At 61.8% G+C, this 111477-nt stretch carries 113 protein-coding genes, 2 tRNA genes and 2 pseudogenes (1 of these 117 only partly in view); 49 read left to right on the top strand and 68 right to left on the bottom strand.

Annotation, left to right across the window (positions count from 1 at the left end; translation table 11 throughout):
* A protein-coding gene (locus NKI38_RS08305; RefSeq protein ID WP_352656322.1) for a flavodoxin family protein crosses the window boundary here: on the bottom strand, window positions 1-319 show its 5' portion. 299 nt of this gene lie to the left of the window's left edge; only the first 319 of its 618 coding nucleotides appear in the window; it begins with the start codon at window positions 317-319; its stop codon lies off the left edge, out of view.
* Between the two features lie 270 nt (window positions 320-589).
* Here NKI38_RS08305 and NKI38_RS08300 point away from each other — a divergent pair, with 270 nt between their 5' ends.
* A complete protein-coding gene (locus tag NKI38_RS08300) occupies window positions 590-1429 on the top strand; it encodes an alpha/beta fold hydrolase (RefSeq protein ID WP_352656320.1) in 840 nt (279 codons plus the stop codon).
* 16 nt (window positions 1430-1445) lie between these two features.
* On the opposite strand, the gene NKI38_RS08295 is transcribed toward NKI38_RS08300, so the two are convergent.
* On the bottom strand, window positions 1446-1898 hold the full coding sequence (locus NKI38_RS08295; RefSeq protein WP_352656318.1) for a hypothetical protein: 453 nt from the start codon (window positions 1896-1898) through the stop codon (window positions 1446-1448).
* Window positions 1899-2125: 227 nt separating this feature from the next.
* Window positions 2126-2724 (bottom strand): annotated as a pseudogene (locus tag NKI38_RS08290) (alpha-ketoglutarate-dependent dioxygenase AlkB).
* A gap of 224 nt (window positions 2725-2948) precedes the next feature.
* Here NKI38_RS08290 and NKI38_RS08285 point away from each other — a divergent pair.
* The 3 genes from NKI38_RS08285 to NKI38_RS08275 all read left to right on the top strand — a co-directional run bounded on the left by NKI38_RS08285 (window position 2949) and on the right by NKI38_RS08275 (window position 4893).
* Window positions 2949-3947, top strand: coding sequence for an ATP-dependent DNA ligase (locus tag NKI38_RS08285; protein WP_352656316.1), 999 nt, complete (start codon window positions 2949-2951; stop codon window positions 3945-3947).
* A 208-nt stretch (window positions 3948-4155) separates the two neighbouring features.
* On the top strand, window positions 4156-4593 hold the full coding sequence (locus NKI38_RS08280; protein ID WP_502899271.1) for a GFA family protein: 438 nt from the start codon (window positions 4156-4158) through the stop codon (window positions 4591-4593).
* A gap of 78 nt (window positions 4594-4671) precedes the next feature.
* On the top strand, window positions 4672-4893 hold the full coding sequence (locus NKI38_RS08275) for a KTSC domain-containing protein (protein ID WP_352656312.1): 222 nt from the start codon (window positions 4672-4674) through the stop codon (window positions 4891-4893).
* A 26-nt stretch (window positions 4894-4919) separates the two neighbouring features.
* Here the strand turns inward: NKI38_RS08275 and NKI38_RS08270 are convergent, their stop codons facing one another.
* The 8 genes from NKI38_RS08270 to NKI38_RS08235 all read right to left on the bottom strand — a co-directional run bounded on the left by NKI38_RS08270 (window position 4920) and on the right by NKI38_RS08235 (window position 14897).
* A complete protein-coding gene (locus NKI38_RS08270) occupies window positions 4920-5807 on the bottom strand; it encodes an isocitrate lyase/PEP mutase family protein (RefSeq protein ID WP_352656310.1) in 888 nt (295 codons plus the stop codon).
* A 331-nt stretch (window positions 5808-6138) separates the two neighbouring features.
* On the bottom strand, window positions 6139-6603 hold the full coding sequence (locus NKI38_RS08265; protein WP_352656308.1) for a DUF2231 domain-containing protein: 465 nt from the start codon (window positions 6601-6603) through the stop codon (window positions 6139-6141).
* 200 nt (window positions 6604-6803) lie between these two features.
* Window positions 6804-8054, bottom strand: a complete 1251-nt coding sequence (locus tag NKI38_RS08260; protein ID WP_352656307.1) for an NAD(P)/FAD-dependent oxidoreductase — start codon at window positions 8052-8054, stop codon at window positions 6804-6806.
* Between the two features lie 2 nt (window positions 8055-8056).
* Entirely contained in the window at window positions 8057-8767 is a 711-nt protein-coding gene (locus tag NKI38_RS08255; RefSeq protein ID WP_352656305.1) for a methyltransferase domain-containing protein, read from the bottom strand.
* Entirely contained in the window at window positions 8764-9831 is a 1068-nt protein-coding gene (locus tag NKI38_RS08250) for a type III polyketide synthase (protein WP_352656303.1), read from the bottom strand. The genes NKI38_RS08255 and NKI38_RS08250 overlap by 4 nt, the downstream gene beginning before the upstream one ends.
* Window positions 9832-10075: 244 nt before the next feature.
* Window positions 10076-11080: a L,D-transpeptidase family protein gene (locus NKI38_RS08245; protein WP_352656301.1), complete on the bottom strand. Its 1005-nt coding sequence runs from the start codon at window positions 11078-11080 to the stop codon at window positions 10076-10078.
* Window positions 11081-11301: 221 nt separating this feature from the next.
* Entirely contained in the window at window positions 11302-12489 is a 1188-nt protein-coding gene (locus NKI38_RS08240) for an acetate/propionate family kinase (RefSeq protein WP_352656300.1), read from the bottom strand.
* Window positions 12486-14897, bottom strand: a complete 2412-nt coding sequence (locus NKI38_RS08235; protein ID WP_352656298.1) for a phosphoketolase family protein — start codon at window positions 14895-14897, stop codon at window positions 12486-12488. Before NKI38_RS08235 ends, NKI38_RS08240 begins: the two co-directional genes overlap by 4 nt.
* Window positions 14898-15214: 317 nt before the next feature.
* Between NKI38_RS08235 and NKI38_RS08230 the strand changes: the two genes are divergently transcribed.
* The 4 genes from NKI38_RS08230 to NKI38_RS08215 all read left to right on the top strand — a co-directional run bounded on the left by NKI38_RS08230 (window position 15215) and on the right by NKI38_RS08215 (window position 18287).
* Window positions 15215-17206: a protein-L-isoaspartate(D-aspartate) O-methyltransferase gene (locus tag NKI38_RS08230; protein ID WP_352656296.1), complete on the top strand. Its 1992-nt coding sequence runs from the start codon at window positions 15215-15217 to the stop codon at window positions 17204-17206.
* Window positions 17207-17286: 80 nt separating this feature from the next.
* Window positions 17287-17493: a hypothetical protein gene (locus tag NKI38_RS08225; RefSeq protein ID WP_352656294.1), complete on the top strand. Its 207-nt coding sequence runs from the start codon at window positions 17287-17289 to the stop codon at window positions 17491-17493.
* Between the two features lie 29 nt (window positions 17494-17522).
* Window positions 17523-17816: a hypothetical protein gene (locus NKI38_RS08220; protein WP_352656292.1), complete on the top strand. Its 294-nt coding sequence runs from the start codon at window positions 17523-17525 to the stop codon at window positions 17814-17816.
* 3 nt (window positions 17817-17819) lie between these two features.
* Window positions 17820-18287 (top strand): YbhB/YbcL family Raf kinase inhibitor-like protein, encoded by a 468-nt coding sequence (locus NKI38_RS08215; RefSeq protein WP_352656291.1) that lies wholly within the window; start codon window positions 17820-17822, stop codon window positions 18285-18287.
* Window positions 18288-18506: 219 nt separating this feature from the next.
* On the opposite strand, the gene NKI38_RS08210 is transcribed toward NKI38_RS08215, so the two are convergent.
* Window positions 18507-18938: a hypothetical protein gene (locus NKI38_RS08210; RefSeq protein ID WP_352656427.1), complete on the bottom strand. Its 432-nt coding sequence runs from the start codon at window positions 18936-18938 to the stop codon at window positions 18507-18509.
* Window positions 18939-19131: 193 nt separating this feature from the next.
* On the opposite strand from NKI38_RS08210, the gene NKI38_RS08205 reads away from it, so the two are divergent.
* Entirely contained in the window at window positions 19132-21006 is a 1875-nt protein-coding gene (locus NKI38_RS08205; protein ID WP_352656290.1) for a multicopper oxidase domain-containing protein, read from the top strand.
* Between the two features lie 102 nt (window positions 21007-21108).
* Here the strand turns inward: NKI38_RS08205 and NKI38_RS08200 are convergent, their stop codons facing one another.
* On the bottom strand, window positions 21109-21339 hold the full coding sequence (locus NKI38_RS08200) for a hypothetical protein (RefSeq protein WP_352656288.1): 231 nt from the start codon (window positions 21337-21339) through the stop codon (window positions 21109-21111).
* Window positions 21340-21496: 157 nt separating this feature from the next.
* Between NKI38_RS08200 and NKI38_RS08195 the strand changes: the two genes are divergently transcribed.
* Together NKI38_RS08195 and NKI38_RS08190 are read left to right on the top strand one after the other, a co-directional pair.
* Complete coding sequence (locus tag NKI38_RS08195; protein ID WP_352656286.1) at window positions 21497-21886, top strand: hypothetical protein; 390 nt, start codon at window positions 21497-21499, stop codon at window positions 21884-21886.
* Between the two features lie 64 nt (window positions 21887-21950).
* A complete protein-coding gene (locus NKI38_RS08190; RefSeq protein WP_352656284.1) occupies window positions 21951-23141 on the top strand; it encodes an NADH-quinone oxidoreductase subunit D in 1191 nt (396 codons plus the stop codon).
* A gap of 12 nt (window positions 23142-23153) precedes the next feature.
* Here NKI38_RS08190 and NKI38_RS08185 read toward each other — a convergent pair whose 3' ends face one another.
* The 5 genes from NKI38_RS08185 to ehuB are packed head-to-tail and all read right to left on the bottom strand — an operon-like array spanning window position 23154 to window position 26955.
* Window positions 23154-23876 (bottom strand): GntR family transcriptional regulator, encoded by a 723-nt coding sequence (locus tag NKI38_RS08185; protein ID WP_352656283.1) that lies wholly within the window; start codon window positions 23874-23876, stop codon window positions 23154-23156.
* The gene (ehuA, locus tag NKI38_RS08180) at window positions 23873-24652 is read right to left on the bottom strand and encodes an ectoine/hydroxyectoine ABC transporter ATP-binding protein EhuA (RefSeq protein WP_352627164.1); all 780 of its coding nucleotides are present in this window, start codon (window positions 24650-24652) and stop codon (window positions 23873-23875) included. Before ehuA ends, NKI38_RS08185 begins: the two co-directional genes overlap by 4 nt.
* Window positions 24649-25308, bottom strand: a complete 660-nt coding sequence (gene ehuD / locus NKI38_RS08175; RefSeq protein WP_352656281.1) for an ectoine/hydroxyectoine ABC transporter permease subunit EhuD — start codon at window positions 25306-25308, stop codon at window positions 24649-24651. Before ehuD ends, ehuA begins: the two co-directional genes overlap by 4 nt.
* On the bottom strand, window positions 25305-26033 hold the full coding sequence (gene ehuC / locus NKI38_RS08170) for an ectoine/hydroxyectoine ABC transporter permease subunit EhuC (RefSeq protein WP_352656279.1): 729 nt from the start codon (window positions 26031-26033) through the stop codon (window positions 25305-25307). Before ehuC ends, ehuD begins: the two co-directional genes overlap by 4 nt.
* A 52-nt stretch (window positions 26034-26085) precedes the next feature.
* The gene (gene ehuB / locus NKI38_RS08165; protein WP_352656277.1) at window positions 26086-26955 is read right to left on the bottom strand and encodes an ectoine/hydroxyectoine ABC transporter substrate-binding protein EhuB; all 870 of its coding nucleotides are present in this window, start codon (window positions 26953-26955) and stop codon (window positions 26086-26088) included.
* A 223-nt stretch (window positions 26956-27178) separates the two neighbouring features.
* On the opposite strand from ehuB, the gene NKI38_RS08160 reads away from it, so the two are divergent.
* The 8 genes from NKI38_RS08160 to NKI38_RS08125 all read left to right on the top strand — a co-directional run bounded on the left by NKI38_RS08160 (window position 27179) and on the right by NKI38_RS08125 (window position 35406).
* Window positions 27179-28369, top strand: a complete 1191-nt coding sequence (locus NKI38_RS08160; RefSeq protein ID WP_352656275.1) for a M24 family metallopeptidase — start codon at window positions 27179-27181, stop codon at window positions 28367-28369.
* Window positions 28370-28405: 36 nt separating this feature from the next.
* Complete coding sequence (locus NKI38_RS08155; RefSeq protein ID WP_352656273.1) at window positions 28406-29554, top strand: M24 family metallopeptidase; 1149 nt, start codon at window positions 28406-28408, stop codon at window positions 29552-29554.
* 10 nt (window positions 29555-29564) lie between these two features.
* Window positions 29565-30821 carry a sarcosine oxidase subunit beta family protein gene (locus tag NKI38_RS08150; RefSeq protein ID WP_352656272.1) on the top strand — a complete coding sequence of 419 codons (1257 nt, stop codon included), beginning with the start codon at window positions 29565-29567 and terminating at the stop codon, window positions 30819-30821.
* A 14-nt stretch (window positions 30822-30835) separates the two neighbouring features.
* Window positions 30836-31102 (top strand): sarcosine oxidase subunit delta, encoded by a 267-nt coding sequence (locus NKI38_RS08145; RefSeq protein WP_352656270.1) that lies wholly within the window; start codon window positions 30836-30838, stop codon window positions 31100-31102.
* Window positions 31099-34053: a sarcosine oxidase subunit alpha family protein gene (locus NKI38_RS08140; RefSeq protein ID WP_352656269.1), complete on the top strand. Its 2955-nt coding sequence runs from the start codon at window positions 31099-31101 to the stop codon at window positions 34051-34053. The genes NKI38_RS08145 and NKI38_RS08140 overlap by 4 nt, the downstream gene beginning before the upstream one ends.
* Complete coding sequence (locus tag NKI38_RS08135) at window positions 34046-34537, top strand: sarcosine oxidase subunit gamma family protein (protein WP_352627149.1); 492 nt, start codon at window positions 34046-34048, stop codon at window positions 34535-34537. The genes NKI38_RS08140 and NKI38_RS08135 overlap by 8 nt, the downstream gene beginning before the upstream one ends.
* Window positions 34538-34831: 294 nt before the next feature.
* Entirely contained in the window at window positions 34832-35137 is a 306-nt protein-coding gene (locus NKI38_RS08130) for a DUF1236 domain-containing protein (protein ID WP_352627147.1), read from the top strand.
* A 62-nt stretch (window positions 35138-35199) separates the two neighbouring features.
* Window positions 35200-35406 (top strand): hypothetical protein, encoded by a 207-nt coding sequence (locus NKI38_RS08125; RefSeq protein ID WP_352627145.1) that lies wholly within the window; start codon window positions 35200-35202, stop codon window positions 35404-35406.
* A 319-nt stretch (window positions 35407-35725) separates the two neighbouring features.
* Here the strand turns inward: NKI38_RS08125 and NKI38_RS08120 are convergent, their stop codons facing one another.
* The 4 genes from NKI38_RS08120 to NKI38_RS08105 all read right to left on the bottom strand — a co-directional run bounded on the left by NKI38_RS08120 (window position 35726) and on the right by NKI38_RS08105 (window position 40821).
* Window positions 35726-36481 carry an NYN domain-containing protein gene (locus NKI38_RS08120; protein WP_352656267.1) on the bottom strand — a complete coding sequence of 252 codons (756 nt, stop codon included), beginning with the start codon at window positions 36479-36481 and terminating at the stop codon, window positions 35726-35728.
* Between the two features lie 209 nt (window positions 36482-36690).
* Window positions 36691-38943 (bottom strand): xanthine dehydrogenase family protein molybdopterin-binding subunit, encoded by a 2253-nt coding sequence (locus tag NKI38_RS08115; RefSeq protein WP_352656265.1) that lies wholly within the window; start codon window positions 38941-38943, stop codon window positions 36691-36693.
* Window positions 38940-39440 (bottom strand): (2Fe-2S)-binding protein, encoded by a 501-nt coding sequence (locus tag NKI38_RS08110; protein WP_352656263.1) that lies wholly within the window; start codon window positions 39438-39440, stop codon window positions 38940-38942. The genes NKI38_RS08115 and NKI38_RS08110 overlap by 4 nt, the downstream gene beginning before the upstream one ends.
* A 13-nt stretch (window positions 39441-39453) precedes the next feature.
* Window positions 39454-40821, bottom strand: a complete 1368-nt coding sequence (locus NKI38_RS08105; RefSeq protein WP_502899273.1) for a c-type cytochrome — start codon at window positions 40819-40821, stop codon at window positions 39454-39456.
* Window positions 40822-41333: 512 nt separating this feature from the next.
* On the opposite strand from NKI38_RS08105, the gene NKI38_RS08095 reads away from it, so the two are divergent.
* A complete protein-coding gene (locus NKI38_RS08095) occupies window positions 41334-41516 on the top strand; it encodes a hypothetical protein (protein WP_352656259.1) in 183 nt (60 codons plus the stop codon).
* 44 nt (window positions 41517-41560) lie between these two features.
* On the opposite strand, the gene NKI38_RS08090 is transcribed toward NKI38_RS08095, so the two are convergent.
* The 4 genes from NKI38_RS08090 to NKI38_RS08075 all read right to left on the bottom strand — a co-directional run bounded on the left by NKI38_RS08090 (window position 41561) and on the right by NKI38_RS08075 (window position 43731).
* The gene (locus tag NKI38_RS08090) at window positions 41561-42310 is read right to left on the bottom strand and encodes a metallophosphoesterase family protein (RefSeq protein ID WP_352656426.1); all 750 of its coding nucleotides are present in this window, start codon (window positions 42308-42310) and stop codon (window positions 41561-41563) included.
* Window positions 42303-43112, bottom strand: a complete 810-nt coding sequence (locus NKI38_RS08085; protein WP_352656424.1) for a nucleotidyltransferase family protein — start codon at window positions 43110-43112, stop codon at window positions 42303-42305. Before NKI38_RS08085 ends, NKI38_RS08090 begins: the two co-directional genes overlap by 8 nt.
* Before the next feature lie 192 nt (window positions 43113-43304).
* Window positions 43305-43381: transfer RNA gene (locus NKI38_RS08080), tRNA-Arg, on the bottom strand.
* A 44-nt stretch (window positions 43382-43425) separates the two neighbouring features.
* The gene (locus tag NKI38_RS08075; RefSeq protein ID WP_352627134.1) at window positions 43426-43731 is read right to left on the bottom strand and encodes an ETC complex I subunit; all 306 of its coding nucleotides are present in this window, start codon (window positions 43729-43731) and stop codon (window positions 43426-43428) included.
* 124 nt (window positions 43732-43855) lie between these two features.
* Between NKI38_RS08075 and NKI38_RS08070 the strand changes: the two genes are divergently transcribed.
* A tRNA-Pro gene (locus NKI38_RS08070) sits at window positions 43856-43932 on the top strand.
* A 330-nt stretch (window positions 43933-44262) separates the two neighbouring features.
* Window positions 44263-44988: a glycosyltransferase family 25 protein gene (locus tag NKI38_RS08065; protein ID WP_352656257.1), complete on the top strand. Its 726-nt coding sequence runs from the start codon at window positions 44263-44265 to the stop codon at window positions 44986-44988.
* A gap of 71 nt (window positions 44989-45059) precedes the next feature.
* Here the strand turns inward: NKI38_RS08065 and hdaA are convergent, their stop codons facing one another.
* The 4 genes from hdaA to NKI38_RS08045 form a co-directional block, all read right to left on the bottom strand.
* Complete coding sequence (gene hdaA / locus NKI38_RS08060) at window positions 45060-45764, bottom strand: DnaA regulatory inactivator HdaA (protein ID WP_352656255.1); 705 nt, start codon at window positions 45762-45764, stop codon at window positions 45060-45062.
* Window position 45765: 1 nt separating this feature from the next.
* On the bottom strand, window positions 45766-46974 hold the full coding sequence (locus NKI38_RS08055) for an AI-2E family transporter (RefSeq protein ID WP_352656253.1): 1209 nt from the start codon (window positions 46972-46974) through the stop codon (window positions 45766-45768).
* Window positions 46946-47503, bottom strand: a complete 558-nt coding sequence (locus NKI38_RS08050; protein ID WP_352627129.1) for a CDP-alcohol phosphatidyltransferase family protein — start codon at window positions 47501-47503, stop codon at window positions 46946-46948. The genes NKI38_RS08055 and NKI38_RS08050 overlap by 29 nt, the downstream gene beginning before the upstream one ends.
* Before the next feature lie 221 nt (window positions 47504-47724).
* Window positions 47725-48714, bottom strand: coding sequence for a methyltransferase (locus NKI38_RS08045; RefSeq protein WP_352656251.1), 990 nt, complete (start codon window positions 48712-48714; stop codon window positions 47725-47727).
* Window positions 48715-48962: 248 nt separating this feature from the next.
* Between NKI38_RS08045 and purM the strand changes: the two genes are divergently transcribed.
* From purM to NKI38_RS08030, 3 genes are read left to right on the top strand one after another with little or no spacing between them, the layout of a single operon-like run.
* Window positions 48963-50087 carry a phosphoribosylformylglycinamidine cyclo-ligase gene (purM, locus tag NKI38_RS08040; protein WP_352656249.1) on the top strand — a complete coding sequence of 375 codons (1125 nt, stop codon included), beginning with the start codon at window positions 48963-48965 and terminating at the stop codon, window positions 50085-50087.
* Window positions 50084-50797 (top strand): phosphoribosylglycinamide formyltransferase, encoded by a 714-nt coding sequence (gene purN, locus NKI38_RS08035; protein WP_352656247.1) that lies wholly within the window; start codon window positions 50084-50086, stop codon window positions 50795-50797. Before purM ends, purN begins: the two co-directional genes overlap by 4 nt.
* A gap of 15 nt (window positions 50798-50812) precedes the next feature.
* Window positions 50813-51322 (top strand): SixA phosphatase family protein, encoded by a 510-nt coding sequence (locus NKI38_RS08030; protein ID WP_352656245.1) that lies wholly within the window; start codon window positions 50813-50815, stop codon window positions 51320-51322.
* A gap of 47 nt (window positions 51323-51369) precedes the next feature.
* On the opposite strand, the gene NKI38_RS08025 is transcribed toward NKI38_RS08030, so the two are convergent.
* From NKI38_RS08025 to NKI38_RS07990, 8 genes are all read right to left on the bottom strand, one after another.
* Window positions 51370-51594 carry a DUF680 domain-containing protein gene (locus tag NKI38_RS08025; RefSeq protein WP_352656243.1) on the bottom strand — a complete coding sequence of 75 codons (225 nt, stop codon included), beginning with the start codon at window positions 51592-51594 and terminating at the stop codon, window positions 51370-51372.
* A gap of 237 nt (window positions 51595-51831) precedes the next feature.
* Window positions 51832-52089, bottom strand: a complete 258-nt coding sequence (locus NKI38_RS08020; RefSeq protein ID WP_352656241.1) for a DUF680 domain-containing protein — start codon at window positions 52087-52089, stop codon at window positions 51832-51834.
* Window positions 52090-52483: 394 nt separating this feature from the next.
* Window positions 52484-53308 carry a 4-hydroxy-tetrahydrodipicolinate reductase gene (dapB, locus tag NKI38_RS08015; protein ID WP_352656239.1) on the bottom strand — a complete coding sequence of 275 codons (825 nt, stop codon included), beginning with the start codon at window positions 53306-53308 and terminating at the stop codon, window positions 52484-52486.
* Between the two features lie 11 nt (window positions 53309-53319).
* On the bottom strand, window positions 53320-55413 hold the full coding sequence (locus NKI38_RS08010) for an ATP-dependent helicase (protein WP_352656237.1): 2094 nt from the start codon (window positions 55411-55413) through the stop codon (window positions 53320-53322).
* An 84-nt stretch (window positions 55414-55497) separates the two neighbouring features.
* Window positions 55498-55671: a hypothetical protein gene (locus tag NKI38_RS08005; protein ID WP_352656235.1), complete on the bottom strand. Its 174-nt coding sequence runs from the start codon at window positions 55669-55671 to the stop codon at window positions 55498-55500.
* 433 nt (window positions 55672-56104) lie between these two features.
* A complete protein-coding gene (locus NKI38_RS08000; RefSeq protein WP_352656233.1) occupies window positions 56105-57277 on the bottom strand; it encodes a M20 aminoacylase family protein in 1173 nt (390 codons plus the stop codon).
* Between the two features lie 18 nt (window positions 57278-57295).
* Window positions 57296-58522, bottom strand: coding sequence for a Zn-dependent hydrolase (locus NKI38_RS07995; RefSeq protein ID WP_352656231.1), 1227 nt, complete (start codon window positions 58520-58522; stop codon window positions 57296-57298).
* Window positions 58519-59727 carry a diaminopropionate ammonia-lyase gene (locus NKI38_RS07990; protein ID WP_352656229.1) on the bottom strand — a complete coding sequence of 403 codons (1209 nt, stop codon included), beginning with the start codon at window positions 59725-59727 and terminating at the stop codon, window positions 58519-58521. Before NKI38_RS07990 ends, NKI38_RS07995 begins: the two co-directional genes overlap by 4 nt.
* A gap of 218 nt (window positions 59728-59945) precedes the next feature.
* Here NKI38_RS07990 and NKI38_RS07985 point away from each other — a divergent pair, with 218 nt between their 5' ends.
* Complete coding sequence (locus NKI38_RS07985; RefSeq protein ID WP_352656228.1) at window positions 59946-60425, top strand: Lrp/AsnC family transcriptional regulator; 480 nt, start codon at window positions 59946-59948, stop codon at window positions 60423-60425.
* Between the two features lie 76 nt (window positions 60426-60501).
* A complete protein-coding gene (locus NKI38_RS07980; protein WP_352656226.1) occupies window positions 60502-61644 on the top strand; it encodes a flavin-containing monooxygenase in 1143 nt (380 codons plus the stop codon).
* A gap of 24 nt (window positions 61645-61668) precedes the next feature.
* On the opposite strand, the gene NKI38_RS07975 is transcribed toward NKI38_RS07980, so the two are convergent.
* The 6 genes from NKI38_RS07975 to NKI38_RS07950 form a co-directional block, all read right to left on the bottom strand.
* A complete protein-coding gene (locus NKI38_RS07975; RefSeq protein ID WP_352656224.1) occupies window positions 61669-63777 on the bottom strand; it encodes a molybdopterin-containing oxidoreductase family protein in 2109 nt (702 codons plus the stop codon).
* 240 nt (window positions 63778-64017) lie between these two features.
* Complete coding sequence (locus NKI38_RS07970; protein WP_352656223.1) at window positions 64018-65895, bottom strand: ABC-F family ATP-binding cassette domain-containing protein; 1878 nt, start codon at window positions 65893-65895, stop codon at window positions 64018-64020.
* A gap of 137 nt (window positions 65896-66032) precedes the next feature.
* Window positions 66033-66491: a Ros/MucR family transcriptional regulator gene (locus tag NKI38_RS07965; protein WP_352656422.1), complete on the bottom strand. Its 459-nt coding sequence runs from the start codon at window positions 66489-66491 to the stop codon at window positions 66033-66035.
* Between the two features lie 150 nt (window positions 66492-66641).
* Window positions 66642-66845: a hypothetical protein gene (locus tag NKI38_RS07960; protein ID WP_352656221.1), complete on the bottom strand. Its 204-nt coding sequence runs from the start codon at window positions 66843-66845 to the stop codon at window positions 66642-66644.
* Window positions 66838-67764: a DMT family transporter gene (locus NKI38_RS07955; RefSeq protein WP_352656219.1), complete on the bottom strand. Its 927-nt coding sequence runs from the start codon at window positions 67762-67764 to the stop codon at window positions 66838-66840. The genes NKI38_RS07960 and NKI38_RS07955 overlap by 8 nt, the downstream gene beginning before the upstream one ends.
* Window positions 67765-67809: 45 nt before the next feature.
* The gene (locus tag NKI38_RS07950; RefSeq protein ID WP_352656217.1) at window positions 67810-68643 is read right to left on the bottom strand and encodes a hypothetical protein; all 834 of its coding nucleotides are present in this window, start codon (window positions 68641-68643) and stop codon (window positions 67810-67812) included.
* A 110-nt stretch (window positions 68644-68753) separates the two neighbouring features.
* Between NKI38_RS07950 and NKI38_RS07945 the strand changes: the two genes are divergently transcribed.
* Both NKI38_RS07945 and NKI38_RS07940 read left to right on the top strand, forming a co-directional pair.
* Window positions 68754-69713 carry a LysR substrate-binding domain-containing protein gene (locus tag NKI38_RS07945; protein WP_352656215.1) on the top strand — a complete coding sequence of 320 codons (960 nt, stop codon included), beginning with the start codon at window positions 68754-68756 and terminating at the stop codon, window positions 69711-69713.
* A gap of 71 nt (window positions 69714-69784) precedes the next feature.
* Window positions 69785-70342, top strand: coding sequence for a GNAT family N-acetyltransferase (locus NKI38_RS07940; RefSeq protein WP_352656213.1), 558 nt, complete (start codon window positions 69785-69787; stop codon window positions 70340-70342).
* 82 nt (window positions 70343-70424) lie between these two features.
* On the opposite strand, the gene NKI38_RS07935 is transcribed toward NKI38_RS07940, so the two are convergent.
* The gene (locus tag NKI38_RS07935; RefSeq protein WP_352627093.1) at window positions 70425-70937 is read right to left on the bottom strand and encodes a DinB family protein; all 513 of its coding nucleotides are present in this window, start codon (window positions 70935-70937) and stop codon (window positions 70425-70427) included.
* A gap of 59 nt (window positions 70938-70996) precedes the next feature.
* On the opposite strand from NKI38_RS07935, the pseudogene NKI38_RS07930 reads away from it, so the two are divergent.
* Window positions 70997-71689: pseudogene (locus tag NKI38_RS07930) on the top strand (glutathione S-transferase family protein).
* An 89-nt stretch (window positions 71690-71778) separates the two neighbouring features.
* Here the strand turns inward: NKI38_RS07930 and NKI38_RS07925 are convergent.
* Window positions 71779-72033: a DUF2934 domain-containing protein gene (locus NKI38_RS07925; RefSeq protein ID WP_352656211.1), complete on the bottom strand. Its 255-nt coding sequence runs from the start codon at window positions 72031-72033 to the stop codon at window positions 71779-71781.
* A gap of 385 nt (window positions 72034-72418) precedes the next feature.
* On the opposite strand from NKI38_RS07925, the gene ndk reads away from it, so the two are divergent.
* Entirely contained in the window at window positions 72419-72841 is a 423-nt protein-coding gene (gene ndk / locus NKI38_RS07920) for a nucleoside-diphosphate kinase (RefSeq protein ID WP_023761556.1), read from the top strand.
* Window positions 72842-72988: 147 nt separating this feature from the next.
* Window positions 72989-73585, top strand: coding sequence for a class I SAM-dependent methyltransferase (locus tag NKI38_RS07915; RefSeq protein WP_352656210.1), 597 nt, complete (start codon window positions 72989-72991; stop codon window positions 73583-73585).
* 44 nt (window positions 73586-73629) lie between these two features.
* Here NKI38_RS07915 and NKI38_RS07910 read toward each other — a convergent pair whose 3' ends face one another.
* The 7 genes from NKI38_RS07910 to NKI38_RS07880 all read right to left on the bottom strand — a co-directional run bounded on the left by NKI38_RS07910 (window position 73630) and on the right by NKI38_RS07880 (window position 79327).
* On the bottom strand, window positions 73630-73899 hold the full coding sequence (locus NKI38_RS07910; RefSeq protein ID WP_352656209.1) for a hypothetical protein: 270 nt from the start codon (window positions 73897-73899) through the stop codon (window positions 73630-73632).
* A gap of 289 nt (window positions 73900-74188) precedes the next feature.
* The gene (locus NKI38_RS07905) at window positions 74189-74953 is read right to left on the bottom strand and encodes a YbaY family lipoprotein (protein WP_352656208.1); all 765 of its coding nucleotides are present in this window, start codon (window positions 74951-74953) and stop codon (window positions 74189-74191) included.
* A 93-nt stretch (window positions 74954-75046) separates the two neighbouring features.
* Entirely contained in the window at window positions 75047-75523 is a 477-nt protein-coding gene (locus tag NKI38_RS07900; RefSeq protein ID WP_352656207.1) for a molybdenum cofactor biosynthesis protein MoaE, read from the bottom strand.
* A gap of 1 nt (window position 75524) precedes the next feature.
* Entirely contained in the window at window positions 75525-75782 is a 258-nt protein-coding gene (gene moaD / locus NKI38_RS07895) for a molybdopterin converting factor subunit 1 (RefSeq protein WP_352656205.1), read from the bottom strand.
* A gap of 1 nt (window position 75783) precedes the next feature.
* Complete coding sequence (gene pgsA, locus NKI38_RS07890; RefSeq protein ID WP_352627078.1) at window positions 75784-76380, bottom strand: CDP-diacylglycerol--glycerol-3-phosphate 3-phosphatidyltransferase; 597 nt, start codon at window positions 76378-76380, stop codon at window positions 75784-75786.
* Window positions 76381-76481: 101 nt separating this feature from the next.
* On the bottom strand, window positions 76482-78566 hold the full coding sequence (gene uvrC, locus NKI38_RS07885; protein ID WP_352656204.1) for an excinuclease ABC subunit UvrC: 2085 nt from the start codon (window positions 78564-78566) through the stop codon (window positions 76482-76484).
* A complete protein-coding gene (locus NKI38_RS07880) occupies window positions 78563-79327 on the bottom strand; it encodes an SDR family oxidoreductase (RefSeq protein ID WP_352656202.1) in 765 nt (254 codons plus the stop codon). Before NKI38_RS07880 ends, uvrC begins: the two co-directional genes overlap by 4 nt.
* A gap of 412 nt (window positions 79328-79739) precedes the next feature.
* Here NKI38_RS07880 and NKI38_RS07875 point away from each other — a divergent pair, with 412 nt between their 5' ends.
* Window positions 79740-80396, top strand: coding sequence for an outer membrane protein (locus tag NKI38_RS07875; RefSeq protein ID WP_352656201.1), 657 nt, complete (start codon window positions 79740-79742; stop codon window positions 80394-80396).
* 106 nt (window positions 80397-80502) lie between these two features.
* Here the strand turns inward: NKI38_RS07875 and NKI38_RS07870 are convergent, their stop codons facing one another.
* The 3 genes from NKI38_RS07870 to NKI38_RS07860 all read right to left on the bottom strand — a co-directional run bounded on the left by NKI38_RS07870 (window position 80503) and on the right by NKI38_RS07860 (window position 82582).
* Window positions 80503-81099 carry a glutathione S-transferase family protein gene (locus NKI38_RS07870; RefSeq protein ID WP_352656200.1) on the bottom strand — a complete coding sequence of 199 codons (597 nt, stop codon included), beginning with the start codon at window positions 81097-81099 and terminating at the stop codon, window positions 80503-80505.
* Between the two features lie 245 nt (window positions 81100-81344).
* Window positions 81345-81935 (bottom strand): GNAT family N-acetyltransferase, encoded by a 591-nt coding sequence (locus tag NKI38_RS07865; RefSeq protein ID WP_352656198.1) that lies wholly within the window; start codon window positions 81933-81935, stop codon window positions 81345-81347.
* Window positions 81936-82114: 179 nt separating this feature from the next.
* Window positions 82115-82582, bottom strand: a complete 468-nt coding sequence (locus NKI38_RS07860) for a hypothetical protein (RefSeq protein WP_352656197.1) — start codon at window positions 82580-82582, stop codon at window positions 82115-82117.
* A gap of 122 nt (window positions 82583-82704) precedes the next feature.
* Between NKI38_RS07860 and NKI38_RS07855 the strand changes: the two genes are divergently transcribed.
* The 3 genes from NKI38_RS07855 to NKI38_RS07845 all read left to right on the top strand — a co-directional run bounded on the left by NKI38_RS07855 (window position 82705) and on the right by NKI38_RS07845 (window position 83785).
* Entirely contained in the window at window positions 82705-82962 is a 258-nt protein-coding gene (locus NKI38_RS07855) for a hypothetical protein (protein ID WP_352656195.1), read from the top strand.
* 195 nt (window positions 82963-83157) lie between these two features.
* Entirely contained in the window at window positions 83158-83469 is a 312-nt protein-coding gene (locus NKI38_RS07850; RefSeq protein WP_352656193.1) for a transcriptional regulator, read from the top strand.
* Window positions 83470-83608: 139 nt separating this feature from the next.
* The gene (locus NKI38_RS07845; protein WP_352656192.1) at window positions 83609-83785 is read left to right on the top strand and encodes a hypothetical protein; all 177 of its coding nucleotides are present in this window, start codon (window positions 83609-83611) and stop codon (window positions 83783-83785) included.
* Here the strand turns inward: NKI38_RS07845 and NKI38_RS07840 are convergent.
* The 5 genes from NKI38_RS07840 to NKI38_RS07820 all read right to left on the bottom strand — a co-directional run bounded on the left by NKI38_RS07840 (window position 83776) and on the right by NKI38_RS07820 (window position 87517).
* The gene (locus tag NKI38_RS07840) at window positions 83776-84612 is read right to left on the bottom strand and encodes an EamA family transporter (protein WP_352656190.1); all 837 of its coding nucleotides are present in this window, start codon (window positions 84610-84612) and stop codon (window positions 83776-83778) included. The two genes, NKI38_RS07845 and NKI38_RS07840, sit on opposite strands and share 10 nt — an antisense overlap.
* Complete coding sequence (locus NKI38_RS07835) at window positions 84609-85190, bottom strand: TetR/AcrR family transcriptional regulator (protein ID WP_352656188.1); 582 nt, start codon at window positions 85188-85190, stop codon at window positions 84609-84611. The genes NKI38_RS07840 and NKI38_RS07835 overlap by 4 nt, the downstream gene beginning before the upstream one ends.
* Window positions 85191-85326: 136 nt before the next feature.
* Window positions 85327-85779: a hypothetical protein gene (locus tag NKI38_RS07830; RefSeq protein WP_352656186.1), complete on the bottom strand. Its 453-nt coding sequence runs from the start codon at window positions 85777-85779 to the stop codon at window positions 85327-85329.
* Between the two features lie 215 nt (window positions 85780-85994).
* Entirely contained in the window at window positions 85995-86849 is an 855-nt protein-coding gene (locus NKI38_RS07825; RefSeq protein WP_352656184.1) for a 23S rRNA (adenine(2030)-N(6))-methyltransferase RlmJ, read from the bottom strand.
* Between the two features lie 62 nt (window positions 86850-86911).
* Window positions 86912-87517, bottom strand: coding sequence for a hypothetical protein (locus NKI38_RS07820; RefSeq protein ID WP_352656182.1), 606 nt, complete (start codon window positions 87515-87517; stop codon window positions 86912-86914).
* Between the two features lie 1101 nt (window positions 87518-88618).
* On the opposite strand from NKI38_RS07820, the gene NKI38_RS07815 reads away from it, so the two are divergent.
* Together NKI38_RS07815 and galE are read left to right on the top strand one after the other, a co-directional pair.
* Window positions 88619-89656, top strand: coding sequence for a UDP-glucuronic acid decarboxylase family protein (locus NKI38_RS07815; RefSeq protein WP_352656420.1), 1038 nt, complete (start codon window positions 88619-88621; stop codon window positions 89654-89656).
* Window positions 89653-90732, top strand: a complete 1080-nt coding sequence (gene galE, locus NKI38_RS07810; protein WP_352656180.1) for a UDP-glucose 4-epimerase GalE — start codon at window positions 89653-89655, stop codon at window positions 90730-90732. Before NKI38_RS07815 ends, galE begins: the two co-directional genes overlap by 4 nt.
* Here galE and NKI38_RS07805 read toward each other — a convergent pair.
* Both NKI38_RS07805 and NKI38_RS07800 read right to left on the bottom strand, forming a co-directional pair.
* Window positions 90686-91111, bottom strand: coding sequence for a hypothetical protein (locus NKI38_RS07805; protein ID WP_352656178.1), 426 nt, complete (start codon window positions 91109-91111; stop codon window positions 90686-90688). The genes galE and NKI38_RS07805 overlap by 47 nt on opposite strands.
* A 346-nt stretch (window positions 91112-91457) precedes the next feature.
* Window positions 91458-91940, bottom strand: a complete 483-nt coding sequence (locus NKI38_RS07800) for a DUF995 domain-containing protein (RefSeq protein WP_352656419.1) — start codon at window positions 91938-91940, stop codon at window positions 91458-91460.
* Between the two features lie 338 nt (window positions 91941-92278).
* On the opposite strand from NKI38_RS07800, the gene NKI38_RS07795 reads away from it, so the two are divergent.
* The 3 genes from NKI38_RS07795 (at window position 92279) to NKI38_RS07785 (ending at window position 96071) form a co-directional block, all read left to right on the top strand.
* On the top strand, window positions 92279-93907 hold the full coding sequence (locus tag NKI38_RS07795; RefSeq protein WP_352656176.1) for an ArnT family glycosyltransferase: 1629 nt from the start codon (window positions 92279-92281) through the stop codon (window positions 93905-93907).
* A 191-nt stretch (window positions 93908-94098) separates the two neighbouring features.
* Entirely contained in the window at window positions 94099-95025 is a 927-nt protein-coding gene (locus NKI38_RS07790; protein ID WP_352656174.1) for a lysylphosphatidylglycerol synthase domain-containing protein, read from the top strand.
* A gap of 44 nt (window positions 95026-95069) precedes the next feature.
* A complete protein-coding gene (locus tag NKI38_RS07785; RefSeq protein ID WP_352656417.1) occupies window positions 95070-96071 on the top strand; it encodes a glycosyltransferase family 2 protein in 1002 nt (333 codons plus the stop codon).
* A gap of 284 nt (window positions 96072-96355) precedes the next feature.
* On the opposite strand, the gene NKI38_RS07780 is transcribed toward NKI38_RS07785, so the two are convergent.
* Window positions 96356-96763: a hypothetical protein gene (locus NKI38_RS07780; protein WP_352656173.1), complete on the bottom strand. Its 408-nt coding sequence runs from the start codon at window positions 96761-96763 to the stop codon at window positions 96356-96358.
* A 292-nt stretch (window positions 96764-97055) separates the two neighbouring features.
* A complete protein-coding gene (locus tag NKI38_RS07775) occupies window positions 97056-98936 on the bottom strand; it encodes a glycosyltransferase family 2 protein (RefSeq protein ID WP_352656171.1) in 1881 nt (626 codons plus the stop codon).
* A gap of 607 nt (window positions 98937-99543) precedes the next feature.
* Here NKI38_RS07775 and NKI38_RS07770 point away from each other — a divergent pair.
* Both NKI38_RS07770 and NKI38_RS07765 read left to right on the top strand, forming a co-directional pair.
* A complete protein-coding gene (locus NKI38_RS07770) occupies window positions 99544-100467 on the top strand; it encodes a glycoside hydrolase family 26 protein (RefSeq protein ID WP_352656170.1) in 924 nt (307 codons plus the stop codon).
* A 131-nt stretch (window positions 100468-100598) separates the two neighbouring features.
* Entirely contained in the window at window positions 100599-101117 is a 519-nt protein-coding gene (locus NKI38_RS07765) for a DUF995 domain-containing protein (protein WP_352656169.1), read from the top strand.
* A gap of 128 nt (window positions 101118-101245) precedes the next feature.
* Here the strand turns inward: NKI38_RS07765 and NKI38_RS07760 are convergent, their stop codons facing one another.
* Window positions 101246-101695: a DNA polymerase III subunit chi gene (locus tag NKI38_RS07760; protein WP_352656167.1), complete on the bottom strand. Its 450-nt coding sequence runs from the start codon at window positions 101693-101695 to the stop codon at window positions 101246-101248.
* A gap of 28 nt (window positions 101696-101723) precedes the next feature.
* A complete protein-coding gene (locus NKI38_RS07755) occupies window positions 101724-103235 on the bottom strand; it encodes a leucyl aminopeptidase (RefSeq protein WP_352656415.1) in 1512 nt (503 codons plus the stop codon).
* Between the two features lie 355 nt (window positions 103236-103590).
* On the opposite strand from NKI38_RS07755, the gene lptF reads away from it, so the two are divergent.
* The 6 genes from lptF to rsmA all read left to right on the top strand — a co-directional run bounded on the left by lptF (window position 103591) and on the right by rsmA (window position 111225).
* Window positions 103591-104793 carry an LPS export ABC transporter permease LptF gene (lptF, locus tag NKI38_RS07750; RefSeq protein ID WP_352656165.1) on the top strand — a complete coding sequence of 401 codons (1203 nt, stop codon included), beginning with the start codon at window positions 103591-103593 and terminating at the stop codon, window positions 104791-104793.
* On the top strand, window positions 104790-105875 hold the full coding sequence (gene lptG / locus NKI38_RS07745) for an LPS export ABC transporter permease LptG (RefSeq protein WP_352627312.1): 1086 nt from the start codon (window positions 104790-104792) through the stop codon (window positions 105873-105875). Before lptF ends, lptG begins: the two co-directional genes overlap by 4 nt.
* Window positions 105875-108319, top strand: coding sequence for an LPS-assembly protein LptD (locus NKI38_RS07740; RefSeq protein WP_352656163.1), 2445 nt, complete (start codon window positions 105875-105877; stop codon window positions 108317-108319). Before lptG ends, NKI38_RS07740 begins: the two co-directional genes overlap by 1 nt.
* Before the next feature lie 99 nt (window positions 108320-108418).
* Window positions 108419-109345, top strand: coding sequence for a SurA N-terminal domain-containing protein (locus tag NKI38_RS07735; RefSeq protein WP_352656161.1), 927 nt, complete (start codon window positions 108419-108421; stop codon window positions 109343-109345).
* A 13-nt stretch (window positions 109346-109358) separates the two neighbouring features.
* Window positions 109359-110375 carry a 4-hydroxythreonine-4-phosphate dehydrogenase PdxA gene (gene pdxA / locus NKI38_RS07730; protein WP_352656159.1) on the top strand — a complete coding sequence of 339 codons (1017 nt, stop codon included), beginning with the start codon at window positions 109359-109361 and terminating at the stop codon, window positions 110373-110375.
* A gap of 10 nt (window positions 110376-110385) precedes the next feature.
* A complete protein-coding gene (rsmA, locus tag NKI38_RS07725) occupies window positions 110386-111225 on the top strand; it encodes a 16S rRNA (adenine(1518)-N(6)/adenine(1519)-N(6))-dimethyltransferase RsmA (protein WP_352656157.1) in 840 nt (279 codons plus the stop codon).
* A gap of 36 nt (window positions 111226-111261) precedes the next feature.
* Here the strand turns inward: rsmA and NKI38_RS07720 are convergent.
* Window positions 111262-111477, bottom strand: a 216-nt coding sequence (locus NKI38_RS07720; RefSeq protein ID WP_352656155.1) for a transposase, incomplete at its 5' end; no start/stop codon positions are given.

Raw genomic sequence — 111477 nt, 5'->3', positions numbered from 1 at the left:
TCTCCTCCAGAAATGCATCCATTCGCTCCAGAACGCGCTTGGCCACGCTCGAGGGCTGGCCGAGCCAGATTGGCAGCCCGAGCACGAAGATGTCGGCCGCCAGTATCTTCTTCCTGAGCTTCGGCCAATCATCGCCCTTGCCCATATCGGAAAGCACACCCGGCTTGATATCGTGATCGACCGAACGCACGATCTCGCCTTTGACGCCGTATGGCACCAGCGCCGCCAGGACATCGGCAAGCAACCGGTCCGTGGAAGATTTTTCTCTGTCGTTGGAAGCTTTCAGCGAGCAATTGAGGGCGAAGGCCGTAAGTGGCATGTGAGATCTCCTGCATTATCCCAGCCAATCGCCGCGGCTGCCACGCGGCGGCGCGTTTATGCAACTTGTTGCGGGATTGTTTGGCATTTAACGCTGAGGGTAAAGGCTTGTTCCGCTGACGGGCCACTCGACCTGGCACGAGAATTCCCAGGTTTTTGCCATCCAATGACGCCTGCTGGGAACGGGCGGCGACGTCGAGCAACGCTGGCCCTGGCGGCAACCTATTCGACCGACCGTCGTTTCCCCAGAGTTCTTGCGAATGGATAGACAATGCGCGTCCAGACCCCAGAAGTAGGCGGCGTGCGGCTGGCGGTGTCCGTGGCCGGCGATCCGGCTCGGCCTGCCCTGATCCTTCTTCATGGCTGGCCCCACTCCAGAGAAATCTACGATGGAGTGCTCGACGAACTCGGCAAGCGATACTTCACTTTGGCTTTCGACCTTCCGGAGATTGGCGGATCGCGAGGTGCCCCGCCATCGGCGGAGAAGAAAGTCCTGGCAGATATCGTGATTTCAGCCGCCGAGGCGATTGGCGCCAGGTCCATGGTGGTTGCCGGCTTTGACGTCGGCGGCATGATCGCCTTCGCCGCAGCGCGCTATTACGGTGACCGCATCGTTGGCGCGGTGCCGATGAATACGGTCACACCCGGCCTTCATCCATGGGCTGATGTAATCGCAAACCCGGCCATCTGGCACTTTGCGTTCCATGCGGTGCCGGAGCTGCCGGAATTATTGGTGACCGGCCATCAGCGTGCGTATTTCGACTTCTTCTTTGATCTGCTCGCTGGCCGGCATGGTGCCGTGACGAATGAAATGCGGCAGATCTTCACCGCGGCCTATTCGAGGCCGGAGGCACTCAAGGCTGGCTTTGACTGGTACCGCGCATTTGAAGCGGATGCCAAGGCCAACGCCGTTCGGGCAACCATCGAGGTTCCACTTCTCTACATCCGCGGTGACGCGGACTTCGGATCGATCGACGACTATCTCGAAGGTTTGAGGCTATCGGGTGCGAAGAACCTGCAAGGCCATGTGATCGCCAATTGCGGCGAGTTTCTGCCTATCGAGGCACCGGAGGCATTCGTCAAGGCGCTGGCGGAATTTGCACCGAGATAGCACATGCGAATGCTGCTCAGCGCCCTGCGGTGCGAAGCGCCGATATGAAAACCAGCAGCAGCGCCAAAGCATTGAGACCCGCGGCGATGGCATGCGAATATTCCCATTGGCGCCGGAGCAACTCCCAGTTTTCAGGCAGAATGGTCCAGTTCCGCGTTGCCCGATTGGTCGGATATGTCAGCGTCCAGAAGGCAAACTGCGTGGCGCCGATGCTGAGAAAGGCGACCACGATCAAACCAAACGATCCGCCTGACCGATAAAGCAAAACGGCCAGGGCAGCCGTCGAGAGCAACGCCCCCAGCACCACGATGCCAAACAGGCTCCAGCCATCATAGGCGCGTTGCGCGGCCAGATAACTCGTCCCGTCGAGCTTCATCTTGTTGAACATCGCGAAGAGATGCGCGCCGGCCGGGATGAAAGCCAATGCAACGAAAATGAAGCTAATCACCCTCAGTCCATAGATCGCCATATCCGGTCTCCTCTCGAGGAGAACAGCTAGGGCAATCGGCATGGTTGGAAAGGTGGTTTGAATTGTGCGGCCAAGCCCGATTTACCCGCAAGCCTGTGAGTACCTACTGGGTTGCGGAAGTCACGTCGCGCTGTGCACCAGCGTTGAAGAGGAACGGCTGGCGTTCATCGTGAGAGCCCGTCGCGAAGCCCCAGCATTCTGAAAGGCCAGCGTGAGGCACAGGGATCTTAAGCCCGCAATGTCCGCAAGGTGATCGAATAGCGGTGCTCGGCAACCGGCGGGATGCTGTGCTCCCATTCCGTGCGCGAGGGACCGGTCATGAGATAGGCCGACCGTGGCTCAACGAGGATGGTCTGCCGATCCCATCTGGTGCCGTTTTTTCGCCGGAGGCGGAAACTGCAAGGCGCCAGCAGCGAAACGCCCGCCACATCTTCGAAATGAGGCTTGTCGCGGTGCCAGCCGATGCCAGCGCCAGGCAGGTACTCGTTGATCAACACCTGCGCGAAAGCTTCGGCTGGCCGGCTAGCCAAGACCGCGACCTTCTTGCGCAGAGAAAACAGAAATCAGGTATCGGGGGCGCCTCCACGACTTCACGCCGCTCGTAATCGTAGCGCAAGCCAAAACCGACGACGCGTCGGTTTGCCAGATGGCCATGAAAATCAAACGCTTGAAAAGGCAGGCCTTCCAGGTGCCGGGCGAGTTCGGTTTCTTCTTCCGGCGTGATCAAGTCGGGCCGATAGAAGAACCCCTCCGGCAGATCGTCGGTGGCACCGAAGAGATCGGCTTGGCGCGCGGAAGCGGCAGTCTTGGATTTGAGCGACGGCATGGTCCTTAGATGGTGAAGCGAACCCATCCGGCAACCTCCAGATTGTTTCCAACAGCGTTGTCGAAATCTTCCAGAACGATTGGACCTCGCTCGCCCAGCTTGAGCGAATTCTGATCGTCAACGGGAGCGTCGGCGCGGCGGCACTCCGTCACCTGCGTTATCCAACGGAACGGAGCGGCCGCAAGACGGTTGGGTTGGCATCGCGTCCTCGGGACCAGAGATCAATGAACATCTTTCCACTGCCGCTCGACATCCGTCCAATGGAGGCGAAGATTGCCAACGCGATCCCCGAAAAAAATGGGCCCTGGCAGTACGAACCCAAATGGGATGGATTTCGCTGTCTGGTGTTCAAGAATGGCAATGCCGTGGACTTGCGCGCCAAGTCCGGGAAGCCGCTCGGCCGCTATTTTCCCGAGATCATTGCGGCGGTACGCGACCTCAAGAGTGGGCATTTCGTCATCGACGGCGAGATCGTCATCGAGGTCGAAGGCACGCTTTCCTTCGAAGCGTTGCAGATGCGTCTTCACCCCGCGCAGAGCAGAATCCGTAGGCTGAGCTCGGAAACGCCCGCCAAGCTGATCCTCTTCGACATGCTTGCCGAACCCGGCGGTCGGATCATCACGGACAGACCACTTGCCGAGAGGAGGCGGGCGATCGAGGATTTCGTGACCTCCTCGGACAATCCGGATCTTCGTCTGTCGAAGTGCACGCATGACAACGCCACCGCAGCACAATGGCTAAGAGGAGCCGGACATGGGTCGACCGACGGCATCGTCGCCAAATTGCTCGAGGGTCATTATCTGCCCGGCCAACGTGCAATGGTGAAGGTAAAGCGGCTGCGTAGCGCCGATTGCGTCGTCGGTGGTTTCCGCTACCTCGCTGGCAGTCGTGAAGTCGGCTCGCTGCTCCTCGGTCTCTACAATGATGACGGCAAGCTCGACCATGTCGGCTTCACCTCGACCATCGGCAACAATGACAGGGCAGCGCTCACGAGAAGGCTGGAGGGGCTGCGGGCTGAGCCTGGGTTCACCGGCAAGGCGCCCGGTGGGCCGAGCCGTTGGAGTACCGAGCGCAGCGGAGAGTGGGAACCGCTGAAACCCGAACTGGTGGTTGAGGTTCGCTTCGATCACGTTACCAGTGACCGGTTCCGCCATGGCACCAAGCTGCTGCGCTGGCGACCGGACAAGGCACCACGGCAATGTACGTTCGAGCAGATCAAATAGCCTCTCCTGCGTTCGCTCTCCAAAAGGCGATTTCTTGTGTCGAAGGAACCAACTCTGGGTTCGCTGGTTCGAAGACCATCTGTCGGAGGATTCCTTGACATGCCAAATGATGCAAAGCTTCCCATCGATGCGGTGATCGCTAGCGCCCAAGGATTCGCAGTATCATCACCAGCCTCTCAGCGGAATCCAGCAGCGATCAGGCCTCCAAATGCCGCGACTTGAGACCGGCGCCTGCTTTTGCGGAGGGATTACCGCCGTCATGGACGGTGAGCCTTTCTGGATATGCTACGATCATGATGACGATTGCCGGCGGGCCATTGGAAGTCCGCTTACCGTATGGGTCGGTTATCGGCCGGAGCAATTCCGGCTGCTCAAGGGAACACCGAAAGCCTTTTCCAGGACATGCGGCGTCGTCAGGACATTCTGCCCGGACTGCGGGACCTCGATAGGCTATCGCGATGACGGCCTGCCGGACGAGCTTTATCTGGCAATCGGCTTCTTCGACAATCCCGAACGTTTCCGGCCTCAGGCCCATGCCTATTGGGCCCTGAGGCTGCCTTGGGTCGATTTTGACGACAACCTGCCGCGCGTCGATCGATACTCGAGGAAGCGCGATGCGGAATTCGGCAATCCGCGTGACAGATAGCGGCAAGGAGTAAGCAGTCCCCGTAGTGGAACCGGACAATCCCCAGCGGGTTTTGTCCGAGTGACATCGGGTGCCGACATGCCGTCGACTGTGATCCGCGACACGAACTACGATCCCGCGACCAGGATCCTCTCGGTCTGGTTCGTGCCGAGCGGTATCCGCTATGACTATGAGGACGTGGCACCGGCGACCTACGCCGCTTTCAGAAAGGCCTCATCCAAAGGCCGTTTCTTCAATGAATTCATTCGTGATCATCACAAATATCGCCGCTTTGGGGAACGGCGGGCCGTTGGGAAATGAAGTGCTCGATCGCGGGCCGTGCGGGGTCACTCTCCCGACAGCTTCTGCTTGATTTTCTTTATCATGCCGTCGTGAGATTGACCCATGAAACGGTTCTCGATCCCGGCCCATTCAGACATGCGCACGATGTCCTCGAAGCCCGCGAGGTCGACGCTTGCTTCCGGCACCAGCGGCTTGCCTTGCCGCAAATCGTCGAGCGCCTGCTGCAGGGCATGGACAGCGCGGAACAGAAGCGTCGTCGGATAAAGGATCATGTCGTAGCCCATTTCATGCAACTCGGCAGGCGATTGCCAGGGCGTCTTGCCGCCGCGCTCCAGGATGCTCGTGGCCAGTGGAACGTTTCTGAACGCCTCGCCGACCTGGGTCAGCTCCTCCACGCTGGTCGGCCCCTCGACGTAGACACCGTCGGCACCGGCGTCGAGATAGCGCTTGCCGCGCTCGATCGCATCGCGCAGCCCGTGCGGCTGCCGCGCATCGGTGCGGGCAAGCAGGAAGAAATCCGGGTCGGCGCGTGCCGCGACGGCGGCGCGAATCTTTTGCTCCATGAATTCCGGCGCAACGACCTCCTTGCCAGCCATGTGGCCGCAGCGTTTGGGTGGCTTCTGGTCCTCGATGAACAGAGCCGAGGCACCGATCGCCTCGTAGCTCCTGACGGTGCGCGTCACGTTCTTGACGTCGCCATAGCCGTCGTCGCCGTCGATCAGCACCGGCAGGTCGGAAGCCTCGACGATCTCACGTGCCCTGGCATGCTTTTCGCCAAACTGTTCGAGATCGATGTCGGGCACCGCGTGCATGGCCGCGACCATGGCGAACCCGCCGATCTGATAGGCCGGGAATCCGGCGCGCTCGATCAACCGGGCCGTCAGCGCGTCGCCCGCCGACGGCAACACAAGCGGCGCGTTATGATCAATCATCGATTTCCAGGATAGACGCCGGACCATTTTCGAACCTCCCGTCGGAAACGCGAGCGATAGATCGAGGTTCCAGGCGCTTTCGGGAGAGTGTTTGGCCCGACATTGTGACACCGCTGAAGCTGACACGGTCAAAGCGCCGATTTCGTAGGACTCGCACGTGCCGAGAGAGGCAAAGGGCGCTTCACCTCAGCGGAAGATCTTGCGGATTTACCGGAAGCGCTCGCGGGGTACCAATCCGGCCGGCGGTTTGCATCTGTTTTGAGATCACGATCATGGGCGTCGAGATGCCGGCTGGCACTTGCAACGATATCCCGGTTGCAAGCCGCGCGGTTCAGCGCAATTCGTCCGAACCGTCAGCGACACCCACGCGATGCCGATAGACCATTTCCCATCCCTTCCAGCCTGTAAACAGCAGGATGAGAACCACTATCAACGACAGGATCAGGCCAGTAGGAACCACAGCCGCCTCCCCATGTTCGTATCGGGAGTACCAGTTGTAAAGTTCGATCAGGACGACGAGTATATTTCCCCCTGCATGAAGCCATGCCGTCGTGAGATTGCGAATCTGAACATCGCCCAGAACGTCGGTCAAGCCGGCAAGAGCGGCTAGGGCCGCCATTATCAGGCCCGCTCCGAGAAGCCACAGCGAACCGGTGACCCATCCCGGATTGCCTGTTCGCCAGAAGATCAAGTCGCAAACGAAGGCAGCAACAAAAAAAGCGATAGGGAATGGAATCAACATGGGATGAATTGGATGGCCGGCGACGCTGGCTGTGCTGTGCGGGTTGTGGGTCATCGTATTGGCTCCAACAAATGGGGCGCGTGTTCGCGTCCACGTCGGATTGCGGTGCACTATCTAAAAAGGCACAGCAATGATCACAAACCCCGCTGCGCCTTGGATGCAAATAGCCTCAAAACCTTGGTAAAACGCTGGTTCCGATGGAATGTTCCATAACCTTGCTCGGACAATGCTGCCAACGGAAGCCGCAGCGCCGATCATCCAAGACCGGGGATCGCCCTCGTCTTGCCGCTTATATGCGCGCCCAGTGTCAGCGCCTGCGGGAAACTCCGGACAGCCGCGCCCATTAATGCAGCGCCACCGGGCCCAAGGGCCAATCGGGCGATGGCTGCGGCCGCGTAGACGCGCGTCGAAAACAGTCCTCTCCAGGCCGCCTGGTAGCGTCTGCCGGTAGCGTCGCGGCCCGCCCGGCCGCTTGACGCGCCGGCGATTTCGGCGGCCAGCAGCCAGCTGGACTGAAGTGCCATCGAGATGCCTTCGGCGATAATTGGATGAGACTCCCCGGCGGCATTGCCGACGCGGAAGATATCCTTTTCATAACAGGCGCGGATGCCGGGCCGGATCGGGCCGGCTGCAAGCCACGGACCGTCGAGGCGAGCCCCCTCAAGAGCATCGCTCACACCTCGGCAAGAGGCCATGAGATGGCGAAAGACCGCGTCGGCGGCCGACGGATGGCCATCCTGCCTAGGGTCATCAGGTTCGGAGCCATAGTTCTTGCGTAGCCGCGCGAGCATGTCACGCTTTATGCAGCAGGAGATCGACAGCCGGCCATGATCAGCCAGGACCATGCCGCCATAGCCGCCGGGAAATATCAGCAGAGGCATCAGATCAGGCGCGAGTGACGACCCGGTGAAGTGCGCCTTGAAGCCGAGCAGGTCCGACGCGTGGCTGGCCTTTTCGAGCTGGCTTGGCAGCGGTCCCGGTTCCCAGGAACCATGCGCGGCGACAACTACCGGAGCCCGCAAGACTGTCGTTTCGTCCCCGGAATTCTCGTCTTTTGCCTGAATTCGCACCGCTTGCATGTCGCCATCCTGATCAACGGCGACAGCGCGGCAAGGCTGGAAGATTTCCGCGCCTGCCGATCGCGCCGCCTGCAGCAGCAGATGGTCCAGCATGTCCCGGCCCAGCGCCCGGCCGAAGGCGTCTTTTGCAGGAGGCCCGTATTTTCCACCCGGCATCGGCGCCTCGATGCAAGTCGCGCCGGAAAAGAAGCCGACGCGGCGGATTTCGGGGCCGGCATTGGCGCGCCAGGCGTTGCCGACCTCAAGCCGGTCGAGAAGCGCTAGATTGCTTGCCGAGATGTATTCGCCACACACCTTGCGACGCGGGAACATTCTCTTTTCCACGACCGCCACGGTCCACCCGCGCCGGGCCAGCAGCAACGCCAGCGAAGTGCCTGCCGGGCCGGCCCCGATGACAATCGCATCGTGGGTGGATGGTCGTCTCATGATCATCTCGATCGTGCACTTGCGCCGGCGAAGACGTGCGAGAACGGACCGGCACGCCGCTCCTCGAGTGGCCTGCCGCCGGCCGCAAGCCAGAGGTCGGAAAGCTCTTTGCCACGAAAGCCAGCGCGCACGCTCTGAGCCGCGTCATGTCGCGTGACGTCGTTGGCGCCGATCGCCGGGAGAAGACGGGTCGCGGCCAGCGCGAACCTTGCCCTCAGCGGTTCCGTCGCCAGGAGCAGCGGGGCTTTCCGCGCCAGCAGTGAAAACAGACGCACGAGTTCGGTGTCATCGAAATGATGCAGGAACAGATTGACGGTGATAGCGTCGAACTGCTCGCCCCCAGTCCCTTCGGCCCAGTCGAAGACGTCAGCGGTGATGACTTCGGTGCTCCATCCCAGCCTGTTGAATTCGGCGAGGACTCCGGTACTGGCAAGGCCGACGCGGTCGAGCAAGGTCAGCTCTACCTCGGGCCAGTGCCGTGCCAATCGCCTTCCGAGCTTGAGCATGAAGGTACCGTCGCCGGCGCCGATCTCCAATATGCGGTGCGGCGCTCTTGGCAGGAATTTCCTGAGCAAAGACGCCATGATCGGCGCCTGAAACATCAACGCGTTGATCCATCGGAGGTCGCTGCGCGAGGCGAGCGCCCGCGGATCGTCGGCCGCAAGCCGGTCAAGGATTTCCGGGACGAGGCTGCGGTGACTGAGCGCGTTCATGACACGGTGCGAAAAAGCATGGTTTCGGCCGTCAGTCCGGGTCCGAACGACATACCGCAACCGAGCAGTCCGGATGGGGCCTTCAGCATTTCTTCCATCACGAACATGACCGTCGCCGACGACATGTTGCCGTATCGGCGCAGCACCTCGCGCGATGGCGTGAGCGCGGCGGGCGCAAGTTTCAGCGCCCTCTCGACGGCATCGAGGACCGAGCGCCCGCCGGGGTGCACGGCCCAGAGGTCGATCGCGTCCGGTGGCCGGTCGCCGAGAAAGGCGTCCTGATTGCTTCGCAACACGTCTTGGATCGCCGTCGGCACCTGGCCGGAGAGAACCATGTCGAAGCCGTGGTCGCGAATATCCCATCTCATCAGGTCGCGCCGCTCATCCGCGACCATGCAATGAAAGCTGTCGAGTTCAATGCCGGGCGGCTCGGCGGTGACAAGAGTTGCCGCGCAGCCATCACCCCAGAGGCAGAACGACAGCAGCTTTTCCAGCTCGGGGCTTTCCCTGAGATGCAAGGTGCAGAGCTCGATATTGACCAGCAAGACCCTGGCCCGTGGATCTGACCTGACGATATGGCGGGCAAGCTTGAGGCCGTTGATCGCCGCGTAGCAGCCCATGAAGCCGATCATCGTGCGTTCGATGCCGTCCGGCAGGCCGCAGCGCTTAACCAGATCCAAGTCGATGCCTGGCGCGGAAAATCCGGTGCAGGTGGTGACGATGAGATGGGTGATGCGCGACGCCTCGTCGCCAAGGTGCAGCCCGTCGACGGCTTTTTGCGCCAGCACTGGGGCGGCTTCCCCAAACATCGCCATTCTCGCGGCCGTACCTGGGAACGCGCCGCGAATGAAGGTTCCGCTGAGGTCGGCGGACGGCCCTTCGGGGTCGAGGGCAGGTGGAAAGCAGGAATAGCGGCTCTCTATGCCGGCGAGGCCGGCCATCCGTTCGAAAATCCTGCGGTGATTGGCGGCGAGCATGGAAGCCGCGAACCGTAGATAGAACCTATGAACCTCGTATTCGGGAACCGCTGTCGCAATCCGGTTGATATAGGCGCTAGCGGGCATTTCCGTCTCCGAGGGCGCCGCGCACTGCATGGCGCGGATGCCCGAGTGGTCTTTGCTCAATGGCACCAGTGTTGGGGCGCCTGGTTTGAGCGTTGCCTGTTCCATGAACGCTTCATGGAGCCGGTTTCGTCCCGGGCGGCCGCACTGCCAACGGACACCATATTGGTTCCGCAATCGAAGGACCGTGCGTTTCCATGTCGGTGTCGCGGCTGGCGAACGGCGCCGGGCTCGCACGGCGTTTCGCCTACTGCGGCCGCGTGTCGCCAGCGTCCGCCATATGGTCCTTGAAGTTAACTTTCGTGCCCTTCTGCACCATGGAAGCGAGGTCTTCGGCATCCCAGTTGGTCAGCCGGATGCAGCCATGCGAGAAGGTCGTGCCGATCTTGCCGGGTTCGGGCGTGCCGTGAATGCCATAGCTTTCGATAGAGAGGTCGATCCAGACCGATCCCACGGGATTGTTCGGCCCCGCAGCGATGGTGAAGGGCCTCTTGGTCTTCACCCCCTTGAAGGCGAAGTCCGGATCGTAGTGATAGGTGGGGTTGTGCACCACGCGTTTGACTTCCGCCGTGCCGCTCGGCGCCGGCTTTTCGTCGCTGCCGATCGAGGCGGGGTAGACCGCGAGCCATTTGCCGGAAGCATCGAGCACGCGCACCGAGCGGACGCCCTTGTCGATCTCGATACCGGCAACGGCGACAGGAGGATCGCCCCGGCCAACATCTGGGACCACCAACATCGTGCCGGCCTTCCTGAAGCCGATGCCCGGATTGAGTTCTCTGAGCAATTGTTCGCTGATATGGAAGCGCTCTGCCAGCTTCTCCACCGCGTTGTGATAGCCGAGCCGCCGCAAGTGGGCCATCTTCTCCATGCGAGCCGGAATACGCTTGGTGAAGGGTCCGCGTACATCCTTGGGCGTTACCTCATAGGGTACCAGGACCGGGCCGGCGGAATTTGCCACGAGCTTGTCCCAGGTCTCCCGGGTGAGCTTGCCGTCGGCTCGGAATCTGTTCGCGGTCTGAAAGGCGCTAACCGCCTTGGCGAAATTCCCTGAAAGGCGGCCGTCGATCAGGCCCGGCGAGAAACGGGCGCGATCCAGGAGAATCTGCGCCTTCAGGACTGTCGGATCGATGCCCTTTGGCTCGCCGGCAGCGAATTGGGCCTGATTGACAGTGATTGAGTCCAGCTTGGCCGCCTCCGTCCCGCCGCATGCGAGGACGAGCGCCGCCGCGACGACAAGAAGGAGCCTGATCATCAATGTCACTCCCTGGACTGCAACAGAAATCTGCTTCTATGACGCGGTACAGCCTATCTGGTTCCCTTTGCTGACAGATGCATGATCGACGATCGAGGCGACGCTTAAGGCGCCCGCGGGTGTCGGCAGCCTTCTCACGACCGCGGGCTTGCTTGCCAAGGACCTCGTGCGAAAGAACTGCAAGGCTAGCCCCAAGGTGAGCAGAAGCCAGCTCGCTCGCCTTAAGTTGCGGATCCGACCTGCATTACCGCGCGGCTATGGCGTGCGATGACGCTTTCCTCGTCAGTCGCAATCACACGCAGTTCCACCTTGCTGTCCGGACGGCTGATGATCTCGGCGTGGGCGTCATTGGCCGGCTCGTCGAGCGCCACACCGAGCCACGTCAATTTTTCGCATATCTTCTTGCGGATGGATGATGACCGTTCGCCGATACCGGCGGTGAACACGAGGCATTCGAGACCACCCATCGTGTTTGCGAGCGCTGCTGCTTCCCTCGCGACGCGGAAGGCGAAAACCTCGATCGCCTCGCGGGCCCGAGGGTCGCTGCTTGCCTCCAGCGTGCGCATGTCGCCCGAAATGCCGGACACCCCGAGCAGTCCGGATTTCTCGTAGAGCATCGTCTGCAGCTCGTCCGCCGCCATGCCTCTTTCCAGCAGGAAGTACAACAGCACGCCGGGATCGATGGCGCCGCAACGCGTACCCATGACAAGACCATCCAGTGCCGAAAAGCCCATCGTCGTATCGACGCTTTTGCCCTCGCGCAGAGCGCAAAGGCTTGCCCCATTGCCGAGATGAGCGACGATTGTCCGTTTTGCCGCGAGGGCGGGCGATATCTCGCTCAGTCGACCAGCAATATATTCGTAGGAGAGGCCATGAAATCCGTAGCGTCGCAGTCCCTCCCGTTCGTATTTTTGCGGCAGGGCAAAGCGCCGCACGAGCGGATCGATCGTCTGGTGGAACGCGGTATCGAAACATCCGATCTGTGGCAGAGCCGGTTGCAATGCAGCTATCGCGCGAACTGGCGCGAGACTGCGAGGCTGATGCAAAGGCGCGAGTGCGGTCAGCCTGTCCAGGGCCTCAATGGTAGCGGGCGTCAGACGGACAGGTTTGCTGAACTCGTTTCCGCCATGCACGATACGGTGGCCGGTGCAGATCAGTTTTCTTTCACCAAGTTCGCCCTGCACCAAACTCAGTATTTCGCCAATACCCGCGCCATGCGGATCGTCCGCAGTGAACTGCCTATCACACTGCACTGTTCCATCGGCCGCTTTTGCTGTGAGTCTGGGCGCGTCGCCCAGATCCAGAGTGCCGCGCGAAACGAGCTGCTGGCCATCCGGCGAGCCAAGATCGTATAGCGCGAACTTGACGCTGGACGAGCCGGCATTCAGCGCCAGGATCGACTGACTCATCGACCAGCCTTTGCCCCGTTCGCAACCGGCCAACTCCATTTCCGGATCTCGGGCATGTCTTCGCCGTGCTCGCGGACATAGGCCTTGTGCTTGGCCAGCCTGCCGTGAAGTTCAGCGGCGAGGCTTTCCGCCCTTTCGGCCAGGCCCGGCACGCGTGCGATCGCGGCAAGTGCGAGATGGTAGCGATCGAGTTCGTTGAGCACCACCATGTCGAACGGCGTCGTCGTGGTGCCCTCCTCACGAAAGCCGTGCACATGCATGTTGTCATGATTGGCACGACGGTAGGTCAGGCGATGGATGAGATAGGGATAGCCGTGATAGGCGAAGATGACCGGCCTTGTCTTCGTGAACAGCGCATCGAAAGCTTGGTCGGTGAGCCCATGCGGGTGTTCGGTGTTCGACTGCAACGTCATCAGGTCGACGACGTTGACGACGCGGATTTTCAGATCGGGAATTGCAGAGCGAAGAATGTCCGTCGCAGCCAGCGTTTCCAGCGTCGGAACGTCGCCGGCACAGGCCAGCACCACATCCGGCTCCTCGCCTTTTGAAACCGTGCCGGCCCATTCCCAGATGCCCGCGCCGGCCTTGCAGTGCGCTTCAGCGTCTTCGATAGACAGCCATTGCGGCGTCGGCTGCTTGCCGGCGGTGATGACGTTGATGCGGTTGTAGGTTCTCAGGCAATGGTCGGTGATCCACAGCAGCGTGTTGGCATCCGGCGGGAAATAGAGCCTGACCGTGTCGGCCTTCTTGTTGGCGACAAAGTCGGCAAAGCCCGGGTCCTGATGACTGAAGCCATTGTGATCCTGCCGCCAGACATGAGAGGTCAGCAGGTAATTGAGCGAGGCGATCGGCTTGCGCCAGGCAAGCTCGCCGGAGGTTTTCAACCATTTCGCATGCTGGTTGACCATAGAGTCGACGATGTGAATGAACGCCTCGTAGCATGAGAACAGACCGTGGCGGCCGGTGAGCAGATAGCCTTCCAGCCAACCCTGGCAGAGATGCTCGCTCAGCACTTCCATGACACGGCCGTCGCGGGAAAGATGGACGTCGTAGGGTTCGATACGTTCCATCCAGATTCGATCCGTGACCTCGAACACATCGTCAAGGCGATTGGAAGACGTCTCGTCCGGTCCCATCAGCCGGAAATTCCGCGCTTTGGCGTTAAGGCGAAAGACCTCGCGAAGATAGCCGCCACAAATCCGTGTCGCTTCGGCAATGACGCCTCCGGGCCGAGGCACTTCGAGCGCCAGGCTTTTCCAATCCGGCAGCGCCAGGTCGCGCTTCAACAACCCGCCATTCGCATACGGAGTTGCGCCCATGCGCTTTGTTCCAGTTGGGGCAAGGGCCGCGAGTTCCGGCAGCAGATGTCCAGCTTTATCGAACAGTTTTTCCGGTTCGTAGCTTCGCATCCAGGTTTCGAGGATCTTGCGGTGCTCGTCATTGCCGCGGGCGTTCGATACCGGCACTTGGTGCGAGCGCCAGAAACCCTCGACTTTTTCGCCATCGACCTCTTTCGGCCCAGTCCAACCCTTGGGGCTGCGCAGGACGATCATCGGCCAATGCGGACGTTCGCCATACCATCCCGGACCTCGCGCCTGTTCCTGAATGGAACGGATCCGATCGAGCACCCTGTCGAGCGTTTTGGCCATCGCCTGGTGCATGGCGACCGGCTCATGGCCTTCGACAAAGAACGGTTCGTAGCCGTAGCCGGTGAAGAGGTTGCGCAACTCCTGGTCATCCATGCGGCCGAGGATCGTCGGGTTGGCGATCTTATAGCCGTTGAGATGAAGGATTGGCAGCACCGCGCCGTCCGAGGCTGGGTTCAGGAATTTGTTGGAATGCCATGCCGCCGCGAGCGGACCGGTTTCGGCCTCGCCGTCGCCAACCACGCAAGCAACCACCAGATCCGGATTGTCGAACGCCGCGCCGAAAGCATGGACCAAGGCATATCCGAGTTCGCCGCCCTCATGAATGGAGCCGGGCGTTTCGGGCGCCACATGACTTGGCACCCCGCCTGGAAAGGAAAATTGCCGGAACAGTTTTCTCAGGCCGTCTTCGCCATGGCCGATATCTGGGTAGATTTCGCCATACGTGCCCTCGAGCCAGGTATTGGCGACCATTGCCGGACCGCCATGCCCTGGACCGCAGATAAACAGTACATCGAGATCACGCTCGCGGATAATCCGGTTCAGATGCAGGTAGAGGAAATTGAGGCCCGGCGTCGTACCCCAATGGCCGAGCAGCCGCGGCTTCACATGCTCGGCTTTCAAGGGCTCGCGCAGCAGCGGATTGTCGAGCAGATAGATCTGGCCAACCGAGATGTAATTCGCGGCACTCCAGTAGCGGTTCATGAGATCGATCCGTTCGAGGCTGATCACCTGCGTCGTCGCGGCGGCCTTGTCGTTCATCGCCCAGTCTCCAGTATCGGTTTCCCGGCATCGGTTCGCTGGAGATAACTGGAGCGACTTCGCGCCTGAGCAAGCCCAAATTGGCGATGGCGTTCGAAGCAATGTCCAGGCGCCGCTTGGGCAAGCAAGAAACCGTCAGCGTCTCCAATCGGTCCATGGACCTGTCCTGCGATACAGAAGGAACTTTGAGGCCCTCCAGCGGTTAGAGGGGTGAGCCGGGAGAGAGCCGCTGAAGGCAGAGGACGTGGCTGACCGGCTATTGTCGAAGGATATCCTTGAACAAATCGCGGACAAGCGGCCGCCAAAGGGAGCTGAAAATGCTCGATCTTCCTCGTGCTCGCGACCGAATGGTCAATGTTCATATCGGCCGGCGTGGCATCCACGATCGCGAGATCCTGCAGGCCATGCGCGAAGTTCCGCGCGAGGCTTTCGTCGATCCCGGCTTCGAAGAATTCGCTTATGAAGACGGACCACTGCCCATCGCTGACGGCCAGACGATATCGCAACCCTACATCGTCGCGCTCATGATCGAGTTGGCGGCCGTCAAGGCTGGTGACCACGTTTTGGAGGTTGGCACCGGCTCGGGCTATGCGGCGGCCGTGATGAGCCGGATCGTCGAACAGGTCTACACGATCGAGCGTCATCCCGGATTGGCCGAAACCGCGAAGCGTCGGTTTGAAAGACTTGGCTACGAGAACATCGAGGTCAGGACTGGTGACGGCACTAAGGGCTGGCCGGAGGCAGCGCCTTATGACGCCATCGTGGTGACGGCCAGCGGACCCGGCGCGCCGCTCGCCCTGCAGGAACAACTCGATGTCGGCGGCAGGCTTGTTATTCCGGTCGGCGACGATGTGGATTCGCAACGTCTGCTCAAGGTCACCCGAACAGGTGCCGCGACTTACAGTGAGGAGGATTTCGGCGGCGTGCGGTTCGTCGCTCTCATCGGTGAGCAGGGCTGGCCCGAAAGCGGCGAAATCGCCGAGATCGATCGTCCTCTCCGACATCCGCACCCGGTCAGTCTGCCGGATATGATCGCGGCGGCGGCCGAGCCGCTTCCGGATTTCGACGACCCCGCCTTCGGCGAATTGTTCGATCGGTTTGCCGACCGGCGCGTCGTTCTGCTTGGCGAAGCAAGCCATGGCACGTCGGAGTTCTACAAGGCACGCGCGGCGATCACCCGCAGGCTCATCGAGAAGCACGGTTTCACGATCGTTGCGGTCGAAGCCGATTGGCCCGACGCCGCGGCTATCGACCGCTATGTTCGTCATCGCGAGCCACGAGCCGGTGTCAGCGCGCCATTCCAGCGGTTCCCGGCCTGGATGTGGCGCAACACCGATGTCTCGGCCTTCACCAGTTGGATGCGCGACCACAACGAGAAGCTCGAGCCATCCAGGCAAGCAGGGTTCTACGGCCTCGACATCTACAACATGAGCGGGTCCATAGCTGCGGTTCTCGAATATCTTGACCGGGTTGATCCTCAGGCGGCAAAGATCGCGCGCGAGCGCTATGGCTGCCTGACCCCATGGCAAAACGAACCGTCCACCTACGGCCGCGCGGCGCTGACCTCGGGCTACCGGGAATGCGAGCAGGCGGTTCTCGAGCAATGTCGAGACCTGCTCGCCAGGCAACTGGACTATGCCCGACGGGACGGCAGCGACTTTCTCGATGCCGCTCAGAACGCCCGGTTGATAGCCTCCGCCGAACGTTATTACCGGATCATGTACTATGGCGGCGCGGAATCCTGGAACCTGCGTGACACGCATATGTTCGAAACGCTGGAACATCTGCTGGACGCCAACGGACCGAATTCCAAGGCGGTTGTCTGGGCGCACAATTCGCATATCGGAGATGCGCGTTATACAGAAATGGGCGTTGTCCGGGACGAACTGAATATCGGCCAACTTTGCCGGCAACGGTTCGGCGACAGGGCAGCCCTGATCGGTCTGGGCACGCATTCCGGCACCGTGGCCGCCGCCTCCGACTGGGACGGCGAGATGAAGGTGAAGCAGGTGCGGCCCTCACACGCCGACAGCTACGAGCGGCTTTGCCATGACTGCCGCATTCCGCATTTTCTGCTCGACCTGAAGCGCGACGAGATGCTGCGCGAGCGGCTCCTGGAACGCAGGCTGGAACGCTTCATCGGGGTGATCTACCGGCCGGAAACCGAACTGCGCAGCCACTATGCCGACGTTTCCCTACCCCAGCAATTCGACGCCTTCGTGTGGTTCGACAAAACCACCGCGGTAACTCCGCTTGGCCCGGAGCATGCAAGAGCTGGTGTTCCCGACACCTATCCGTTCGGACTTTAGCGGTCGGCGAACGGCAAATGGCTGGGAACATTTCGGCCGGCCTTGGGTTTTGAAACCAAACCCCTCGAAGGAGTTGTCTCATGAGCACGAGCAGACATCCAAAGTGGAAAAAGCCGAGCGATGCCGACCTGGTGAACAATCCGGGCATCGGAACCTCCAAGGGCACGATCAAGGAAGGCGACGAACTCGACCTTGAAGGCGAGAACACGGTCGAAGGCGACGTCGAGAACGACACGACGGCTGCCGGCGGAATCAATCCAAGGCAGAAAATGCGGACGAACAAGTAGCCCCGAATTGCACGAAAAGGAGGCTGTCGATGGCCGGAAACGAAACCCATCAGCAAAGCCTTCGCGTAATCGAAAAGCGCGAGAATACGAAGAATGCCGGCAAGGACTTCGACGCGAAGACGGAGTTGGGAAAGACCGACGCTGAGCGCGCAGCCTCGCGGCAGGACAAACTCAGACCCAAGCTGAGGGATATTGCCGACCCCGATGACCGGAACACATCCGCCGAGAGAACCAGGAAAGTTCTCACAACAAGCGTCGGGGAGGTCGTTGGGGTCGGCCCCATGCGCCGATATCCGCGTAGCAACTGTCTCCCGAAGGAGTAACTCATGCCACTCACGCTCAGCAGTTCCGCCTTTGCCGAAGGCGCAAAAATCCCTGAAAGATATACGCGGGACGGCAAGAACGTGTCTCCGCCGCTGAAGTGGTCGGGGGTACCTGATGATACAAAGAGCTTCGTTCTCGTCGTCCAGGATCCGGATGCGCCGAGCGGAACGTTCGCCCATTGGGCGGTGTTCAATATGTCCCCGGACACCCAGGAACTTCCCGAGGCGGCAAGCGGCAAGCCGGGTCCGCAGGCCCTCAGGCAGGCGACGAACGATTTCGGCAACGCCTATTATGACGGCCCTCAACCGCCGGTCGGACACGGCGTCCATCACTATCATTTCCAGCTGGCCGCGCTCGACACGCCAAACCTTGCTATCCCGGCAAGCGCCGGCATCCAGCGTATCTGGCAGGAAGCGCAAAAACATCTGCTCGAGCAGGCAGAACTCGTCGGAACATACGAACGGATTTGATGAGTTGCATCCAGCCGGTGGTTGGTTCTCGTGGCCGGCGGGCCATTGTTGCTGGTTATATTGACGGCCATGTCGTGTTAACACGCCGCCGCCCTGGCCCCGCTGAACGCTGGGAAAGTGACCGCGCAACCGACCGGCCGTATCGCCAGGACAGGCGCTGATCCGGAAATGGGGCGGTCGGGAATCGCACGGCCGGGCGCCACGATCCCCAACTCTCGGTCAGTGCATGATCCTTTGCCTCAACCATGCGAGAAACCTGTTCCCGCCGATCATTGCGCGGACCCGAGCGGCGGCCCACCGTGCTGTCATGGTAGCGCCTACGTGACAATCGCAGACGATGTCGTGCAGTTGCCAGTCGTTCAGTTCGAAGAAGCGCTTGGCCTCGCCATACGTGTCATCCCTTAGGCCGGAAGCGCGCAGCACCGCGTCCTCGAAGGCAACAGCGATTGCCGACCCCTCGCCACGCACCGTGGCTCGTGCTTCCGGGTGCAAATGCTCGGTGCCGGAAAACGCGCCAAGGCGTCGCTCGGGATTCCGCTCGAGAAGTTCCGCCCAACGCTCGATACGCTGGTTTCGTGTCATTGCCGGATATGCAGCCGAGGATTCAATAACGGCGACGGCCTGCAGTTGGTCGAGTGTCTGGTGTTTCATGGTCGGCTCCTGCTCAAAGGGAGATGCGCCCACGCCTTCAGAGGAATTATCGCGCGGCGATGCTCCGACAAGAGCGGAAGCCCGACAGAATTCGTCACCGCCAAGTTCAACCGGCTGGATCGTAAACACGCCGGCCGCGTTCATGGAAAAGAGGGGTTATCACCAGCCACGGATCCAGAATCAGGTTCTGCCCATGCTCGTCCAGCCGATCGACTATTTTCTTGTTGCCTGGTTCGCTCTTGCCGCTGCCTCGACGCTCTATGTCGGCATGGATCAGTACCGCAACAATCCCGAACCGGTGGTGATGAAATGGGGGTTCATTCTCGTAACCCTCTACATGGGTCCACTCGGCCTGCTGCTGTATGTACTGGCCGACAAGGAGCCGCGACTAGGCGAGCACGAGGACTTCACCAGGCCGCTGTGGAAGCAAGGCGTCGGCTCGACCATCCACTGCGTTGCCGGAGATGCTACAGGCATCATCCTCGCCGCCGTCGTCACGGCGACGCTCGGTCTTCCTATGTGGCTCGACCTCATTGTCGAATATGTTTCCGGCTTCGCCTTCGGCCTGTTCATCTTTCAGTCGCTATTCATGAAGTCGATGATGGGCGGCACCTATTGGGAGAACGTGCGCAAAAGCTTCCTGCCCGAGTTCATCTCGATGAACTTCATGATGGCAGGTATGGCGCCTGTCATGAGCTTCCTGATGATGGGGCGCGACATGCGCGCGATGGAGCCGACAGAACTTCTGTTCTGGGGCGTGATGTCCATCGGCGTCATCGCCGGCTTCACACTCGCCTATCCCGCCAATGTCTGGCTGGTGGCACGCGGATTGAAGCATGGGCTGATGACGCTGCGCTTGCAGACCACCGGAATGAGCAGTCGAGAGCAGTCTGCGCACCAACGGCACGGAACAAGCCACAACGACACCTCCCACAGGGGCAAAAGCAGTGGCCACCAGATGAAGACGGACGCCACGACGCCGCAGGTCTCGGCACTCGGCTTCGTATCCGTGATTGCGCTGGCGATCGGCATGGCCGCACCGGCGAACTGGCTGAACCTGACGCTGTCGGCCCGTGATGTCGGCGGGGTAATCATGCCGCAAGGTATGATCATGGACCGCGACACGCCGGCGGAAGCCATGCGCGACATGGCGGCAGCCGATCCACGCCGGGTGACGGCCTCCTATGATCTGTCCGCCAAGGGCGACCAGGAATTGCCGTTCCGCTTGGAGAGCGGCGTCAAGGTGTTCGAACTCAGACCGTCGGTGATCCGCTGGCAAATACTGCCCAACGTCGCGGTCGATGCCTATGCCTATAACGGACAGATTCCCGGCCCGCGCATCCACATCCGCCAGGGCGACAAGGTCCGCATCAATGTCACCAACGACCTGCCGGAGGAAACGACGGTGCATTGGCACGGCATGATCCTGCCGAACCAGATGGACGGGCCCGCCGAGATTACCCAAGCGCCGATCGAGCCCGGACAATCCTACTCCTATGAGTTCACCGCCACCCAGTACGGGACCTATTTCTATCATCCGCACGCCAAGCCCGACCGCACCCAGGCGCTCGGCCTCTACGGCGCGCTGATCATCGACCCCGCCAATCCCGCCGACGAGGTCCAGGCCGACCACGACTATGTTATCGAGCTCCAGGAATGGCTGGTGCGCGATGGCCTGACCTATCCGTCGATGCCGATGGATGGCGGCATGCCGAACTTCTTCACCATCAACGGCAGAGCGTATCCCTCAACCGATACGATCCATATGAAGCTCGGCGAGACGCTGAAGGTGCGGTTCATCGGCACCAACAATGGCTTTATCCATCCGATGCATATCCATGGCGGACCCTTCGAGGTCGTCGCCCGTGACGGCGAGACACTTGCCCCGTCGGCGCGCTTCCTGGCCGATACGATCAATGTTGGGCCGGGGCAGCGTTATGACGTCGTCTGGAAGGCACAGCGGCCCGGCAAGTGGCTGATCCACTGCCACATTCCGCATCACACGACGAACAACAATGTCGAGGAAAAGGGCGGCGGCGGGCTGATGGTCATCATCGATGTCAGCTAACCGACACGAGGCCATGGCCGAACAGGTGCGCTCGGCCACAGATGAGCGGCCCCATACCGACGCAGTCCCCCGCAGCCGTTCGGAGGCTGCATTTATCGCGTCCTACTTCTTGATAATGTTCCCGTCGCGCAGGTCGAATGCTTCGGTGCCACGAGCCTGGCGGTAGAAATCGTCCTGCAATTCACCCCATTCGCCGAGGAAGGCACCGCAATTGCTGCAATGGATTGGCGTCGACTCCTTGGCGCCGTCGGGAATGTCCATCTGGATCGTTCCGCAAGCCTTGCAATCGAGTTTGTCGTCCAACCGGCGTCCCATTTCGCGATGATTGCGCATTTTCACACCGGAGCCAATTGTCGATTTCGTACGGAGTGGTGCCGGTCAGCCGATAAGGGCAACAGCTGAAATTGCCCCAACACGGCCGACCCACGGAACCATCGCCCGGTATAACGGTTGTGTCTGCATCGTCCTGGGAGACATGCAAGGAACGATCATGCGAATGTTGACGATAGTTGCCGCGCTTTCCGGCGCGGTCATCACGCAGCCTCTCTACGGGCAAACCATCGACCCGCAGGCCCCACAGATGACACCGCTGGAGCCGCTGCCGGACCAGATACCGCCCGAGCAAGGGGCGCCTGGTCAGAATTTCACCGATGTTGCCATCGTCGCCGTCGAGGATCTACCCTCGGAAATCAAGGCACAGGCGGAAGCCGTGATTACCCAGACCAGTGCGGAAGATCTGCTGCGTCTGCAGAACTCCATCGATGCATCGCCTCAGGCAACATTGGCGCTGAGGGCGAACGGGCTCAACTCTTCACAGGTCGTGGCCGCCAATATCGATGGTGATGGCACGCTGACGCTGATCATCCAGACGACAACTTGATCGGCCATCCGAACCATACGGCTGCGCCGTAAGCAACGAAACGCAGATGTCGCGGAGAGCCGCCATGGCCGAAGCCGCTGTTCGCAACTTCACCATCAATTTCGGACCGCAGCATCCGTCGGCCCACGGGGTTCTGCGGCTGGTACTGGAACTGGATGGCGAGATCGTCGACCGTGCCGATCCGCATATCGGCCTGCTCCATCGCGGCACGGAAAAGCTCATAGAGCACAAGAACTATCTGCAGGCCCTGCCCTATTTCGACCGGCTGGACTACGTCGCGCCGATGAATCAGGAGCATGCCTTCTGCCTCGCCGCCGAGAAATTGCTCGAAATATCGGTGCCAAGGCGTGGGCAACTCATCCGCGTCCTGTTTTGCGAAATCGGCCGGCTTCTGTCGCATCTCCTCAACGTCACGACCCAGGCGATGGACATCGGCGCACTGACCCCGCCGCTCTGGGGTTTCGCCGAGCGTGAGAAATTGATGGTCTTCTACGAGCGCGCCTCGGGCGCCCGCATGCATGCGAATTATTTCAGGATCGGCGGCGTGCACCAGGACCTGCCTTCCAAGCTTCTCGACGACATCTGGGATTTCTGCGACCCGTTCCTCAAGGTCTGCGACAATCTCGATGCCCTGCTCACCAACAGCCGCATTTTCAAGCAACGCAATGTCGATGTTGGCGCGATTGGGCTCGATGACGCCTGGGCCTGGGGCTTTTCCGGCGTGATGGTGCGCGGATCGGGCGCTGCATGGGATCTGCGCAAGGCGCAGCCATACGAATGTTATCCCGAGATGGATTTCGACATACCGGTGGGCAAGAATGGAGACTGTTACGATCGGTACCTGGTTCGCATGGAGGAAATGCGCCAGTCAGTCCGGATCATGAAGCAATGCCTGGAAAAATTGCGCTCGCCGGAAGGCCAAGGGCCGGTGGCGATCCCGAACCAGAAGATCACGCCACCGCCGCGTGCCAGGATGAAACGTTCGATGGAAGCGACCATCCAGCATTTCAAACTTTACACGGAAGGGCATCGTGTGCCCGCCGGCGAGGTCTATGCGGCGGTCGAGGCTCCAAAGGGCGAGTTCGGCGTCTATCTGGTTTCGAACGGAAGCAACGTTCCCTATCGATGCAAGATACGCGCGCCTTCCTTTGCCCATCTGCAGGCGATGGATTTCCTGTGCCGAGGGCACATGATCGCCGATGTCGCCGCAATCATCGGCTCACTTGATATCGTGTTCGGCGAGATCGACCGCTGACCAATGTGCAGATCACATGCCGTCATCGAAATCGGTGGCCTCATCGGCGTGGCGCATCATGCGGCGGAAGCTCATCGAGATGTGGGCGCGCCTTATGTGGCCGATCGATTCCCAGTCTCCGATCTCCGCGGCGGCAAGGACTTCCTCCATCTCCCGGCGGAAGGCAGTGAATTCTTCGACAAGGCCCAATTGCGGCATCATCTTCAGGACGACGCGTGCGACCTGAAAATACAGGCGCTCGCTGATCTCACGCAGCGGCTGGTTGCCGGTCATCGCAGTGAGTTCGCAGAAGAAATCCATATTGAGACGAAGGAACGCGCGCTGGTCGGGGTTGAGGACATCGGAGTCACAACGCGCGATAAGCGCTCTGATCCGATCGAGATCCTCAGCCGTACGCGGGATCGGCGACAACTTGCCAACCAGCAGCGCCAGTTCCAGCCTCAGGTGGTAGACCTGTTGGAGTTCCTCGATATCGACGTCGGTGACGATCGTGCCGACGCCATGGACGGATTGAACAAGACCTTCGGATTCGAGGCGCGCCAGCACGCGCCGAACCGGTGTCCGGCTGATCTCGAATTCCTGGGCGAGTTCTTCTTCGGAGAGATGACTTCCCGGAGCATAGTCCAGCAGGCAGATGCGGTCGCGCAAGATCCGGTAGATACGCTCGAACCGCTCCCGCGCCGAGAGCGGGCGCGGGGTCTCGGTTATGGGCGCGGCATCTGTTTCAAGAGTCATCCAGCCTCCAGGACAGCGTGCAGGAACTGCCGTGTCCGCTCATTCTTGGGCGCCCCGAACAGTTCGTTTGGCGGTCCCTGTTCGCAGATCTTGCCTTGGTAAAAGAAGCAAACGCGATCGGAAAACTCCTTGGCGAAGCCCATCTGATGGGTAACCATCAGCATGGTCAGATCGTGCTCGCGCCCGATCTGCCTTATCACCTGCAGCACTTCACCGACAAGCTCCGGGTCGAGCGCCGACGTTACCTCGTCGAACAGCATGATCTTGGGTCGCATGGCCAGCGCCCTGGCGATGGCGACGCGTTGCTGCTGGCCGCCGGAAAGCTGCGACGGGTAATGGTCCTTCTTCTGGGCCAGCCCCACCAGTTCCAGCAATTCGGCCGCCCGCGCCTCGGCATCCGCGCGCTTCATGCCAAGTACCGTCATCGGCGCCTCGATGCAGTTCGCCATAGCCGTCATGTGCGGGAAGAGGTTGAAGGATTGGAACACCATGCCGATCTTCGCCCTGATGCGGCGAATATGCGCAATGTCGGCGGGAACGAGCATGCCGTTCTTCTTCATGTGGGTCAGCGGTTCGCCTTCGACCCAGATGACGCCATCGTTGATCGTCTCCAGCGTCATCAGCATGCGCAGCACCGTCGTCTTGCCCGAACCTGACGGGCCGATGACGGAGACTTTTTCGCCACGTGCGATTTCAAGATTGAGCCCGTCGAGGACGGTCAGCGTGCCATAGCGTTTCGACACATTGTCAAAACGAACCATCGGTTGTTCCGTCATCGCATGGTCCTCTGGTTGAGCAAGCGTTCGAGAGTCCGGATGAGCGCGGCTGAAACCAGGCTCATGGCAAGGAAGAACAAGCCGACCAGCGTGATCGGCTCGGTGTAGCGGAAGGTCTCCGAGCCGATGATCTTGGCCGTCTGCATCAACTCCATCACGGCGATCGCGGAAAGCAATGGCGTCTCCTTGAACAAGGCGACGAGATAGTTGCCGAGTGCTGGAACGATCGGTGGAATCGCCTGCGGGATGATGATGTCGCGAAACGTCGTCCAGGCCGACAGATTGAGTGCGATCGAGGCTTCCCACTGACCGCGATGGATGTTGTCGAAACCGGCGCGATAGACCTCGGAACAATAGGCGGCGTAGTGGATGCCGATGGCAAGCACGCCGGCGGTGAAGGCGTCGAGCACGAGGCCGAATTTCGGGAAGACGAAGTAGATAAAAAATATCTGGATGAGCAGTGGGGTCGAGCGGATCAGCTCGACGAGAACCGAAATCGTCCAGCCGGTCTGCGGTACGGCGATACGCACGACCGCCAGCACCAGGCCGAGAGTGGCGGCAAGCACGAAGCCGATCAGCGTCGCCTCGATCGAGATGATTGCCGCGTGCGCCAGCACCGGCAGGATTTCGAGGGTGAAGTTCCAGTCCCAGATCATGCTGCCTTCCCCCGCGCCAGACCAGCCGACGCCCGCCTTTCGAGCAGCCGCATGCCGATGGTGAGGACCAGCGACATGACGAGATACATCAGCAGGACGAGGGTGAAGATCGGAATGGTCTTGAACGTATTCTGGTTCATCTGCTGCGCCTTGAAGGCGAGATCCGAGAGCGTGATCAGCGAGACCAGCGACGTCGATTTGAGAAGCTCGATGAACAGATTGCCCCAGGGCGGGATCATGGCGACAAAAGCTTGCGGCAGGATCACTCGCCGCAGCATCTGGGCGCGGCTCATATTCAGCGCCGTGCATCCCTCCCACTGGCCGCGAGCGACAGACAGGATCGCGCCGCGTACGACCTCCGATCCATAAGCGCCGACGTTCAGCCCAAGCGCCAGCACGGCGACCGGGAATGGGGCGAGCGTGACGCCGAATTGCGGCAGCACGAAAAACAGCCAGAACAGTTGCACCAACGCCGAGGTGCCGCGGAAGATCTCGACATAGACCGTTGCCAGCCATCGGAGTGGTGCCGGACCGTAGAGCCGGGCGAGCGCGGCAAGCACACCCATGATAATCGCGAGCAGGCTGCCGAGGATGGCGATCTCGATCGTCAAGACCGCGCCCTGCAGCAAGCCGGGTAGAAACAGGCTGTAGGCCTGCTGTGTCGCCAGGACGCCGATGACCGTGAGTGCAATCGCCAGCATCGCTACAAGCGTGCCAATTCCCATCTGCCTCTCCGAAAAAGAGGCGGCGCCTTCGCGCCGCCCAGCAGTTGGGACCCTATTTCCCGGCGCAGAGCTCGGCGGTGGTCTTGTTCGGCAGGTAGTCCTTGCCGAAGCCGAGCGGCTCGACGAGTGCGATATGCTCCGGCGAGCCAAGGAATTTCTTCAGCTCGGCGTTAAATGCCTCTTGCAGATCGGTGTCTTCCTTGCGGAAGCCGAAGCCACCGTGGCCCTTCACCGACTTGCCGGCAACTTCGCCGAATGGTTTCGTCGATTCCACGCCGTCGGCCTTCTTGGCCATGTCGGCGATAGACAGGGCGGTTAGCGCAGCGGCGTCGGCACGGCCCGACTGGACGGCGGCGACGAGGCTGGACTGGTCAGGCAGGGAAACAATCTGCCCTGCCGCGACACCGGCATCCTTGGCAAAGCCGCCCTCGACCGCGCCGGCCATCACGGCGAGCTTGAGATCGGGATTGTCCTTGAAGCTCGAAAAGTCCTTCACGGCCTTCGGATTGCCCTTTGCCACCAGCAAGGCCTCGCCGATGCCGTAAGAAGGCTCGGAGTAGTTGATCTCGGCGCAGCGCTTGGGAGTAATGAACATGCCGGCGGCGATGATGTCGAAGCGCCCGGCCTTGAGACCAGGAATGAGCGAGCCGAACTCGGTCAGCACGCCGTCGACCTGCTTGATGCCCATCTTGGCGAGCACCGCCTTGGCGACTTCGGGCGCCTCGCCAGTCAGCTTGCCATCTGGCGTGGCATAGCCGAACGGCGCCTCATTGGCGAAGCCGACGCGGATATAGCCGTCCTTCTTGGCCCGCTCCAGGGTGGTTTCCGCATGAGCGGGCAGCGACGTCAGTGACGTGGCGGCGAGAGCAAGACAGGCCGCCGCCTTCACGACAATACGGCGCGAGATCGATGAATTGAACATGCTTTTCTCCCATTGAACAACTGATGATGGTTCCCAGCGTCGCGGCCTTCTTCGAGGTTGAAACGCGCTTGACCAGACGTATACAACTGCCCTAGACATTGTGCAAGCCAAGACACAGACACCTTTGAAAATTCGACATTCATACAACAAGCTCCTATCAAGTTGTGCACAATTTAGGCAATTTTGCCCATCGCAAGGCATATCCAGGAGGCAGGGCATTCAGGTGGCGAGCACGAACCGTTTCGGGGCATTCACGCAGGCGGAATATGCGCAGCGCCTGGCTGGCGTGAAGGCACGCATGGAACAGGCCGGCTTCGACCTCATCGTCTGTCAGGATCCCGCCAACATGTGCTGGCTGACCGGCTATGACGGATGGTCGTTTTATGTTCCGCAGTGCGTGCTCATCCATCTGGAGGAGGACCGGCCGATCTGGTTCGGCAGGGCTCAAGATGCCCGCAGCGCGCGCCTGACCACTGGCCTACCGGAGAAAAACATCGTGCCGTTCTCGGAACGGCTGGTGCAGCAGCCCGTCGAACATCCCTATGACGAGCTCGCCCAGCTGATCCGCTCGCGCGGCTGGGGAACCGCTCGCATCGGTGTCGAGATGGACGCGCATTACTACACCGCGCGCTGCCACGCCCATCTCACCCAAGGATTGCCCGACGCGCACTTCGCCAACAACCGCGATCTCGTCAACTGGGCGCGGCTGGTCAAATCCGAAGCGGAGCTGGTGCTGATCCGCGAGGCCGGTGCGATCTGCACCCATGCCATGAACCGCGCCATCGACAAGATGCGGCCCGGCGTGCCGCAGAACCACGTCATCGCCGAGATCTATCACGCGCAGATCATGGGCGTGCCCGGAGCCGGCGGCGACTATGCCGCGATCTGTCCGCTGATGCCCGTTGGCGAGGGCACCAGCACGCCACATCTGACCTGGTCCGACGCGCCGCTGCCGGACAGCGGACTTGCGATCCTGGAGATTGCCGGCGTGCGTCGACGCTATCACGCGGCGCTGACGCGCACCGTGCATTTCGGCAAGCCGCCGCAGGCCATCCTCGATATGGCCAGGGCAATCGTCGAGGGCGTCGACGCCGGCCTTGAGGAGGCGCGGCCCGGCAGCACCGCCGAAGAAGTAGAAGCGGCATGGCAGGCTGTTTTGTGCAAGAACGGGCTGAAGAAGGAAAGCCGCGTCGGCTATCCGGTCGGGCTGGCATATCCGCCCGATTGGGGCGAACGCACCGCAAGTCTTCGCCCCGGCGACACCACCGAGATGCAGCCGGGAATGTGCTTCCACTTCATGGCCGGCGTTTGGCTCGACGATTTCGGCATCGCCATCTCGGAATCCTTCGTGGTCACGGATCGCGGCGGCGAACGCCTCTGCGATGTGACGCGCGAACTTATCGTCATCGACTGACACCCGGCGCAAGAACTGGCAATTCGAGGATATCCAATGGACCGCAATCCCTTTTCCGAAGCCGAAATCGCCGGCCGCCTTGCCAGGATCCGCACGGCACTGGCCGAGCGCGAACTCGACGCGGCCGTCTTCGCGTCGCCGGAGAACGTCTTCTATCTCACCGGCCTCGATCACTGGGGCTATTTTGCCCCTCACCTGCTGATCGTCCCGCTCGAGGGAAAACCCGTCCTGGCTACCCGTTCGATGGAAAGGGTGACGATCGAGAAGCAGGTGACGGCAGCGGCGTTCCGTGGCCACTCCGACAGCGAAACGGCGGCCGACCTTGCGGCGCGGGTGCTGGCGGAACTCGGCCTGTCCGGCAAGCGGATCGGTCTCGAATACTGGACGGCAGGCCTCAGTCACGGGCTTGCCGTGGCACTGCAGACGCAGGTGGATGCCAGATGGAGCGACGTCTCCGGTCTGGTCGACAGGATGCGACGGGTGAAGAGCGCCGAGGAACAGGCCCTGATGCGGCAGGCTGCTAGGGTGACCGACGCTGCCGCCGGGGCCGCGATCGCGGCGATCTCGGACGGCGCCACCGAGCAGGAGGTCGCCGCCCAATGTGTTTCGGCGATGATCCGCGCCGGCGGCCATGCGCCGGGCTTCGGCCCGTTCATCCGCCCGGCCGCGCGGCTTGGCGAGGAGCATACGACCTGGGGCGACGGGATTTATCGCAAGGGCGAGCCGGTCTTCGTCGAACTGTCCGGCTGCATCTCGCGCTATCACGCACCGCTCGGCCGGCTTGTTCGCATCGGCCACATCAGCGACGAAGACGCCGCAATGGCTGAAGTGACCGCCAGGGCGTTCGACGCGGTCGTCAAGGCGCTGCGGCCCGGGACCAAGGCGCGCGATGTCTACGCCGCCTGGCAGGCCGTCGCCGACGGGGCCGGCCTTGCCCACTATCGCCGCCATCACTGCGGCTATCTTGTCGGTGCCGGCCAGCCGCCATCATGGACCGGTGGCAATTCGGTGACCGGGCTGCGGCACGACTCAGATCTCGAAATAGAGACCGGCATGAGCTTCCACATCCTGTCCTGGCTGATGGGCACCGGTCGTGGCGATGACTTCGTCTCCAACACCGTGCTGTTGACCGATGCGGGTGCCGAAGTGCTGACCCGCACGCCGACCGGCCCGATCGTTCGATAGGGCCGCACGCATGGCGCCTTACTCGGCATTCCAGATTTTCCGCAATGCGCTGTCCGGCCAGAAGAACTGGCAGCGCGCCTGGCGGGCGGCGGAGCCCAAGCCGTCCTACGATGTGATCGTCATCGGCGGCGGCGGACACGGCCTCGCGACCGCTTTCTACCTCGCCGAAAACCATGGCATCCGCAATGTCGCCGTGCTTGAGAAAGGCTACATTGGCGGCGGTAATGTCGGCCGCAACACCACCGTCATCCGCTCCAACTACCTGCTCGACGGCAACACCCAGTTCTACGAGTTCTCGATGAAGCTCTGGGAGGGCATGTCGCGGGCGCTGAACTTCAACGTCATGTTCTCGCAGCGCGGCCAGCTCGTCACCGCGCATTCGGCCGACCAGCTCGACGGCTTCAGCCACCGCGCCAACGTCATGCGGCTGAACGGCATCGACGCCGACATCCTCGATCGCGACGACGTGCGTCGGCTGGTGCCCTATCTCGATTTCTCCGACACGGCCCGCTTCCCGATCCATGGCGCCATCTTCCAGGGCCGCGCGGGCACCGCGCGCCACGACGCCGTCGCTTGGGGCTATGCGCGCGCCGCCGATGGCCATGGCGTAGACATCATCCAGAACTGCGAAGTGACGGGCTTCATTCGCGATGGCGAACGGATCGTCGGCGTCGAAACGACCAAAGGCCGGATCGGCGCCGGCAAGGTCGGCCTCGCCGTAGCCGGCCATACGTCCGTGCTCGGCGCCAAGGCCGGCCTTGAACTGCCGATCGAAAGCCATGTCCTGCAGGCCTTCGTCACCGAACCGCTGAAGCCGCTGGTCGACCATGTCGTCGCCTACGGCGCCGATCATTTCTACGTCAGCCAGTCGGACAAGGGCGGGTTGGTGTTCGGCGGCAATCTCGACGGCTACAATTCCTACGCCCAGCGCGGCAATCTCGGCGTCGTGCGCGAAGTGGCGGAGGCGGCGATCGCCTTGATGCCGTGCATCTCGCGCATCCGTCTGCTGCGTCATTGGGGCGGCGTCATGGATATGACGCCGGATGCCAGCCCGATCATCTGCCCGACGCCGATCAACGGCCTCTATCTCAATGGCGGCTGGTGCTATGGCGGCTTCAAGGCGACGCCGGCTTCCGGCTGGTGCTTCGCCCACACGATCGCCACCGGCAAACCGCATCCCTTGATCGCGGCCTACGGGCTCGACCGTTTCCGGACCGGCCGCGCGCTGGACGAGGCCGGCGCCGGTCCCTCCGCCTGGCTGCAATAGGAGGCGGGAAGAAAATGCTGCGCATCGAATGCCCCTGCTGCGGTCCGCGCGACCATGACGAGTTCCGCTATGGAGGCGACGCTTCCGTCAGCCGTCCGACCCATGACGCTCCCGATCCGGAGGCCTGGTACGCCTATGTCTATGTCCGGAAAAACCCTGCAGGCCTCCACCGCGAGTTCTGGCAGCACGTGATCGGCTGCCGCCAGTGGCTGGTGGTCGAGCGCGACACGCGCAACCACATCGTTTCTTCCGTCACCTTCGCCAGGACATCGCGAGCATGAACGCCCAGAACAAGCGGCTACCCGGCGGCGGTCGCATCGACCGCTCTTGTCCCGTCGAATTCAGCTTCGACGGCCGAAAGATGACCGGATATCGTGGTGACACGCTCGCATCCGCGCTGCTCGCCAACGGCGTCACACTGGTCGGGCGCAGCTTCAAATATCACCGTCCGCGCGGCATTCTTTCCGCCGGACCGGAGGAGCCGAACGCACTGGTCACGCTCGGGACAGCGGGCCGGCGCGAGCCGAACCTGCCGGCGACGACTCTGGAACTTGACGATGGCATGGTCGCCGAAAGCCAGAACCGCTGGCCGTCGCTCGCCTTCGACGTGCAAAGCGTCAATGGCCTGTTCGCGCCGTTTCTTTCGGCCGGCTTCTATTACAAGACCTTCATGGGCCCGACACGGCGCGCCTGGATGGTCTACGAGCATTTCATCCGTAGAGCCGCCGGCCTCGGCCAGGCCGGCATCGAGCCGGATCCCGATCGCTACGAGGTTTGTCATGCCTTTGCCGATGTCGCAATTGTCGGTGGTGGTCCGGCCGGATTATCGGCGGCGCGGGCTGCGGCCGCCGCCGGCGCGCGAGTAGTACTGATCGAACAGGATTTCCTGCTCGGCGGCCAGCTTCTGGCGGAACGCTCGGACGGCGCGGCTGCTTCATGGTTGAACCAGATCGAAACCGAGTTGAAGAACTTCGAAACCGTCACGTTGATGAAGCGGACCAGCGCTTTCGGTATCTATGACGGCAATGTCATAGGCCTGGTCGAACAAAGCGATCAAGTCGGCCCGCCGCGAACCGGCGAAGCTCGGCAAACAGTCACCATGCTTCGCGCCCGCTCGATCGTTTCCGCCACTGGCGCCATCGAGCGTCCGATGGTGTTTTTGAACAACGACCGACCCGGCGTCATGCTTGCCTCGGCCGCCCGGACCTACCTCAACCGCTTCGCTGTCCTGCCCGGCAGGAAAGTCATCGTCACTGTTGCCAATGACAGCGCCTGGCGCACTGCGTTCGACTACGCCGCAGCCGGCGCAGAGGTGACGGTTGCCGATCAGCGCGCCGCACCGCCAACGGCGCTTGTCGCGGAAGCCGCACGCATCGGCGTCACGGTGCGGGCCGCAACGTGCATTGTCGACCTGCACGGCGGCCGTGCCGTCAGGGGCGCGACACTCGCCGGCCCGGACGGCCAATCCGAGGCCGCCTGCGATCTGGTTTGCGTGTCCGGCGGCTGGTCGCCGACCGTGCACCTGACTTCGCATCTGGGCATCAAACCTCGATACCGCGAAGACGTCGACGGCTTCGTGCCGGGCGCCTTTCCAGCCAATCAGTTCGGCGCCGGCGCAATGATGGGAAACTATTCGACCGCCGATGCCATCGAGGACGGCCATCGCGCCGGCGTCGAAGCGGCGTCCTTTTGTGGAAAGTCGGCGCCGGTATCAGCTCCTTCGAAGCTCGATCTGGGCGAGACTATCACGACCATGCTTCGCGAAGTCCCGTCCGCCCAACGCGGAAAAGCCTTTGTCGATTTCCAGATGGACGTGACGACAAAGGACATCGAACTCGCCCATCGCGAAGGCTATGAATCGGTTGAGCACCTGAAACGCTACACAACGCTCGGCATGGGTACCGACCAGGGCAAGACCAGCAATTTCCCCGCACTTTCCGCGATGGCCGCCCTGCGGGGCGCAACGGTCCCCGAAACCGGTACCACGACCTTTCGCCCGCCTTTCACGCCGGTCGCCATCGGCGCGCTTGCCGGCCGCGCCACCGGACATCATTTCAAGCCGTTCCGCCGCACACCGATGCACGACTGGCATCTGGCGAACGGCGCCGACATGCTGGAAGTCGGCCTCTGGATGCGGCCCTGGTTCTACAAGCAGTCCGGAGCCGATGTGAACGAAGCCTACGTCGCCGAAATGCGAAATGTGCGCCAGGCCGCCGGCCTGATGGACATCTCCACCCTCGGCAAGATCGACGTCCAGGGTCCCGACGCAGCCACATTCCTGGACCGTGTCTATGCCAACGGCTTCGCCAAACTGCCGGTCGGCCGTGCCCGCTACGGCGTCATGCTGCGCGACGACGGCATTGTCTTCGACGACGGCACCACGACGCGGCTGGCGGAAAACCGGTTCTTCATGACCACGTCGACCGCCAAGGCCGCCGACGTGCTGTCGCGGCTGGAGTTCCTGCTCGACACAGCATGGCCGGAACTGCGCGTCGCCGTCACCTCGGTGAGCGATGAATGCGCGGCGATGTCGGTCGCCGGACCGAAGAGCCGTGCGATCCTGGCGGCGGCATTTCCGTCGCTCGACGTTTCCAATGAAGCACTGCCGCATATGGGGTTGCACGAAAGCCAATGGGAAGGCCGCGCGCTGCGCATCCTGCGCCTCAGCTATTCCGGTGAGCGGGCCTATGAAATCTATGTCGGCGCAACTGCCGGCGAGCAGCTTTGGAGCCGCCTACTCGAAGTCGGCCGGCCGTTCGATCTGAAGCCCTATGGCGTCGAAGCGCTCGGCGCGCTACGCGTCGAGAAGGGCCATGTCGCGGGGCCAGAGATCGATGGGCGCACGACGCTCGACGATCTCGGCCTTGGCCGCATGGTCGGCAAGCGCAGCGGCTTCGTCGGCGATGTGCTGCGGCGGCGCCCTGCCCTGGTGGCGCCTGACCGGCAACGTCTGGTCGGGTTGGAATGCATAGAAGACGGAAAGCGCCTACGCGGTGGCGCCATCCTGTTCCTACCAGGCGAGAAAGCTCACGGCCACGGACGCGGGCGCGTCACCTCCGTCACCTTCAGCCCCGAACGTGGCCGCTATGTTGGGCTGGCATTGCTTGCCGGCGATGTCGCGACAGAGGGGACCGAGATCGTGGCCGTCTACCCCATGAAGGCCGAAACTATGCGTGCCCGCATCGTCTCGCCGGTATTCCTCGATCCGCAAGGAGAACGGCTGCATGGCTAGCCCGGATTTCAGCCTGTCCGTGGCCGACTGCCCGCTCATCCAGGTCGAGGGCTGGGACGGAACGCTGAGGCAATTCGAATCAAGCCTCTCGGCGGCGCTCGGCGCAGAACTTCCGGCCTCGGTCGGAGAGACGGTGCGTCACAGGAACCTTATCATCATTCGCGTTGCACCGCGCCGTCTCTGGCTGGCGCTCGACGACGGGACGCAAGCGCCGTCCCTTGCCATAGATCCGGATCTCGGCTGTTCGGTTTGCCTTGGCGAAGGTCGCGTGCGGTTCAGCCTGGCCGGAGGCGACATCGCAAGCGTTCTCTCAACCTGCGTCGCCGTCGACTGGCATGCGCCGACCGCCGCTCCGGGCCGGGCCGTGCAGACATCCTTCCACCATGTGCCGGTACTCTTGCTTCGCACCGGTGAGACCTCGTGCGATCTCTTCGCGCCGCGAAGCTTCGCCCGCAGCCTCCATGATTGGCTCGCCGACGGCTAGGCTGAATACTGCCCAGAAATCCCATTATGCGTATCCGACGCCGCCGCGCCGGGTTTGGTCATGCGACTTCGCTCATCACAAAGCGATTGATGGCGTTTGCTCCAGACTTTTCCCGCCCAAGGGAAGTCGATAGCCTCGTACTCCTGCGACAGCGCGCGGCCGTACGATGCCCAACTACCCGATCAATTAGTCATCGCTCACGGAACAAGGCGGCTCGGTGAACGTTGAAAAAATGGGTTCGCCGTTTGCGAAGCAGTGAAAGGCGGATCTCTCTTCCAGGAATAGGAGAAGACGATGGGAAGTCATCTGGTTCCTGCCGCCGCCGGGCTTATTCTGCTCGCCGGCATCGGCGTGGCCATCGCGGACGAGGTGATTATCACGCCCGAACAGCAGACGGTCATCCGCGAATATGTCCACAAGCATCCGCTGGCATCGATCAATCTTCTTGGGGTGGAGCTTAGTGTCGGCTCCGCTTTGCCCGACACGGTCGAACTTCGGTCGATCGATGTTCCCGATGTCAAATACAAATATGTCGTCGTCGGCGATCACACGGTGCTGGTCGACCCCGGCACGCGCAAGATTGTGAGAGTTATCGACTGACGGTAAGCCTGCCGTTCCTCGGGATGGCAGGCTTACCGCTCGATAGGAAAGGAGCCAGTTCAATGTTGCCGCATGTTGAGACGTGCGATGTGGCTGCGGCTGTCGATCAACTCCTGAACGAGCGATGCAATGCGTTGCTGTCGATGAAGGCAGCAATCGCCGCACTGCGGGAACGTACGGGAACGGAGCGCTCCGACGCGGATCTGGAAGGACTGATCACCAAGAAGGCGGCGCTCTTCGGCGTCGCGGTGCTGTCCGACAGGGACTGAAGGCGAAAGCGCCATTGGCCGGCGCGCTTGGTTGCCGTCGCAAGCAGGACAACGAACTCGGGTTAACGGGTTCCTTCGCAGCCTTCGCCGGCGCGTTGGCTAACGGAGCATCAAACGAAAAACCCGCCTGTGGGCGGGTCACTGGCGCAAATCAGCACCATGGACAAATATGTACCATAGCTGAGGGCACGAAGTCAAGAAAAAATTCCTATTCCTGCTAGGCTGAGCTATTCGCCACAGCGCGTCCTCACACTGAAGGTCTGTGGGGACAGTTCGACCGACCACACCATGATCGAGAGGCCTCTACCTCGACACCCGCTTATCGGCGAGCCTTCGACCTCGCCTGCCTAGCTGCCGCCGGTTTTATACGAATCCGCAACGATCCACCTTCGGGATGGTCAATCTCGAAAGAATTCGTTTTCCGCACGAGATCACTTAGTTTCCGAAACCCGAAGGTCCGCGGATCGAAGTCCGAGGCTAGGTTGGCGAGCTGCGTGCCGACAGCGCCGAGCGGGACCCAACCGTCCTCGCTCTCCATCTGCGCGATGACTTTCGAAATGACAGGCGTGGCGGCGCTGGGAGACTGAAGCGGGCTTGTGGCCCGGCTTGCGTCCCCACTATTCGCATGCGTCGTTGCAAGCAGGTTCTCCGTGTAGACGAATTTGCGGCAAGCCTGGCGAAAACTCTCCGGCGTCTTCTGCTCGCCGAAGCCAAACACATCGATCCCCTGCTCGCGGATGCGTGCCGCGAGACGAGTGAAATCGCTATCCGATGAAACCAGGCAGAAACCGTCGAAGCGACCGCTGTGAAGCAGGTCCATCGCATCGATCACGAGGGTGATGTCCGAGGCATTCTTTCCCGTTGTGTAGGCAAACTGTTGTTGTGGGATGATGGCATGCTTGGCGAGGATATCGGCCCAGCCTTTGGAACGGACGCCGGAGAAGTCGCCGTATATGCGGCGCACGCTTGCCTCGCCGAGCTTGGCGATCTCTTCGAACAGGCCATCAGCGATCTTGGACGACGCGTTGTCGGCGTCAATGAGAACAGCGAGACGAGGAGAACGGATCTCAGGCATTGGATTTCTCCTTGGAAAAAATTAGCCGAACCTTGAAGCGTCACCACGATTTTGAATGGTGGTTAGACGTAGGTACCAAATGATCCTGATCGATCGAACGGTCCAACGAGCTCATGCTTGGGGGCGCGCTGCGATCATGTCATCGCCTCTGCGAAAACCGGACAAGTCGGCCTGATCTTGCGTGCCTCGTCTTGCTCCTTTTCGGCCGCCTAGACGCCGAGTACGGCTTTCACCCGTTCGCGCGTGTAGGGCAGGTCGTGGATGCGCTTGCCCGTTGCGTGCCGGAACGCATTGGCGATCGCGCCGGCGGTCGGCCCTTGAGCTGCTTCCGCCACGCCGAGATAGGGCGAGCCTGGATTGTCGACGACATGCACCGCGACGCTGTCGGGAACGGCGCTGAAGCGCAGGATCGGGTAGGCCGACCAGTCGGGACTGAGGATGCGGGTGTCGTTGAAATGGACGGCCTCGTAGAGCGTCCAGCTCAGCGACTGCAATATGCCGCCTTCGGTCTGGTTGACGATCGAATCCGGCGCCACCGCCTCGCCGCAATCGACCGCGCACACGACATGCGAGAGGACGATGGCGCCGCTGTCGCGGTCCACGTCCGCTTCCAACGCGATTGCGAGATAGGCGGCGTGGTTCTTGTACTTGGCGAAGGCCAAGCCCCTGCCCCGGCCTTCCGGCATCGGGTCGTTGCTCCAGCCGAATTTTTCGGCCGCCACCTCGATCACCTTTTTGGCGCGCGGGTCCTTCAGGTGCCGCAGCCGGTACTCGACACGGTCGGCATTGGCCGCCAGTGCCAGCTCGTCCATGAAGCTTTCGATGGAGAAGACGTTGCAATAGGCGCCGAGCCCGCGCAGCGCCGAGACGCGCACCGGCATGTCGGCGACGAAATGCCAGTTCACGCGCTGGTTTGGCACATCGTAGAGCGGAATGGCATTGCGGTCGCCATTGCCGAGCGGAGAAATCTGCAGCTTGGCCGGGTCGGGCGGAAAATGCCGTGCCATCAGCCGGCCAGCGATCAGCGACCCGGCCGAACCCGGCCGCGTGCCATGGTTGTTGCTCCACAGATCGTAGTGCCAATTGACGATGTTGCCGTCCGCGTCGAGCGTTGCACTCGCCTTCGTCAGCATGGCCGGACCATAGGGTTCCCATAGATGCTCCTGGCCGCGCATCCACTGCACGCGCACCGGCGTGCCGGGCAGCGCCTGCGCGATCAGCGCGGCATCGGCCGCGGCATCGTCGGCGCCATTATGGCCATAGCAGCCGGAACCCTCGGTGTGGATGCAGCGCACCTTTTCGGGCAGTACGCCCAGCATCTCCGCAATCGCCTTGCGGTCGGGATAGACACCCTGCGTGTGCGTCCACACCGTCGTCAGGCCGTTGTCGACCATGGCGACCGCACTGGAAGGGCCGATCGAGCCGTGCATCTGATACGCGCGGGTAAACTGCGCCTCCAGCGTCTTTGCACCCGGCGCGGAATCGGCGCCAACCGAAGTCACCGTGCCGATTTCGGCAACTGATTTTTCGAGGAAGGGCGGGATCTGGTCCTGGTCCGGCAGTGCAGCCCGCTCCTGCCATTTTGCCGTCACCGCCATGGCGCGCATGGCCTTCACCGCCTGGAACTCCTGTTTCGCCACCACCGCCAGGAAATCGCCGTCATGGATCACCGCCACCACGCCCGGCATGGCCTTGACGGCCGCCTCCTCGAAACCGGTCAGCTTTGCCGAATAACTCGGCGGGCGGACGACGCGCGCATGCACCATGCCGGGCAACCGCATGTCCTGAACGAAAGCCTCGCCGCCGGTCACCTTGGCTGGAATGTCGACACGGGCGAAGGGCTTGCCGATCGCATGATAGGTCTCCGGCGCCTTCAGCCTGGTGTCGGCGGCTGCGTCGACATGCAGGAAATCGGCGGCGACCAGTTCGCCATAGCCGGCCGAGGCGCCATTGGGCCCGACGATCTTGCCATCTTGTGCCTTGAGCTGATCGACCGGCACGCCGAGCTTATCGCTGGCCTTGGCCACCAGGATCTGGCGCACCTGCGCCGACGCAAAGCGTATCGCAGTGCCGCTGTTCTGGATCGTCTGGCTGCCGGCCGTATAGCCTTCATTGGGCGTCAGTGCGGTATCGGCGGTGATCAGCCTGATTGCCGCGGGCTCGACTTCCAGCTCTTCGGCCGCGATCTGGCGCAGCGATGTCTTGGTGCCCTGGCCGAGTTCGGCTTTGCCGGTGAAGACGGTGATCGAACCATCGGCATCGACGCGTATCCAGGCATCCAGCGACGGCGTATCGGCAAGGCTGCCCGGCAGCGGCGACGTCTTGGCTGGTGCAGGGGCCGGCGCGGGTGCCGCAGGTGCCGCCTGCTGGGCTAGTGCTGGAACGGTGAAGGAGACGAGCAGCGCTCCTGTTCCGACCAGAAAACCGCGCCGGCTCAGGTCGGGGAAGTCTGGGGCGTTCATGATGCCCTCCCCGCGGCTGCCGGCATCGAGGCCGATTTCGATCTCATAAGGTCGCGGGCGCGGGCGACGGCACGCAGGATGCGCATGTGCGTGCCGCAACGGCAAAGATTCGGCTCCAGCGCCTGCCGGATGTCGGCGTCGCCGGCGTCGGGCTTGGCCTCGAGCAGAGCCTGTGCCCGCATCATCATGCCGGCGATGCAGTAGCCGCACTGCGCCGCCTGCTCCTCGATGAAAGCGGTCTGCATCGGCCCCGGCTCATCGATCGTGCCCAGCCCCTCAACCGTCTTGACCTGGCGGCCCTCCACCAGCATCGCCGGCGTCAGGCACGAGAAGATCGCCTGGCCGTCGACCATCACCGTGCAGGCGCCGCACTGTCCGAGTCCGCAGCCGAACTTGGCGCCGTTGAGCTTCAGATCGTTGCGCAGCACATAGAGGAGTGGCGTCGCAGGGTCGGCTTCGACGTCATGCGAGACGCCGTTGACGTTGAGCTTCATCATCTGGCTCCTGCTTTCATTTGTCCTGGGCCCCTACATTGTCCGGGCCGCGCTCGATGCCGTCGGACGGGCGTACGCTGACCTGGTATTTGCCGTTTCGTGTAGCAGTCAGCCGGTCGGCGGCATCCGGCCACGCCGGCTGGCCGGCGAAGGCCTCACGCAGATAGGCGAGCAGATCGGTCACCTGCTCGTCGCGCAGCGTCGCGGCGAAACCCGGCATGACAGCGCTCTGGCGTCCGCTCGCCGCCGGCAGGCCGAACAGCACGGTGTTGATGACGTTCTGCGGGCCGGGTGCATTGACCGCGCTCGAAAGATGGAAGTCTATACCGCCGAACGGCGGCAGGCGGCTGCCGTCATGGCAGGTCGCGCAGGCCGCCTGGAAGATCACCGCGCCGCGCCCGGCCGGCGTTTCGGCCGATGCCGATGCCGACACCGGAATGGGAACCGCGCCGGCATCGGCCGACAGTTTCGTTCGGATCTCCTGCGCTTTCGCGGTGCGCTGCGGCGAAGGTTCGCCCATCTGCGAGGCGACATAGGTGGCCATCGCGCTGATGTCGGCATCTGCAAGCCGGCCGAGATTGCCGGTCACCTCGCCCATCGGGCCGTTGGCGACGCCATGGTCGGTATGCCACCCTTGCCGGAGATAATCGAAAAGACTGTCACGCGTCCATGGCACCGGCGCGGGCGAGTTGGCATCGAGGGCGAAAGCCGTCCAGCCCTCGGCTTCGCCGCCGGCAAGGTGCGACCCCTTTTTCTCGGCGCCGAGCATGTTGCGCGGCGTATGGCAGGCGCCGCAATGCCCGAGGCCGTTTACGAGGTAGGCGCCACGGTTCCACTCGGCACTTTCCGACGCGATATTCTGGTATGCACCTCTGTCGAAGAACAGCAGCTTCCAGCCGGCCAGCACCAACCGCACATTCAGCGGGAACGGCAATTCATTGGCGGGCGGGCGCTTGGTCACCGGCTGGCGCGTCATCAGATAGGCATAGAGCGCGCTGTTGTCTTCGTCCGAGACCAGCGTGAAATGATCGTAGGGAAAAGCCGGGTAAAGGTGGTTGCCGGCGCGGTCGACGCCCTCGCGCATTGCACGGGTGAAGGCGGTCTGCGACCAGCGGCCGATACCCGTCTCGGGGTCGGGCGTAATGTTGGTGGAATAGATCGTGCCAAACGGCGTCGGCACGGCAAGGCCGCCGGCAAAGGATTTGTCGCCGGGCCTGGTATGACAGGACGTGCAATTGCCGACCGAGGCCAGCACCGCGCCTTTCTCGATCAGGGACTGATCGAAGGACGAGCGCTGCGGCGGCTCGACCGGATCGATCGCCGGTTTCCAGGCATAGGCGAAGAACCCAGCGCCCAACACAACGACAATGACAACAACGCTCATCCAGAAGCGTTTCAAGACAGGGCCTCCTTTGGCAGACCGTCCAGGGGCAGGAGCGCAGACACCTGATTATTCCCGCGCGTGTGTTCACCGCCACGCAGGAAAAGTTAGGCGCGATGCGGCTGTCGTCAATTGTCCGATTGCTTCAACTGCGATCACTCGCTTGCGAACCAGATATCGATCCTGTGGCGTGGACCGGAGGTTCTTCATTCTCGTCGGGGATTGGGCAGCGGAGTTTCGTCCTGGCAGCCTTTCCGGTTCGGGGTCCACGGTCGGTTCAGGCTTCCACGTTGGAGCCGGCATGGGCACATCGCGATTTGGGTCGGGTTCTCTTGGCTGCGACATCGAGATTATCTTCGTTCATGGCCGAACCCTCGCCATTGTGATCGTTGCGCAATCGGGATCTTGCATGGCTGGCGGTCGCGGCGAGGCATTGGCGCTCGTGTTTTGCAGATCTTTCGGAACCGGTGCGATTTTCAAGCCGTTGTCTTGGACAGCGATCGAGGAGAACCGTCATGAAGGACAAGGCAACAGATTTCGACAACACCTTGCCGCAGGTTGCCATCGACGATCAGGTGCGACAGCTGGCCGCCACAGCCGATTTGCCGCCAAACCAAGCCCGCGAACTGGTGCGCCGTCACGGCAACGATCCCAGGAAGCTGGAAGAGCTGGCAAAGTCGATCAACGCAGCGAACTGAGCCCAGGCAGATTGGAGCTGGGTCGAGCTGCATGCCAACGCGCATCAGATGTCGAGCAAGGCATAGGGGCGGCCGGTCGGCTTGGCCACATGCATGGCGACGTTGTAGACATTGGCTCCGCCAGGCGTTTGACCTTGGTAGGAGCCGCGATGCGCATGACCGTGCACGACGGCGCTGACCCGGAAACGATCGATCGTTTCCGCCAGACGTGAAGAACCCAAAAACGGAAATATCTCCAGCGGCTCTCCCGCAACGGTCTCGGCAATCGGGGCGTAGTGGAGAACTACCAGTGTGCGTTTAGTGCGGACCTGGCGCATCGCATTTTCAAGCCGCATTGCCTCGTTCACGTTTTCCGCGACCATCGCTTTGATCGCCGGTTCGCCGAAGGAGCCGAGCATGCGCGCCCCAAAGCCGCCGATGAACCCTTTTACGCCGACAAAGCCGACTTCCGCGATTTCGATCGTCTGCCCGTCGAGAAGGCGGACGTCCGCCTGGCGCAGGATGTTTGTGACGTCTTCCACCGCATCGGACTCATAGTCGTGATTGCCGAGCACGGCCACCACCGGGATCGAGCAGTGACGCAAATCCTCGGCGAGCAGCTCTGCTTCACGAGGCTTGCCGAGATTGGTGAGATCTCCGGCGAGCACTAGGACATCGGCTTCGCGCGATATTTCGCCGAAGAGATCGCGATACGAGGCTTGGGCATCTTCCCTGACATGCAGGTCGCCCACCGCGGCAATCTTGAGCGTGCGTGCACTCTCCGTCGACGTTGCGCTCTTGATGTGATCAGCCATCGCGAGATTCTCCCGCGCCGCCGACGCCCGCAAAGCCCCATTCCTTGACGTCGATTTCGTAGTCGACTTGCGAAAGCAGACGTCCGCGGCAGATCTTCATTCTGGGAGACGGCAATTGTCGTTGCTTGGCGAGGCGGTCCAGCAATTCATCGAGCAGCCAAGCCGGTATATGATCGCGCTCGCTCGGATAGATCCATCTGAAATTGAGAAGATGCATCAGCAGCACCTCCCAGTGAACCTCCAGATAGGAAAGCAGCCTGTGCCAGTCGATCTGGTCATGCGCCTTGAGAATCGTATGAGCGATATCGGCTCCGTCGTGGCGCCCCCTGTCCTGGATGAAGCATTTGGACCAGACAAGCTCGGTCGGACCGATGATCCTCACCCGACTGCCCAGCAGCTCGGTTTGACGGGCCTGCTCCAGCCACAGATCGCCAACAGGCATCATGCCGTTCGCAGAGGCGAAAATGACGTCGAAGAAATGTGTGCCCTTGAACACTTTTCCAAGCCACCGATCGTCTTCGATTTCGACCGCATATCCGAGCTGTTTGAAATGGGCGAGGATGCGCGGATAGTCGCCCGCCTTGCAAAAGATATCGAGATCCTTGGTCGGGCGGGTGACGCCCGTATAGGCGCTTAACGCATACGTTCCGGCGACAAGAAAAGGAATGTCCGTGGCGGTGAGTTCGCGGATCGCCTCCATATAGAACACCTCCGCCTCGGCGTTCTTGAGTGTCGGCGCAGCCTTTGCGTCGATCGTGGGAAGCGTTACCGGAGCGTTTTCGGGTAAAGGGCCATTGGACATGAACGATGACTCCGAATCCGACGGCCAACGACCGCCCACTGGAGTAACAACGTGAACCGCACCCCGGTTCCGCCGGCCAGGCAGCCAGCTGGATTTCATTCTCGTCACGGTGCGAAGATCAGGGGCCGACACGATCTATCGCGGGAGAACAATCCCGATGGCAAAAAACTGTTAGATATCATTTAGTTAATCTGGCGATCCCGACAGGATTCGAACCTGTGACCATCGGCTTAGAAGGCCGGTGCTCTATCCAGCTGAGCTACGGGACCGCTGGCCGGCCTGGGCCGGTTGGATACTTGACGCTGGCTGCCGTTCAATGCGTCCAGGGCGTCCTGCGGTCATAGCGGAAATTCTCCGCATAGGAAATCTGGCGGCGTTTGGTCTCTTTCGGCTCTTCGACGCGGTAGGCCAGCCCTTGCTTCTCGGCGTAGGCCACCGCCTCTTCCCGCGTGTCGAAGGTGAGCCTGATCTGGCTTCTCATGTCTCCCGACGTCGTGTAGCCCATCAGCGGGTCGATCTTCTTGCGCATCTCAGGATCGAATTCGAGCACCCAGTAGCCAGTCTTGCCCTTGCCGGACTGCATCGCGGTTTTGGCAGGGCTGAAAATGCGCGCGGACATGGCCACCTCGTTTTTGTGCAAGGCAGCATCGCTACCCTTTGCCCGTCATTACTGCGCAATGCGCACGGCGGCAAGGTTTTTGCACTTGCCATGCTCCACTGAAATGAATAGGCAACAGACCGTTCGGAGTGTAGCGCAGCCTGGTAGCGCATCTGGTTTGGGACCAGAGGGTCGGGAGTTCGAATCTCTCCACTCCGACCATTCTCTCATTTTCCACGAGATCCAGGCATCTGTGCCCGCGACGAGAGCCGTAACCACCACGGCCGACCGATCCGTCGTGCCCTTGATCCTCTTCGCTTCGTTGGCGAATGGCAGCATCGGCGGTTCGGTGGGCAATGCCGCGATACAGCTGGCGCGCTTTTGGCCAAGGCTACCGCCCGATGGGAACCTACCGTACACCGCTGGACCGCAAGAGCAGAGTGACCTCGTCGCACGCCTCCGCACCAGCCCTGTCGGCATTTGGCAGAAACAACCAATACTGTTGCTATCAGAGGCGCTTGATTTACCAATCTGAATGCGTAAAACGCCTCCATGAAAACCTTTCCGAACGATGTCTTTGTCCGGGTATGCCATGTAAAGACGGGATACGAGGACCGAGAGCGGCACATTTTGAAAGAGCTTGGAAGTCGGGGCATTCCCGTCAACTGGTTCTTGGATTACGATGTCTCGGATATCCAAGAAAAAATTCGAGAAGAGTTTTCTGAAACGACGCTTTCCGCACCGCAAATATCATGCAGTTTGAAACATATTGGTGTATGGCAGGAATTTTTGACCTCCGGATTGCCATATTGTCTCGTGCTGGAAGACGACGTTTTTCTTACTCCGGATTTTGTCGACAAGCTGAAGCAAGGAATTGCCGAACTTGGAAATCCCAATAGGAAAGTAGCGATCTATCTCGGCAATGCAGGTAACTACTACTTGCCAATCTGGAGAATATCGAAGCGGCAGAAGCTGTATCCTGCCCCCCATAGTCGTGCGACGGACTCATATCTCATCACGAGACCGACCGCGGAAGCGCGTTGTGATTGGTTTTCCAAAAACAAGATGACAACAACGATAGGCCACCAGTTGGACAGGACCGATCCGCTACTGGGCGTAGAAGTCCTTTGGTTTGAAAGGCCTATCGTTGAACAGGGAACCCACAACGGAGCCTTCCCGACCTCCATACCCGGTCAAAACAAGTGGCGCCCCTTATGGTACAAGCGACTTGAGTGGAATTGGAAAAAGGCTCGTCGCCGGATATTTGGGCACATCTAACTCCACTCCACAACGGTATCGGATCATCGCACCGATCTGGACCGCCAGAAGTTCGCCGTCCTCGCCCAATACTAAATCTCGAACTCTCCCTGCCCCTCATCCATGGCGCTGACGGTTTCAGCGGCGAGCGTGCGCGTGATTGGCGTCTTGCGCTCGAGCGCGGTGCGGTCCAGCCTTTCCACCACGCGCATGGCTGTCGCCAGCGAGCGCTCGATGCGGCGCACCAGATACTGCACGACATGCGGCTCGACCTCGACCTGGCGGTCGGCGAACAGCTTGGTGATGACGCCGGCGAGCAAGAGATCGTCGGGCTCATGGATCTCGACTGTCGCCGCCGCCTTCAGCCGCGAGGAAAGGTCAGGCAGCCTGACACCCCAGGCCGACGGAAAGCGGCGCGCCGTCAGGAGCAGCGTGGATCCGGCACCACGCACCGCATTGATCAGATGGAACAGGCCCTGTTCATCAACCGCTCCGGTATCGACATCATCGATCAGTGCCGGGCTGGCGCCGAGATTGGCGATGCTGTCGCCAATGCGCCTGGCGTCAACCGCCACCGCGTTGGCGCGCGCGCGCCAGATCGAGGCCAGGTGCGTCTTGCCCGAACCCGCGGGACCGGCCAGCACCACCACCGGCGAGGGCCAGTCCGGCCAGCGGTCGACCAGCGCCACCGCCTGGCTGTTGGTGCCGGAGACGACGAGGTCGTCGCGCGAATAGCCGGTGCCATGGCCGAGATCGAGCGGCAACTGACGCGGCGGGTCGGTTGGTTGGGCAGTCACTTCAGCGACGCGGTTGCGTGCGGCGGCCGCCGCCGCGATCGGCCGGAAGCTGCGGCACAGACGCAGCGCCGTGACCTTTGTAAAGCGGCGATTCGAGATAGCGGGCGATGGCAAACCGCACCAGCACGGCAACGGCGGCAGAAGCCGGCACCGCGATCAACAAGCCGACGAAGCCGAACAGCGCGCCGAAAGCAAACAGCGAAAACATCAGCCATACCGGGTGCAGGCCGACGCTTTTGCCGACCAGCCGCGGCTGCAGGATGTTGCCCTCGATGAACTGGCCGATGAAGAAGACCACCGCGACGGCGACGATCATCGTCCAATCCGGCCAGAACTGGACGATGGCAACGCCGACGGCCAGCACCAGCCCGGTGAGCGAGCCGACATAGGGAATGAAGGAAATCAGCCCGGCGAACAGGCCGATGAGGATGGCGAAATTCAAGCCGGTCAGCGTCAGTCCGGTGGCGTACATGGCGCCCAGCACCAGGCACAGCGTGCCCTGGCCGCGTACGAAGCCGGCGGTGGCGGTGTTGATGTCCTTGGCGATGGCGCGCACCGTCGCGACGTTGTCGCGCGGCACCCAGCTGTCGATGACCGCCACCATGCGGTCCCAGTCGAGCAGCATGTAGAAGGCGACCACCGGCGTCACCACGAACAGGCTGACCACCGAGACCAGCGCCACGCCGGAACTCCAGATCGAGGTGAAGACCGTGGTGAGCAGGCCGAAGCCGGAGGTCAGCAGCGAATTCAGCCCGTCACGCAAGCCATTGGCGTTGACGCCGAATCTCTGTTCCAGCCATTTCGGATCGAAAGACGTGATCAGGCTCTGCAGCCGGGTCAGGTATTCCGGCAATTTGCTGGCGAAATCGGCCATCTGCGTCGCCAGCACCGGAATGAGGATGACGAAGGCCAGCACCAGCACGATGAGGAAGGTGATGAGGATGACCACCGTCGCCATGAAGCGGGACAGGCCGAGCCGCTGCAGCCGGTCGGCGACCGGATCGAGGAAATAGGCCAGCACCATGCCGGCGACGAACGGTAAAAGGATGCCTGAGAAGACGTAGAGGAACAGCGCCAGCAGGACGGCGCTGATCAGCCAGAAGCGGATCTGGCGGTGAAATGCCAGAGACGCAGTTTCGCCTGCCGCCGCGGCCTCGGCGGCCGCTTCGATGGATTCTTGGTTAGGTGCCCGGTTTGGAGCCTTCGCCATAGCCGCTCATATGCCTCAGCCAAGCCACGAGATAGGCCGCGGCCGAAGCCACGGTCAAGACCCCGGATAGCAATATGAGGACTAGCCTCAGCGGGTCGAGGTGAACGACAAGGGCGAGTTCGCCCAGCACAACCGAGGCAAGCACGATCTGGATGGCGGTGTTGGCCTTCGACACAAAAAGCGGTTTCATCTCGACCGGATGGGCCATGACGGTGGACAACACAACGGCGCAGACGATCAACGCGTCGCGTGACACCATGGTGACGACGAGCCAGAGCGGCAATTGCCCGATGAAGCCCATGACGACGAAGACCGAAACCAGCAGCAGCTTGTCGGCGATCGGGTCGAGATAGGCACCGAGCGTGGACTGCTGGTTGAAACGGCGGGCAATGAAGCCGTCGACGCCGTCGGAAATGCCGGCAATGAGGAAACCGGCAAAGGCCCAGTCCCAGCGCGCCTGCAGCATTGCCAGCACCACCGCCGGCACCAGAACAAGGCGCAGGATGGTGATCAGATTGGGGATGGTCAAAGCGCGCCTGCCGGGTTTGCTTCTAATACATGATGGAGACGGAGGAGGATCGCAAGGGAGAAGCGCCAGACATGGCAAAGGTCTGTCTGTGAACCACCCCTTTTGCCCTGCCGCCATCTCGACACTCTCGCGTATATACGATGTCCCTAACCTTCACGGAAAATGTGCGGTCGCTGGACAGCGAAGACAGCAACCTGGGCTCGCGGCGACACCTTCCTTGATCAGACCGCAGACGCTTCAAGGATGGAAATGGGTCCTCGGGTCTGAATCACTCGTTCAAGGCGTAGCCCGGCGGCGTCGAACAAGCTTGCATATTGGGTCCGCGTTCTCTCCAGGCCACCAGTGACGGCGAGCATGACCACGTCGATACCCTTGATCTGGTTCGGTTCGTCACCTGGCGGCACGAGCGTCTCGGCCACAAGCACCTTCCCGTTCGGCAGCATTGCCTTGCGGCAATTTCGCAGGATCTCCGCGGCACGCCCATCATCCCAATCGTGAACGACCTTCTTGATGACGTAGACGTCACCGGTGGGAACACTTTCAAAGAAATTACCGGCGACAAATTCGGTGCGCGGCAGATCGCCTCCGGCACCCTGGCGTGCTGCCGCGACGCCCGAAGGCAGATCGAAAAGCACGCCGTCCAGGTGAGGGTTGCGAGCCAGGATCGCCGAGAGAAGCTGGCCATGTCCGCCGCCAACGTCGACGATCCGCGTGAACGGCTTGAAATCATAAGCTTCGGCAACGGCCTCGTTACTGCCTTGGCTCAAGGCGACCATGGCACGCTGAAACAAGGCAGCCTGCTCCGGATGTTCCGACAGCCAGTCAAACCTTGGGCTCCCGAAAACCTTGTTGAAGGCCGGCTTTCCGGTACGAACAGAATGCAGGAGCTGCTCGAAGGCAAGATAGGCCTCGCTGTTGATCATACGGACGAAGTCACGGGGACCCGACCGATCGGAGCGCAGCACCGCACCAACCTCCGTCAACTCGAAATGACGGGGCAGCACTTCCCTAAACACCCCTTCAGGCGCGAGAAGTCGCATTACACGATAAAGCGAGTCAGCATCCGATTGAGTGGCAGCCGCCAGTTCATCTACCGACCGCTCGCTGGCAGCCAGGAGATCGGGGATGCCGAGTTCGATAATGACGCGCAGCGCCTGTGACACGGCGAATCCGAAGCCTAGTCTCATGACCTGTTGCGAAGGATTGAGCATGGCTTGTCCCCCAATGCCTGATGCATGGCAACAGAGCACCAACAACAACTACATACAAGGATGCAAAGGGGGGAGGCGAAATGGAGACGCGAGGTTTGCCTCCGATGAGAAACGACGGCGGAGGAGATTTTGCACAAGGGGCGCCATCGCCTCGCTTTTATCGGGGGCAAAAGCCAACCATTCTGTCGTCATCCTTGCGAGGCGCAGCCGTTCATGCGAAGAGCCCGCAAACGAGCAGGAAAATTGCGATGAGCAAGCGCGACACAAGCCAGCCTAAGACGGGCCAGCCCAAAACGAGCCAGCCCAAAACGAGCAAGCGCAGAAACGGGCTCACCTATGCCGAGGCCGGTGTCGATATCGACGCGGGCAATCTCATGGTCGAGAAGATCAAGCCGTTGGTGCGCGCGACGCGCCGGCCGGGCGCCGATGGCGAGATCGGCGGTTTCGGCGGCCTGTTCGACCTCAAGGCCGCCGGCTTCACCGATCCGGTGCTGGTGGCGGCCAATGACGGCGTCGGCACCAAGCTCAAGATCGCCATCGATGCCGGCAAGCACGACACGATCGGTATCGATCTCGTCGCCATGTGCGTCAACGACATCGTCGTGCAGGGAGCCGAGCCGCTGTTCTTCCTCGACTATTTCGCCACCGGCAAGCTTGATCCCGATCAGGGCGCCGCGATCGTCGGCGGCATTGCCGAGGGCTGCCGCCAGGCCGGCTGCGCGCTGATCGGCGGCGAGACGGCCGAAATGCCCGGCATGTACCATGGCAACGACTACGACCTTGCCGGCTTTGCGGTGGGCGCGGCAGAACGCGGCCAGCTCTTGCCGACCGACGACATCGTCGAAGGCGACGTGCTGCTGGGCCTGGCTTCCTCGGGCCTGCATTCGAACGGATATTCTCTGGTGCGCCGCATCGTCGCCGTCAGCGGCCTGGCGTGGGGCGACCCGGCGCCATTCAACGATGAGGCCACGCTTGCCGAGGCGCTGCTTGAGCCGACCCGCATCTACGTCAAGTCGGTCCTCAAGGCTATCCGCAACACGCATGGCATCAAGGCGCTGGCCCACATCACCGGCGGCGGCTTCCCGGAAAACATTCCGCGCGTGCTGCCCAAGGATTTTTCGGCCGAACTCGATCTCGAGGCGATCGACGTCCCTCCAGTGTTCTCGTGGCTGGCCAAGACCGGCGGTGTGGCGCCGGAAGAGATGATGCGCACCTTCAATTGCGGCATCGGCATGATTTTGGTGGTCGCGTCCGGCCAGGCGGCGCAGGTCGCCGCCGTGCTGCAGGAGGCCGGCGAGACGGTAACGCCGATCGGCCGCATCGTGCCGCGCCGAGATGCCGGCGTCATCTATCGGGGCTCGATCGGCCTATGAGCGCGCAGAGGAAACGCACCGTTGTCCTGATCTCGGGGCGCGGCTCCAACATGACCGCGCTGATCGCGGCGGCCAGCGACCCGGCCTTCCCGGCCGAAATCGTCGGCGTCATTTCCGACAAGGCCGACGCCGCCGGCCTCGGCATCGCCAAGGCGCGCGGCATCGCCACGCAGGTCATCTCGCGTGCCGACCATGGCAGCAAGCAGGCGCATGACGCCGCCATCGACGCAGCACTCACGGCATTCAATGCCGATATCGTGGCGCTGGCCGGCTACATGCGCATCCTCACCCCCGGCTTCGTCCAGAAATGGCAGGGCCGCATGATCAATATCCACCCTGCTCTGCTGCCCGCTTTCAAGGGACTCGACACCCATGCGCGCGCACTCGCCGCCGGCATGCGCATCCATGGCTGCACCGTGCATTTCGTCACCTCCGAGATGGATGACGGCCCGATCATCGCCCAGGCGGCCGTGCCGGTGATGATCGGCGACAATGCGGATACATTGGCTGCCCGCGTGCTGAAGACCGAGCACCGGCTCTATCCGCTGGCGCTGGGGCTGGTCGCCGAGGGCAAGGCGCGCATGGAGGCCGGGCGCACCGTGCTTGCCCACTTTGCCGACGATGCCGACAACAGCACCTCGGTGGTGATGGCCCCCGATCCGCTGCGCGAGGAAGCCGACCTCGAGCATCTGGCGCGCATCACGCCGTGAGTCGAGAGCGTGGTGATGAAACAGCTTCTCCTGCTTCGCCACGCCAAATCGAGTTGGGACGATCCGGCACTCGATGATTTCGACCGTCCACTCGCCGACCGTGGATTGAAGGCGGCACAATTGATGGGGCGCGAACTTGCGGCGCGCGACTGGCTGCCGGAACTGGCGCTGGTGTCACCGGCATTGCGCACTCGCGACACCTGGCGGCTGGTGGCGGCGGAACTGCCTGCGCATCCCAAGGTGGTATTCGTCAAGGCACTGTACGACGCTTCAGCGGCAGATATTCTAAGCCAGATTCGTCAGGTCGATCCGTCGGACGGCAGCTTGCTCGTGGTGGGACACAATCCGGGTCTGGAAGATCTGGCCAACCAGCTTGCCGGGCCAGGGTCGGAGGCCAAGGCGCGCAAGAAGCTCGAGGAAAAATTCCCGACAGCAGCCCTCGTGCGCTTCGTTTTCGAGGGCGACTGGTCGGCCCTGTCTTGTGCCCGGCTGACACATTGTCTGCGGCCGAAGGATCTGGGCTAGAGTGCAAGACAGGTGGCGGGCAGCCTGCCGCGCACCCGCTCGAGGCGTCAGTTGCCCCAGATACCCTGACCGGATTCGGGCCAGTTGGTCTTCATCTTGGCATCGGTCGCCTTGTGCTTGGCCATATCCATGGTCCTGACCGAGCCGGTGACGGCATGATCGACGCTGACAACAGGCTGGTTGGCATTGCCGGATCCGTAGTGATCGCTGCCGGTAAAGGCGCTGCCCGTGGTAACGAGGATGACGGCGGCAATGAGAGCAATTCTGTTCATTTCAAGTCTCCTGGTTCTTGCGTTAGGCGGCGCCTTGGGAGGACGGTCCCGCTAAGAACAAGACCCTGGGCAGTCCGGTTCTATTCCCGGATGTGGAATGTTTTGGGACGCGGAATGTTTTTGCCGACTGCGAAGATCGCTGCTCAAGCCGGCGCCGCAGGCTGCGAGTCCCTGAAGCACAAAAAACAAGAGCGGCGGGCCAAGCCCACCGCTCTTTGTAGTCAAGACTTGACTGGATTAGCGGCCCCAGATGCCCCGGCCAGACTCAGGCGCCACCTTGGCGTTGGCGTCGCCCTGTGCCTTCGAGGGCTTCAGGATCGAGCCGGTGTGCGTGGTGTCGATGTTGAAAGTCGACTGGCCCGAAATCGACTGGCTCGAAGTCGACTGATTGGGAACCGGCTGGTTGGCGTTGTAGGAGCCGTAATTGTCGCTGCCGGCGAAAGCGGTGCCCGTGGCAACGAGAATGGCGGCGGCGGTGAGTGCGATCTTGGTCATTTTTTACTCCAATGGTTCTCTGTTCTGTCCGTCTAGTGCGTGCCCTTGGGAGGAATTTCGCGTCGGTCGGACCACCCCGAGATGGGTTTTCCCGGCTCCGGATTCCAATCACGAAGATGTTCCACGGATTGTGTGATTTCGGCCCTTGAAATTCGACAAATAGCCTCGGCGGTCACAATTTTATCATTTAAAATCAATCTGTTAACATACATTACCCGCCGCCGGGCGCGACCATGCACCGAGCCGGCGTTCACAACGCGCTGCACGGTCCGTCAACAGAAAACGAACCGATCGGTTCGATTTGAACCTATTTGGCCGCTCCGGAGTTCTTTTTTGCGATGTCGGCGCGGACGAGGTATGGATCCGAACAACCAACCGGGACGACAAACCGGCCCTATCGGCGGTCATGCGGTGACACGCCACCCTGTCGTGGCACACCCAACGGGTCGCTCAGTCCCAGCACGTCGCGCATGTCATATTCGCCGGGCGGGCGTCCCGCCACCCAGAGTGCGGCGGCGATGGCGCCGCGGGCGAACATGATGCGGTCGCCGGCCGCATGCGACAGGGTCACGGTCTCGCCCTCGGCGCAGAAGCTGACGCTATGTTCGCCGATGATGCTGCCGCCACGCATCACCGCAAAGCCGATCTCGCCGGCTGGACGCGGGCCGGTGACGCCGTCGCGGACCCGCCTTGCGACCGTCTCCAGGTCGATGCCGCGCCCGCCGGCTGCGGCTTGCCCCAGCATCAGCGCCGTTCCCGATGGCGCATCGATCTTGTGGCGATGATGCGCCTCGACAATCTCGACATCCCAGTCGTCGGGATCGAGCGCCTTCGCCGCCTGCTCGACCAATCCGGCCAGCATGTTGAGCCCAAGCGAAAAGCTGCCGGAGCGCACGATGGCGATGGTTTTCGCGGCAGCGACGATGGTCGCCAACTCAGCGGTGCTGAATCCTGTCGAGCCAATGACCAGGGCCGGCCCGCCACGCTCGGCGCAAATCCTGGCCAGGTCGGCCGATGCAGCCGGCGTGGTGAAATCGATCACGATTTCGGCCATGGCAAGCGCCTCGTCGCGGCTCACCAGACCTTCGCCGACACTGTCCGACCGGTGGAAGCAGGCGGCGAGCGTCAGCCGCGCGTCGCCCCGCAGGGCGTCCGCCATTTCGCGGCCCATGCGGCCCAGCGCGCCCGCGAGGGCTATCCTGATCGGTGGTTGGGGCATGGCGCCAGAAACTATTTCCACATGCCGCGCATGCGCGCGCCGATGTCGACGCGCACCTCAGGCCGGGCCGCCCTGCCCTGCGCCGCTTGCGCGCTCGGCCATGATACTTGCTGAAACGCAGCGAGGATCGAAGCCGGGATGAAGCGGGTGCGCGAGGCATAGAGATGGCGGTCACCGCGCGCCGCCTGGCCGTGCGGAAAGAAGCGCTGCGGCATGACGAGGTTGAGATTGTCCTTGGCCCGCGTCATCGCCACGTAGAGCAGCCTGCGCTCCTCGTCGATATCTTCCTTGGTGCCGACGCCGAGATCGGCCGGGATGCAGCCGTCGACCGTGTTGAGCACGAAGACATTCTTCCATTCCTGGCCCTTGGCCGAATGGATGGTCGACAGGATCAGATAATCCTCGTCACGGTGCGGCGGGCCGGCCTGGTCGCTGGTCGCGTCCGGCGGGTCGAGCGTCAGTTCGGTCAGGAAGCGTTCACGCGACGCATAGCCCGACCCGATCTGCTCAAGCTGCAACAGGTCGGCCCTGCGCGTCGTCGCATCCTCGTGGATGCGTTCCAGATGCGGCTCGTACCACAGCCTGATCTGTTCGAGATCGGCCGGCCATTTGGAGCCCGCCCGCAGGCCGGAATAGAGCGAGACAAAGCCCGGCCAGTCATCGGCCGCGCGTTGCGGCGGGCGCCAGCCGGCCAGGCCCATCGCTTCATCGAGCGCCGTCGTCATGGTCTCGACGACCTGCGCGGCGGCCGAAGGGCCGATGCCCGGCATCAATTGCAGCACGCGGAAACCGGCGACACGGTCGCGCGGGTTTTCGGCAAAGCGCAGCACCGCCAGCACGTCCTTGACATGGGCGGCATCGAGGAATTTCAGGCCGCCGAACTTGACGAAGGGAATGTTGCGCCGCGTCAGCTCGATCTCCAGCGGTCCGCTGTGGTGAGAGGCGCGAAACAGCACCGCCTGGGATTTCAGCACTGTCCCGGCTTCGCGCTCGGCCAGGATCGTATCGCAGACGAAATTGGCCTGCTCGACCTCGTCGCGCACGGTCACCAGCCTCGGTCTGTCGGTCGACTTGCGCTCCGACCACAGGTTTTTGGTGAAGCGCTCCGAGGCCTCGCCGATCACGGCATTGGCGGCGGCGAGAATGGTTTCGGTCGAGCGGTAGTTGCGTTCCAGCATCACCACATCGGCGGCCTGCGCGAACTGGTTGGGGAAGTCGAGGATGTTGCGCACCTCGGCGGCGCGGAACGAATAGATCGACTGCGCATCGTCGCCGACGACAGTCAGCCCGGCGCCGTCGGGTTTCAGCGCCAGCAGGATCGAGGACTGCAGGCGGTTGGTGTCCTGGTATTCATCGACCAGCACATGGTCGAAACGTCCGCTCAGATGGGCCGCTATTTCAGGTTCGGCCGTCATCTGCGCCCAGTAGAGCAGCAAATCGTCGTAATCGAGCACGTTCTGCGCCTGCTTGGCCTCGACATAACCGGCGAACAATTGCTTCAGTTGCTCCGCCCAGCCGGCGCACCAGGGAAAGGCAGATCCCAATACCTCGTTAAGCGGCGCCTGCGCGTTGACGGCGCGCGAATAGATGGCAAGGCAGGTGCCCTTGGTGGGGAAACGCGCTTCCGTTTTCGAGAAGCCGAGCTCGTGCCGTACCAGGTTCATCAGGTCGGCGGAATCCTCGCGATCATGGATGGTGAAGGCCGGGTCGAGGCCAATCTCCAGCGCATAGTCGCGCAGCAGCCGCGCGCCAATGCCGTGAAAGGTGCCGGCCCAGGTCAGCGCATCGGTGATGACAGCGGCATCACGGCCGAGCACTTCGCCGGCGATGCGCTCGACACGCCTGGCCATTTCGGACGCAGCGCGGCGCGAGAAGGTCATCAGCAGGATGCGGCGCGGGTCGGCACCCTTGACGATCAGGTGGGCGACCCGGTGCGCCAGCGTGTTGGTCTTGCCCGAACCGGCGCCGGCAATGACCAGCAACGGACCGGCGATCTTGCCGTCGCCATGCTCGACGGCCTGGCGCTGGGCGTCGTTCAGCCGCGCGAGATAGGCAGGCTGGATGGTCGGTTCCCGAAAGGTCGAATCAGCGGCGGCGAGGTTCATCGCCCATCAAGCATCGTTTCTGCTTTGTTCGCAACGTCGATGCGAAGCAGATCGGCCCCACAAACCGAGGAAAACGGATCGCGCCTAGCGTTGCGGATCGACACCCATAGCGGCTGATTGCCGACGCAAGGTCTCGCGATCATATTTCGACGGCGGCAACAGCAGCGGGTCGACTGTATCGGGCACGTCTTCGACCATCTTCCTGGCGATACGATAGGCGACATAGGCCAAAGCGCCGGCGATAAGCAGACGGAACATGGCTGCAACTCCATTGGAGCAGGACCAACCGAGGAGACGGCATTTGGTTCCCTTTGCCTATGTTCAGGCGCGCGGTAAGAAAATCGAGGGGCGGCGACGCTTCCACCAACGCGCACGTTCGGTAATGCATTCCTTGAGACGCGTCAGCAAAGAGGGCGTTTGGGAGAAGAAGGCCGGCGCCGCTTGGGAGGAAGAATGAAGCGCCGGCCAAGCGGATAATTAGGTCCGCCGCACCGTAGAGGTTAGCTGAGTCTTTCCCTTGCGTCATCGGTCGATTGTTTGCGTTAAAAGCGTACCGACCCGCACAAGCGGCCTATCGCCGGCCAAGCGTGTCTTGACCATCATCCCTGCAATTCCTTGAGGAGTTTAAAACCGCGAGCTGGCTGGCAATACCCATGGTGTTTGGGCCAGCGGCGAGCGCGGCAACCCGCGATCATCTCCCGGCTTCGCCACCGAGTCGTTGCCTGACTAGGGCGACGTGGAAATTCGTGCCGAACAACAGCCCGTCATCGTTGAAGTCGTAGCTGGAATTGTGCAGCGGCGCGGAAGCCTCGCCATTGCCGAGGAAAACGAAGCAGCCCGGCACATGATCGAGAAAGCGGGCGAAATCCTCGGAGGCGGTCATCGGCTCGCGGGCGACAGCGATATTGCCGGGCTCGAAGACGTCTCTTGCGGCCGCGAACGCGGCATCGACCAGTTCAGCATCATTGCGCAGCGGCACGAACTCGCGGCTGTACTCGACCTCGGCGGTGACGTTGTAGGCGGCGGCGGTGCCCTCGGCGACGATGCGCATCTGCCGCTCGATCTCGGCGCTGACCTCGGGGCGGAAGCTGCGCGCATCACCGAGAATGCGGGCGAGACCGGGTAGAGCGTTGCGGGTGCCGTCGGTGATCAGCTCGGTCACCGAAACCACCGCTATGTCGGCCGGGCTCAGCCGGCGTGAGACGATGGTCTGCAGGTTGGTCACCAGCGCGCAGGCGGCGACCAGCGTCTCGTTCCCCGCATGCGGTCGCGCGGCATGACCACCGAGCCCTTTCAGCACGATCTCGAAGATATCCTCGGCCGACATGATCGGGCCGGCTCGGGTCTCGAAATGCCCGATGGGCAGGCCGGGCATGTTGTGCAGGCCAAAGATCTCGTCGAAGGGAAAGCGCTGCATCAGGCCATCGTCGAGCATGGCGAGTGCGCCCCTGCCCCATTCCTCGGCCGGTTGGAAGATAAAGCGTACGGTGCCGTCGAAACCGCCCTCGCTGGCCAGCAGCTTTGCCGCGCCGAGCAGCATGGTGGTGTGGCCATCATGGCCGCAGGCATGCATGAAGCCGGGATTGCCGGAACGGTAGGGCGCGGCCGACTGCTCGGTGATGCGCAGCGCATCCATGTCGGCTCTAAGCGCAATCGCCCGGTTGCCGCTGCCGCGCTTCAGCGTGCCGACGACGCCGGTGCCGCCGACGCCTTCGGTGACATCGTCGAGGCCGAACTCACGCAGTTTGGCGGCGACGAAGGCGGCGGTACGCTTCTCCTCGAAGCCAAATTCCGGGTGCGCGTGCAGGTCACGCCGCCAGGAAATCATCTCCTGCTTCAGCGCGTCACGATCGAGTTCAGACATTCTTCTGCCCCTCCTGACCTACTTTGCCAGTTGCGCGACCACATCAAGCAGGATGTTGGCGCCGGCAACAAGCTCTGCATCTCCGGTGTGCTCGTGCGGACTATGGCTGATGCCACCGGCGCTCGGCACGAAGATCATCGCTGCCGGAGCGATGCGCGCCAGCATCTGTGAGTCGTGACCGGCGCCGGACGTCATCCGCTTGACGCCAAGGCCGCGGTCTTTCGCGGCGGTCTCGATCCGCTCGACGATGCTGATATCAAAGATCACTGGCTCGAAGCGGGCCAGTTGCTCCACCGAGACCGTCATCTTCTCGGTGAGAGCAAGCTGCTCGAGATAGGCCGCAAGTGCCGCCTCCTCCGCCTGCAGGCGCTGTTCGTCGGGGTCGCGCAGATCGATGGTGAAGACGGCGCGCGAGGGAATGACGTTGATGGCATTTGGCTCGAAGCGAATCGTACCGACGGTAGCCACCGTCGGCGCATTCGAGGCTTGGACCCGATCGAGCAGGAAGGCGATGACACGGGCGGCGGCGTGGCCGGCATCGCTGCGCATCGACATCGGCGTGGTGCCGGCATGATTGGCGACACCGTCGATGGTGACGCGTTGCCAGGAGATGCCTTGCAGATTCTCCACCGCACCGATCGGCACGCCTTCGCGCTCCAGCACCGGCCCCTGTTCGATATGCAGTTCGAGATAGGCATACGGTTTGAGGAAGCCGGGTTCCCGGTCGCCGGCGTAGCCGATGCGGGCGAGTTCTTGCCCAAGCACGCTGCCGTCGGTACCGACGGCCGCCAGCACCGTTTCGGCATCGATGCCGCCGGCATGGACCAGCGAACCCATCATGTCGGGGGTGTAGCGCACGCCCTCCTCATTGGTGAAAGCGGCAACCGCGACCGGGCGCGACGGCGAAAAGACTGATGCCTTGAGCGTCTCGATCACCTCCAGCCCGGCAAGCACGCCGTAGCAGCCGTCATAAATGCCGGCATCGATGACGGTGTCGATATGCGAGCCGATGAGCAGCGGCGCCTGCCCGGTGTTTTCCGGGCTTTGCCAGATACCGAAAATGTTGCCGACCCGGTCGATGGCGACATCGAGCCCGGCCTGCCGCAGCCAGCCGACGAACAGGTCGCGGCCCTGCTTGTCGGTGTCGGAGGCGGCCAGCCGGATCAGCCTGCCCTCACTGTCGCGGCCGACGGCACCGAGTTCACGGATATGGCCAAGCAGGCGCTGTGCATCGATTGCGATCATGACGTTGCCTCGGCTGTCATCTTACCGGCCAGCACATCGACCGGGCTCATGCCGACCAGTTCGGCATAGCGGTGGGGATCGGTGGCGCCTTCGGTGTTGATCACCAGCACCCGCGATTTGCCGCCGAGTTGAAGCTCGGCCCGGTTCTCGGCCACCGCCCGGATCAGGCCGGCAAGGCCAACGCCGCCGCTTTCGCCGGCAACAATCACCGGATCGCCAGCACCCGGCCGCGCCAGCCGCCGCATCACTGCGATGGCGTCGTCTTCACCGACCGTCATGAAGGCATCGGCGGCACGCGCCAGCACCCGCCAGGCGACCGGCGAGGCCTCGTAGCATTCAAGCATGGCCATCACCGTCGGCCGGCCGTGCGCGACCTTGACCGGGCGCCCGACCTGGGCGGCTGCAAAAACACAGGCGGCACGCGCCGGCTCGACCACAATGAGGGTCGGCCTGGCATCACCGAGCACGATGGCGAGATGGCCGGCCACCGCGGCGGCAATGCCACCGACGCCGGCTTGCACGAAGACATGGGTCGGCGTCCGAGGGAGCTGGCGCAGCGCCTCGCGCACGATCGCCGTATAGCCCTGCATGACGAGGCCGGGAATGCGCTCGTAGCCCGGCCACGAAGTGTCGGAGACCACGGTCCAGCCCTTCTCGGCCGAAACCTGAGCAGCCTGCCTGACCGAGTCGTCATAATTGCCATCGACGCGGATCATCTCGGCGCCATAACGGGCGATTGCCGCGATGCGCTCCTCGCTGACGCCGGCGTGAACGAAGATAGCCGCCCGCGCACCGACGAGTTGGGCGCCTTGCGCGACCGAGCGGCCATGATTGCCGTCGGTCGCACAGGCAAATGTTATCGTCGCGGCGATGGTCCGCACATCCGGCCGATCGAGATCGGCCACATCGACGGGCCGGCCAAGCCTGGTGCTTGCCTTCTCCAGCACCAGGCGGAAGACGGCATAGGCGCCGCCCAGCGCCTTGAAGCTGCCGAGGCCGAGGCGAAAGCCCTCATCCTTGATATGGATGGCCCCCAGCCCGAGTTCGGCGGCGAGCGCCGGCAGCGCATGCAGCGGCGTCACCAGGTGATTGTCGCGATGGGCAAGAAAACGCTCGACTGTGTCGGCGCCAGCCACACCAAGGGTATCGGCATCGGCCGGATCGAGTGGCAGGTGATGCAAAGCATTGCCGTTGAGCAGAAACACTGGCGGCCTCCCTAGAGCCGGATGATTTCAGGCCGAATCGGCCTGAAATCTGAATCCGTCTCTAAATCAAAGAGATAGAGCATGATGTCGTCCGAAAACCGCTTGACACTTTTCGGCATCATGCTCTGACTTTCAGCGAGAATATATTGCAGTATCGGCGCAAAGAGCGCTGTAACAGGGCCTCCTAAATGCAAGTTTGTTTCGCGGGGATATCTCCATTGCCTGTATCGCCACCCTCGCTCGACAGTTTCGATCTCGCCATCCTTGCCGTCCTGCAACGCGACAACACGACGCCGCAGCGGCTGATCGGCGAAGCGGTCAACCTGTCGGCGCCGGCGGTGCAGCGCCGTATCAAGCGCATGGAGCAAACCGGCGTCATTGCCGGCAATGTCGCGATCATCGAGCCGGCGGCGGTCGGCCAGCCCATCACCATCTTCGTCGAGGTGGAACTCGAGAGCGAACGCGCCGAACTGATCAACGCGGCCAAGCAGCAATTCTCGGCGACCCCTGAAATCCAGCAATGCTACTACGTCACCGGCGAGGCCGATTTCATCCTGGTCATCACGGTGGCCGACATGGGCGCCTATGAGGCGCTGACGCGAAAACTGTTCTTCGACAGCAACAATGTCCGGAAGTTCCGCACTTTCGTTGCCATGGACCGGGTCAAGGTCGGGCTGACGGTGCCCTTGCCCGGCTGAAAATTGCTGGCGTGGCAGGCTCCGGCTGCCATGCTTTTGCCATTCTCCGGAAGCGAATTTGTTGGCGGAGGCGCGCTTGGACGACACCACCCCAGTTGCGATCATCGGTGCCGGGCCGGCGGGCCTGGCTATTGCCGCGTGCCTGCGACAGGCCGGGCAGGACTTCGTCCTCCTCGAAACAGAGCAGCAGTCCGCGCCCGCCTGGCGACGCCACTATGAGCGCGTCCACCTGCACACGACCAAACGCTATTCCTCGCTGCCCTTCGTGCCCTTTCCCAAGGACTATCCGCGCTATGTACCTCGCGATCTCTTCGCCGCATATCTCGATGCCTATGCGCAACGTTTCGATCTGCGGCCCCGATTTGGAGAAGCGGTGCGGGCGATAACCCGGCAAGGCAGAAGCTGGCTCGTGGACACGACAACAGGCCCCTTGCACGCCTCAAACGTCGTGATCGCGTCGGGCAACAACGCAGAGCCGCTGATGCCCAGATTTGCCGGCGCCGATGGCTTTAGGGGCAAAAGCCTGCATAGCGCCGACTATCTCAACGCCATGCCTTTTGCCGGCCAGTCGGTGCTGATCGTCGGCATGGGCAATACCGGCGCCGAGATTGCGCTCGACCTGGTGGAAGGCGGTGCGCGACCGACGATTTCGGTGCGCGGCGGCGTCCATATCGTGCCGCGCGAGCTGCTCGGCGTGCCCATCCAGATGATCGGCATGGCGGCGCGCCTGATGCCGCAACGCATCAACGATGCCTTGTTCCCCATCATCCTCGATCTGGCGTTGGGCAGGCTGGAGACATACGGGCTCAGGCGGCCACAGCAAGGAATGCTGCAGCAGATCGCGCTCTCGTCGCGCATTCCGACGATCGATGTCGGCACCATCCGCAAGATCCGCGAAGGCGCGATCAAGGTCGCACCCGACATTGTCGAGATCACTGAACAAGGCGCCCGTTTTGTCGACGGCAGGCATGGCGAGTTCGACGCGATCATCTTCGCCACCGGCTTCCGGCCGGGCTATGCCAAGCTGCTGGAGCCCGGCGTCCAGCCGGGCCGCAGCGGCGTCAATGCGAGCGCTTCGGACCTCGGTCTTTATCTCATCGGCTTTCACAATCCGGTCACCGGATTGCTGCGCGAAATCTCGATCGAGGCAGAGCAGATTGCCGACGACATCCGCCTCCGGCGAGACCGAAAGAAGGCGGCTGAAATCCTGCCGGTATGATTTGGCGCGAGACGAGCTGAGTTCTCAGTTTGCCGCGCGCAACCAGACCTTGTTATCGTGGAAGGCGGCACCGCCATAGGGCGCGGGCGCATCGGCGCCGGTCAGCACGTTGATGCCCTCGCCGCGCTCATGGGCGCTGTTTGGCCAGATGCCTTCGGCGATGACCACGCCGCGCTTGAGACCGTCGAAGAGTTTTGCGTGCAGCACGACCTCGCCACGCTGATTGCCGACCTCGACGCGGTCTCCGTCGGCCAGCCCATGCGCCGCGGCGTCGTCGGGGTGCAGGAGGAGTTCCGGGCGACCTTCCCTGGCCTTCGACACCGGTGTCTCCGAAAAGGTCGAGTTGAGGAAGTTGCGCGCCGGCGACGTCGTCAGCCGGAACGGATGTGCTTCGTCGGCGACCTCGATCAGGTCGACATGGTCAGGAAATTCCGGCAGCCTCTCGACGGGGCCGAACAGGCCCATGCTTTTCGGCGGCCGGTTGGGCGCCGCCTGCCCGGTCCAGTCGGCGCGGAAGCGGAATTTTCCGTCCGCATGGCCAAATCCCTTGATGAAATGCGCGGTGTCGAAATCCGGCTGCAGGTCGACCCACTTGTCTTCCTTCAAGCTGTCGAAGCTGCCCAGCCCGCGCTTGCCAAGGATGATGTCGATATGCTGCTGCTCGGTGAGACCAAAACCCGGACGGTCGGCGACGCCGAGGCGCTCAGCCAATTCCTCGATGACGAAATGGTTGGTTCGCGGCCCTTCCGGCGGCTCGATCAGCTTGGGGCCGAGCGTTATGTGCTGGTTGCCGCCGCCCTTGTAGACGTCGTCGTGCTCCAGAAACATCGTCGCCGGCAGCACGACATCGGCGAGCTTGGCCGTGTCGGTCATGAACTGCTCATGCACGCAGGTGAACAGATCGTCGCGCAGGAAGCCCTGGGTGACCAGCCGCTGTTCCGGCGCGACATTCACCGGGTTGGTGTTCTGGATCAGCATCGCCGTCACCGGCGGCCCGCCGTAAAGCGCATCGCTGGCTCCGGTCAGCACCGGGCCGATGCGCGAATGGTCGAGATAACGGATCGAGGGATCGCGCATCTTGGTGCCTTCCAGCACATCCTGGTTGAGCTTGAAGATGCCGGAATTGGAATGGAAGGCGCCGCCGCCCTCATATTGCCAGCTGCCGGTGACAGCCGCGATGCACGACGCGGCATGCATGTTGACGGCGCCATTGCGCTGGCGCGCAAAACCATAGCCGAGGCGGAAATAGGTTTTCTTGGTCGTGCCGACGAGGCGGGCGAAGGCCTCGATCTCGGCGACCGTCAAGCCGGTGATACCAGCCGCCCAATCCGGCGTGCGCGTCCGCAGGTGGGCCTCCAGCCCCTTCGGGTCGTCGGTGTACTTTTCAAGATAGGCGCGGTCAGCGAGGCCGTCGCGAAACAGCACATGCATGACAGCACACGCCAGCGCGCCATCGGTGCCTGGCTTCAACACCAGGCCGAGATCGGCCTGCTTCATCGTCGCGTTCTCGTAGACATCGATGACAACGATTTTCGCGCCGCGCTCCTTGCGCGCCTTGATGGCGTGGGTCATGACGTTGATTTGGGTGACCACGGCGTTGGTGCCCCAGATCACCACGCAGTCGGATTTCGCCATCTCGCGGGGATCGGGACCACGCAAAGCGCCCGCCCCCATCATCCAGCCGGTCCAGGCCAGGTTGGTGCAGATGGAACCGAAGAAGCCGGAATACTTTTTCGCGTGGCGCAGCCGGTCGATGCCGTCGCGCTGCACCAGTCCCATCGTGCCGGCATAATAGTAGGGCCAGACTGTCTCCGAGCCGTATTTTTCCTCGGCCGCGATGAATTTTTCGGCGACGAGGTCGAGTGCTGCCTCCCAGCTCGCTTCTTTCCAGGCGCCGTCGCCCTTGGCGCCGGCGCGGATCAGCGGCTTCAGCAAACGGTCGGGATGATGGACGCGGTCAGCGTAACGGGCAACCTTGGCGCAGACGACACCGGCCGTGTAGCTATTGGACTTGGCGCCATGGACGCGGCCGATGCGATTTCCGTCGAGCAGTTCGACCTCGAGCGCGCAGGTCGACGGGCAATCATGCGGACAGGCCGAATGGCCAATGCGGAGCTTGGCGTGCTGGTTCATGGCATTTGTCTAGCGGGTTTGGGGGGCGGCGTGTAGGGCCAGATGATTGGCTAATCTCCCCCCACGTGGGGGAGATGTCCGGCATGACAGAGGGGGGCGCGACGGATCGCCAACTTTTGGTACGATCCTGCTCTGATCAACACCGGCGCGGTGCTGGGGCAAAAGGCCGACAGGTTGGCGGGCCAGCGCCCCCCTCTGCCCTGCCGGGCATCTCCCCCCACAGGTGGGGAGATTACGCACTCACTCCGCCGTGCCTTCCTCGTATTCGGCAGACATGCTGAGCCACTTTTCCTCGTGGCCGGCCAGCGTCTGGGCCAGTTGCGAGCGCTCCTTGGCCAGCCGCGTCGCTGTCGAGGGATCCTTCTCGTAGACCGCCGGATTGGACAGTTCGTCCTCGATGCCGTCGATGCGCTTGCGGATGCGGTCCATCAGCGCTTCGGTGGCACGGATTTCCTTGGCCAGCGGTTCGAAGGCGGCGCGGCGCGCCGCCGCATCGCGGCGGCGATCGGCTTTTGACGCCTTGTCGGCCTCACGCTTGCCGCGGCGGTCGCCGGACACGCCGGTGACCAGCGTCTTATAGTCCTCGAGGTCGCCATCATACGGGCTGACGGCACCATCCTTGACCAGCCAAAGCCGGTCGGCGGTCGCTTCGAGCAGATGGCGGTCGTGCGAGATCAGGATGACGGCACCAGGAAATTCGTTCAGCGCATGAATCAGCGATTCGCGGCTGTCGATGTCGAGATGATTGGTCGGTTCGTCGAGGATGAACAGGTTGGGGCCTTCGAAGGCCGACAGGCCCATCAATAACCGAGCCTTCTCGCCGCCCGACAGATCCTTGGCGGCGGTGTTCATCTTCTCGGTCGTCAGGCCGAACTGGGCGACGCGGCCGCGCACCTTCGATTCCGGGGCCTCCGGCATCAGCCGGCGGACATGCTCATAGGCGTTCTCATCCGGCCTGAGATCGTCGAGCTGATGCTGGGCAAAGATCGCCACCTTCAGCCCAGGCGCCACCGTCATGGTGCCGCTCTCCTGCTTGAGCCGGCCGGACAGCAATTTGGCGAAGGTCGACTTGCCGTTGCCGTTGGCGCCGAGCAGTGCGATGCGGTCGTCGGCGTCGATGCGCAATGTCATCTTCTTGAGGATCGGCTGTCCCTCGGTGTAGCCGACATTGACGTTGTTCAGGGCCACGATCGGCGAGGCCACCGTCTTCACCGGTTCGGGGAACGAGAACGGCCGCACCGAATCGTTCACGATGGCCGCGATCGGCTTCATCTTTTCCAGAGCCTTGATGCGCGACTGTGCCTGTCTCGCCTTGGAGGCCTTGGCACGGAAGCGTTCGACGAAGGATTCCATGTGCTTGCGGGCGGCTTCCTGCTTGACCCGGCCCTTCTCCTGCAACTCCTTCTGCTCGGTATACTGGCGCTCGAACTGGTCGTAGCCGCCACGCCAGAAAGTCAGCTTCTTCTGGTCGAGATGGACGATCGAGTTGACGGCGCGATTGAGCAGGTCGCGATCATGCGAGATCAAAAGCACTGTGTGCGGGTATTTCGAGACATAGTTTTCCAGCCACAGCGTGCCTTCGAGATCGAGATAGTTGGTCGGTTCGTCGAGCAGCAGAAGGTCGGGCTCGGCAAACAGCACCGCGGCAAGTGCCACGCGCATGCGCCAGCCGCCGGAGAAGGACGAGGCCGGACGCCTTTGCGCTGCGTCATCGAAGCCAAGGCCGGCGAGAATGGTGGCGGCGCGGGATTCGGCTGAGTGGGCGTCGATATCGGCCAGCCGCATATGGATGTCGGCGATGCGGTGCGGATCGGTCGCCGTCTTTTCCTCTTCGAGCAGCGCCGAGCGTTCGAGATCGGCCTTGAGCACGATCTCGATCAGCGGATCCTCGGTGCCCGGCGCTTCCTGCGCCACCTGGCCGATGCGGGTGCTCTTCGGCAGGCTGATCGAGCCTGTCTCGGACGGGAAATCGCCGGTGATGGCCTTGAACAGCGTCGTCTTGCCGGTGCCGTTGCGGCCGACAAGGCCGGCCTTGGTGCCGGCCGGCAAGGTTAGCGAGGCATGGTCGAGAAGCAGGCGTCCGGCCATCCGGAGCGAAAGGTCATTGATGATCAGCATGGCCGCGCTTTTGCACCGGACATCAACGCTTCGCAAGACCTTGTGGGCCAGTTGGCCGCACAAGGCCTCGAAACGACGCCCGCGAGAACGCCGTCAAGCAAGTCGATCAGAGGCTCGCCTACCGATCAGGCAGCGCTTCAGGCAGTCGCCTTGCGCTTCGCTTTGGCAACGGCGGCCGGCACTGCTGCCGGCTTGCGGCCAAGTCCTGTCGACTTAGCCAGAGCCGACCGTGTCGCCGAGTAGTTTGGCGCAACCATCGGATAGTCCGGCGGCAGGCCCCATTTGGCCCGGTAGTCGTCCGGGCTCAGGCCGTAGTCGGTCCGCAGGTGCCGCTTGAGCGACTTGAATTTCTTTCCGTCCTCAAGGCAGATAATATAGTCGGGAAACACCGACTTCTTCGGATTGACTGCCGGAACAAGATTTGGGGTTTCCGCGACAACCGCACCAGCGAGCTTGCGGACCGAAGCGCTGACGCTGGCAATCAACTCGGGCAGACCGGAAGCCGGAAGCGGATTGTTGCCTACATAGGCCGAGACAATATCGGCCGTCAGCTCGATAACGGTCTTATCATCGATATTTGACAATTCTTTCACCATATTTGCGACAATATCCTCCACCCCAGCGAAGACTTATGTCGATGTATCTTTTTACCCGCGTCCCCCAACGGACCGCCAAGTCTCAACAAGGAATCAAGAATCGGCAGAAATAGCTTTCATGCGAAATCGACGCTGTGCAAATTAGAAAATCTAATACTTCGAACCAGCAGACTTCGCGTCAGGGCTATCGGTCAATATCTCCAGAATACGCTTCCAGCGGGCGCAACGCCCGAAATCCCTCTGTTCTATCGCTTTTTCGGCCTTCATCGCGGCGTAAAGCGGCGCCTCGGCGCCAAATTCCTTGGTCAGCCAATGCGCTTCCTGAATGGCCAGGCGTTCATTTTCGTCAAACATGGTTTTCGGCCTCCGAACGTTCCACACCGACCGCCACGCAACTGCCGATGACGAGGATGGCTCCGACGACGGCCGTCATCGTCAGCCGTTCACCGGACAGGGTCAGCAGCAGGGTCGAAGCGATCGGCGTGAGATAGGCCACGACCGCGACCTTGCCGCTGCCTTCGAGCTTCAAGGCGCGCGACCAGAAATAGTAACCCAACCCCATCGGACCGGCGCCGAGATAGAGGCCGAGAGCCAGGTCCGTGCCGACGCGCCATGTGAAACCATCGTGAACGCACCACAGAAATGTCAGGGCGACACCGATCAGCGCCGATGGCAGCAATAGGCGTTCAGGTGAGGTGACAACCCGTCCCACCATGATCGAATAGAGGGCCATGCACAGTGCGGATCCGAACGCGGTGAGATAGCCGACGAGATCGCCCTGGAGCCAGGATTGGTTACGCCCTCCCGAAATCACCAGCGCAACGCCAACGAAGCCCACCACCGCGGCAAGGCCCAGCAGTATCGGGCGCCGCGGATTTTCCAGGGCGATGACCGCCGCCGCGACCATCAACGGCCAGGTGTAGGCCACCAGATTGGCCTCGATCACCGGCATCGAAGCGAAGGCCATGTATTGCAGCACCATGGTGCCGACGAGGCCGATGAAGCCGACGCCGAGAGGCACGAGCGCGGCCCCGGCCGCGACCGGCGCGGCGCTTTCCCGGCTCATCAACCGGATGGCGGCGAAGACGAGTGCGGCGCCTGCAAATTGCAGGAACTGCACCTGTGACACCGGGTGGCTGGCCAGCAGGGATTTGCCGACCAGCGCATTGGTCGACCACAACGCCACCGCGCCGGCAGCGAAGACCAGCGCGGATATCGAGCCTGACCCATGCCGAAAGGTCCGGCATAGGGCTCTATCTCTGTGTCTGACCATGATCCTGTCCGAAAACCGGGTCCCACCTTTCGGGATCGTGGCTCGCTACCACGATTCCCTGGCTCCGCCCGGAACCGGCGCGTCGGCGGCGGCGGGCACGGGATGCTCTGCCTCGAACCGGCGATAGGCCGGCAGCTGGTTGGTCCAGACGTCTTCGGCCAGTTCGTTGACCCATTCACGGTCGTGGTCGTTGTCGGCGGCGAGATAGAACATGCGGTTGTCGTCGACATAGGGTTTGGCCACCGAGCGCTGGTTGAGCACCAGCGTGACGCGCTCACCGAACTGGATCGGGGCGGTGCGATGCAGGACGCCCAGGAACTGCCCGAGCGTCGCGTAGTTCATCTTGTGATCGATGCGCATGACACGGTTGCGTGGGATCTCACGGCCGGATTCGAGGATGGCGCGGCCGGTTTCGGAGTCGTCGCAGTAGATTTCGAGGTGGCCGCCGACCAGCGGATTGCTGATCGACAGTGGAATGAGTTCAGTGACAGGAACGCCATCGCAATGCCATTCCACGGCGCCGTCCTTGGGGTTCATGAAGGTGACCGTCGAGCCGACGATCGACAGCGGATAAGGCTCCAGCTTGGTACCCATCATGTCGGACAGCCGCTCCAGGCGCAGCTTGTCATGCAGCAATTCCTTGATCTCGGGGATGAAACGGTCTGCCCCGGTGATGAAGGTCAGATCGAGGTGCTTGTGCACGGCATGGCTGGCCTTGAGCTTCAGAGCAGCCTCCTCGATCGCGGCGAGCAGTGCCGGGTCATAGCCATGCAGATATTGCGCGACGCCAAAACTCGACACTTTCCAGGCGGTTTCATGGCCGATAATGGCCTCGCGACTCATCGCATAACGCAGTTCGGGAATGGTATGGGCGTTCATTGTACTTCTCCAGGATGGGGGCAACACTTGGTAAACAGTCGAATAAATTAGCCCCCCCTGTAAAATTAGGAATGCTGGTGCTAGTGTAAGCCCAGCTTAAGGTCGAAACCGTGCGTCTGCTCAGTCAGGTCAACCTCAATTCGCTGAAAATCGTCGAGAGTGCTGCGCGGCACGGGAATTTCACGCGCGCCGGCGAAGAACAATTTATCACCGCTTCAGCGGTCAGCCAGCGCGTCAAAAGCCTGGAGGATCAGCTGCGATTCAAGATATTCCAGCGCGGCGGCAATGCGGTGTCGCTGACGCCGGAGGGCGAGACCTATGTCTCGCGCGTTCGCGAGGCGCTGGAGAGAATCGTCGCCGCCAGCATGGAAGCGACCGGGCAATCCCAGGAACATGTGTTGAAGATATCAGTGCTGCCGACCTTTGCGGCACGCTGGCTGTTTCCGCGCCTGCCGCTGTTCCAGCAGCGATACCCCGATATCGTGATGCGGGTCTCGACCTCCTACGCGACGCATGAGTTCACGACCTCCGAGTTCGATCTTGAAATCCGCTATGGCGACGGTCACTTTCACGGGTTGCAATCCAATCTGCTGTTTCGCGAAGACCTGACACCGGTGTGCAGCCGCAAGCTGTTTCATGAAGTTCTCGCCGACAAGCAGCTGTCGAAGGTGACGCCGGATGATCTCAGGCACTTCACGCTGCTGCATTCCGATACCTGCACCCAGAACTGGCAATCCTGGCTTGGTTTCGCCGGTGCCAGCTTCGTGCTCAGCGAGACCAAAAGCATCTATTTCGACTCGTGCATGATGTCCTACGAGGCAGCCAATTCCGGGATGGGCTTTGCGGTGGCCAACCGCGCCTATATGGCCAGCGATATCCGCGCCGAAAGGCTTGTGGCGCCATTCGCCGTCCACCATCCAAACACGGCTGGCTGGTATTTTGTCTCTCCCCCAAAGAGCCTTGCCACACGCAAGGTGCTGCTGTTCAAGCACTGGGTGATGGCGGAAGCGGCTTTAACGCAGCGTCAGCTGGACAGTGAAATCAGCAGCGAGGCTGCGATGGCTGTCTGAATTTCGGGCAAGCATTGGTTGTCTGCAGACGAGATACGACCGGCAAGAGGCAAGTTGAGAGCCAGCGGTTAATGTACGCCCAATCCATACAGCCCGTCTTGGTCGGTGTGATTGTAGAACTCGTGCCGCTTCAGCAGGACCATTCGTCGGGGCTTCTGAGCGCGGCGGCGGATGGTGCGCTGTGGAACCTGAAGGCCACCGTGATCCCCGGGCCAGATACGATCGATGGATATATGGCCAACGCCCTGGCTGGACGACAGGCCGGCACTGTCATGCCTTATGCAATCGTCAAGCGCAGCACGGGACTGATCTGCGGAAGTACGCGGTTTTGGAAGATCGATCGAGCGGATAGAAAGCTGGAGATAGGGCATAGCTGGCTCAGCAGCTCGGTTCAGCGGTCCGGGGTCAATACCGAGGCGAAGTATCTTCTCCTGACCCATGCATTCGAGGTCATGGGATGTGTCCGTGTGCAATTCACCACGGACGAACTGAACCACGCGTCAAGGGCAGCCATTCTGCGAATTGGGACAAGCAGGAAGGGATCGTTCGCAATGAGCGGATCATGCCGGACGGACGGAAGCGCAATTCCGTCCGGTTCAGCATCATCGATTCCGAGTGGCCTGACGTAAAGACGATGCTGCAGCACAAAATGCAGCGATAAGGGAGCTGGCCCTCAACCTTTGAACTCACAACCGCCAAACATCGCGGGGATCAGGCGAAAGCCCTGCCCTCCTCGGTGCGCTGGAAGAGCATCAGATCCAACCCCAGGCTTGGCTTGCCCAGCATGGTTAGAATGGCATGCGCCTGGCCGCGATGGTGGGTCTGGTGATTGAAGACATGGTCCAGCGCCGGCGCCAGCCTTTGCGAGACCGTGCGCATGTCCGAGACGGTCATATAGGTGAAGCGGCCCGTCAACGCCTTGTCATTGAGGCCGCCGACCCAATCGATGATCCTTCTGTCCTCGGCTTCACGCGCCATCCGCAGGCCGGGCAAACCACGATGCAGGATGGCGTCCAGCGTCGTCGGCGCGTCGCCCTCGCCAGTGAAGCGCTTCATCCAGATGCGGTCGGCTGTCAGCAGGTGGTTGAGCGTGCCCATCATCGAGCCGAAAAAGGCGCCGACATTGCGATTGAATTCCTCTTCGTCGAGTTCGGCGGCGGCATCATAGATGCGGCCATTGGCCCATTGATTATAGGCCGCAAACATCATGAAATGCTGTCTCATGGCTTCCCTCGGCTCGCGTCGATGCGAGGCCTACCTAACCCGTGAGGGGGCCGCCGCCAATGACCATTCTGCTCTATGACCTCGTCGGACGCGACACCACACGTCCGTTCAGCCCGCATTGCTGGAAGGTGGCGATGGCGCTTGCCCACAAGGAGCTCGACATATCAACCGTGCCGACGCGCTTTCTCGAGGTGCCCGCTGTCGAAGGCGGCGTTTCGAAAACCGTTCCTGTGATCCGCGACGGCGAGATGGTCGTCGCGGATTCCTTAGCTATCGCGCTCTATCTCGATGAGGCCTATCCGGATCGGCCGACGCTGTTTGGCGGTGAAGGCGGCAAGACGATGGCGCGCTTCATCGAACGCTGGTAGCAACTGACCATCCAGCCCTATGTGACCACTGCCGCGATCATCGACCTGCATGCCATGCAGGACGCGGAGAACGCCGCCTATTTCCGAAAGAGTCGGGAACAGCGCCTCGGCAAGCGGCTGGAAGACGTGATGGCAACCCGGGAGGCCGGGCTCGGCAACTTCAGGGCCTCGCTGGAACCCTTGCGTTCAACGCTCGGCTATCAGCCTTTCATCGGCGGTGCGTCGCCGCTGTTTGCCGACTATATCGTCTTCGGCGCGCTGCAATGGGCGCGCATAGCCTCGCCCTACCAATTGCTCGACGACGGCGACGTGGTGGCGCAATGGTTCGCCCGCTGCCTCGACCTGCATGGCGGGCTGGGACGACAGGTGGCCGCGGCAGCGTGACGCCGCAACGCCCTGCCCCTTGCCGCAAGGCAGTAGGTGGGCCGTCAATGTCCTGCAAGAAAGCTCAGCAGCGAGGAGATAGCCAGGCTTTACTTGGCCGGCGCCTTCTTTGGCTTGCTGGCCTTCGTGGCAGCCTTTGCTTCCTTGGGGGCGGCTTTTGCCTTGCTGGCGCCAGCTGCCTTCCTGGTCGGCTTTTTGGCTGCCGACTTCCCCGCAGCATCCTCCTGGTCGACATCGGCTGCCGCCTGATGCCAATGACGCTCATGGTGTCCAGCCGGCTGTCCCTCTTGCAGCCAGATCTGATGCGCGCGGTTGCGAATGCGTTCCTGACGATCGTCTGCCATGGTCGTGTTGTCTCCATGCGGGCCGACTTCAGCGCGGCGCCGACAGTTGACTATAGCAAGCAAAGCATTGCTGTGCAGCCATCCGATCTCGCCTCCGGCTCACCTTGTCGACACAAGCCTTGCATAGAAACACGCACCGTTCCGGCCCTTCGCTATCGCTCCCGCCCTTCGGGCATTCAAACCCTTTGAAAGGTCCACTGGACCTTTCAATCCGCCCGAAGGCGGACCGGGCTTTCACCGTTCGTCACTCGGAAAGCCGAGCAATTGGCTTTCCGTCCGCTTCGCGGACTATCCCTCACCCCTTTGGCCTCACCCCTTGGCAATGGGCCGGGCGGCTTGTATAGAGCCCGCCACTCTCAATTCTATTCTCAGACAAGGACGACCCATGGCGCTCGAACGCACATTTTCCATGATCAAGCCGGACGCAACCCGGCGCAACCTCACCGGCGCCATCACCAAGATGCTGGAAGAGGCCGGCCTGCGCGTCATCGCCTCGCGCCGGGTCTGGATGAGCCGCCGCGAAGCTGAAGGCTTTTATGCCGTCCACAAGGATCGCCCGTTCTTCGGCGAGCTGGTGGAGTTCATGTCGTCGGCGCCGACAGTCGTGCAGGTGCTGGAAGGTGAGAACGCCATTGCCCGCAACCGCGAAGTGATGGGCGCCACCAACCCGGCCAACGCCGCCGAAGGTACCATCCGCAAGGTGCATGCGCTGTCGATCGGCGAGAATTCGGTGCACGGCTCCGATGCGCCGGAGACCGCGGCAGAAGAGATCAAGTACTGGTTCTCCGACACCGAGATCGTCGGCTGAGCCGATCGTCCAGATCTCGGATCACATGAAAAAGGCCGGCGTTTCGCCGGCCTTTTTCATGGCCGAACGGTCAGGCCTCGCGTGCGAACTGCATGTACTAGTATGAGACATGGAGCGCATATAGCCGACAATGGAGCGGACCACAGCATGACCAGTGCCATTCCGGGTTTCTTCCAAGGCACCGAGATGCCGAACAGCGGCTGGTGGGAGGCGCTTTGGCCCGACCCCGCCGCCGTGCTTTCGGCAACGGGGATTAAGCCAGGTATGGAGGTGATCGATCTGTGCTGCGGCGACGGCTGGTTCACGCTACCGATGGCCAAGGTAGCCCGCCATGTCGTCGCCATCGATATCGACGCCGATCTGCTCGAAGCCGCCAAACACCGGTTGACCGAAAGCGGCGCGACGAATTGCGACTTTGTCGCAGGCAATGCTTATGAGCTTGCAAGGCTGGCGCCTCGACCGGCCGATTTCATCTTCCTGGCCAACGCCTTTCACGGCGTTCCGGACCGGCCCCGTTTGGTACGCGCGGTGCGGGCAGCACTCGGTCCGGGCGGACGTTTCGCCGTTGTCAACTGGCACCAGCGTCCGCGCGAAACAACGATCGTCCAGGGCGAGCCCCGCGGACCGAGGACCGAATTGAGGCTGTCACCGGAACAGACCGTGACAGCCGCAGAAGCAGGTGGTCTCAGGCTTGCCGACCTGGTCGAGGTGCCTCCCTATCACTATGGCGCCGTGTTCGAATAGACTACGGCTTGAGAAGCCCGCCGGCCCCAGCGGCGGGGTTCTGGTCACTTCGCCTGACGATCTTTTACGTTCGCATGGGCGTTCGCCGCTGCCGTGTCGGTGGCTGGCGTCTGGGTATCCTCGCCGGTAAATGGACTACCCTGCCCAGGCGCGAGATCGCCGCTGTGGCCAGCCTTGTTGGTCGTGAAGGGATGGCCATCGGTGCTGAGACCATGCTGAAGGGCGTTGAACAGATGGTCGTCCGCCTTCGCGAGGCCGGTAAAAGCAAAGAGCGATACGCCTGTGGCGGCAAGGATAAGCGCGTGCGTTTTCATCTCTGGACTCCCTTTGAGTTAAGCCAGAACGAGCCGCAGCAGTTCTGGCGGCTTCAACGAAGGGATATTCGAAAATACCCCTCTTGCCTCACCCGCCCTGTCTGGGAGAAACGCTTCTCTTGCCCGAATTATTCCGGAAAAGTGGTGGCGTTCCAAATACGCGCCAGAGCGGTTCACCGTTTCACGGAAACGCCGAACTGCCCTATCTCTTTGTTTTGACGCAATTCCCAAGGGAAAGCGCTATGCGCTTTTCCCGGGAAACCTATTTCACATTTTTCCTGGAATTGCGCTAGCTCGCGGCGCTGAGGCGCAGGATCTCGCGGCCATCCTTGTCTGATATGACGAGCTTGCCGGCATCGACACTGTATGACGCAGCCTTGGCCAATGCATCGAACAGCGCCTTTTCCTCGGCCATCACCTCGGGAGTGCAGGCCTTGTAGGTCGAGCCGATATCGCTGATCGCAATCGTCTGGCCGTCGACCTTGGCGGTGGCGAAATAGGTGTTGCAGGGGCCGCTGCCGCCCGCCTTGCCGGCCTCGCTGACCGTGAGCGTCGCTTGCGGCGCGGTGATGGCACCGATGCCGTCGACATAGTCGACCAGCCAAACCTGACCAAAGAAGGAAGCCGTCGGCTCAGTGCTCGGCGTGACCATCTTCAGCATGACGGTCTGCGGCACGTCGGTCAGCGGATCGACCTGATGGCGCATATCGGAGATGAAGATAAGCTTGTCGTCGACGGTAATGCGGGCTTGCAATGCGTAAGTCATCCGCGGCCGGATGACGGAGGGATCGAATTTGATCTCGAAGCTGATCGGCACCTGGCCGGCCGGCTTCACTTTCTGCTCGCCGATGATCGTGGCCGGCACATCGGACAGCGACACGTCGGCAAGTTGGACGGAGAGCACGGCACTGGGCGGCAAGGCGATGCGCTCGCGATAGATCACCTCGCCTCTCACGACCTTTTCGGCGGCAACAGATGGTTCCGGCACGGCCAATATGCCGACGACCAGAGGCACGAAACCGAAGACGAAGAACTCCGCGATCCTGTCCAGCATGACCATCTCCTGCCCAGGCAACCAACGCCCAGGCTGATCAACCGCGGTCAATTGGCCAAAGGATTGCGGTCAATGCATGGCTGCGGCCGAATTTTATACGGTCGGTTTCCAGCGCTGCGCGGCACTGGCGTCGGCTTCCTTGGCCTCGACCCAGCCACCCTCGGAGCCGTCGGTGCGGTGCTCCTTCTTCCAGAACGGCGCGCGCGATTTCAAATAGTCCATGAGAAAGTTCGCCGCCTCGAATGCCGCCTTGCGATGTGCCGAGGCGGCTACCACCAGCACGATGTTGTCGCCGGGCGCTATCTTGCCGTGGCGATGGATGGCGGTGAGGCCTTGCAGCGGCCAGCGCTGAACCGCTTCAGCGGCGATGCGGGCGATCTCGGCCTCCGCCATGCCGGGATAGTGTTCGAGTTCAAGCGCCGAAAGCGCGCCCTGCTCGTCGCGGCAAAGGCCGGAGAAGGTCACCACTGCGCCGATATCGGCGCGGCCTTGCGTCAGTCTGGCGATCTCGGCGGCGACGTCGAAATCCTGCGCCTGAATGCGCACGACAGGTACGATCGTGCCGGTCATGTCAGCCCCCGGTCATCGGCGGGAACAACGCAATCTCGCGCGCGCCTGATATCTTCTCGCGGTGCTCGACATGTTCCTGGTTGATGGCGACGCGGATCACGTCGGGATATTGCAGCGCGTGCTCGTAGCCTTCGCCGCGCGATTTCAGCCAGCGCAGAAGATCGGCGACCGTCTCAATGCCAGCAGGCAAGTCGACGTTTTCCTCAGGCATGCCGATGCGTTCGCGCACCCATGCAAAATAGATGAGCCGGGTCGTCATCTCACTCGTCCATGATGTGCTTGAGGCCGGCGCGGAAATAGTCGTAGCCCGTGTAGAGCGTAACCAACGCGGCGATCCACAGCAGCACCAGCCCGGTCTGGGTGGTCAGCGGGAAGATCTTGTCGCCGGCCGGCCCGGCCAGCAGGAAGGCGATGGCGACCATCTGGATCGCGGTCTTCCATTTTGCCAGCTGCGTCACTGGCACCGAGACCTTGAGCGCCGCCAGATACTCGCGCAGGCCCGAGACGAGGATTTCGCGGCACAGGATGATGATCGCCGCCCACAGCGACCAACCGGCAATGCCGGCATGGCGATCGGTGTCGGCTGCCAGCAGCAACAGGCAGGTAGCGACCAGCAATTTGTCGGCGATCGGGTCAAGCATCTTGCCGATATTGGAGGTCTGCTGCCAGGCGCGCGCCAGGTAGCCATCCAGATAATCGGTAATCGAGGCGAGCAGGAAGATGACCAGCGCCGACCAGCGGGCAAAATCGCTCGACTTCAGATGCCCTTCGAGAAAAAAACACAGCACCACCAGCGGCACCGCGATGATGCGGGCGTAGGTGAGCATGTTGGGCAGGTTGAACGCGCGCTTGGCCATATCTCGGGGAACTCTTTCTGCCTGCGTACTCAAATCAGATGCGGATGTAGGGGGTCAACAGGCGAGAATCGATTGGCCAGATGAAAATAGCATCCTGGCTGTCAGCTCTCATGGAAATGATTGTAGACCAGTTTCGCGACCTGCTCGGAAATGCCGTCGACTTTGCGCAGATCCTCGATCGCGGCGCGGCTGACCGCCTTGGCGGTGCCGAAGGCCAGTAGCAGGGCTCGTTTGCGGCCCGGACCGATACCGCTGATCTCATCGAGCGGACTCTTGACCATCTCCTTCTTGCGGCGCGCACGGTGCGAGCCGATGGCGAAACGGTGGACCTCGTCGCGCAGGCGCTGGACGAAATAGAGAACGGGATCGCGCACGGGGAGCGAAAAGGAGTCCCTGCCCCTGACGAAGAAACGCTCACGGCCGGCATCGCGGTCCTGGCCCTTGGCGATGCCGATGGCCACGACACGATCCTCGATGCCGAGATCCGAGAGGATCTTGCGCACCGCGCTCATCTGGCCCTGGCCGCCGTCGATCAGGATGACATCGGGCCAGGCCGGAAAGTTGCCGGAAATATCGTCTTCGATATCATCGCCCGCTTCGGCTGCCATCGCCTCGCCTGCCGCCGCATCGTCGGCAACGGCAACGTCGCCATGTTCCTTGAGAAGCCGCGAAAACCGCCGCTCCATCACCTCGCGCATCATGCCGAAATCGTCGCCCGGTGTGATCTCGGTCGAGCGGATGTTGAATTTTCTGTACTGGTTCTTCACAAACCCTTCCGGCCCGGCGACCACCATGGCGCCGACCGCATTGGTGCCCATGATATGCGAATTGTCATAGACTTCGATGCGCACCGGCGGCTTGGCCAGGCCGAAGGTTTCGGCGAAACCGGCAAGCAGGCGTCCCTGGGTGGAGGTTTCGGCCAGCCGCCTGCCCAGCGCCTCACGGGCATTCTGCAGCGCGTTGTCGGTCAGGTCCTTCTTCTCGCCTCGCTGCGGCACCGAGATCGCCACCTTGCGGCCGGCGCGGGTCGAGAGCGCCTCGGCCAGCAATTCCTGGTCCTCGACGCCATGCGACAGAAGAATGTTCCGCGGCGTCGGCTTGTCGTCATAGAACTGCGCCAGGAACGAGCCCAACACCTCCGCCGCTTCCAGCGTCGGGTCGGCCTTGGGGAAATAGGCGCGGTTGCCCCAGTTCTGACCGGTGCGGAAGAAGAACACCTGGATACAGACCTGGCCGCCTTCCTGATGGATGGCAAAGACATCGGCCTCGTCGACGGTCGCCGGATTGATGCCTTGGTGGCTCTGCACATGCGACAGCGCGGCCAGCCGGTCGCGATAGATCGCGGCGCGCTCGAAATCGAGAGCTTCAGACGCCTGCTGCATGGCGGCGGAGATTTCCGTCTTCACCTTCTGGCTCCGACCGGACAAAAAGTCCTTCGCTTCGCCGACCAGCTTGGCATAGTCCTGGTGCGAGATCTCTCCGGTGCAGGGGCCAGCGCAGCGTTTGATCTGATAAAGCAGGCACGGCCGCGTGCGGTTCTCGTAAAAAGAGTTGGTGCAACTCCTGAGCAAAAAGGCGCGCTGCAGCGAGTTGATGGTGCGGCCAACGGCGCCGGCCGAAGCGAAGGGGCCGAAATAGTCGCCTTTGCGCGAGCGCGCGCCGCGATGCTTGTAGATGCCGGGCGAGACATGGTCGCCGGTCAAAAGAATATAGGGAAACGACTTGTCGTCGCGCATCAGCACATTGAATCGCGGCCGCAAGCGCTTGATAAGATTGGCTTCGAGCAGCAGCGCTTCGATCTCGGTGCGGGTGACGACGAACTCCATCGTCGATGTCTCGCGCACCATGCGGCCGATGCGGGTGGTGTGGAAGCGGCCTTGCGCATAGTTGGTGACGCGCTTCTTCAGGCTGCGCGCCTTGCCGACATAGAGCACGTCGCCGGCAGCGTTCATCATGCGGTAAACACCGGGCGCGTTGGGCAGCCGCTTTACCAGCGTCTGGATCACCTCGGCACCGACCATGCCTTCGGCGTCGCCGGCATGCGGCGTCCAGTCGATGGCGGTGAAGGCGACATCGGGACCGGCAGGTTCCACGATCTCCTCGGCTGCCTCATCCTCTAGGTCGATATCGGGGGGCAGATCGTCGGCGCCGCCGCGCGGCTTGTTTTTGTGATCCAAAGGACTCATTCCGTCATGCCTGTCACATCAGGCGTCTGCCATGCAAGATGCTGGCCGCCATCGAGCGCGATCATCTGGCCGGTGACTGAGCGCGCGTTCCAGAGATAACGGATTGTGGCGCCGAATTCCGGCAATTCCGGGCCGCGCTTGAGGATCAAGCCATCGACTTGGGCGGCAAAATCGCTGTCGTCCTGGCGTGTGTTCTTCAAGGTCGGCCCCGGACCGATGGCGTTGACGCGGATGCGGGGACCGAGCGCCTGCGCCATCATCTGCGTCGCCGTCCACAGCGTCGACTTGGACAGCGCATAGGAGAAATAGCGCGGCGTCGGCCGCCAGACGCGCTGGTCGATGATGTTGACGATCAAGCCCTCCTGCCGCGCCGGCAACGCCCGGGCGAAATTCTGCGCCAGCAGCGCCGGAGCCTTCACATGCACGGCAAAGTGCCGATTCCAGGCCCGCCAGTCGAAATCCAGAACCGAATCGTCCACGAACAGCGACGCATTGTTGACCAGCAACGAGACCGGTCCGAGCGCTGCTCCCGCCTGCCCGACGAGGTCGCCGACAGCGTCCATATCGGTCAAGTCGGCGGCGATCACGGCGGCGCGGCCACCGCTGGCGATGACTGCGGCAGCCAAGGCATCGGCCTCGATGTGAGAGCGGTTGCAATGGATGGCGACGGCAAAACCATGCGCGGCGAGATCCTCGACGATTGCCCTGCCGATCCGTCTGGCCCCACCCGTCACCAGTGCCGTGGCCGTGGCTTTGCTCATAGGGTGTCAATCCTCATTTTCGGCCCAAAAAACGGTGCCGGCGAAATATGGCCCGGCATGCGTTAAATGGCGTTCGCACCTTGGGCAGCATTGTGGCGAAACGGCCTTTTCGGCGTTCCGACTCGCCTTGGACCCGGAACCGCCGGACCGGAATATAGGGCGCTGGACTCCTTGCACCAAGCGGCGTGCAGCGCAGCACGGGACGGCTCCTGCCATTTCGCTGTTGCGAAGATGCAACGTCAAGGTTCTGCCTCATTCGTGCCGGGGAATGACCCAAGTTCAGGTTCGCTTCAGCCGCATTTTGACACGACATTTGGAACCGACGAACGCCAGATCCGTTTCACCCCCCGGACGGGTTGATGGCGATCGTGAGAAAAAAGCCTGTGTCCTGTGGCTTAAGGAGTAAAGAACAATGCAAGCCAATCTCAAATTCGCACGGCCGCTGGCCGTGGCGCTCGGGCTCTTCGCCCTCAGCGGAACCGCCTACGCCGCGGACGTCGTCCAGGAAGAGCCGCCGGCACCCGCGCCGATTGCTGAGCTTCCCGTCGCTTCGTGGGCCGGCCCCTATGCCGGTCTCAACGTCGGCTATGGCTTCAGCGGCCGTACGAAGGAAAAGGATTTCGGCGTTGAGACCGATACCAAGGGTTTCGTCGGCAGCGTCTTCGGCGGCTACCAGTGGCAGCAGGAGAACTTCGTTTACGGTGCTGAAGCCGAACTCGGCTACAACGGCGTGAAGGGTGACGATAACGGCATCGACTCCAAGGCCGGCTTCGAAGGCTCGCTGCGTGCCCGTCTCGGCTACGCTGTGACCCCGGAAATCCTGCTCTACGGCACTGGCGGTCTTGCCGGCAGAAGCCTAAAGGTGGAAGATAGCGTCCTTGGCGCCAGCGATACCGCAACCATGATCGGCTGGACCGCCGGCCTCGGCACCGACATCAAGCTGACCGACAATGTCTTCGGCCGTGTCGAGTACCGCTACACCGACTTCGGCAGCAAGAGCTTCGACGGTATCGGCAAGGTCAAGGCCACCGACAACCGCGTCACCTTTGGCGTCGGTATGAAGTTCTAAGTCGTCCAAGCCACGACACGAAAAAGCCGGGCCTCGCGCCCGGCTTTTTTTGTGTCCGAATGATCACGCGGGAGATCGAATTGATCACTGGGGGTGATCAAGTGGATCACCCGGGAATGCAGGGCTTCAGGTCTGGAAATTTCTCGTCGAAGCGCGCTACCCACCGCGTCAGCCGGGCGCGGCCCTTTTCCCATTTTCCGGCGAAGCGAAGCGAGAGATAGCCAAGGCAGGCGCGCAGCGCCATCTGGCCGGCAGTGATCTTCTTCGGCAGCTTCGGCGGATTGGCGTTGAGCAGATCGAGTGCCGCCGTGATCTTTCCCCATTGGCGGTCGAGCCAAGGCTGATAGACCATCTCCTCAGGCCGCGTGCGCCGTTCATAGACCATCGACAGGGCACAGTCGCATATGCCGTCCGCCAACGCCTCCAGCACTTCCGCCTCAAGCCGCTTGTCGGGATTGCGCGGAAAAAGCGCGTTCTTCGAAACCCGATTGAGGTGCTGGGTGATGGCGCGGCTGTCATGGATGGAGCGGCCGTCATCGAGCACCAGGACCGGAATCTTGCCGAGCGGGTTGGCGATCATCAAGTCGGCTGGCTTCTCCTCGGTCTTGATCGGCACCAGATCGACGGCGATGCCGGCATAGGCTGCTGCCATTCGTACTTTGGAACTGTAGGGAGAAGACGACGCGTAGAGCAGCTTCGGCATGGATCGGTTTCCTGTTTTGCAGGCGGGCAGTGTTGACCGATCGGGCGCGATCGAGCAATGGCCAGAAGCGGAAAACCCGGCCGCCAGCGAGCGACGGGGGTTGGCGAGTCGGCGTCCTGCAGTCTTTCCGCTATCACGCAATATGCATACGCCAACAGTGCAACATCGGCCTGAAGCGCGTTCGCGTCGACACGGATTCAATCCATGTCGTGGTCCCAACCGGAGCCACTTTTGAGCTACATGCGTTAGCGTCGTTGACCGGGATCGTTTAGCGAGCGTTCCATGATGATGGTGCGTTCATCACCATAGTAGCTGTCTCGAACTGCCTTGAATCCAAGCCCGGCGTAAAATGGCTCTGCGGTAACCGAGGACGGTACGGTCAGCACCGTGACACCGCCGGCGTGCGCCGCTTCCTCGACCTCCGCCATAAGTCGTTTGCCGATACCACGGCCTTGCAGTTCAGGATCCACAAAGACGGATCGAACAATACTTCCATCTAGGCTGGCTGTTCCAACGATCCTGCCACGCACGACCGCGACAGAAACCCTTCGCTTTCTCAAAAGCGTCAAGACAGCGGATGGGCTGAAGCTCTGTTCCACGCGAGCGATGATGTCTTGCGAATAGTCTTTCGCATTGGTCTGTCGCAAAGCTGCCAGGATCACGCGGCTCACGGCTTCCGCATCGTCCTCGTTTGCTCTGCGAATCGTGAGGTCCAACGTCACTTCACCACCCACGCAGCCGGCCCGAATTCCCTGCGGCGCAGACACTGGCGGCACGCGGATCAGGCGGTCGACGACAAAGGCCGAGAGGCCTCGCGCCGGGATTTGATACGCCATCGGTGACACCGACAAAGCCCCACCGGACTTCGCCCTGTGGCGAAGTCCTGGGAGCTGCGAAAAGATATCCTCCGTCCGCCTCTGTTCTCGCCTTCCGAATGCCGAAGCAACGAGCGGGGCGCCTGTCAGGCACCCGCCCTTGACTGTCTCGGCACTGCCCCCGGCGAGGGAAGACGCGATTACTTCTTGCCGGCCTTCGCGGGTGCTGCCTTCGGCTTGGCCGCGGGCGCCGCTTTCTTCACCGGTGCTGAAGACTTCGCTGCCGCCGCCTTCTTTGCCGGTGCAGCTTTCGCTGCAGGCTTCTTGGCAGGCGCAGCCTTCGCAGCCGGCTTCTTGGCAGGTGCTGCTGCCTTCTTCACTGCGGGTTTTGCCGCAGCCTTGGCAGCCGGCTTCTTGGCCGGTGCCGCCTTCGCAGCCGGCTTTGCCGCTGCCTTGGCGGGTGCTGCCTTCTTCACTGCCGGTTTTGCCGCGGCCTTTGCCGCCGGCTTCTTCGACGGCGCTGCTTTTGCCTTGGCCGCCGCGGCCTTCGGCTTGGCAGCAGGTGCTGCTTTCTTCACTGCAGCTGCGACCTTCGCCGTCGCTGCTTTTGCGGGTGCTTTCTTTGCCGGTGCCTTGGACGCCGGCGCTTTGGATGACTGCTTAGCCATGCGATGCCCCTTCCGTTGTGCCGACGGTCGTAATGACCCGGCGCGCTCATGCATATCTGACTCGCGGCTTGCTAGCCAGCGAAGCAATAGACTGATTTTCGCAGCTTAAGTTTTGGTTACGAATGGCACACGATCGCGCTGTTCATCGCAAAAATCCGCTGCTGATCTTCGATCATTGCCAGCAATGTGCCGCCGACATTTTACACGCCCGCGAGATCGCTCCTCCGATGAAGCTTCGAAGATCAGCGAGCAGCTTTGCGCATCGATCTTCGGCCGCTGACATCATGACCCGCTGGTTCAGCGGTGCGATCATCTCGTGCAAGCAGACGATCTACACTGCAATCCGACAGCCGATCGCTGCATCACCTTGTCAAGCATGATCGCATCACCGGCATGTGCATGATTTGACAGATTGCTCTACATCACAGAGTATTCTGCGCAGGATACAGAGGTGCTTCAATGTCGATCGCACGGAAGCAAGGGGCGCTGTCACTGTTCGAGATTGCCGAGGCGGCACCCCATGACGGCGACCTCGTCGTCGGCGGTCTCCGGCGTCGCCGCATCGGAGCCGGCTGATGGGTGCCGACGAAATCATCCACCAGAGCACTCGGCTCAGGATCATGGCCGCCCTGAACATACTGGAAAGGCGAGAAACGCTGGACTTCAGCCAGTTGAAGGCCATCATGGACGTCACCGACGGCAATCTCGGCGCACATCTCGATACGCTGGCCAGAGCCGGTTATGTCGACATCGAAAAACTGTTCGTCGGGCGCCGACCGCAGACGCGCGTCAGGGCAACGACGAGCGGACGGCGCGCGTTCCGCGGCCACGCCGCGTTCCTGCGCAAAATCCTCGATCATGCTGAGGCAGCGCCGCGCAGAAAATAGCGCGGCGACTGGCGATCTCTCCTGGAGCGAGCAATTGCCCTCTTTGTTCTGACGCAATTCCCAGGGGGAAAGCGCTTCCCACGTTTCCCGGAATTATTCTAACGCGTGGCGACCGCGGCGACGCCGGCACCGATCATCGATGCCCGAGGCGCAGCTGCTGGAGATCGTGCGCGCAACGATCGTCATGTTGTCCGGCAGCGAAGACACGAAGGCAACGATGGTGGCAAGGTCTCGGGCATTCAGATCAGCCGGTTTGCCTGTCGGCGACATCAGGAAAATTCAGGGGCTTGGCGATGCGCATTTTCGTCACGGCTGATAGCCGAGGCAGATGGCGCCGAGCGCGACAATGGCACATGCGCCGACCCGCCGCGGCGTCAGCATCTCTCCGAGGAACAGGCGCCCGATGAAGGCCGCGAAGACGACGCTGGTTTCGCGGATCGCGGTGATGGGACCGGCCGGCCCGAGCGCGAAGGCCGCGACCACGACGCCGTAAGCCAAAAGTGCGAACAGGCCGCCGCCCAGAGCCTTCCAGGTTTCCGGCGCCCGCGGGTCGACGATGAGCCGGCCACGGTAGGCGACGAAGGTCACCGGCAGCAAGCCGCCGTAGATCAGCAGGACCCAGGCGGTATAGGCGCCGGCATTTCCCGCCGCGCGAACGCCGATCGCATCTACTGTCGCATAGGCGGCGATGATCGCGCCCGTTGCCAGCGCATAGAGTATCGATGTCGTGGCGGCCCTGCCCCTTCCGAGCGACAGGCCCATGATGCCACCAGCGACCAGCGCGACGCCGACTGTTTGCGGCATGATGAGCTGCTGGTTGGCCAGGAAAAATCCGCCGAGCGTGACAAGCAGCGGCACGCTGCCGCGAACGATCGGATAGACCTGTCCCAGCTCACCATTTCTGTAGGCCGCCACCAGAAACACGCTGTAGCCGACCTGAAGGCAGGCCGAGAGCACGATATAGAACCAGGCAGGCGCGGCCGGAAGGGCATGGAAGACGGCGAAGGGAATGGCGAGCGCCGTGCTGGAAAAGCTCATGACGGTGATGGTCCACAGCCTGTCGGCTCCCGTTCGCAGGAAGGCGTTCCAGGTTGCGTGCAGGATCGCGGCAAACAGCGCGAGCCCGATGACCAGCGGGCTCATTGCGGCCCGCGCGAAGCAGCGACGAAGCTCAGGGCCGCCTTGCGGGCGTCGCGAATGGCGGTGTCCGCCTGCCCCATCTGCGCCATCAAAGTCGCCCCTTCGATCAGCATCAGCAGCACCGCCGCCGCGCTCTCAGCCCGGCCACGCGGCATCACCTCCTCGATAATCGACTGTAGGCGCTGCTTGAGGCCGTTCTTCTGCCTGGCGGCAGCCTTGAACACCGGATGCCGAGGATCACCGAACTCGGCCAGCGCATGTGCAAACAGGCAACCATGGAAATCCGGGCTGCGGAACCAACGTTCATGCCAGCTGAAGATTTTCCCGATTTTCTGCTCTGGCGTGATGCCCTCGTGGGCGAGCCGGTCGAGCTGGCGGTCGAAACGCATGGCGCGGTAGTCGAGCACCTCGACGATCAGCTCGTCCTTGCTGGGGAAATGACGATACATCGTCATCTTGGCCACATCGGCCTCGGCGATGATCCGGTCTATGCCGGTGGCATGGAAGCCGCCGCGCTTGAACAGCGTGTAGGCCGTTTCGACGACATGTTGGCGCTTGTCGGACGCGGGCGATGAAGTCATGGTGCCTACCAGGTGATGAGACAGGTCTGTCTACTATCTATGCGGCGGATCGCATCTTCTGTCAACACGGCACAGAAAAACGCCTGCAACCGATCGGGCCGCAGGCGCGAAAAGAGATAGGAACGGAAAGCCGAGTTCAGCGCAGGACGCGGCAGCGGCCGTTGTAGACCATCCAGCGGTCGAAGCCCGAGACGCAGAATTCGACATTGTCGCCGATCGAGGCGAAGCCCTGGCCCTCCTCGATCAGGTACCAGATGGTGCGGTCGCGGCCGTCGGAGAGACTGACGGTGGCGCCGCAATAACGGCGACCGATCGGCCAGGTGTCGTTGGCCGGCAGATAACGGTGCTGGTGGATGCGCTGGAAATCAGTGATCTGAACGTCCGGCAGATGCGGCACGTGATGCACCTGGTAGGAGAAGCGGCTGGTGATCTTGTTCAACACCCAGGCTTCGCCACAGACGCCGCTGTCCTCATCGGAATACACCGTAAGATCGGCCGCCTGCACGGCCTGGGTGACGCCGAGAGGCCCGGCAAGCGGCGTGCAGAGCGAAATCAGGGCGGCAAGTGCGGATTTGGCGAAGCGAGTCATAGCAGCCTCTCAAGGTCGGTTGTGCGCACTGTGCGGATTCGCTTGGCGGCGGTCAAGCGGTTGCGGAAACAATGGTTTCCCAGGTTGAAACGGCGTTGGCCTAAGCCGGATTTGCACGAGCCCTGGGTCGTCAAAGAGCCCGCCTTCCTCACCTTCTGGAACACCGGCTTTTCGCGCCTGGTGCCGAACGGCGAGAGCCGAAACGTCCTCCCCCGTCAAACCTGCTCGCCGGCCAGCCATTCCAGCGACCAGTGCGCCGGCTTTTCAACGGCAAGCAGTCTGTGCAAAGCCGGCAGCAGGATCCGCAGTTCGCCCTCCAGCGTGAAAGGCGGGTTGACCAACAGCAGGCCGCTGCCGTCGAGGCTGGGCTCCGAAGAAGCCGGCCTGATCTCGAATTCTATGTCGAGCAGCTTCGGGATGCCGGATTGCTTCAGCGCCTTTCGGAAGGCGATGATCGCTTTGCGGTCCTTGATCGGATACCACAGCGCATAGATGCCGCCGGGCCACCGCTTATGGGCCCTCATGAGCCCTTCGACGAGGCGCTCGAACTCACCCGCTTCCTCGAATGGCGGATCGATAAGAACCAGGCCGCGCTTTTCCTTCGGCGGCAGATGCGCGCCAAGCGCCAACCAGCCATCGAGCTCGATGATCCGGGCCTGGAAATCACCGGCAAAGTGCGTCCTCAGCTTCGCGACATCCTTGGGGTGCAGCTCGATCGCCGTTAGCCGGTCCTGCTTGCGCATGAGATGGCGCGCGATCAGCGGCGAGCCCGGATATTTCTGGATGCCGCCCTCGGGGTTGAGCGACCGTACGGTCTCCAGATAAGGCGCAAGCAGTGCCGCCACCGGCGCGGCAAACTGGGCATCGATCAGCCTGCCGATGCCGCCTTGCCACTCACCGGTCTTCTGCGCTTCGACCGACGACAGGTCGTAGCGGCCGATGCCGGCATGGGTGTCGATGACCCGAAACGCCTTGTCCTTCTGCTTCAGATACTCGAGCAAACGCATCAGCACGACATGTTTGACGACGTCGGCAAAATTTCCGGCGTGATAGGCGTGGCGGTAATTCATGGTTCGGTGCCGTTATGCATGTCGTTGCCCCAAAACCGCTGCACACTTTTGGGCGACATGCATCAGCCCCTACCCCAGCGCGGCGGTGGCGGCTGCGAGTTCGGATTTTCCGGCCGGCCGCCACGAGTACGAAAAGTCAGCAAGAACCCGATCAAGCCGATCGCCATCAGCGAGAAGCCGGCCGGCCGCGCACGGCTGTCGATCTCGCCGACACCGGAGCGTAGGATGAGATCGACCGCTCGCATCGGTATGTCGTCGGCATCACCCGGTCCAACGGTGAAGATATAGGGGCCTGGGCTGACGGTCTCGATCACGCCGGCCTCGTCGCGAAAGATCTTGTCTGGCAACTGGGGGCTGGCCTGGCGCGGATTGTCGGAATGGTTGAACTGGAGCGTCGAGGCGAGCACCGTGCGGCCACTGCTGGCGGCGGTCAGCGTCAGCACGGTGCGCTGCTGCGAGACGATGCGCTCGGCTCTTGCGGTCAGGTCGACCAGCACCCGCACCGGCGCGTCGCGGCTGCCGAGCGGCACCGTCAGCGGCTTGAAGCGGCCCTGCTCGTAGACCCGCCAGGTACCGATCTCATGGCCGGAGAAATTGCTCATCGCCCAAGGGTAGATGACACCGATGCCGGTGCCGGCAAGGAGGATCAGGACAAACAGAAAGCGCATTCACATCACCACAGGGTATCGTGACCTTGCCAATAGCGCCCCGACGGTCAAAAGGCGATGGCCAGTTGCAGCTGCAGGGCTTTCGCGGCTAGCGCGCCTTGAGCAAGACGGCAAGGTGTCTTCCGCAGTGCAGGAGCAACCAGATTGGCGGCGTGGCCGCGCAACAATGCGGACACGGTTCTACCTATGCGCTCAAAAGCCATTGCTAAAATGACCGGTATTCCACTATGAAATGAACGCGCCTGCGCGCTTTCCGACGAAATGGGATCATTGACTTGTGCCTTGCGAATGACAGGCCTTGATGCACAAGGATCTTGAGCAGCACCACGAAAAAATACCCAAATCAAAATCGGCTATTGTAAACAAATTTGTTTACAAATCCTTGACTCTGGCTTTCTATCGATGCTAACCGGCTGATATTCTTTTGCAGTATACCAATCCATATCGGATAAATATTCACAATATGATGTTTATATTCGCAATCCGAGCGATTTTTTGTAACACTCTCTTGCACTCTGAAAATTTTACTTCTACCCAGATCGTCAAATTCCATTGTTCGGCTGAACATTTCCCCGGTCGCGTCCTGAATTGCGCCACTGGCTCGTTCTTGGCGCTCCTCGCTGCCAAGCTTTGATTTTGCCTTGAGAGCAGATCGTCGCGTCCGACTGTATATTTTTCAGAGACCGGGCCAATACGCTGATCCAAAACGAGGATCCGCCCTAGGACGGCCATAGCTCAGCCCCGGGAAGCCGACACCGGCCTTATGATTAACCATTCGCAAACAGATATGATTAAGGAATTGCTAATTTAGTTGACTATGATTTCCACAGGTATATTTTCGATGCGTTGGGATGTGCAATTTGGGCGAGCAATCGACGATGATGGCATCAGACGTGTGATCGCGATTCGGGGCACAAGAATGCTGAGCGGCAGCACGTAGATCGTGTAGCAGCACCAGCTTCGCGAACCCCAAAGAACAATTAACGCACATCAACGATGGCGATTCCGCAGATGCGGAGGGTTTGTCGCGTTCTCATGAACGTGGCCGGGCAATGCTTTGTCCGGTCGGGCGGTAGCGTGTGCGATGCGTGCGGGGAAAGCATGAGTAAGCTTGTCAAGGTTCTGAAACTGGAATCCGGCAGTCAAAGCGGCGCCAACCAAAGCCGAAGCCGCGCCCTGGTCGCCGGAGGTGCGGGATTTTTAGGATCGCATCTGTGCGAACGCCTTTTGCGGGACGGATACGACGTTGTCGCATTGGACAATTTCCACACCGGCAAGAGATACAATCTCAATGCCCTTCTGCGTAATCCGAGATTTACGTGCATCGAGCACGATATCGTCGATGCACTGCCTTCGGGCCTTCAGTGCGATGAGATCTACAATCTCGCCTGCCCAGCCTCTCCGCCGCACTACCAGGCAGACCCGATCCATACCTTCAAGACAAGCGTGCTGGGTTCGCTGAACCTTCTGGAGCTCGCCCGCCAGAACAATGCCAAGATATTCCAGGCCTCGACGTCCGAAGTCTATGGCGATCCCTTTGTGCACCCGCAGCCCGAGAGCTACTTCGGCAACGTCAATACGCACGGACCGCGGTCCTGCTACGATGAGGGCAAGCGCTCGGCCGAAACCCTGTTCTTCGATTATTCGAGAACCTATGGCCTCGATATCCGGGTCGCCCGCATTTTCAACACCTACGGCCGCCGCATGCAACCCGATGACGGGCGCGTGGTTTCAAACTTCATCGTCCAGGCGCTGCAGGGCAAAGACCTGACCGTCTATGGCCATGGCCTGCAGACGCGCTCCTTCTGCTATGCCGACGATCTGATCGAGGGCTTTGTCCGGCTGATGAATGCGCCAAGTGCGCCCACGCATCCGGTCAACCTCGGCAACCCCGCCGAATTCACCATCATGGAACTGGCGACACTGGTCATTGATTACACCAACGCCCGATCGAAGATCGTGCATCGGCCACTGCCGATCGACGATCCCAGACAGCGCAAGCCGGACATTTCCTTTGCCAGGGCCAATCTCGGCTGGGAGCCGAAAGTCAGCCTACGCCAGGGGCTCGCGCGTACCGTCGAGTATTTTGACACCCTGCTCTACGGAAGCCGTATGGCCAAAGGAGCCGCGGCTTCATGACCCGACCGGCAATCCTGGTGACGGGGGGGGCCGGCTTCATCGGCAGCCACACTTGCAAGCTGCTGGCCGCCGCCGGCTATTTGCCTGTGGTTTTCGACAATCTGAGCCGCGGCAATCAGAAATCCGTTGCCTGGGGTCCGCTTGTCGTCGGCGACATCCGCAACCAGAATGCGCTGCAGGCGGCGATGAAGACGTATCGGCCGACGGCGGTCATCCACTTTGCGGCGCTGGCCTATGTCGGAGAGTCCGTTCATCAGCCGGCCGAATACTATTCGACCAATGTGACAGGCACCATCGCGGTGCTCGATGCGGCGCGTGCGAACTCAATCGAGAACATCATATTCTCCAGCAGTTGTGCAACCTACGGCGTGCCGGAAGCGTTGCCCGTTCGCGAGACCTCCGCGCAAAATCCGATCAGCCCTTACGGGCGCACCAAGCTGATGGGCGAACAGATCATCGGCGACTATGCGTCCGCATACGGAATGAAATTCGCGATCCTGCGCTATTTCAACGCCTGTGGCGCCGATCCCGACGGCGAACTTGGTGAGTGGCATTCGCCGGAAACGCACCTGGTTCCCAGGGTGCTCATGGCCGCATCGGGCATCATCGACGAGATCGAGGTTTTCGGCACGGACTACGACACGTCGGACGGCACCTGCGTACGCGATTATATCCACGTCAGCGATCTGGCCCGCGCCCATCTGAAAGCCCTCATGCATCTCGAGGGCGGCGGACAAAGCCTGGCGGTCAACCTCGGCACAGGGCGGGGCGTATCCATCAAGGAGATTGTCCAGGCGGTCGGCCGTATGACGTCAAGATCTGTTCCGGCCGTCTTCAGAAGCCGGCGCCCGGGAGATCCGGCGGAGCTTTACGCCGATCCTGGAAGCGCACGCGAACAGCTTGGCTTCGTGCCGGAGCTTTCCGACATCGACACGATCGTCAGGACGGCTGCCCCGTTTTTTGGGCTGAAGACAAAACCAATGAAACTGCCGCCAACCGAGGCGGCAGCGTCCGTGGCCGCTCGACAGATCAGAGATAGCGGGGGTGGCAGCTCGCGCGTTGGCCAAACCCGCTAGGGCTGCAGACATAAGGCGAACTGCCCAGGACAGTGCCGCCATCGCCCGGATTGAAAGAGACTTTCACCGGCGCCGGCGTGCGGACCGTGATCCGCTGCGGCGATGCAAAGGCGTAGTCTTTTTCAGTGGTCCTTATTGTGCTTGTCATCAGGATCTGAGGCTCAGCTCTGAGCGAACGCACGAAGAATTCAGCTTGGACCGGCTGAACTGCAGGTTGGCTGCGGACCGCGTGGACCACGGGCTTGATGAGGACCGAACTGGTTTCGGTCGCATCCATACTCTGACAGCCTGCAACCATGAAGCTCATCACTACAGCCGTAACAATAGATACGATATTTTTGCTTGGGCGAAATGCGCCCATTGCGTCATTGTTCATCATGTGTCCCTTGCTATCAAGTATAAGCCAAGGGCGCGTTGCGACATACTATGCCTTCGTCGCTTTCACGCCGCATGAGCAACCACTCGCACATCACGCATGAACATTAGACATCACTAATTATTAAATTTCATGAAAACCGTATGGTAGGCCCATCGTCTCGTCGTTTTGTCAGATGTAATTGAATGCGATCAATCGGCGGTCGGCGCGCCGACCGCTCCAGCCGAACCGCTTGATGCTTCACCATAAGCGATTCGCCAGTTCCTTGACAGGCACCCCGGCATGAGCCGTCTGGGTGGGTCGGAAGCGGGCGAGTCAGGTCGCGCTCCTGCGCGGCTGAAAACATAGCCTAATTCTTGGAATCGACCAGCTTGCGGGCCTCTTCGAACTGCGCACCCTTTGTGTCGCCTGTTTCGAATTTCCGGTGTTCGTCGGAAAGACCCTCGGGAGATCGCTTAAAACTGTACCATTCCCCATCCGGATCCTTGCGTTTCTCGATGTTCTCGCCCTGGATCCGGTGGCTGTAGCAGGTGCGATGCTGCTTGCCGGTGTAGGCCTTCGACCGCCAGGCGAGCTCCATGCACACCTTGCCGTTCTTGGTGACCAGCCATCTTCCCGCCGCGACGGATGCCGTGTCCTGCCCGGACGTCCAAGCCCTGAGGTGTCGATCGCCCTGCGCGAAATAGGCCGCTCCGTTCTTCCATATCCATGTGCGGTCGGCGTACAGAAGCTGCAACTCATAGGCAGTTGGAACGATTGCGCTGTCTGCGCTGTCCTTGGCGGCCGCCGCGTGCGCCGTTCCCGCAAGCGCCGTCTGGCCACAGAGAGTCAGGAGAAACAGAAGTAGTGTGCAACTTGCGAACCGACGACGTTTCTTGTGTCGCCGACGGTCGACACCTGGCGGCGGCGATCTGGTCGGAGCTATCGGCACAATTGGCGTTCGCATATCTGTTTGACCCAGGGCAGCGCTATCGGCGCGACAGCCATACGAACTATCTAACAGCCGCGAGAACCGTGATGTCAACGTTCGCGAAGCCGACGGACAGCAACTATTCGAGTCACGCATAGCCCGCTGTCGTCAAAATTAAGGATTGCGTCGTATACTCCCGCACCTTTGACAACCGCGCGCAAAAGCAACATCCGCTGATGTCAGAGAGGACGCGGTTTCAAATGACGGACGACCCGGAATTGAATCAGGCCGAAGTTCAGCAATACCTGCGGCAGTCGGCCGAGCGGGACAGGGCTGCTCGCAACTACCTGAGCCCCAACACGGCAATCTTGCTGGGGATCCTGTTCATCGCAGGCATGTTCCGGTTCCACGACATAACCTTGCCGCTGGTTGACGCCTTCAGCTGGCGCGAGACAAGCACGGCAATGATGGCCGACAATTTCCAGCAGCGCAGCTGGAACATCTTTTTCCCGGAGGTCAGCTGGACCGGACCTGGGCCAAGTTATCAGGGCCGCGAGTTCCAGATCGTCAGCTATCTAACTGCCCTGCTCTACCAACTCTTCGGCTGGCATGACTGGTTTGGCCGCATGGTTGCGGCCTGCTTCGGTCTGGTGACGGTGTTTTCGCTGCACAGGCTAACGGCGCTGTTCTGGGGCGAGACGCACGCCCACGCCGCGGCCCTTGCCTACGCGCTGATGCCGGCGGCGATCATGATCGACAGCTCGTTTCTTCCCGACCCCTCGATGCTGGCCCTGGTGACGCTCGGCGTCTGGCTTTTCGCGAAATACTGGGCCGGCGGCAGCGGCTGGCTGTTGCCGCTCGCCACGGTCAGCTTCTCGCTCGGCGTGCTGTCAAAGCCACCAGGCCTCGCCGCCGGCGCCGTCATCTTCTACCTGATGGTCTGCTGGATGCTGGAGAAGAAGTGGAAGCAGGCGACCAGGGCCTTCCTGTCGGGGCTTTTGAGCCTGGCCATCATCGGCGCCTATTTCAGCTGGGCGATCTATCTCGGCCGCAGCTACCCGCCCTATCACGTCGCGGGCAGCGGCTATGTCTGGGATTCCGGCTTCTGGACATTCTTCAGGAACAGCTTCTACTTCAAATCCGTGTGGAACACCTCGGTCTGGTGGTTCTATGGCTATCCGTTCATGGTGCTGATCGCGGTCGGCTTCTGGATGCCGCCCAGACGCGCCGAAGACCCGAAGCGACGCACCCTTTCGGTCATTCCCTATGTTTGGCTGGCTGCGGCCATGGTCGTCTATCTGGCGGCGGCGCGCGAGATCACCAGCAATCCCTGGAACTACCACATCTTCCATGTGCCGTTCGCGATGTTCTGCGGCCGCGGCGCGCTTCTCCTGGCAACGCTTGCATCGGGAACCGCCCTGTCGCCGGCGGTCGTGCTGCGCTCGATCTGCATCGCGGTCGTCACACTCGTGTGGTCGACCTTTCCCCTGGTCAGGACGATGAAGGCGCCGATCGCCATCAACGGCAAGCTGCTTGGCGAGGAGTTGGCACGGTTGGCGCGCCCGGGCGACCTCGTCATCGCTATCGCGCCCGAGGCCGGCGATCCCGTCGCGGTCTATTACAGCAGGGCGCGCGGCTGGGTGTTCCCACCCGGCGGAGGCGATATCGAATGGTCGAAATTCGTCGCGGACGACGCCACCGCGATCGTCCAGCTCGAGGAGTTGCGCGCGCAAGGCGCGGACCTGTTCGGCACGGCCAAGAACGCCGCCGACAAGCAGGACCGGCTGTTCCTCGAGCATCATGGCGGGGTCGTCGACTATCTGGACAAGACCGGAACCAAGCTTGTGGATTCGGATGATTTGCTGGTCTATAGGATCACCCGTCCATGAGAGCCGCGACCGTCTGGGGCTGTGGGCCTTTGACAGGACATGGTCCCGGCGGTTAAGCGGCCCCGCATTCGCCTGCGGAAGGCCGGCAAGGCGGTGGGCCAGGCGAACCGATCCCCGATGACGCCAGGGATATTCGGGCGCCACGCGATGCTGCCGCTGGAACGCGGCGGTGAAAACCGGCGGAGAATTGGTTGAAAAGAGCAATCTCGATAGTCGTGACGCTGGCACTGCTGGCCTGGCTCGCCAGCGACTCGCGCTGGCGGATGGTCGGCGACGCCTTCGACCGCATCACGCCTGGCACGTTCGCGGTGGCGACGATCGCGTTTTTCGTCACCTATGTCTTGCGTACTCTGCGTGTCTGCGACGAGTTCAGCGACGAGGTGCAAGGCCGTTTCGGTGCCTGCCTGCGCGTCATCCTGATCCACAATGCAATGATCAACGTCGTCCCCTTCCGCGGCGGCGAGACGGCCTTTCCCTTGCTCCTGCGCCAGGTCTTCGGCGTACCGATCATGCGCGCCAGCGCCTCGCTGCTGTGGTTCAGGCTGCAGGATGCCTTCGTCGTCGGCGTGCTGGCCCTGGCGGTGTGGCCGGGCCTGCATCCGGCGATAAGGATCGCTGGCGTGGCCGCCTTGATCGCCGCTGCCTGGTACCTGCCGCGCTGGGCGCGCGCGCCGCATGACTGGGCCGGTCGCGGCAAGATCGTGGCCAAGCTCGGCCTGCTGCGCGACACCTTCACCGAGGCAACCGGGCGCTCACGCTACGGCTGGTGGTGGACGATCGCCAACTGGTCGCTGAAGCTCACCGTGCAGGGATGGCTGCTGGCGCTAATATTGGGGACATCGTTCACCACCGCCTTTCCCGGCGTCGTCGGAGCCGAAGGCGCCGCCATACTGCCAGTGCAAGGCGTCGCCGGCTTCGGTACCTATGAGGCGGGTGCGGCGGCGGCGCTGCTCACGTCCGGAATCGCGATGAAGAGCGGCCTGCAGGCGGCGCTGGCGCTGCACCTGTTCATCTTCTGCTCGGCTATCGCCACGGGCGCGATCGCCTGGCTGTTTCCGTCGAAATCGACGCTGCCGGGGAACCCGGCTGTCGGACCTGCAAGGAAGCCATCCCAATGAACGTATTGCCCATCCCTGCTTCGGGACTGCCTGACGGCGCGGTGATGCCGAACCATACGCTGTCCATCGTCGTGCCCATGTATAACGAGGCCGAGAACGTCGAGCCGCTGCTGGCACGGATTCACCGGGCGATGGAAGGCTACGACCAGCCGTGGGAGGTCGTGCTGGTCGATGACGGCAGCACCGACGCGACGGTAAGCGAGATCAGGCGCCTGGCAGCGCATTACGGCCCGCATGTGCATGCGGTCGAGCTCGTGCGCAACTACAAGCAGACCGCCGCGATGCAAGCCGGCATCGACGCGGCGCGCGGCGACGTCATCGCCACGATCGACGGCGACCTGCAAAATGATCCCTACGACATCCCGCGTATGGTCTATCGCCTGCTGAGCGAGGATCTCGACATGGTGGTCGGCTGGCGCAAGGACCGCCAGGAAGGTTTTTTCATGCGCAGGCTGCCCTCGCGCATCGCCAACGCGCTGATCGCGCGCGTCACCGGCGTGCGGCTCAAGGACTATGGCTGCAGCCTCAAGGTCTATCGCGGCAACGTCATCCGCAGCGTCAAGCTTTATGGCGAGATGCACCGCTTCATCCCGGCATGGCTGGCCACGGTGACGACCCCCAGACGCATCGCGCAGGAGGTGGTGACGCATCACGCCCGCATCCACGGCCAGTCCAAATACGGTATTTCGCGCACCTTCAGGGTCGTGCTCGATCTGGTGTTCATGTATTTCTTCATGCGCTACCGCACACGGCCCGGGCATTTCTTCGGCGGCATCGGCATCGTGCTTGGTGCGCTTGGTTCGCTGATACTTGCCTATCTGCTTTGCCTGAAGCTGTTTTTCGCGGAAGACATCGGAACACGCCCGATGCTGTTCACCGGCTTCTTCCTGCTCATCGCCGGGGTGCAGATGGTGACGTCGGGCGTGCTGGCGGAAATGCTGGCACGCGTCTATCACGAGGCGAACGGAGCATCGGCCTACGTCGCGCGGCCGCGGCCTGCGCCCGGCGACAGTGACGGCTGGCTCCGCCCCAGCCGGCCATCGTGACCTGACTGGAACGCCATGGGGGTTCTGCGCCCATAGCGTTGACCGGGGCAGCGGACTTCATGGCTAGGGCGCTAGAGAGGGATTTCGGTTTCAGGTCGCCGGTGCCGATCGAGGAAGGACTGCCAGGGTTCGTCGACTGGCATCGCCAAGAATGACGGTCGGAGGGCAAGAGGTAAGGTGCAACACCTGCGCCAATCTCTTGCCCTCGACTCTCGCCCCCCGGCGAAGACCAGGGGCGGCAGACTTCCCAGTCAAATCGTGCCGCCACTTTTGGGTTTGATATTCTAGTAACGCGAACGGCAGCTGGCGCGCTGGCCGAAGCCGCTCGGGCCGCAAATCCAGGGCGAATGACCCAGGAACGGGCCGCCATTGCCCAGGTGGTAGGAGACTTTCACCGGCGCCGGCCTGCCGATACGCTGCGGCCGCACGAAGGCCGCATAGGCCTCCTGCCTCGTGCGCGTCACGCTGGTCGTCTGTGTGAGCGGTTGGCGGTTGATCGGATGTCGCCGCTTGTTCTTGACGTAGTGCACCTTCTTGCCGAGCGTATGAACCGCCGACTTTGTGCCGATCGAACTGGTCCTGGTCGCATCCATGCTCTGGCATCCGGACACCATCGAGATCAGTGCAACGGCGGCAAATGCACAGGCATATTTCTTGCCCATCCTTGCCCCTCTTTCCATAAATTTGTTCATCGCCATCCCCTGCCACGAATACAAGTCGCTGGAGCGCGGAGATCTATTTGCTCTTGTTTGCTTTCCGCGCCACGCGAGTAGCCTGTCGCCACTCACATCATGGATTGTATATTAGGGGAGACTTATTAAAGATCATGCAAACGACATGATGAGCGCGGTCTTTCGGCACTCGATCGGATATTATTAAAATTTGATCTTTTGGGCTTGTGCCTGGCGCTGCCACAGCTTGCCGACCGGCTATCAAGGCCAATGCGGTTCAGGGGAGCTGTTTGCGCACGGACCCCTCTCGGCGTCAGCGTGGCGGATCCCAGCCGGGGTCAAAATGGAATGTGCGGGTTCCGATCCCGCCACGGCCGGCTCCAGAAACCGGATAGGCCACGCTGACGATGCGCACACTGCCCGCACCCTGCTGGAGCCCGTATATGCCTTCCAGGCCGCGGTCATAGAACGCAGCGCCTGGGACGGAGAGCGCGACACCGGCGAGCGAGGCCTGCAAGGCGAGTTTCGCGACATTGCGTCGCAACGAGATTCTGTTCTCCACGAGGTGCCTGGTGATGATCACGACCACAAGCAACCCGTAGACGAACGCGTTGAAGGCAGCGAACCAGTAGAAGCCGGTGGCGTCCGAGGCGCGGTCTATAAGAAGGACCGGCAGCGAAGCCCCGATTGCAAGCGCCACATAGGGAACAATGACGCGGGCAGGCAGCAGGTTTTTCGGGCCACTGCCCTTGGGGGTAACGCGAAAATCGACGAACGACTTGGTCAGATAATCACGGATTGACGACAGCGTGCCCGCCAGCACCCACGGCCAACGCGCGAAGAACGAGAACAGCGTTCCTTCCCAACTGACCGTCTTGGCGGTGAGCGGGCGCGACAGGCTGAAGGACTTCAACAACACCACCAGCATAATCAGCGAAATCGAGTTCGGCGCATAGTACAAAAGGAAGTCAACATACGTCACATTGGCGAAGTTCTGCCCCGTAAGAAGCGCGTATATCGGCATGACGTACATGAGAAGTGAAAATACGGCGAAAAGCGGATACCAGAGCTGGCGAAACAGGAACTGGAATCTCAGCCGTGGCGATACCTTGGAGAGGTATATGGGTGAGTATTCGAGCATGATCGTCATCAGGCTCCGCGACCACTGGAATTCCTGCGTGACAAGATCGGCAAAGGTTTGCGGGCCGTCGCCATGGGCAATGGCGTCTATCGCATGCACGCCGCGCCATCCAGCCGCAATGAACAGCATGGACGTCGAGTGATCTTCGGCCAGTTCCGGACCAAGGCCGCCGACTTGCTTGAGCGCGGCGGTTCGCACAGCATAGTGCGAGCCGATACAGAGCGGCGTTCCGTCGCCCGTGTGGCCGGACTGCAAGGGTCCGTGGAACATCCCTTCCGGAAACAACCGGCCGCGCGCCGACCAGCTTTCGGAGGCATTGTTGTCGCAAATGCTCGGCGCCGACACATAGCCAACCGCCGGGTCGGCAAAGGCGGCCAGGATTTCCCTGAGATAGGTTGGTGTCGGGACGTGGTCCGCATCCATCTGCGCGACGAAATGATAGCGTTCATAACCATAGTGGTCGTAGAAGAACGCCAGATTCCCCTCCTTGCAGCGCGTCCGGCGAGGCCACACCTTGCGGTGATAATCTTCCCGCCCGCGCCGCGTCGAAATCATGATGTTTCGGGCATCGCACCAGGCAACCGTTTCCTCGGACGGATCCTCGTCGGCCAGCCAGGTATCATGCGGATAGTCCTGCGCCAGCATTGCCTCGAGGGTTCGCGCAACCACGGAAAACGGCTCTGACGGAGCCTTGGTAACCACCATCGCGACACGCGAATGCTTCGGGATCGTGTGAAGCCCGGACGGCTTTTTCATCGCATGCACGTTCAAGAGAAAATACATCGGCATGAATGTCAGCCATACGAGCGTGAGTGTTGCCAACATGTATGGAAAGATGTGCTCGAGGTGCTCGGGCTGCAGCCACCAGAACCAGAAAAATCCGAAGGTGACTGACCAGCAAGCAAGTCCCAGCCTCCAGATCCGCTGCTGGGTGGCCGACAGGACCGGTACCAAAAAAGGAACCTTCTCCGCCGCCTTGCCCAGAGCCGCTCCATGCCGCCGTGTCGGCCTGGTCTTACCGCTGATGATCCTTCCGTCCGCGGAAACACTCATACACGTACCGCCGCACCCTAGCATCAGCCGAACGACGGCTGACAAGCCTACCCGGCCGTAGAATCTGCTCACACCTTCTTAGAGTCAACTAAATTAGGAATTTGTTAATTAGGCTTCTTGAGAACTGGTTAACCTAACACCAAGGAGACAGTTCCGTGGAACGGTCGCAACTCACCAACGCAGGACTGGCGATCAATTTTTGAGCGCCGGAGAATTCGTCGATGGGCCAAAGGCCGTGCGATAAGACCAGCTTGACAGCAGCGTTAACCATGTCGCGCGTGTTAAGGTTAAGCAACCGTTAATTGCACTTGACTCTTGGTCGCGACCGGCTCTTAAATTAGCTAGGGATGATATATCGGGATATTGACGCGAATTTGTGAGTATCGCGGCGAACTTTCTCTCCGTAGCCCCTCGGTGTCGGTGCATTGAGAGATAATTTCTGGGTGGACGCCGTGCGAAAGCTCGCACACCCGCCAATGGTCGCTCCGAAATCCCGCAGATTCCGCCAACAGAGCCGATGGGTTTTGGATGGTCGTGTCGATCAGGCATCGATGCGCATGGGCGAAGCTTCAACTTCCGCAAGAGGTCGAAGCCACGGGAGATTAACATGAAACACTCCACAGCAAATGCACTTGCAATCGCGCTGGTATTGGGCGGGAGCGCCGCGTTCCCCACTGCAGGAGGCGCCGGCTCCGTCGCCGCGACGGACCCCGTTCAGACGAGCAGCGCCGCTTCGGCATTCGGAGCCTATGATCCCTATGGGGACTTCAGCGCCGACAAGACTGCCAGCATCGAAGAGTTGTTCCTACCCTGGGAAGACGTCGATCTGACGACGCTGCCGCTGGCCGACGCCTATGCGCTGCAACGCGGCCGTTCGCTGCTGATCACGGTTGAGCCGTGGACGTGGTCGAAGGACTGGCGCATCACCCCGCCCGAATTGCGCGACGGCATACTGAGCGGCAAATATGACGCCAACATGCAGGCGATCTGCGACCTGGTGGGACAGATGAAGAGCCCGGTGACCATTCGCTGGGCACAGGAAATGGAGGACAACAACGGCCGCTTCACCTGGGCCAACTGGGCTCCCGAGGACTGGATCTCCGCCTATAAGCGCGAAGTTGATCTTTGCCGGAAAGCCGCGCCGGCCGCCAAGTACATGTGGTCACCCAAAGGCGAAGAGGGTCTGGAAAAATACTATCCTGGAGACGACTACGTCGATGTCATCGGCCTGTCGGTGTTCGGTCTGCAGAAAAGGGACAATACCGAGGCCGGTCGTGACCGTACGTTCGCCGAGATGCTGAAGCCCGGCTATGACCGCGTCGCAGGATTCAACAAGCCGATCGTGGTGGCGGAACTCGGCTATGTCGGAAAGCAGGATTATGTGTCGAAGTGGCAGGAAGATACCCGCAAATCCTATGCGGAGTTCCCGGCGCTGACTTCGGTCGTCTACTTCAACCAGAAGGAAGTGTGGCCGTGGCTGAATGGCTACGGTCTGCCCGACTGGAGGGTAACCCAGCACGTCCTGCCGTAGACGCATCGTGCCGGACCATCCCGGCGCGATCGGATGGATCTCCATCTCCTTGTTTGATCGTGATCCTTCCCGAACCAGCGGTTCGGGAAGATGGTTGAGGCATGGCATAAATCAGTCTGTGGAGGACTTTCGTGAAACGAATACTGGGAAATTGTCTCGGAGCGGCATTCACCTGCTCCGTTCTTGTTCTTGCCTTCCAGATCCCCGCGACAGCCAAGGCGGCGACGAAAATCGCCGAGCAGGCACAAAAGGCGGCCGCGGTTCCTGACGAAGGCGTCTACCAGATCTATCAGAACCATACGTGGCTGTGGGCCAAGAAGGGCGCCGGATTCTTTGCCGTCAAACAGCGGCAGTTCGACGCCTGGACCCACGACAAAGGCAAATCGGGCTATGGCGATGGCATGTGGTTCATTCCCGGAGGCGGCAAGCTGTGCTACCGCGCGCAGTGGCACGGCTCCTGGGGTGTGAAGGGCTCGATGACCTGCTTCGAGCATCGCCAGGCAGGCAAGGTGATCTACAAGCGTAAATCTCCTGACGGCGAGTGGTACGTTTTCAGGAGTTCGCATCGCAACCGGTCGGACGAGTCGATGAAATTGAAATACGGCGACTACGTCACCAGGAAAATGAACCGGATCAAGGCAAAGCAGTAGATACTGTCTTCTGCGACAAGCCACTGGTCTAAAGCGGGTCGACTGAACGGTTCAGGCGACCTGCTTTAGGTCTTTGTTTTTATGCATGCCGTTCTCCCGAAACCGAGATCGCTTTTGGGCGACATGCATTAGGCCTTGCGCTCCCAGCGGCGGTCTGGCGTCTGCTGCCAGTAGGTGACGGCATGGCCGGCGTCCTTCATCACCTTCCAGTGTCCCCGCGCCGCTTCGACCTGGGCGGCATCGTGGCCGTCGAACAGGAACACCGCACGCTCGTAGCCGCCAAGGTCGGGCGGCGCCGCGCCGTCGACGAGGAACCTTATTTTGGCCTGGTTGGGATTGCCGTCGCCGGTGGTCAACAAGATCGGCTGTTCGCCGGGATATGCCTCACGATCGGTTGCGTGGGCGAGGAACGAATCGTCACGGAAGGTCCAGAGATGCTGGTCGAGCGCATCACGGCGTTCCTCGGTGCCGGTCTGCACCACGGCACGCCAGCCACGATCGACGCTGCGCTCCAAGAGGCCTGGCAGCGCATCCTCCAGCGTCGATTCGGTCAGGTGGTAGAACAGGACGTCGGCCATCGCTTCAGTCTATAGTGATTGAATCCACTTACTGCTCATAATTGTCGCGCACCAGCCGGTCGAGCAGCCTGACGCCGAACCCCGACGCCCAGGACTGGTTGATCTCGTTGGACGGCGAGCCCATCGCGGTGCCGGCAATGTCGAGATGCGCCCACGGCGTCTCCTTGACGAAGCGCTGCAGGAACTGCGCGGCGATGATGGCACCGCCATAGCGGCCGCCGATGTTCTTCATGTCGGCGTTCTTGGAATCGATCAGCTTGTCGTATTCGGCGCCGAGCGGCATGCGCCACAGCCGCTCCTGCGTAACCTGCCCCGCCGCCGTCAGCCTTTCGGCCAATTCGTCATTGTTGGAAAACAGGCCGGCATAGTGCTGTCCGAGCGCGACCATGACGGCGCCCGTCAGCGTCGCCAGATTGACCATGAATTTCGGCTGGAAGCGGTCGTTGCAGTACCACAGCGCGTCGGCCAGCACGAGGCGGCCCTCCGCATCGGTATTGAGCACCTCGATGGTCTGGCCCGACATAGAGGTGACGATGTCGCCGGGACGCTGGGCATGACCGTCGACAGCGTTTTCGACCAGACCGATGACGCCGACCACATTGGCCTTCGCCTTACGCGTGGCCAGCGCATGCATCAGGCCGGTGACGGCGGCGGCACCGCCCATATCGCCCTTCATGTCCTCCATGCCGGAGGCCGGCTTGATCGAATTGCCGCCGGTGTCGAAGGTGACGCCCTTGCCGACGAAGGCAACCGGACTGTCCTTTGGCTTGCCGCCATTCCACTGCATGATCGCCATGCGGGCGCCGCGCGGCGAGCCCTGTGCGACACCGAGCAGCGAGCCCATGCCGAGCTTCTTCATTTCCTTCTCGGCCAGGATCTCGACCTTGACGCCGAGCGCCTCGAGTTCCTTGGCGCGGGCGGCGAACTCGACCGGCCCGAGCACGTTTGCCGGTTCGTTGACGAGGTCGCGCGCCAGAAGGACGCCGTCGATCACCGCCTCGGCATCGGTGAAGGCCTTTTTCGCCGCAGCCGGATCGGCGGTTTGGATGGTCACCTTGACCGGCTTTTTCGGCTCGGCCTTGCCGTCGTCCTTGTCCTTCCTGGTCTTGTATTTGTCGAAGGAATAGCTGCGCAGGAGAATGCCCGCCGCAAGGCTTGCCGCATCCTTGCCAGTTGGCGACGCGCCGGCGAGATCGAGCACCACAGCCACGTCGGTCGCCTTGCGCAGCGACGCGGCAATGGTGCCGCCAAGCTTCAGCCAAGCATAATCATCCAATCTCGACACCTTGCCGGCGCCTATCGCCACCAGCCTGTCGAGCGACGCTCCCTGTGGCGCCAGAACTTCCACGACGCTGGCGAACTTGCCCGTGAACTCGGCCACCGGAAAGGCCCGCTCCAGTGTCTTGCCGGGATCGCAAGCCTTGGCTGCGTCGCTCAGGCCGCCCTCATCCGCCGAGAGCACGAAGACTGTGCCCTTCTTGTTCGACGCGGTCTGGGGTGCGGAGAATTTGGCGAAGGCGATCGACGGTCTTTGATTCATCATGTCCAGCTTTCAGGGAATGCGCAGCTTTTGGGGGAAAACGGTTCGAAGCGATGCGCGACATTTGGTCGTTTTCCGGCATTTGGCAAGACTTTGCCGAATTCGCATCCCATATGACCTACGGAATCGATAATGATTCTTCGCGGCACGGCCCCGCTTTTTGCCGCAACCTGTTGTTAACCATCGATGTTCTCCCTTTCTTATCCATTCCCGCCGACACTCCGGCCCGCCGGGGCGGGTGACCTGGGACGGGAACCGGATCGAGCCTCTGTTGGAGCCAGTTGTGCAGGCGCTGCCGGACAGCTACCCTTGTGCGGTGGCATGATGCCGTTCGAGAAAATCGAGAAAAGCCTTCATGAAGGTCGTTGAACGCTACATCATGCGCCGCGCTTTCGTGGTCTTCATGGCCGCGCTTGTCTGGACGCTGGCCATCGTGTGGACGACGCAGGTGCTGGCAAAGATCGACCTGGTCACCGACAGCGGCCAATCGGCGCTGACCTTCTTCGAGGTCGCCGCCCTCATTCTCCCGTCCATCATCCCGATCGTCGTGCCTTTCGCCCTTGTGGTGGCGGTCGCACAGACACTCAGCGTCATGAATTCGGATTCCGAGCTCGCCGTCGTCAACGCCGCAGGCGCCTCGCGCTGGACGATCGTGCGGCCAATCATGCTTTTGGCGCTCGCGGCGGCCGTCTTTTCCTTTGCCGTCGACAACGGCATCGACCCCTATGCACGACAGAAAAACCGGGCCCTGGTGGCGTCGTCGCGCGCGGATCTGTTGTCGCTGATCATCCAGGAGGGCACCTTCCGCAAGGTCGAGGACGGGCTGTTCCTGCAGGTCGGCGAGCGGCTTCCCGACAATCGGCTGGGCGGCATCTTCGTCGCCGATTCACGCGAGGAAGGCGTCAACCTCGTCTACTATGCCAAGACCGGCAGCATCGTCGAACGCGGCGGCGAAAAGGTGCTGATGATGAATGACGGCGTTATCCATCGCAAAACGCTGACCGGCGACCTGTCGGTCATCCGGTTCACGTCCTATGCCTTCGACATGTCGGCGTTCATGGCAGCGGCTTCGGAGGTGACGCTCCTGCCGAAGGACCAGACGACGCAGTACCTGCTCAATCCAAACCCCAACGACAAGAACTACCAGCAAATTCCAAATGAATTCCGGGCCGAGATCAACCAGCGGTTTTCGGAATGGACCTATTCCATGGTCTTCGCGCTCATCGCGCTCGCGGTCGCCGGAGACGCGCGCTCGCACCGCGAGGCGCGCGTCAATCCGCTGATCACGGCGATTTCGATATCGCTGTTCGTGCGCTGGCTGGGCTTTTTTGCCGCCAGCAAGGCCGATGAGATCCCGCAATATGCCTATATGGTCTATGGCGTGCCGATTGTGGCTTCCGCGGTGGCGATCTGGTTTATCGTCTCCAACCGGACCATGGAACTGCCGGTGGCCTGGGCCGACTGGATAACAAACTTCGCCACCCGCATCGGTGACAGCTGGAACGCTCTCAAGCTGCGTTTGTCCAGGCGTGGCACTTCAGGGCAAGGGGTCAGCTGATGGGGTGGACGCTGGGCCGCTATTTTTTCTTCCGCTATGTGACGATCACCCTCTGGTTCTTCATCGGCCTCCTGGCGCTGGTGTTCCTGATCGATTTCACCGAACTCTCCGGCCGCACCACCGGCCTGCCCGGCTTCACCTATGGAACGGCAGTGGCCATTTCGGGGCTCCGCATGCCGATGATCATGCTGCAGACGGTGCCGTTTGTCGGTCTCTTCTCGGCGATGGCGACGCTGGTGTCGCTCAACCGGCGCTACGAATTGGTCATTGCGCGTTCCGCCGGCGTTTCCGCCTGGCAATTCCTCTTGCCATGCTGCATCGGAGCCTTGCTGTTCGGCGTCCTGTCGGTTGGGGTCATCAATCCGCTCGCCGCTCATGCATTCTCCTGGTCCGAGCAGATCGAAACTCAGCTGCGTTCCGGCAAATCGAACACGGTTTCGGCCGATGCCGCGCCCTGGATCCGGCAGAAAACCAGTTCGGGCGACACCATCATCGGTGCGCGGGCCATCCTGAACCAGGGCCTGGAGATGGCCGATGTCGTCTTTTTCATTCTCGACCCGCAAGGCAACATCGTCGAACGCAAGGACGCCGCGCGGGCCTTCCTGCGCGACGGCTATTGGGAATTGCAGGACGTCAAGACGTTCCAGAACGGCACGATCCAGGTGTCGCCAAGCGATCGCGTGCCGACCAATCTGAAGCCCGAATTCGTGCAGGAGCGGCTGGCGCGCCCCGAAACCATCCCGTTCTATGACCTGCCTGGAAAAATCGAGGTTGCCCGCTCCTTCGGCCTCAAGGCAAATGCTTTTGCCATGCAGTTTGATTCGCTGGTGGCGTTGCCGTTCCTTCTCGTCGCCATGACGCTGATTGCGGCAACAGTTTCAATGCGATTTGCGAGGATGGGGCAGTCGGCGACGATGATTCTGGGTGGCATCATCGCTGGCTTTCTGCTTTATGTCGTTTCGGTGCTGGTGAAGGCATTCGGCGTGGCGGGGTTCGTGCCGACTGTCGTAGCAGCCTGGGTGCCGGTCGTAGTGGCTATGTTCTTCGGGGTGACTTTCCTGCTATACAAGGAAGACGGCTAGTGAGGGAGGCGTTTTTGCCCAGCAACAGGCAGGCCCGTTTGGCGCGCCTCTATGCGGCGACCGCCTTGGCGTGCGTGCTTGCCTGCGCCGTCCCGATGCCGGCGTTCGCGCAGGATGTCGGCGACATGGCGACGTCGGTTCCGTCCGGCTCGCAGATGCTGCTGGCGGCCGATACGCTGGTCTACAACAACGACAATCAGACGGTGACCGCCGTCGGTGGCGTGCAGATCGACTATGGTGGCAATCGCCTTGTCGCCCAGCGAGTCGAATACAATCGCAACACCAAGCGGATGGTCGCGAGCGGCAATGTCGAAGTCATCAACAGCGACGGCACCAAGATCAATTCGGAACATATCGACATCACCGATGATTTCGCCGACGGCTTCGTCAACGCGTTGCGCGTCGAAACCATCGACAAGGCCTATTTCGCCGCCGAAAGCGCCGAGCGCATGGGCGGCGTGCTGACCACGTTTCACAACGGCGTCTACACCGCCTGCGAACCGTGCGAGGACAAGCCCGACAAAGCGCCGACCTGGCGCGTCAAGGCCAAGAAGATCATCTGGAACGGCGAGAAGAAGACGGTTCGCTTCGAGAATGCGAATTTCGAGTTCTTCGGGTTCCCGCTCGCCTATCTGCCTGCATTCGAGATTGCCGATCCGACGGTGAAGCGCAAGAGCGGCTTCCTGATTCCCGGTATCATCTTCAACGACGACCTCGGCGTCGGCGTGAAAATTCCCTATTATTTCGCACTGTCGCCGACCTATGACCTGACCGTCACCGGCACCGGCTACACCAAGCAGGGCTTCCTCGGTGAGGCCGAGTGGCGCCAGCGCTTCAACAATGGCCAGTACAGTTTGAAGATCGCCGGGATCCATCAGCAGGATCCCGATGCTTTTCTCGACACGACAGCTTTTCCCAGCACCGCTGGCCACAATGTCAACTCGGGTTCGGCGGGCGATCCTAACAAATTCCGCGGCATGATGGGAACCCAGGGCCAGTTCGCCATCAATTCGCGCTGGAATTTCGGCTGGGATGTGCTGCTGCAGACCGACAAGAACTTCTCGAACACCTACAATATCGACAAGTACAATGCTTCCGTCCACCAGTCCTCGGTCTATCTGACGGGCCTCAACGGCCGCAACTATTTCGACGTGCGTGCCATGCACTTCGATGTGCAGGAAGATACGCCGGACGACAACATATCCGCGCGAAGCGGGCAACAGCCCTGGGTGCTGCCGTCGCTCGACTACGCCTATATTCCCGACGTATCGGTGGCCGGCGGCCAGCTGTCGCTCAACGCCAACGCGCGGGTCATCCGTCGTGATGATCTCGATCAAGCCTTTTCGACTCCTTTTAACCCGCTTACGCCAACCGAGCGTGTCCGTGGCATCGAAGGCGAATCCGGCCGTGTCACCGTCGAGGCCGAGTGGAAACGCAGCTTCGTTACCGATGGCGGGCTGGTGTTGACGCCGTTGCTCGCACTGCAGGGTGACGTGGACTACCTCAACGCATCGTCGGCTTCGCTTGCTGCCATCAAAGAGATGGCGACGAACCCTGAAATAAATACCAACGACGATATGCGCTCGTCATTCGCCCGTTACATGGCAACCGCAGGCCTTGAGATGCGTTGGCCAATGCTGTTTTCAATGGCGAGTGGATCCAGCCACGTGATCGAGCCGATGGCGCAGGTCTTCATGCGCCCCAACGAGCAGTATGTCGGCGGTCTGGCTGTTCCCAACGAAGACGCCCAAAGCATAGTGTTCGACGCGACCACCTTGTTCGAGCGCGATAAGTTCTCCGGCTACGACCGTGTCGAAGGCGGTTCGCGCGCCAATGTCGGCTTCCGCTATTCCGGCTCGTACAACAATGGCTGGGGCACCAATGCCATTTTCGGCCAATCCTATCAGATCGGCGGCGAGAACTCCTTCGCCGCTCCGGATCTTGTCAATGTCGGCGCCTATTCAGGTCTCGACACGACCAAGTCCGACTATGTCGGCCTATTTGGCATCAACAGCCCCAATGGCTTCGCGGCCTCGGTCAGCGGCCGTTTCGACGAACAGAGCTTTGAGATCCGCCGCGCCGAACTGAAGGCCGCCTATTCCGGCCTGCCAGTGTCGCTGAGCGCCAAATACGCCTTCATCCAAGCCCAACCGCTCTACGGTTTCACCACCGACCGCCACGAGGTCACACTTGGTGCATCGACGCATCTGGCCGAGAACTGGCGCGTCTTCGGCACCGGAACCTACGACTTGCAGCAAAGCCTGCTGGTCAAGGACGGTGTCGGCTTCGCCTACAACGATTCCTGCTTCACCTATCTGATGACCTACTCCCAGTCCCGCGACCTGAACACCAGGGAGGTGTCGCAGACCATCGGCTTCAACCTGTCGTTCCGCACCCTCGGCGATTTCGGCTCGTCGAGCAGTGCCATCGACACGATCCAGTAATCATCGGCGACATCGTTTCGCCGCATAGGGCTGGCACGGATTTCGCGCACCTGGAAACGATAAAATGGGCGGAACCGGGATAGAATTGGGATACCAACGATGAGGAAATACCTCTTTTCAGCAGGCTTCGCGTTGCTTGTGGCAGCGACGTCCGTGTCCATCACCGCGATGACGCCGCCGGCTTTCGCCAGCGAGATCAAATACGTCGTCAACGACATTCCGGTCACCACCGGCGACATCGCTCATCGCGCTGCCTTTCTGAAGCTGCAGCGCAAAAAGGGCGACGCCGGCCAGGAAATGATCGACCAGACGCTGCGCATGGCCGAGGCCAAGCGGCTTGGCATCCGCATCAGCGACGCACAGGTCGAGGCGGCATATCAACGTTTTGCTTCGAGCAACAAGATGCAGCTCAGCCAGCTCGACGGCGTCATGGAGAAGTCAGGCGTCACCAAGAGCCACTTCAAGGAATTCATCCGCGCCCAGATGGCCTGGAACCAGGCCTTGAGCGCGCGTTACCGTTCCGGCGATGGCACCGGTGCCGTCAGCGAACAAGACCTTGTCAGGAAGATGCTCGAAAAAGGCGGCGCCAAGCCGAGCGCTACCGAGTACATGCTGCAGCAGGTCATCTTCGTGGTGCCGGCGGCCGAACGCAGCGCAACGCTGGCCAAGCGAAAGCGCGAGGCCGACGCCATGCGTGCCCGCTTCAGCGGCTGCAACACGACGCGCGAATTCGCCAAGGGCCTGATCGATGTCACCGTTCGCGATCTGGGCCGGGTGCTGGCGCCGCAACTGCCGCCGGACTGGGCCGAGCAGATCAAGGCTACCAAGGTCGGCGGCGCCACCGTCACGCGCGCGACCGAACGCGGCGTCGAATTCATCGGCATCTGCTCGTCGCGCGAAGTGTCCGACGACAAGGTCGCCCAGATGGTGTTCCAGAACGAGGGCTCCGGCGACAAGAACGCCGACGAGCTCAGCAAAAAATATGTCGACGAGCTGAAGGCGAAAGCCCGCATCGTCAAGCGCTGACGTGGGCAGTACAATGGTTGCGCTCGCGTTGAGCGCCGGCGATCCGTCCGGCATCGGGCCGGAGATCGCCATCGCCGCTTTCATGGCGCGCGAGGCTGCCGCCCTGCCCCCCTTCTATCTGCTCGCCGATCCGGCGCTGATCGCCGCCCGGGCGCGTCTGCTCGGCATTTCGCTGCCGACCGTCGAAACGACCCCAGCACAAGCGGCGCAAGTCTTTGCCCGCGCGCTGCCAATCGTACCGCTGATTGCCCGCAGCATCGACAGCCCCGGCCGGCCGGAGCCGGCCAATGCGGCCGCCACCATCGAGGCCATCGACCGTGCCGTCGCCGACTGCCTTGCCGGCGAAGCTTTGGCCATCGTCACCTGCCCCATCGCCAAGAAGCCGCTCTACGATGCCGGCTTCCGCTTTCCCGGCCACACCGAATACCTGGCGCATCTGGCGGCCCGGCACAGCGGCGTCGAGGCGATGCCTGTGATGATGCTGGCAGGCCCCGACCTGCGCACCGTCCCCGTCACCATCCACATTGCTCTGGCCGAAGTACCGAAGGCGCTGACCACCGAATTGATCGTCGCCACCGCGCGCATCACCGCCGCCGACCTCGCCAGCCGCTTTGGCATCGCAAGGCCACGGCTGGCCGTTGCCGGGCTCAATCCGCATGCCGGTGAAGGCGGCGCCATGGGCCTCGAGGACGAGCGCATCGTGCGCCCGGCGGTGGACATCCTGCGTGCCGAAGGCATCGATGCTTTCGGTCCTTTGCCCGCCGACACCTTGTTCCATGTCCGGGCACGGGCCGGCTATGATGTCGCACTTTGCATGTATCACGATCAGGCGCTGATCCCGGCCAAGGCGCTGGCCTTCGACGAGGCGGTCAATGTCACGCTCGGCCTGCCCTTCATCCGCACCTCGCCCGATCACGGCACCGCCTTCGACATCGCCGGCAAGGGCGTGGCGCGGCCCGACAGCCTGATGGCGGCATTGAAGCTTGCCCGGCAATTGGCCGACACGAACACGAGGCCGGTTGCCGCATGAGACCGCAGGGATGAGCATCGACGGGCTGCCGCCGCTGCGCGAGGTGATCGAACGTCATGGGCTACAAGCCAAGAAGGCGCTCGGCCAGAATTTCCTGCTCGACCTCAACCTCACCGGCAAGATCGCCCGCACCGCCGGCGACTTGTCCGATGCAACCGTAATCGAGGTCGGTCCCGGTCCCGGCGGGCTGACCCGCGCCTTGCTCTCCAACGGGGCGCGCCACGTCATTGCCATCGAGCGTGACGAACGCTGCCTGACAGCCCTTGCCGAAGTGTCCGATCATTATCCCGGCCGGCTTGAGATTGTCTCCGGCGATGCGCTGAAGACGGATTTCGCGGCACTTGCCAGTCGAGCAGGCGGGAGTGGCGGCCCGGTAAAGATCGTGGCCAACCTGCCCTACAATATCGGCACGGAACTCTTGGTGCGCTGGTTGACGGTCAGCGATTGGCCGCCCTTCTACGCCTCGATGACATTGATGTTCCAGCGCGAGGTGGCCGAGCGCATCGTCGCTCCCGCCGGCAGCGACAGCTATGGCCGGCTCGGGGTTCTTGCCGGCTGGCGGATGGAGGCAAGAATCGCCTTCGACGTGCCTCCACAGGCATTCACGCCGCCGCCAAAGGTCACCTCCTCGGTGGTGCATCTGGTGCCGCGCCCTGCCCCCCTGGCCGCCGAGGTGAAAAAACTCGGCCGTGTCACCGAAGCCGCTTTCGGCCAACGCCGCAAGATGCTGCGGCAAAGCGTGAAAAGCCTCGGTGGCGAGGCTCTTCTCGAACGCGCCGGCATCGATCCGACACGTCGCGCCGAAACGCTCAGCGTCGAGGAATTCGTGCGGTTGACTAACGCGGTTTAGCTCTCTTCTCCCCATTTACGGAGAGAAGGAAGAGGATTAGAGCGGGATGAATTTAGGTTGGGCATAGCCTGCCTCGGTGAAGTAATTTCGGCATTCGGTTGACGTGACCTCGCCGAGGATTTGGCCGATGGCGTCACAGACGGTTTCGACTGTTCGTTTGGCAGCCTTGCGCAGCCAGTGCTTGAGCTTGGCGAAGAGCTTCTCGATAGGATTGAGGTCGGGCGAGTATTTCGGCAGCAAGAACAGCCTGGC

The sequence above is a fragment of the Mesorhizobium sp. M0621 genome (assembly GCF_040320745.1).
In the GTDB taxonomy this organism is placed as follows: domain Bacteria; phylum Pseudomonadota; class Alphaproteobacteria; order Rhizobiales; family Rhizobiaceae; genus Mesorhizobium.
Note: the sequence above shows the minus strand (reverse complement) of the source record. Positions and strands in the feature narration are given on the sequence as shown.

Bases quoted from the DNA above. Each gene is read 5' to 3' on its own strand.
- NKI38_RS08255 (WP_352656305.1), bottom strand. From the start codon at position 8,767: ATGAACGCGCTCAGTCACCGCAGCCTCGTCCCGGAAATCCTTGACCGG.
- NKI38_RS08210 (WP_352656427.1), bottom strand. From the start codon at position 18,938: ATGAAACACCAGACACTCGACCAACTGCAGGCCGTCGCCGTTATTGAA.
- NKI38_RS08010 (WP_352656237.1), bottom strand. From the start codon at position 55,413: ATGAACCTCGCCGCCGCTGATTCGACCTTTCGGGAACCGACCATCCAG.
- ehuC (WP_352656279.1), bottom strand. From the start codon at position 26,033: ATGGGAATTGGCACGCTTGTAGCGATGCTGGCGATTGCACTCACGGTC.
- NKI38_RS07845 (WP_352656192.1), top strand. From the start codon at position 83,609: ATGCCCGAGGCGCAGCTGCTGGAGATCGTGCGCGCAACGATCGTCATG.
- NKI38_RS08055 (WP_352656253.1), bottom strand. From the start codon at position 46,974: ATGGCGAAGGCTCCAAACCGGGCACCTAACCAAGAATCCATCGAAGCG.
- purN (WP_352656247.1), top strand. From the start codon at position 50,084: ATGAGCGCGCAGAGGAAACGCACCGTTGTCCTGATCTCGGGGCGCGGC.
- lptF (WP_352656165.1), top strand. From the start codon at position 103,591: ATGAAGGTCGTTGAACGCTACATCATGCGCCGCGCTTTCGTGGTCTTC.
- NKI38_RS08135 (WP_352627149.1), top strand. From the start codon at position 34,046: ATGGCTAGCCCGGATTTCAGCCTGTCCGTGGCCGACTGCCCGCTCATC.
- ehuA (WP_352627164.1), bottom strand. From the start codon at position 24,652: ATGACGGAACAACCGATGGTTCGTTTTGACAATGTGTCGAAACGCTAT.
- ndk (WP_023761556.1), top strand. From the start codon at position 72,419: ATGGCGCTCGAACGCACATTTTCCATGATCAAGCCGGACGCAACCCGG.
- NKI38_RS08295 (WP_352656318.1), bottom strand. From the start codon at position 1,898: ATGGCGATCTATGGACTGAGGGTGATTAGCTTCATTTTCGTTGCATTG.
- NKI38_RS07880 (WP_352656202.1), bottom strand. From the start codon at position 79,327: ATGAGCAAAGCCACGGCCACGGCACTGGTGACGGGTGGGGCCAGACGG.
- NKI38_RS08240 (WP_352656300.1), bottom strand. From the start codon at position 12,489: ATGAGTCAGTCGATCCTGGCGCTGAATGCCGGCTCGTCCAGCGTCAAG.
- pgsA (WP_352627078.1), bottom strand. From the start codon at position 76,380: ATGGCCAAGCGCGCGTTCAACCTGCCCAACATGCTCACCTACGCCCGC.
- NKI38_RS07940 (WP_352656213.1), top strand. From the start codon at position 69,785: ATGTACGCCCAATCCATACAGCCCGTCTTGGTCGGTGTGATTGTAGAA.
- moaD (WP_352656205.1), bottom strand. From the start codon at position 75,782: ATGACGACCCGGCTCATCTATTTTGCATGGGTGCGCGAACGCATCGGC.
- NKI38_RS08280 (WP_502899271.1), top strand. From the start codon at position 4,156: ATGCCGCGACTTGAGACCGGCGCCTGCTTTTGCGGAGGGATTACCGCC.
- ehuD (WP_352656281.1), bottom strand. From the start codon at position 25,308: ATGATCTGGGACTGGAACTTCACCCTCGAAATCCTGCCGGTGCTGGCG.
- NKI38_RS08185 (WP_352656283.1), bottom strand. From the start codon at position 23,876: ATGACTCTTGAAACAGATGCCGCGCCCATAACCGAGACCCCGCGCCCG.
- NKI38_RS08025 (WP_352656243.1), bottom strand. From the start codon at position 51,594: ATGAACAGAATTGCTCTCATTGCCGCCGTCATCCTCGTTACCACGGGC.
- NKI38_RS08270 (WP_352656310.1), bottom strand. From the start codon at position 5,807: ATGATTGATCATAACGCGCCGCTTGTGTTGCCGTCGGCGGGCGACGCG.
- purM (WP_352656249.1), top strand. From the start codon at position 48,963: ATGAGCAAGCGCGACACAAGCCAGCCTAAGACGGGCCAGCCCAAAACG.
- NKI38_RS07830 (WP_352656186.1), bottom strand. From the start codon at position 85,779: ATGACTCGCTTCGCCAAATCCGCACTTGCCGCCCTGATTTCGCTCTGC.
- NKI38_RS08115 (WP_352656265.1), bottom strand. From the start codon at position 38,943: ATGAACGCCCCAGACTTCCCCGACCTGAGCCGGCGCGGTTTTCTGGTC.
- NKI38_RS08205 (WP_352656290.1), top strand. From the start codon at position 19,132: ATGCTCGTCCAGCCGATCGACTATTTTCTTGTTGCCTGGTTCGCTCTT.
- NKI38_RS08285 (WP_352656316.1), top strand. From the start codon at position 2,949: ATGAACATCTTTCCACTGCCGCTCGACATCCGTCCAATGGAGGCGAAG.
- NKI38_RS08300 (WP_352656320.1), top strand. From the start codon at position 590: ATGCGCGTCCAGACCCCAGAAGTAGGCGGCGTGCGGCTGGCGGTGTCC.
- NKI38_RS07815 (WP_352656420.1), top strand. From the start codon at position 88,619: ATGAGTAAGCTTGTCAAGGTTCTGAAACTGGAATCCGGCAGTCAAAGC.
- NKI38_RS08265 (WP_352656308.1), bottom strand. From the start codon at position 6,603: ATGACCCACAACCCGCACAGCACAGCCAGCGTCGCCGGCCATCCAATT.
- NKI38_RS07780 (WP_352656173.1), bottom strand. From the start codon at position 96,763: ATGAACAAATTTATGGAAAGAGGGGCAAGGATGGGCAAGAAATATGCC.
- NKI38_RS07775 (WP_352656171.1), bottom strand. From the start codon at position 98,936: ATGAGTGTTTCCGCGGACGGAAGGATCATCAGCGGTAAGACCAGGCCG.
- NKI38_RS07840 (WP_352656190.1), bottom strand. From the start codon at position 84,612: ATGAGCCCGCTGGTCATCGGGCTCGCGCTGTTTGCCGCGATCCTGCAC.
- NKI38_RS07910 (WP_352656209.1), bottom strand. From the start codon at position 73,899: ATGAAAACGCACGCGCTTATCCTTGCCGCCACAGGCGTATCGCTCTTT.
- NKI38_RS08275 (WP_352656312.1), top strand. From the start codon at position 4,672: ATGCCGTCGACTGTGATCCGCGACACGAACTACGATCCCGCGACCAGG.
- NKI38_RS07820 (WP_352656182.1), bottom strand. From the start codon at position 87,517: ATGCGCTTTCTGTTTGTCCTGATCCTCCTTGCCGGCACCGGCATCGGT.
- NKI38_RS08230 (WP_352656296.1), top strand. From the start codon at position 15,215: ATGCTCGATCTTCCTCGTGCTCGCGACCGAATGGTCAATGTTCATATC.
- NKI38_RS08095 (WP_352656259.1), top strand. From the start codon at position 41,334: ATGAAGGACAAGGCAACAGATTTCGACAACACCTTGCCGCAGGTTGCC.
- dapB (WP_352656239.1), bottom strand. From the start codon at position 53,308: ATGCCCCAACCACCGATCAGGATAGCCCTCGCGGGCGCGCTGGGCCGC.
- NKI38_RS07875 (WP_352656201.1), top strand. From the start codon at position 79,740: ATGCAAGCCAATCTCAAATTCGCACGGCCGCTGGCCGTGGCGCTCGGG.
- NKI38_RS08250 (WP_352656303.1), bottom strand. From the start codon at position 9,831: ATGCCCGCTAGCGCCTATATCAACCGGATTGCGACAGCGGTTCCCGAA.
- NKI38_RS08245 (WP_352656301.1), bottom strand. From the start codon at position 11,080: ATGATCAGGCTCCTTCTTGTCGTCGCGGCGGCGCTCGTCCTCGCATGC.
- NKI38_RS08065 (WP_352656257.1), top strand. From the start codon at position 44,263: ATGAAAACCTTTCCGAACGATGTCTTTGTCCGGGTATGCCATGTAAAG.
- galE (WP_352656180.1), top strand. From the start codon at position 89,653: ATGACCCGACCGGCAATCCTGGTGACGGGGGGGGCCGGCTTCATCGGC.
- uvrC (WP_352656204.1), bottom strand. From the start codon at position 78,566: ATGAGTCCTTTGGATCACAAAAACAAGCCGCGCGGCGGCGCCGACGAT.
- NKI38_RS07755 (WP_352656415.1), bottom strand. From the start codon at position 103,235: ATGAATCAAAGACCGTCGATCGCCTTCGCCAAATTCTCCGCACCCCAG.
- NKI38_RS08045 (WP_352656251.1), bottom strand. From the start codon at position 48,714: ATGCTCAATCCTTCGCAACAGGTCATGAGACTAGGCTTCGGATTCGCC.
- NKI38_RS07785 (WP_352656417.1), top strand. From the start codon at position 95,070: ATGCCGAACCATACGCTGTCCATCGTCGTGCCCATGTATAACGAGGCC.
- NKI38_RS07975 (WP_352656224.1), bottom strand. From the start codon at position 63,777: ATGAACCAGCACGCCAAGCTCCGCATTGGCCATTCGGCCTGTCCGCAT.
- NKI38_RS08000 (WP_352656233.1), bottom strand. From the start codon at position 57,277: ATGTCTGAACTCGATCGTGACGCGCTGAAGCAGGAGATGATTTCCTGG.
- ehuB (WP_352656277.1), bottom strand. From the start codon at position 26,955: ATGTTCAATTCATCGATCTCGCGCCGTATTGTCGTGAAGGCGGCGGCC.
- NKI38_RS08110 (WP_352656263.1), bottom strand. From the start codon at position 39,440: ATGATGAAGCTCAACGTCAACGGCGTCTCGCATGACGTCGAAGCCGAC.
- NKI38_RS07855 (WP_352656195.1), top strand. From the start codon at position 82,705: ATGGCACACGATCGCGCTGTTCATCGCAAAAATCCGCTGCTGATCTTC.
- NKI38_RS07900 (WP_352656207.1), bottom strand. From the start codon at position 75,523: ATGACCGGCACGATCGTACCTGTCGTGCGCATTCAGGCGCAGGATTTC.
- NKI38_RS08075 (WP_352627134.1), bottom strand. From the start codon at position 43,731: ATGTCCGCGCGCATTTTCAGCCCTGCCAAAACCGCGATGCAGTCCGGC.
- NKI38_RS08195 (WP_352656286.1), top strand. From the start codon at position 21,497: ATGCGAATGTTGACGATAGTTGCCGCGCTTTCCGGCGCGGTCATCACG.
- NKI38_RS07835 (WP_352656188.1), bottom strand. From the start codon at position 85,190: ATGACTTCATCGCCCGCGTCCGACAAGCGCCAACATGTCGTCGAAACG.
- NKI38_RS07970 (WP_352656223.1), bottom strand. From the start codon at position 65,895: ATGCTGATCATCAATGACCTTTCGCTCCGGATGGCCGGACGCCTGCTT.
- NKI38_RS08200 (WP_352656288.1), bottom strand. From the start codon at position 21,339: ATGCGCAATCATCGCGAAATGGGACGCCGGTTGGACGACAAACTCGAT.
- NKI38_RS08150 (WP_352656272.1), top strand. From the start codon at position 29,565: ATGGCGCCTTACTCGGCATTCCAGATTTTCCGCAATGCGCTGTCCGGC.
- NKI38_RS07955 (WP_352656219.1), bottom strand. From the start codon at position 67,764: ATGGTCAGACACAGAGATAGAGCCCTATGCCGGACCTTTCGGCATGGG.
- NKI38_RS07905 (WP_352656208.1), bottom strand. From the start codon at position 74,953: ATGCTGGACAGGATCGCGGAGTTCTTCGTCTTCGGTTTCGTGCCTCTG.
- NKI38_RS07925 (WP_352656211.1), bottom strand. From the start codon at position 72,033: ATGGCAGACGATCGTCAGGAACGCATTCGCAACCGCGCGCATCAGATC.
- NKI38_RS07935 (WP_352627093.1), bottom strand. From the start codon at position 70,937: ATGAGACAGCATTTCATGATGTTTGCGGCCTATAATCAATGGGCCAAT.
- NKI38_RS07825 (WP_352656184.1), bottom strand. From the start codon at position 86,849: ATGAATTACCGCCACGCCTATCACGCCGGAAATTTTGCCGACGTCGTC.
- NKI38_RS08190 (WP_352656284.1), top strand. From the start codon at position 21,951: ATGGCCGAAGCCGCTGTTCGCAACTTCACCATCAATTTCGGACCGCAG.
- NKI38_RS07735 (WP_352656161.1), top strand. From the start codon at position 108,419: ATGAGGAAATACCTCTTTTCAGCAGGCTTCGCGTTGCTTGTGGCAGCG.
- NKI38_RS08005 (WP_352656235.1), bottom strand. From the start codon at position 55,671: ATGTTCCGTCTGCTTATCGCCGGCGCTTTGGCCTATGTCGCCTATCGT.
- rsmA (WP_352656157.1), top strand. From the start codon at position 110,386: ATGAGCATCGACGGGCTGCCGCCGCTGCGCGAGGTGATCGAACGTCAT.
- pdxA (WP_352656159.1), top strand. From the start codon at position 109,359: ATGGTTGCGCTCGCGTTGAGCGCCGGCGATCCGTCCGGCATCGGGCCG.
- NKI38_RS07770 (WP_352656170.1), top strand. From the start codon at position 99,544: ATGAAACACTCCACAGCAAATGCACTTGCAATCGCGCTGGTATTGGGC.
- NKI38_RS08235 (WP_352656298.1), bottom strand. From the start codon at position 14,897: ATGAACGACAAGGCCGCCGCGACGACGCAGGTGATCAGCCTCGAACGG.
- NKI38_RS07865 (WP_352656198.1), bottom strand. From the start codon at position 81,935: ATGGCGTATCAAATCCCGGCGCGAGGCCTCTCGGCCTTTGTCGTCGAC.
- NKI38_RS08155 (WP_352656273.1), top strand. From the start codon at position 28,406: ATGGACCGCAATCCCTTTTCCGAAGCCGAAATCGCCGGCCGCCTTGCC.
- NKI38_RS08140 (WP_352656269.1), top strand. From the start codon at position 31,099: ATGAACGCCCAGAACAAGCGGCTACCCGGCGGCGGTCGCATCGACCGC.
- NKI38_RS07965 (WP_352656422.1), bottom strand. From the start codon at position 66,491: ATGGTGAAAGAATTGTCAAATATCGATGATAAGACCGTTATCGAGCTG.
- NKI38_RS07850 (WP_352656193.1), top strand. From the start codon at position 83,158: ATGGGTGCCGACGAAATCATCCACCAGAGCACTCGGCTCAGGATCATG.
- NKI38_RS07960 (WP_352656221.1), bottom strand. From the start codon at position 66,845: ATGTTTGACGAAAATGAACGCCTGGCCATTCAGGAAGCGCATTGGCTG.
- NKI38_RS07805 (WP_352656178.1), bottom strand. From the start codon at position 91,111: ATGATGAACAATGACGCAATGGGCGCATTTCGCCCAAGCAAAAATATC.
- NKI38_RS08020 (WP_352656241.1), bottom strand. From the start codon at position 52,089: ATGACCAAGATCGCACTCACCGCCGCCGCCATTCTCGTTGCCACGGGC.
- NKI38_RS08260 (WP_352656307.1), bottom strand. From the start codon at position 8,054: ATGAGACGACCATCCACCCACGATGCGATTGTCATCGGGGCCGGCCCG.
- NKI38_RS08130 (WP_352627147.1), top strand. From the start codon at position 34,832: ATGGGAAGTCATCTGGTTCCTGCCGCCGCCGGGCTTATTCTGCTCGCC.
- NKI38_RS08125 (WP_352627145.1), top strand. From the start codon at position 35,200: ATGTTGCCGCATGTTGAGACGTGCGATGTGGCTGCGGCTGTCGATCAA.
- NKI38_RS08030 (WP_352656245.1), top strand. From the start codon at position 50,813: ATGAAACAGCTTCTCCTGCTTCGCCACGCCAAATCGAGTTGGGACGAT.
- NKI38_RS07950 (WP_352656217.1), bottom strand. From the start codon at position 68,643: ATGAACGCCCATACCATTCCCGAACTGCGTTATGCGATGAGTCGCGAG.
- NKI38_RS08145 (WP_352656270.1), top strand. From the start codon at position 30,836: ATGCTGCGCATCGAATGCCCCTGCTGCGGTCCGCGCGACCATGACGAG.
- NKI38_RS07795 (WP_352656176.1), top strand. From the start codon at position 92,279: ATGACGGACGACCCGGAATTGAATCAGGCCGAAGTTCAGCAATACCTG.
- NKI38_RS08090 (WP_352656426.1), bottom strand. From the start codon at position 42,310: ATGGCTGATCACATCAAGAGCGCAACGTCGACGGAGAGTGCACGCACG.
- NKI38_RS08085 (WP_352656424.1), bottom strand. From the start codon at position 43,112: ATGTCCAATGGCCCTTTACCCGAAAACGCTCCGGTAACGCTTCCCACG.
- NKI38_RS07760 (WP_352656167.1), bottom strand. From the start codon at position 101,695: ATGGCCGACGTCCTGTTCTACCACCTGACCGAATCGACGCTGGAGGAT.
- NKI38_RS08215 (WP_352656291.1), top strand. From the start codon at position 17,820: ATGCCACTCACGCTCAGCAGTTCCGCCTTTGCCGAAGGCGCAAAAATC.
- NKI38_RS08105 (WP_502899273.1), bottom strand. From the start codon at position 40,821: ATGAGCGTTGTTGTCATTGTCGTTGTGTTGGGCGCTGGGTTCTTCGCC.
- NKI38_RS08120 (WP_352656267.1), bottom strand. From the start codon at position 36,481: ATGCCTGAGATCCGTTCTCCTCGTCTCGCTGTTCTCATTGACGCCGAC.
- NKI38_RS08225 (WP_352656294.1), top strand. From the start codon at position 17,287: ATGAGCACGAGCAGACATCCAAAGTGGAAAAAGCCGAGCGATGCCGAC.
- NKI38_RS07995 (WP_352656231.1), bottom strand. From the start codon at position 58,522: ATGATCGCAATCGATGCACAGCGCCTGCTTGGCCATATCCGTGAACTC.
- NKI38_RS07870 (WP_352656200.1), bottom strand. From the start codon at position 81,099: ATGCCGAAGCTGCTCTACGCGTCGTCTTCTCCCTACAGTTCCAAAGTA.
- NKI38_RS07860 (WP_352656197.1), bottom strand. From the start codon at position 82,582: ATGGCTAAGCAGTCATCCAAAGCGCCGGCGTCCAAGGCACCGGCAAAG.
- NKI38_RS07915 (WP_352656210.1), top strand. From the start codon at position 72,989: ATGACCAGTGCCATTCCGGGTTTCTTCCAAGGCACCGAGATGCCGAAC.
- NKI38_RS08220 (WP_352656292.1), top strand. From the start codon at position 17,523: ATGGCCGGAAACGAAACCCATCAGCAAAGCCTTCGCGTAATCGAAAAG.